At 62.2% G+C, this 113402-nt stretch carries 104 protein-coding genes, 1 tRNA gene, 3 rRNA genes and 3 pseudogenes (2 of these 111 only partly in view); 60 read left to right on the top strand and 51 right to left on the bottom strand.

From position 1 onward, the window contains the following. The 3 genes from AXW84_RS20240 to AXW84_RS20230 all read left to right on the top strand — a co-directional run. Positions 1–2043, top strand: the 3' portion of a protein-coding gene (locus AXW84_RS20240; RefSeq protein WP_068237605.1) for a tetratricopeptide repeat protein. 1296 nt of this gene lie to the left of the window's left edge; only the last 2043 of its 3339 coding nucleotides appear in the window; the start codon falls outside the window, past its left edge; it ends in the stop codon at positions 2041–2043. Positions 2044–2145: 102 nt separating this feature from the next. Next, positions 2146–2445 (top strand): glycoside hydrolase family 30 beta sandwich domain-containing protein, encoded by a 300-nt coding sequence (locus AXW84_RS20235; RefSeq protein ID WP_068237602.1) that lies wholly within the window; start codon positions 2146–2148, stop codon positions 2443–2445. 95 nt (positions 2446–2540) lie between these two features. Then, positions 2541–3047, top strand: coding sequence for a phosphoheptose isomerase (locus AXW84_RS20230; protein WP_068237600.1), 507 nt, complete (start codon positions 2541–2543; stop codon positions 3045–3047). Positions 3048–3361: 314 nt separating this feature from the next. On the opposite strand, the gene AXW84_RS26060 is transcribed toward AXW84_RS20230, so the two are convergent. Beyond that, positions 3362–3505 (bottom strand): hypothetical protein, encoded by a 144-nt coding sequence (locus tag AXW84_RS26060; protein ID WP_236943366.1) that lies wholly within the window; start codon positions 3503–3505, stop codon positions 3362–3364. Between AXW84_RS26060 and AXW84_RS20225 the strand changes: the two genes are divergently transcribed. The 3 genes from AXW84_RS20225 to AXW84_RS26620 all read left to right on the top strand — a co-directional run bounded on the left by AXW84_RS20225 (position 3440) and on the right by AXW84_RS26620 (position 5200). Further along, on the top strand, positions 3440–4297 hold the full coding sequence (locus tag AXW84_RS20225; protein ID WP_236943362.1) for an aldose 1-epimerase: 858 nt from the start codon (positions 3440–3442) through the stop codon (positions 4295–4297). The two genes, AXW84_RS26060 and AXW84_RS20225, sit on opposite strands and share 66 nt — an antisense overlap. Positions 4298–4612: 315 nt before the next feature. Then, a complete protein-coding gene (locus tag AXW84_RS20220; protein ID WP_068237594.1) occupies positions 4613–4903 on the top strand; it encodes a transposase in 291 nt (96 codons plus the stop codon). A gap of 27 nt (positions 4904–4930) precedes the next feature. After that, positions 4931–5200 carry an IS3 family transposase gene (locus AXW84_RS26620; RefSeq protein ID WP_442905553.1) on the top strand — a complete coding sequence of 90 codons (270 nt, stop codon included), beginning with the start codon at positions 4931–4933 and terminating at the stop codon, positions 5198–5200. Here AXW84_RS26620 and AXW84_RS26615 read toward each other — a convergent pair. Then, the gene (locus AXW84_RS26615) at positions 5197–5895 is read right to left on the bottom strand and encodes an IS630 family transposase (RefSeq protein ID WP_082773711.1); all 699 of its coding nucleotides are present in this window, start codon (positions 5893–5895) and stop codon (positions 5197–5199) included. The genes AXW84_RS26620 and AXW84_RS26615 overlap by 4 nt on opposite strands. Beyond that, on the bottom strand, positions 5892–6362 hold the full coding sequence (locus tag AXW84_RS26610) for a helix-turn-helix domain-containing protein (protein WP_071891018.1): 471 nt from the start codon (positions 6360–6362) through the stop codon (positions 5892–5894). The genes AXW84_RS26615 and AXW84_RS26610 overlap by 4 nt, the downstream gene beginning before the upstream one ends. Positions 6363–6419: 57 nt before the next feature. On the opposite strand from AXW84_RS26610, the gene AXW84_RS20205 reads away from it, so the two are divergent. The 9 genes and pseudogenes from AXW84_RS20205 (at position 6420) to AXW84_RS26055 (ending at position 16919) form a co-directional block, all read left to right on the top strand. Then, complete coding sequence (locus AXW84_RS20205) at positions 6420–6782, top strand: integrase core domain-containing protein (protein WP_068237591.1); 363 nt, start codon at positions 6420–6422, stop codon at positions 6780–6782. A gap of 252 nt (positions 6783–7034) precedes the next feature. After that, positions 7035–8492 (top strand): thiamine pyrophosphate-binding protein, encoded by a 1458-nt coding sequence (locus AXW84_RS20200; protein ID WP_068237588.1) that lies wholly within the window; start codon positions 7035–7037, stop codon positions 8490–8492. Between the two features lie 149 nt (positions 8493–8641). Continuing rightward, entirely contained in the window at positions 8642–9574 is a 933-nt protein-coding gene (locus AXW84_RS20195) for a hypothetical protein (protein ID WP_068237585.1), read from the top strand. A gap of 69 nt (positions 9575–9643) precedes the next feature. Continuing rightward, entirely contained in the window at positions 9644–10132 is a 489-nt protein-coding gene (locus tag AXW84_RS20190; protein WP_068237582.1) for a hypothetical protein, read from the top strand. A 161-nt stretch (positions 10133–10293) separates the two neighbouring features. Beyond that, on the top strand, positions 10294–12561 hold the full coding sequence (locus AXW84_RS20185; RefSeq protein ID WP_082774012.1) for a catalase: 2268 nt from the start codon (positions 10294–10296) through the stop codon (positions 12559–12561). Positions 12562–12686: 125 nt separating this feature from the next. Then, positions 12687–13979, top strand: coding sequence for a PQQ-dependent sugar dehydrogenase (locus tag AXW84_RS20180; protein ID WP_068237580.1), 1293 nt, complete (start codon positions 12687–12689; stop codon positions 13977–13979). Positions 13980–14066: 87 nt separating this feature from the next. Continuing rightward, on the top strand, positions 14067–15257 hold the full coding sequence (locus AXW84_RS20175; RefSeq protein ID WP_068237576.1) for an oxalate decarboxylase family bicupin: 1191 nt from the start codon (positions 14067–14069) through the stop codon (positions 15255–15257). 180 nt (positions 15258–15437) lie between these two features. Further along, complete coding sequence (locus AXW84_RS20170) at positions 15438–16154, top strand: YoaK family protein (RefSeq protein WP_068237573.1); 717 nt, start codon at positions 15438–15440, stop codon at positions 16152–16154. Positions 16155–16271: 117 nt separating this feature from the next. After that, positions 16272–16919 (top strand): annotated as a pseudogene (locus AXW84_RS26055) (DUF2490 domain-containing protein). 325 nt (positions 16920–17244) lie between these two features. Here AXW84_RS26055 and AXW84_RS20160 read toward each other — a convergent pair. From AXW84_RS20160 to AXW84_RS20105, 13 genes are all read right to left on the bottom strand, one after another. After that, positions 17245–17499: a hypothetical protein gene (locus AXW84_RS20160; protein ID WP_068237569.1), complete on the bottom strand. Its 255-nt coding sequence runs from the start codon at positions 17497–17499 to the stop codon at positions 17245–17247. Between the two features lie 337 nt (positions 17500–17836). Further along, the gene (locus AXW84_RS20155; RefSeq protein WP_068237559.1) at positions 17837–18544 is read right to left on the bottom strand and encodes an IS630 family transposase; all 708 of its coding nucleotides are present in this window, start codon (positions 18542–18544) and stop codon (positions 17837–17839) included. 29 nt (positions 18545–18573) lie between these two features. Next, positions 18574–18849 carry a helix-turn-helix domain-containing protein gene (locus AXW84_RS20150; protein WP_068237555.1) on the bottom strand — a complete coding sequence of 92 codons (276 nt, stop codon included), beginning with the start codon at positions 18847–18849 and terminating at the stop codon, positions 18574–18576. 46 nt (positions 18850–18895) lie between these two features. Further along, positions 18896–19252, bottom strand: coding sequence for a hypothetical protein (locus tag AXW84_RS20145; RefSeq protein ID WP_157887151.1), 357 nt, complete (start codon positions 19250–19252; stop codon positions 18896–18898). 101 nt (positions 19253–19353) lie between these two features. Next, the gene (locus AXW84_RS25230; RefSeq protein WP_157887150.1) at positions 19354–19659 is read right to left on the bottom strand and encodes a hypothetical protein; all 306 of its coding nucleotides are present in this window, start codon (positions 19657–19659) and stop codon (positions 19354–19356) included. Between the two features lie 471 nt (positions 19660–20130). After that, on the bottom strand, positions 20131–22929 hold the full coding sequence (locus AXW84_RS20140) for a starch-binding protein (protein WP_068237549.1): 2799 nt from the start codon (positions 22927–22929) through the stop codon (positions 20131–20133). An 89-nt stretch (positions 22930–23018) separates the two neighbouring features. Next, the gene (locus tag AXW84_RS20135) at positions 23019–24416 is read right to left on the bottom strand and encodes an alpha-amylase family glycosyl hydrolase (protein ID WP_068237546.1); all 1398 of its coding nucleotides are present in this window, start codon (positions 24414–24416) and stop codon (positions 23019–23021) included. 122 nt (positions 24417–24538) lie between these two features. Beyond that, the gene (locus AXW84_RS20130) at positions 24539–26647 is read right to left on the bottom strand and encodes a glycoside hydrolase family 97 protein (protein WP_068237544.1); all 2109 of its coding nucleotides are present in this window, start codon (positions 26645–26647) and stop codon (positions 24539–24541) included. A 48-nt stretch (positions 26648–26695) separates the two neighbouring features. Continuing rightward, positions 26696–28105 carry an alpha-amylase family glycosyl hydrolase gene (locus AXW84_RS20125; RefSeq protein WP_068237541.1) on the bottom strand — a complete coding sequence of 470 codons (1410 nt, stop codon included), beginning with the start codon at positions 28103–28105 and terminating at the stop codon, positions 26696–26698. 72 nt (positions 28106–28177) lie between these two features. After that, positions 28178–29401 (bottom strand): T9SS type A sorting domain-containing protein, encoded by a 1224-nt coding sequence (locus AXW84_RS20120; RefSeq protein WP_068237539.1) that lies wholly within the window; start codon positions 29399–29401, stop codon positions 28178–28180. A 256-nt stretch (positions 29402–29657) separates the two neighbouring features. After that, the gene (locus AXW84_RS20115; protein WP_068237537.1) at positions 29658–31322 is read right to left on the bottom strand and encodes a RagB/SusD family nutrient uptake outer membrane protein; all 1665 of its coding nucleotides are present in this window, start codon (positions 31320–31322) and stop codon (positions 29658–29660) included. Between the two features lie 22 nt (positions 31323–31344). Next, the gene (locus AXW84_RS20110; RefSeq protein WP_236943178.1) at positions 31345–34500 is read right to left on the bottom strand and encodes a SusC/RagA family TonB-linked outer membrane protein; all 3156 of its coding nucleotides are present in this window, start codon (positions 34498–34500) and stop codon (positions 31345–31347) included. A gap of 701 nt (positions 34501–35201) precedes the next feature. Further along, positions 35202–36854 carry a DUF6377 domain-containing protein gene (locus AXW84_RS20105; protein WP_157887149.1) on the bottom strand — a complete coding sequence of 551 codons (1653 nt, stop codon included), beginning with the start codon at positions 36852–36854 and terminating at the stop codon, positions 35202–35204. A gap of 257 nt (positions 36855–37111) precedes the next feature. Between AXW84_RS20105 and tnpA the strand changes: the two genes are divergently transcribed. After that, positions 37112–37303 (top strand): IS66 family insertion sequence element accessory protein TnpA, encoded by a 192-nt coding sequence (tnpA, locus tag AXW84_RS20100; RefSeq protein WP_082774008.1) that lies wholly within the window; start codon positions 37112–37114, stop codon positions 37301–37303. 114 nt (positions 37304–37417) lie between these two features. Here the strand turns inward: tnpA and AXW84_RS20095 are convergent. Then, a protein-coding gene (locus AXW84_RS20095) for an IS5 family transposase (protein ID WP_157887148.1) occupies positions 37418–38252 on the bottom strand; the annotation gives its coding sequence in 2 pieces (ribosomal slippage) (positions 37418–37894 and positions 37896–38252; 834 coding nt in all). 68 nt (positions 38253–38320) lie between these two features. Between AXW84_RS20095 and AXW84_RS20090 the strand changes: the two are divergent. From AXW84_RS20090 to rrf, 4 genes and pseudogenes are all read left to right on the top strand, one after another. Beyond that, positions 38321–39154, top strand: a pseudogene (locus tag AXW84_RS20090) (IS5 family transposase). 673 nt (positions 39155–39827) lie between these two features. Continuing rightward, a 16S ribosomal RNA gene (locus AXW84_RS20085) occupies positions 39828–41341 on the top strand. 245 nt (positions 41342–41586) lie between these two features. After that, positions 41587–44510 (top strand): 23S ribosomal RNA (locus AXW84_RS20080). A gap of 79 nt (positions 44511–44589) precedes the next feature. Next, a 5S ribosomal RNA gene (gene rrf / locus AXW84_RS20075) occupies positions 44590–44701 on the top strand. Together the 16S, 23S and 5S rRNA genes form the textbook arrangement of a ribosomal RNA operon. A gap of 119 nt (positions 44702–44820) precedes the next feature. On the opposite strand, the gene AXW84_RS20070 is transcribed toward rrf, so the two are convergent. The 7 genes and pseudogenes from AXW84_RS20070 to AXW84_RS20040 form a co-directional block, all read right to left on the bottom strand. Continuing rightward, positions 44821–45632, bottom strand: a protein-coding gene (locus tag AXW84_RS20070) for an IS5 family transposase (protein WP_442905615.1) whose coding sequence is annotated in 2 segments (ribosomal slippage) — positions 44821–44918 and positions 44918–45632 — 813 coding nt in all. Because the reading frame shifts where the segments join, the coding sequence is not laid out codon by codon here. Between the two features lie 201 nt (positions 45633–45833). Beyond that, on the bottom strand, positions 45834–46727 hold the full coding sequence (locus AXW84_RS20065) for an IS3 family transposase (RefSeq protein ID WP_157887147.1): 894 nt from the start codon (positions 46725–46727) through the stop codon (positions 45834–45836). A 26-nt stretch (positions 46728–46753) separates the two neighbouring features. Beyond that, positions 46754–47173: a hypothetical protein gene (locus AXW84_RS25225; protein WP_157887146.1), complete on the bottom strand. Its 420-nt coding sequence runs from the start codon at positions 47171–47173 to the stop codon at positions 46754–46756. Next, positions 47127–47324: pseudogene (locus tag AXW84_RS20055) on the bottom strand (integrase core domain-containing protein); the annotation flags it as partial. The gene AXW84_RS25225 and the pseudogene AXW84_RS20055, both read right to left, overlap by 47 nt. A gap of 17 nt (positions 47325–47341) precedes the next feature. Further along, the gene (locus AXW84_RS20050) at positions 47342–48085 is read right to left on the bottom strand and encodes an IS3 family transposase (protein WP_157887145.1); all 744 of its coding nucleotides are present in this window, start codon (positions 48083–48085) and stop codon (positions 47342–47344) included. Between the two features lie 152 nt (positions 48086–48237). After that, complete coding sequence (locus AXW84_RS20045; protein WP_068237518.1) at positions 48238–48546, bottom strand: transposase; 309 nt, start codon at positions 48544–48546, stop codon at positions 48238–48240. 54 nt (positions 48547–48600) lie between these two features. Further along, positions 48601–50034, bottom strand: coding sequence for a hypothetical protein (locus AXW84_RS20040; protein WP_068237515.1), 1434 nt, complete (start codon positions 50032–50034; stop codon positions 48601–48603). 139 nt (positions 50035–50173) lie between these two features. On the opposite strand from AXW84_RS20040, the gene AXW84_RS20035 reads away from it, so the two are divergent. The 6 genes from AXW84_RS20035 to AXW84_RS23610 all read left to right on the top strand — a co-directional run bounded on the left by AXW84_RS20035 (position 50174) and on the right by AXW84_RS23610 (position 56839). Continuing rightward, positions 50174–50605, top strand: coding sequence for a ribosome-binding factor A (locus AXW84_RS20035; protein ID WP_071892355.1), 432 nt, complete (start codon positions 50174–50176; stop codon positions 50603–50605). Between the two features lie 93 nt (positions 50606–50698). Further along, positions 50699–51508: a class I SAM-dependent methyltransferase gene (locus tag AXW84_RS20030; RefSeq protein ID WP_068237512.1), complete on the top strand. Its 810-nt coding sequence runs from the start codon at positions 50699–50701 to the stop codon at positions 51506–51508. Positions 51509–51575: 67 nt separating this feature from the next. After that, complete coding sequence (locus AXW84_RS20025) at positions 51576–52040, top strand: hypothetical protein (RefSeq protein ID WP_157887144.1); 465 nt, start codon at positions 51576–51578, stop codon at positions 52038–52040. 9 nt (positions 52041–52049) lie between these two features. Next, positions 52050–53279 carry an ABC transporter permease gene (locus AXW84_RS20020; protein ID WP_068237508.1) on the top strand — a complete coding sequence of 410 codons (1230 nt, stop codon included), beginning with the start codon at positions 52050–52052 and terminating at the stop codon, positions 53277–53279. Positions 53280–53409: 130 nt separating this feature from the next. After that, positions 53410–56382: an SNF2-related protein gene (locus AXW84_RS20015; protein ID WP_068237505.1), complete on the top strand. Its 2973-nt coding sequence runs from the start codon at positions 53410–53412 to the stop codon at positions 56380–56382. 46 nt (positions 56383–56428) lie between these two features. Further along, complete coding sequence (locus AXW84_RS23610; protein ID WP_071892352.1) at positions 56429–56839, top strand: AAA family ATPase; 411 nt, start codon at positions 56429–56431, stop codon at positions 56837–56839. Positions 56840–56842: 3 nt separating this feature from the next. Here AXW84_RS23610 and AXW84_RS23605 read toward each other — a convergent pair whose 3' ends face one another. Together AXW84_RS23605 and AXW84_RS20010 are read right to left on the bottom strand one after the other, a co-directional pair. Then, complete coding sequence (locus AXW84_RS23605) at positions 56843–57220, bottom strand: transposase family protein (RefSeq protein ID WP_236943361.1); 378 nt, start codon at positions 57218–57220, stop codon at positions 56843–56845. Between the two features lie 32 nt (positions 57221–57252). Then, positions 57253–57729 carry a transposase family protein gene (locus AXW84_RS20010; RefSeq protein WP_068234664.1) on the bottom strand — a complete coding sequence of 159 codons (477 nt, stop codon included), beginning with the start codon at positions 57727–57729 and terminating at the stop codon, positions 57253–57255. 46 nt (positions 57730–57775) lie between these two features. Between AXW84_RS20010 and AXW84_RS20005 the strand changes: the two genes are divergently transcribed. From AXW84_RS20005 to AXW84_RS19995, 4 genes are all read left to right on the top strand, one after another. Continuing rightward, complete coding sequence (locus AXW84_RS20005; protein ID WP_082774006.1) at positions 57776–58492, top strand: AAA family ATPase; 717 nt, start codon at positions 57776–57778, stop codon at positions 58490–58492. Beyond that, positions 58489–58695 carry a hypothetical protein gene (locus AXW84_RS25220; RefSeq protein WP_157887143.1) on the top strand — a complete coding sequence of 69 codons (207 nt, stop codon included), beginning with the start codon at positions 58489–58491 and terminating at the stop codon, positions 58693–58695. The genes AXW84_RS20005 and AXW84_RS25220 overlap by 4 nt, the downstream gene beginning before the upstream one ends. An 18-nt stretch (positions 58696–58713) precedes the next feature. Further along, a complete protein-coding gene (locus AXW84_RS20000; RefSeq protein ID WP_068237498.1) occupies positions 58714–59079 on the top strand; it encodes a hypothetical protein in 366 nt (121 codons plus the stop codon). A gap of 84 nt (positions 59080–59163) precedes the next feature. After that, positions 59164–60285 carry a putative sensor domain DACNV-containing protein gene (locus AXW84_RS19995; RefSeq protein WP_068237490.1) on the top strand — a complete coding sequence of 374 codons (1122 nt, stop codon included), beginning with the start codon at positions 59164–59166 and terminating at the stop codon, positions 60283–60285. Positions 60286–60303: 18 nt separating this feature from the next. Here AXW84_RS19995 and AXW84_RS19990 read toward each other — a convergent pair whose 3' ends face one another. Then, the gene (locus AXW84_RS19990; protein ID WP_068237488.1) at positions 60304–61377 is read right to left on the bottom strand and encodes an aminotransferase class I/II-fold pyridoxal phosphate-dependent enzyme; all 1074 of its coding nucleotides are present in this window, start codon (positions 61375–61377) and stop codon (positions 60304–60306) included. Between the two features lie 236 nt (positions 61378–61613). On the opposite strand from AXW84_RS19990, the gene AXW84_RS19985 reads away from it, so the two are divergent. The 8 genes from AXW84_RS19985 to AXW84_RS19950 all read left to right on the top strand — a co-directional run bounded on the left by AXW84_RS19985 (position 61614) and on the right by AXW84_RS19950 (position 68745). After that, entirely contained in the window at positions 61614–62150 is a 537-nt protein-coding gene (locus AXW84_RS19985) for a CsgE family curli-type amyloid fiber assembly protein (RefSeq protein WP_157887141.1), read from the top strand. 77 nt (positions 62151–62227) lie between these two features. Further along, a complete protein-coding gene (locus AXW84_RS19980; RefSeq protein ID WP_068237484.1) occupies positions 62228–62650 on the top strand; it encodes a curli production assembly/transport component CsgF in 423 nt (140 codons plus the stop codon). 87 nt (positions 62651–62737) lie between these two features. Further along, positions 62738–64150, top strand: coding sequence for a CsgG/HfaB family protein (locus AXW84_RS19975; protein WP_068237482.1), 1413 nt, complete (start codon positions 62738–62740; stop codon positions 64148–64150). 219 nt (positions 64151–64369) lie between these two features. Further along, on the top strand, positions 64370–65383 hold the full coding sequence (locus AXW84_RS19970) for a hypothetical protein (protein ID WP_068237479.1): 1014 nt from the start codon (positions 64370–64372) through the stop codon (positions 65381–65383). A 126-nt stretch (positions 65384–65509) separates the two neighbouring features. Further along, positions 65510–66157: a hypothetical protein gene (locus tag AXW84_RS19965; protein ID WP_068237477.1), complete on the top strand. Its 648-nt coding sequence runs from the start codon at positions 65510–65512 to the stop codon at positions 66155–66157. A 171-nt stretch (positions 66158–66328) separates the two neighbouring features. Further along, positions 66329–66691 (top strand): curli-like amyloid fiber formation chaperone CsgH, encoded by a 363-nt coding sequence (gene csgH / locus AXW84_RS19960; RefSeq protein ID WP_157887140.1) that lies wholly within the window; start codon positions 66329–66331, stop codon positions 66689–66691. Between the two features lie 25 nt (positions 66692–66716). Next, positions 66717–68258, top strand: a complete 1542-nt coding sequence (locus AXW84_RS26320; RefSeq protein WP_068237470.1) for a carboxypeptidase regulatory-like domain-containing protein — start codon at positions 66717–66719, stop codon at positions 68256–68258. A 46-nt stretch (positions 68259–68304) separates the two neighbouring features. Then, positions 68305–68745: an SRPBCC family protein gene (locus AXW84_RS19950; protein ID WP_068237467.1), complete on the top strand. Its 441-nt coding sequence runs from the start codon at positions 68305–68307 to the stop codon at positions 68743–68745. A gap of 1 nt (position 68746) precedes the next feature. Here AXW84_RS19950 and AXW84_RS19945 read toward each other — a convergent pair whose 3' ends face one another. Continuing rightward, entirely contained in the window at positions 68747–69223 is a 477-nt protein-coding gene (locus AXW84_RS19945) for a GNAT family N-acetyltransferase (protein ID WP_068239827.1), read from the bottom strand. An 83-nt stretch (positions 69224–69306) separates the two neighbouring features. Here AXW84_RS19945 and AXW84_RS19940 point away from each other — a divergent pair, with 83 nt between their 5' ends. The 3 genes from AXW84_RS19940 to crtD are packed head-to-tail and all read left to right on the top strand — an operon-like array spanning position 69307 to position 72520. Further along, entirely contained in the window at positions 69307–70506 is a 1200-nt protein-coding gene (locus tag AXW84_RS19940) for a class I SAM-dependent rRNA methyltransferase (RefSeq protein ID WP_068237462.1), read from the top strand. Positions 70507–70523: 17 nt separating this feature from the next. Continuing rightward, positions 70524–70976: a hypothetical protein gene (locus tag AXW84_RS25215; protein WP_157887139.1), complete on the top strand. Its 453-nt coding sequence runs from the start codon at positions 70524–70526 to the stop codon at positions 70974–70976. A 38-nt stretch (positions 70977–71014) separates the two neighbouring features. Further along, positions 71015–72520 carry a 1-hydroxycarotenoid 3,4-desaturase CrtD gene (gene crtD, locus AXW84_RS19935; protein WP_068237458.1) on the top strand — a complete coding sequence of 502 codons (1506 nt, stop codon included), beginning with the start codon at positions 71015–71017 and terminating at the stop codon, positions 72518–72520. Between the two features lie 153 nt (positions 72521–72673). Here the strand turns inward: crtD and AXW84_RS19930 are convergent, their stop codons facing one another. Next, positions 72674–72880 (bottom strand): hypothetical protein, encoded by a 207-nt coding sequence (locus tag AXW84_RS19930; RefSeq protein WP_068237455.1) that lies wholly within the window; start codon positions 72878–72880, stop codon positions 72674–72676. Positions 72881–72992: 112 nt separating this feature from the next. Continuing rightward, positions 72993–73511 carry a hypothetical protein gene (locus AXW84_RS19925; protein WP_068237452.1) on the bottom strand — a complete coding sequence of 173 codons (519 nt, stop codon included), beginning with the start codon at positions 73509–73511 and terminating at the stop codon, positions 72993–72995. Between the two features lie 114 nt (positions 73512–73625). Here AXW84_RS19925 and rsmI point away from each other — a divergent pair, with 114 nt between their 5' ends. From rsmI to AXW84_RS19895, 6 genes are all read left to right on the top strand, one after another. Next, on the top strand, positions 73626–74450 hold the full coding sequence (rsmI, locus tag AXW84_RS19920; protein WP_068237449.1) for a 16S rRNA (cytidine(1402)-2'-O)-methyltransferase: 825 nt from the start codon (positions 73626–73628) through the stop codon (positions 74448–74450). Continuing rightward, a complete protein-coding gene (lnt, locus tag AXW84_RS19915) occupies positions 74437–76182 on the top strand; it encodes an apolipoprotein N-acyltransferase (protein WP_071892349.1) in 1746 nt (581 codons plus the stop codon). Before rsmI ends, lnt begins: the two co-directional genes overlap by 14 nt. Positions 76183–76278: 96 nt before the next feature. Continuing rightward, positions 76279–77079 carry an inositol monophosphatase family protein gene (locus tag AXW84_RS19910; protein WP_068237446.1) on the top strand — a complete coding sequence of 267 codons (801 nt, stop codon included), beginning with the start codon at positions 76279–76281 and terminating at the stop codon, positions 77077–77079. Positions 77080–77147: 68 nt separating this feature from the next. Beyond that, positions 77148–77693 carry a hypothetical protein gene (locus tag AXW84_RS19905; RefSeq protein ID WP_068237444.1) on the top strand — a complete coding sequence of 182 codons (546 nt, stop codon included), beginning with the start codon at positions 77148–77150 and terminating at the stop codon, positions 77691–77693. A gap of 115 nt (positions 77694–77808) precedes the next feature. Then, positions 77809–77991 carry a FeoB-associated Cys-rich membrane protein gene (locus tag AXW84_RS19900; protein WP_068237441.1) on the top strand — a complete coding sequence of 61 codons (183 nt, stop codon included), beginning with the start codon at positions 77809–77811 and terminating at the stop codon, positions 77989–77991. A 117-nt stretch (positions 77992–78108) separates the two neighbouring features. Continuing rightward, positions 78109–78450 (top strand): hypothetical protein, encoded by a 342-nt coding sequence (locus AXW84_RS19895; protein ID WP_068237438.1) that lies wholly within the window; start codon positions 78109–78111, stop codon positions 78448–78450. An 87-nt stretch (positions 78451–78537) separates the two neighbouring features. Here the strand turns inward: AXW84_RS19895 and AXW84_RS19890 are convergent, their stop codons facing one another. The 10 genes from AXW84_RS19890 to AXW84_RS19845 all read right to left on the bottom strand — a co-directional run bounded on the left by AXW84_RS19890 (position 78538) and on the right by AXW84_RS19845 (position 91742). Next, on the bottom strand, positions 78538–80613 hold the full coding sequence (locus AXW84_RS19890; RefSeq protein ID WP_068237436.1) for an OmpA family protein: 2076 nt from the start codon (positions 80611–80613) through the stop codon (positions 78538–78540). A 169-nt stretch (positions 80614–80782) separates the two neighbouring features. Beyond that, positions 80783–81664 carry a glucose-1-phosphate thymidylyltransferase RfbA gene (gene rfbA / locus AXW84_RS19885; protein WP_068237431.1) on the bottom strand — a complete coding sequence of 294 codons (882 nt, stop codon included), beginning with the start codon at positions 81662–81664 and terminating at the stop codon, positions 80783–80785. A gap of 105 nt (positions 81665–81769) precedes the next feature. After that, complete coding sequence (locus AXW84_RS19880; protein ID WP_068237428.1) at positions 81770–82777, bottom strand: SDR family oxidoreductase; 1008 nt, start codon at positions 82775–82777, stop codon at positions 81770–81772. Between the two features lie 109 nt (positions 82778–82886). After that, entirely contained in the window at positions 82887–83942 is a 1056-nt protein-coding gene (rfbB, locus tag AXW84_RS19875) for a dTDP-glucose 4,6-dehydratase (protein ID WP_068237424.1), read from the bottom strand. A gap of 104 nt (positions 83943–84046) precedes the next feature. After that, positions 84047–85069, bottom strand: coding sequence for a UDP-glucose 4-epimerase GalE (galE, locus tag AXW84_RS19870; protein ID WP_068237409.1), 1023 nt, complete (start codon positions 85067–85069; stop codon positions 84047–84049). Between the two features lie 97 nt (positions 85070–85166). Further along, entirely contained in the window at positions 85167–86462 is a 1296-nt protein-coding gene (locus AXW84_RS19865) for a nucleotide sugar dehydrogenase (RefSeq protein WP_068237406.1), read from the bottom strand. 38 nt (positions 86463–86500) lie between these two features. Continuing rightward, positions 86501–87130: an acyltransferase gene (locus AXW84_RS19860; protein ID WP_068237404.1), complete on the bottom strand. Its 630-nt coding sequence runs from the start codon at positions 87128–87130 to the stop codon at positions 86501–86503. Positions 87131–87328: 198 nt separating this feature from the next. After that, a complete protein-coding gene (locus tag AXW84_RS19855; RefSeq protein WP_068237402.1) occupies positions 87329–88849 on the bottom strand; it encodes a DUF2079 domain-containing protein in 1521 nt (506 codons plus the stop codon). Between the two features lie 62 nt (positions 88850–88911). Then, on the bottom strand, positions 88912–89640 hold the full coding sequence (locus AXW84_RS19850; protein WP_068239821.1) for a class I SAM-dependent methyltransferase: 729 nt from the start codon (positions 89638–89640) through the stop codon (positions 88912–88914). A gap of 317 nt (positions 89641–89957) precedes the next feature. After that, a complete protein-coding gene (locus tag AXW84_RS19845) occupies positions 89958–91742 on the bottom strand; it encodes a hypothetical protein (RefSeq protein WP_068237399.1) in 1785 nt (594 codons plus the stop codon). A gap of 97 nt (positions 91743–91839) precedes the next feature. Between AXW84_RS19845 and AXW84_RS19840 the strand changes: the two genes are divergently transcribed. From AXW84_RS19840 to AXW84_RS19830, 3 genes are all read left to right on the top strand, one after another. Beyond that, positions 91840–92373, top strand: coding sequence for a 3-hydroxyanthranilate 3,4-dioxygenase (locus AXW84_RS19840; protein WP_068237396.1), 534 nt, complete (start codon positions 91840–91842; stop codon positions 92371–92373). A 301-nt stretch (positions 92374–92674) separates the two neighbouring features. Next, positions 92675–93958 carry a kynureninase gene (gene kynU / locus AXW84_RS19835; protein ID WP_068237394.1) on the top strand — a complete coding sequence of 428 codons (1284 nt, stop codon included), beginning with the start codon at positions 92675–92677 and terminating at the stop codon, positions 93956–93958. Between the two features lie 79 nt (positions 93959–94037). Continuing rightward, positions 94038–94724, top strand: a complete 687-nt coding sequence (locus tag AXW84_RS19830) for a US12 family protein (protein WP_068237391.1) — start codon at positions 94038–94040, stop codon at positions 94722–94724. Here AXW84_RS19830 and AXW84_RS19825 read toward each other — a convergent pair. The 3 genes from AXW84_RS19825 to AXW84_RS19815 form a co-directional block, all read right to left on the bottom strand. Continuing rightward, positions 94721–96508 (bottom strand): ABC transporter ATP-binding protein, encoded by a 1788-nt coding sequence (locus AXW84_RS19825; RefSeq protein WP_068237388.1) that lies wholly within the window; start codon positions 96506–96508, stop codon positions 94721–94723. The two genes, AXW84_RS19830 and AXW84_RS19825, sit on opposite strands and share 4 nt — an antisense overlap. A gap of 61 nt (positions 96509–96569) precedes the next feature. After that, positions 96570–97325, bottom strand: a complete 756-nt coding sequence (gene truA / locus AXW84_RS19820) for a tRNA pseudouridine(38-40) synthase TruA (protein ID WP_068237385.1) — start codon at positions 97323–97325, stop codon at positions 96570–96572. 110 nt (positions 97326–97435) lie between these two features. Further along, entirely contained in the window at positions 97436–98638 is a 1203-nt protein-coding gene (locus AXW84_RS19815) for a thiolase family protein (protein WP_068239816.1), read from the bottom strand. A gap of 94 nt (positions 98639–98732) precedes the next feature. Between AXW84_RS19815 and AXW84_RS19810 the strand changes: the two genes are divergently transcribed. Then, the gene (locus AXW84_RS19810; protein WP_071892347.1) at positions 98733–99209 is read left to right on the top strand and encodes a DUF4293 domain-containing protein; all 477 of its coding nucleotides are present in this window, start codon (positions 98733–98735) and stop codon (positions 99207–99209) included. A gap of 84 nt (positions 99210–99293) precedes the next feature. Here the strand turns inward: AXW84_RS19810 and AXW84_RS19805 are convergent, their stop codons facing one another. The 6 genes from AXW84_RS19805 to AXW84_RS19780 form a co-directional block, all read right to left on the bottom strand. Then, a complete protein-coding gene (locus AXW84_RS19805) occupies positions 99294–100232 on the bottom strand; it encodes a DUF4476 domain-containing protein (protein ID WP_068237376.1) in 939 nt (312 codons plus the stop codon). Between the two features lie 164 nt (positions 100233–100396). Next, positions 100397–102313 (bottom strand): OmpA family protein, encoded by a 1917-nt coding sequence (locus AXW84_RS19800; RefSeq protein WP_068237374.1) that lies wholly within the window; start codon positions 102311–102313, stop codon positions 100397–100399. An 80-nt stretch (positions 102314–102393) separates the two neighbouring features. Next, a complete protein-coding gene (locus AXW84_RS19795; protein ID WP_068237368.1) occupies positions 102394–102918 on the bottom strand; it encodes a hypothetical protein in 525 nt (174 codons plus the stop codon). A gap of 164 nt (positions 102919–103082) precedes the next feature. After that, positions 103083–103934, bottom strand: coding sequence for a (Fe-S)-binding protein (locus AXW84_RS19790; RefSeq protein WP_068239804.1), 852 nt, complete (start codon positions 103932–103934; stop codon positions 103083–103085). A gap of 94 nt (positions 103935–104028) precedes the next feature. After that, on the bottom strand, positions 104029–104253 hold the full coding sequence (locus tag AXW84_RS19785) for a hypothetical protein (protein ID WP_068237365.1): 225 nt from the start codon (positions 104251–104253) through the stop codon (positions 104029–104031). A 58-nt stretch (positions 104254–104311) separates the two neighbouring features. Then, positions 104312–105715: a (Fe-S)-binding protein gene (locus tag AXW84_RS19780; protein ID WP_068237362.1), complete on the bottom strand. Its 1404-nt coding sequence runs from the start codon at positions 105713–105715 to the stop codon at positions 104312–104314. Between the two features lie 171 nt (positions 105716–105886). Here AXW84_RS19780 and AXW84_RS19775 point away from each other — a divergent pair. Continuing rightward, positions 105887–105959 (top strand) — tRNA-Phe (locus tag AXW84_RS19775). Between the two features lie 302 nt (positions 105960–106261). Here the strand turns inward: AXW84_RS19775 and AXW84_RS19770 are convergent. After that, positions 106262–106456: a hypothetical protein gene (locus AXW84_RS19770; protein ID WP_068237360.1), complete on the bottom strand. Its 195-nt coding sequence runs from the start codon at positions 106454–106456 to the stop codon at positions 106262–106264. Between the two features lie 70 nt (positions 106457–106526). On the opposite strand from AXW84_RS19770, the gene AXW84_RS19765 reads away from it, so the two are divergent. The 8 genes from AXW84_RS19765 (at position 106527) to AXW84_RS19725 (ending at position 111842) form a co-directional block, all read left to right on the top strand. Beyond that, positions 106527–107117: a thermonuclease family protein gene (locus AXW84_RS19765; protein WP_068237357.1), complete on the top strand. Its 591-nt coding sequence runs from the start codon at positions 106527–106529 to the stop codon at positions 107115–107117. 59 nt (positions 107118–107176) lie between these two features. After that, positions 107177–107914 (top strand): hypothetical protein, encoded by a 738-nt coding sequence (locus AXW84_RS19760; protein ID WP_068237356.1) that lies wholly within the window; start codon positions 107177–107179, stop codon positions 107912–107914. A gap of 108 nt (positions 107915–108022) precedes the next feature. Beyond that, positions 108023–108490 carry a hypothetical protein gene (locus tag AXW84_RS19755; RefSeq protein WP_068237354.1) on the top strand — a complete coding sequence of 156 codons (468 nt, stop codon included), beginning with the start codon at positions 108023–108025 and terminating at the stop codon, positions 108488–108490. Continuing rightward, complete coding sequence (locus tag AXW84_RS19750; protein WP_068237352.1) at positions 108487–108693, top strand: hypothetical protein; 207 nt, start codon at positions 108487–108489, stop codon at positions 108691–108693. Before AXW84_RS19755 ends, AXW84_RS19750 begins: the two co-directional genes overlap by 4 nt. A gap of 82 nt (positions 108694–108775) precedes the next feature. Further along, positions 108776–109102, top strand: coding sequence for a hypothetical protein (locus AXW84_RS19745; RefSeq protein ID WP_068237349.1), 327 nt, complete (start codon positions 108776–108778; stop codon positions 109100–109102). A gap of 2 nt (positions 109103–109104) precedes the next feature. Further along, positions 109105–109308: a hypothetical protein gene (locus AXW84_RS19740; protein WP_157887138.1), complete on the top strand. Its 204-nt coding sequence runs from the start codon at positions 109105–109107 to the stop codon at positions 109306–109308. 464 nt (positions 109309–109772) lie between these two features. Beyond that, positions 109773–111407 carry a sensor histidine kinase gene (locus AXW84_RS19730; RefSeq protein WP_068237340.1) on the top strand — a complete coding sequence of 545 codons (1635 nt, stop codon included), beginning with the start codon at positions 109773–109775 and terminating at the stop codon, positions 111405–111407. Between the two features lie 27 nt (positions 111408–111434). Beyond that, on the top strand, positions 111435–111842 hold the full coding sequence (locus tag AXW84_RS19725; RefSeq protein WP_068237337.1) for a response regulator: 408 nt from the start codon (positions 111435–111437) through the stop codon (positions 111840–111842). 453 nt (positions 111843–112295) lie between these two features. Here the strand turns inward: AXW84_RS19725 and AXW84_RS23600 are convergent. Further along, positions 112296–113402 (bottom strand): IS3 family transposase gene (locus AXW84_RS23600; RefSeq protein ID WP_204248391.1). Its coding sequence is split into 2 segments (ribosomal slippage): positions 112296–113145 and positions 113144–113402, totalling 1110 coding nucleotides (it continues 1 nt past the right edge of the window); the frame shifts between segments, so codons are not numbered across the junction.

Here is a 113402-nt window from a genome sequence, read left to right as displayed (position 1 = left end):
GCCGGGGCGGAGCTGATTCGCTACGAGCCGGCCCTGAACCAACAAAACGAGTTGCCGCAGCCGGCCCGCCCGGCGCTGGAGCCGCAGGAAATCGCCACCACTGAGCAGCTGTTTCTCACCGGCCAGCACCTGGAGCAGTACCGCCACGCCACCTACAGCCCGGTACCCTACTACGAGGAAGCCCTCCGGCGCGACCCGCAGGACGCGCGCAGCAACAACGCCCTGGGCGGCTGGCTGCTGCGACGGGGCCAGTTTGCCCGGAGCGAGCCGTACTTCCGCCGGGCCGTGGCGACCCTCACCGAGCGCAACCCCAATCCCTACGACGGCGAGCCGTACTACAACCTGGGGTTGAGCCTGCTTTACCAAAACCAGCCGGATGCCGCTTACGACGCCTTTTTCAAGGCCACCTGGTCCGGGGCCTGGCAGGACGCGGCCTACCTGGCCGTGGCGCGGCTGGACGTGGCCCGCAGCCACTACACGCGGGCGCTGACTCACATCGACTGGGCCCTGGACCGCAACGCCCGCAGCGGCCAGGCGCACGTAGTGAAAGCCGTGGCCCTGCGCCTGCTTGGGCAGCCCGGCGCGGCGCTCGACGCCTGCACCGAAGCGCTGCGGCGCGACGGCTTCAACCTCGGCGCGTGGTTCGAGCGGGCCCTGGCCCACCGCGCCTCCGGCCAAGCGGCTGCGGCCGACGACAGCCTGGCGCAGCTGCGAACGCTGGCGCGCGGGGACGCCCGCAATTACCTGGAATACGCCTTGGACTACGCCGCGCTCGGCCGGCCAGCCGACGCGCTGGCGCTCCTGCAACTGGCTTTGCCCACCATCGACCCGCTGGTGTATTATCACCTGGCCAACCTGAGCCAACAAGCCGGCGACGCTGCCCAGGCGCGGGAATACGCCCGGCAAGCGGCCGCGCTGCCGGCGGCACCCTACTTTCCCAACCGGCTGGAAGACATCGCGGCGCTGCAAGCGGCGGCCGCGCTCGACCCAGCCGATGCCCGCGCGCCCTACCTGCTGGGCAACCTCTGGTACGACAAGCGCCAGTACGACGAAGCCATTGCCCAGTGGGAGCTGGCTGCTAGCCGCGACCCCGCCTTCCCAACGGTGTTGCGCAACCTGGGCATTGCCTACTTCAACCAGCGCCACCAGCCGGAAACGGCGTTGGCCTGCTTCGAAAAGGCCTTCGCCCTGGACCCAACCGATGCGCGGGTATTTATGGAACTGGTCCAGCTGGGCCGCCGACTCAGCACCCCGCCCGCGCAACAATTGGCCCGGCTGGAACAACACGGGCCGCTGGTGGAGATGCGCGACGATTTATACCTGGAGCGCGTGGCCCTCTACAATCAGCTCGACCAGCCTGCCCGCGCCTTTGAGCTGCTGCTGGCCCGGCAGTTTCATCCCTGGGAAGGCGGCGAAGGCAAGGTGTCGGGGCAGTACCTCCGCTGCCTGACAGAGCTGGCCAAAGCCGACCTACAGCACGGCCGGCCCGAAGATGCCATCGGGCTGCTGCGCCAGGCCCTAGCCCCCGGCTACCCGCACAGCCTGGGCGAGGGCAAGCTGCCGGCTACCCCTGAAAATGAGGTTTGTTACTGGCTGGGCTGCGCCTACGATGCCCTCGGCCAGGCCGAGGCGGCGCGCCAGGCCTGGCAGCAGGCCACCGTGGGCAGCAGCGAGCCGGCTGCTGCCCTGTTTTACAACGACCAGCAGCCCGACCAGATTTTTTATCAGGGCCGGGCCTGGGAAAAGCTGGGCGAGCCGCAGCCGGCGCGGGCCATCTTCGACAAGCTGCTGCACTACGGCCAGCAGCACGCGGCCGACGAGGTAAAACTTGATTACTTCGCCGTGTCGCTACCCGATTTGCTCATCTTCGAAGACGACCTTAATCGCCGCAACGCCCTGCATTGCCGCTATCTGACCGGGCTGGGCTACCTGGGCCTGGGGCAGCTCGCCCAGGCCCAGGCGGCCTTCCGCTTCGTGCTGACCCAGGATGCCATGCACACCGGTGCCCATACTCATTACCACCTGGCCGACGGCCTTGGGTAACGCGGGCTGCCCGGCTGAAGAAACGGGCGGGCGGTTTTTCGTCGTCCTGAAAAAGAAGGCTGGGCCGCAATTGTTCTCGACGAAATCGACGGTCCCAACCACGTGGGCAACTTCTGCTTCGCTCCCCTCATCGGCGATACCAAAGCCGGGAAGCTCATCTACACCAATTCTTATTACTACATCGGCCACTTTTCCAAGTTCATCCGCCCCGGTGCCCGGCGCATCGTGAGCTCGGCCAACCGCGACGCGCTGCAAGCCACAGCCTTCCGAAACCCCGACGGCTCGGTGGTGGTGGTGGTGATGAATCAGACCGACAAAGCGCTGGATTTTCAGCTTTGGCTGGTAGGCCAAGCTGCTAAAACCACCGCCGCAGCCCATTCCATTATGACGATTGTGCAGTAGGCCTGGAAAGGCTCCGCTGTTTTCTCGTCGTTTTCGCCTGTCTCTCATTTTTCGATTTATCCGCCCGTTCACCGTTCAGCAGCCATCACATCGCCATGCCAAAAACCACCATGCAAAAGGAGGCCCTTTTCTTACAAATCGGGGCGCAGCTTCGCCACCAAGGGCTTGTACTTGAAACGGAAGACCCAACCCGGCCCTGGGGTGGCTTCTTTGTTATCGCCGAAAACCAAGCCCAGCAATTTACCGATGCTTACTTTGATGGCTTAGCCATTGAAAAGCTGCGCATTGCCGGCCAGTTGAGCCCCAAAATCCTGCTAGTAGCTCCGCACCAGCGCCTGTCCTGGCAATACCATCACCGCCGGGCCGAAATCTGGCAGGTGGTACAGGGGCCCGTGGGCGTGGCCATCAGCAACACCGACGAACCGGGCGAGGTGAAAACCTACCAGCCCGGTGAGCGCCTTGTGCTCCGGCAGGGAGAACGTCACCGGCTGGTAGGGCTCGATGATTGGGGCGTAGTGGCCGAAATCTGGCAACACACCGACCCTCAACACCCCTCGGACGAGGACGACATTGTGCGCATCCAAGACGACTTTGGCCGCTGAATACCTGAATCAGGACTTGCGCACTCGGTGCTGCCTTAAAAAGGCAACCTGCTATACGAACGAAAGCAAGCTACATCGAGCATTTGTTGAAAATGCGGCAAGCCCGCCAACTGTTCGCTAACACCAACCGACGCATCGAAAAAATTTCCCATCGATTCGGGTTTGGAGCCCAGTACCATTTTCTCTGGTCAACACTAGGTGAATGAGTATGAAACTCAGGAACAAGTCCACTATATGCCGACAAAGCGCAACGGGGCGGACGGAACGTTTCAGCTATCTTTTTCCACTTCATGTACACGCACTCCCAAGCTGCTTTAGGGCCGTTGCTCCTCCACCAGATTCGCAACCCGGCCACGGGTGAGCAGGTGAGCATTCACGCGCAAGGAGGCGCGCTGCACGAGCTCCTGCTCCACCACGAAGGCCAGGTCCAGGCCGTGCTTCGAACGCCGGCAACCCATGAGGAGTATGAAGCTTGGGGCCGGCAAGGGTACTACGGGGCCAAGCTTTTTCCATTTCCCGGCCGCATCCGAAACGCGCAGTATGACTGGGGTCCCGGCCAGGGGCAACAGTTGGTGGCCAACGATACGCCGCGGCCGCACGCGCTGCACGGCCTGGTGTACGGCCAACCGTTCGCCGTGTCGGACCGCCAGGCGAGCGCCTCGCACGGCCTGCTCACCTTAACGCACCATGCGGACGGCTCGGCCCCCGGTTATCCGTTCCCTTTCGAGCTGGCCATTACGTACCGGTTGGATTCGGATGGGTTGAGCTGTACTACCCGCGCCACGAACACTGGTGCCACGCCCATGCCGGTGGGCGATGGCTGGCACCCCTACATCCTGACCGAATCCGGCGCCACCGACACGCAACTCCAGTTCGAAAGTCAGGGGGAGCTATTATTGAGCGCAGATTACTTGCCTACCGGCCAGCAGCGCGCCCATAACCGCTTCGCCGCTCTCACGGCCATTGGTCCCCCTGGGGATTTGCACGAATGCCACGCCCTAGCCTTACAGGCAGGTATTCACCGCACCTGGGTACACGACCCGGCCCGGCAACTCACCGTAGAAGTCTGGCAAGAAACCGGGCCCGGCAAATACAACTACCTGCAGCTTTACGTCCCCCCCGACCAGCACTCAGTGGCCGTGGAACCCTATACTTGTCCTTCCGACGCTTTTAACAGCGGCGTTGGCCTCATTACCCTCGTCCCAGGCGAAACCAGCCATTGGCGAATGGGATTGCGGCTGGTGCCCTGAATCCAGCTAAGACGTATTGCCTTACAGTTTCGGCCTTAATTGCATATGTTCGCCCATCCTTTTAACGAAGGCCCCCATGACCGTGCGCTGGTAGCCGCGCAAGCCTTACTTTTTGAGGCTAGGGTCCTTGCATCAAACGCGTAATTTGCGAATTTTGGGAGATAGGCTCTGCTAAATTTGGTCTCGTGTCAAGGCTGTAGATAGTCAAAAGAAAAAGTGCATTATAAATAGGACTTACGCACTTTACTAAGCAAGTGCTTGAATTGGGATGTTCTAGCTGAAACGGACAGCGCGAAGTCTTAACTTTCGCTGCCCATGAACGAAAAACTGAATCCTGGTGGGTTGCCCACCACCCGCAAGAAATACACGCCTGCCTTTAAGGCCGAGTGTGTGCGCCAAGTGGCCGCCGGTGCCCGGCAAACGGACGTAGCCCGCGCCCATGGCATTTCGCCGGCCTTGCTGGGCCGGTGGCAGCGCCAGGCGCTGGAACAGGCCGTGCCCAGCAGCGCCGAGCGGGAGGAAATCAAACGGCTACGCGCCAAACTTAAGCGCGTGGAAACGGAGCGCGGTATTTTGAAAAAAGTCGTGGCCAGTTGCCTGCTATGAGCGCAGGCTCTCCCAACCGCCTCGGTCATGAGCCGCTACGCGTTTATCCACACCTGCGTTGAACCGTGGCCCGTGCGGGTGGTTTGCGGCCTGTTGGCCGTCAGTTCCGCCGGTTATAATCGGTGGCGTCAGCGCCCGGTCCCCCCGGTTGCGGCGTGGCAGCCGGCGGCGCAGGCGGCCTTTACGCGCCATGCCCGCCGGTATGGCACCCGCCGATTACGGGCCGAATTACGCGCCGAAGGCTACGCGGTGGGGCGTTACGCCCTGCGCACCTGGCTGCACCGAACTAGTGCCTAGTCAGGGGAATTATTTGCACAAACCTTTTGATAATGGCGGGAGAGTTTCTGTCGGGCCTTGTCAAGCGAAAATTGCCAGTTGACGGTTGCTCGCCGGGCATTGCGCTCCGCCACGCAGGCGTCGACGTGCGCGCGCAGTTCGTCTTGGGTGGGAATGCGCTGGTGCAGGCACTGGCGGGCAATGGCCGATAGTTCGAGTTCGACCATGTTAAGCCAGGAGGCATTTTTGGGTGTGTAGTGGACCTCGAAGCGGGCGGCTAGGGCGCGGGCCTGGGCGGCGGGCAGATGCTGGTAGAAGACGGCATCGGTGTGGGTGTTGAGGTTGTCCTGGACTAGCACGATTTTCTGGGCCTGGGGGTAAGCAGCGTCCAGCGCTTGCATAAAGCGGCAATAGTCGGCCCCGGTGCGGCGGGCCGACACCTCGACCAGGCGCTGCCCCGTGCCCGGCTCGAAGGCCGCCAGTAGGCAGGCCGTACCCTGACGCACATACGTGCTGCTTTCGCGCCGGGGACGGCCGACTTTGGCGGGTCGCTCGCCCACTGCGGGCTGGGCCGGCACAGGCGGCAGCGGTTCGACGGGCTGGCCGTGCAGCACGCAAGGGCGTTCATCGAAACAGACCACCGGAAACTGCGGGTCGTGGACCCGCTCATAGACGGCCAGTACGTCTTCCATACGGGCCAGGAAGGCGGCGTTCATTTCGCCCAGGCACCAGTGTTGCTGGCGGTGGGGCTGTAGCTCGTTTTTTTGAGCACCTGGCTCACGGTTTCGTGCGAAATGGTGTCCACCAGGCACGATTCTACGGCTTTGTCGGCCAGCAGGCGCAGGGTCCAGCGACTGTGCCCTATCGGAGCCGGGGTGCAGGCCAGGGCCGTGAGCGCGGCGCGGGCCGCCCCGTCAAAGCGCCGCGGACCGCCGCTGCGCGGGGCCTCGCCGAGCGCCGTGGCCAGCCCCTGCTCGACGTAGCGGCGGCGCACCTGATATACCGTCTGCACGCAGCAACCCAACTCAGCCCCGACAGGGTAGCCGCTCACCCCATCAGCCAGCCGCAACAGCATCCGCCCGCGTTGGACTGTGCGCCCGGCGTGCCGGCCTTTGCGCGTTAAGCTTTCAATAGTCAGGCGATCAGCCGATGACAGGATAAATGGTGTGAGTGGTCTTCCCATTCAACGGCAACGACCTGCCTCTCTTTTTGTTCGAAAAACTCCCCTGACTAAGCACTAGTGCTGCTGGCCTTGGAGCAAGCCTTGACATTACGCCAGCCCGCGCCGGGACTCATCGTCCACGCTGACCGCGGCAGCCAGTACACCACAGCGGCTTGTCGCGCCCGCATTAACGCCGCCGGGGCCCTGCCCAGCTTCAGCCGGCCTGGCAATCCCTATGACAACGCCCAGGCCGAAGCGGGCTGGAGTACCCTCAAAACCGAATTACTCCCTGGCCGAGAACCATTCGCCTCCCTTGAAGAAGCCCGATTGGAAGCAGCCTATTACCTCGATACCTACTTCAACCTCGACCGCCGACACTCCGCCCTGGGTTACCGCTCGCCCCAGCAATTTGAACTCGATTATTACCAAAGCTTATCTTAGCGTACTGTCTGTTTTTACTAGACCGCCCCAACCACCTTCTACCGCACAAAGGGCCAGTTTCGCACGGACGTACTAGACTTTTTCAACCGGCTCCCTGAGTTTGAACCAGACCTCGCGTCCTTACTGACCCGTAAATTTCATATTCTCGACGCTCAACTTACTTCGTGATGCGTATAACAGGATTCTTAGCCGCCGTCGGTCCTTCTTACGCTTAGCCGCGAGCGGTTTACCACCTCCAACCCCAAATCAGCTATGGCAAACAACGGCGTTGACCTCCTGATTGAACGCCTGCTGGCCTGGGGCGTGGGCACCGTTTTCAGCCTGCCCGGCGACGGCATCAATGGGCTGTACGAAGCCCTGCGCACGCGGCAGGACAACATCCGACTGGTGCAGGTGCGCCACGAAGAAGCCACCGCGTTCATGGCCGGCGGCTACGCCAAGTTCACCGGCAGGCTAGGCGTGTGCCTGGCCACTTCGGGCTGCGGCGGCACCCACCTGCTCAACGGGCTCTACGACGCCAAGTACGACGGGCAGCCGGTGCTGGCCATTACGGGCCACACCTACCACGATTTGAGCGGCACGTTTTACCAGCAGGACGTGGACCTGGTGCGCGTCTTCACCGACGTGGCTGCCTACAACGAGCGGGTGATGGGCCCCAGCCACGTGGAAAACGTGCTCGACGAGGCCATTCGCACGGCGCTGGGCCAGCGAACGGTCGCGCACCTTTCCTTTCCCAAAGGCTACCAGGACTGGACGCTGGACGACAAGGCGCGCGACCCGTCCAACATGGCCGGCTACAGCGCCCCCACGCCGATGAGCCCGGCCGGCAGCGCCCCGGCGGGGCCCCTGCAAGCGGCAGCCGACCTGATTAACGCGGGCCAGCGGGTGGCGATTCTGGCCGGGCGCGGGGCCCTGGGGGCCCGCGCCGAAGTGCTCCAGCTGGCCGAGCTGGTGGGCGGGCCCGTCGTCAAGGCACTGCTGGCCGAGCGCGGCACCCAGGACACCATCCCCACGAAGCCGCAGGTGGTGCCCCATACGCTCAGCCCGCTGCTGGCCGCCGATGCCAGCGTGACCTGCGACTGCGGCAACAACACGACCGGGGCCGCTCGCCACATCCAGATGCAGGAGCACATGTTGTTCTCGACCTCGGGCCTGCGGGCCACGATGGGCGCGGGCCTGCCCTACGCCGTGGCCGCCGCGCTGGCCTATCCTGGCCGGCAGGTGGAGGCCCTGGCGGGCGACGGCGGCTTCACGATGCTGATGGGCGAGCTCGCCACGGCCGTCAAGTACCGACTGTCCATCAAGGTGTTCATCTTCCACAACAATGCCCTCGGGCAAATCAAGTGGGAGCAGATTGCGATGGACGGCACGCCCGAGTTTGGGGTGGATTTGCAGTCGATTGATTTTGCCCAGTACGCGCAGGCCTGCGGGGCCACCGGCTTCACGCTTACCGAAACCAAGGACGCCGACCGCGTCATCCGCGCCGCGTTGGCCCACGACGGCCCCGTGGTGGTGGACTGCCACGTGGGCCCCAACGAGCCGCCCATGCCGCCCCACGTCCACCACCGAGCAGGCCATCGCCTTCGGCAAGGCCCCGCTATGGGGCGAGCGCGACACCAGCGAGATTGTCAAAACGTGTTCCGCGACCAGTATCACGAGGCCGTGGCGACCAAAGACCGCAGCCTGCTGAGCGTGGTGCCGGGCCTGTAGGGCCCGGTGGGCCAGGGAAGTTTCCTGCATTCCGGCCGAGCGCCGTGTTCAGCTAAGAAAGAAAGTAGTGTTCGACTAGCCCGCCACTTCCCATGAATTACCTACAAGGCTTGCGTCCCGTTTGGCTACTGGCTTTGGCGGTTTCACTGATGTCCGGCTGCCGAACGCTGCATCCAGCCCCCCGCGACCCCGACAACACCCGCAGCTACTGCGCCCCGCCGCAGGTTTTCACCACCGACACCTTGGTGGCGGCGGGCACCGCGCCCACCCCGCGCTCGCCGCCCGACACCACCGCGCTGCCGCCCCTTTCGGCGCGCAGCTGGCAGCTGGCCCGCGCCTATGACCTGGAGCCGGCGCTGCTCCAGCTGGCGCAACGCCCCCCGACGGGCCGGGGGCCGGCGACCATCGCCGAGTACCTGGCCTTCGTGCGGCAGCGCCAAACCGTGGGGCTGGCCGTGGCGAGGGCCGCCGCTGAGGCCCTGCGCGTGGCCGGAGAGCTGGAATGCGAGCGGCAGCGCGCCGACCAGTCGGCCGTGGCCCTGCAAGCCCTGACCACCAAGCGCACCAACCACTTTACAACGGCCTCGCTGGTAATGGGGGCCGCCAGCGGCACCATCAGCGCCACTGTGGCCAACAAGGAAACGAACCTGGTGCTGACGGTGATTACGGCCGGGCTGAGCGCCGGGCTGGGGGTAGGGGCCCTGCTGGTGGGCCCGCAATTGCCTTATCCGGTGCCGCGCAACCTGCTGGCCCCGGTCTGGAGCCGGTCGCCGCGGCCGGCCCTCTACCCGCCCGGCCTCTGGGCGGTGCTCAACGAGGTGCGGGCCGGGCACGCCAGCTCCGCCCTGCCGGCCCCGCTGGCCCGCCTGCGCCAGCGCTGGGCGCAGTACGACCAGCTCGCCGGCGGCCCGCCCGCCCAGCAGGCGCAGCAGCAGGCCCTGTACTTCGGCGCGGGCGGCAACTACCGCGTCGCCGATTTGCAGACCCGCGCCCGGATGCTCACCCTGCTTGAAACCGACGTGCGACTCGTCGCGCAGGATTTGCAAAAGCTGGGCGAGGAGCTGAACGCCGTCGCGCCCTGACGCGCCGCCCTTTCCCGGCTTCCGCTGCCGTTCATTTTCGCCCACCCCCCGCCTCTTTTTTCCGTTCCCATGAGCTTCACCGACGCGCACTGGCACTTGCTCTTCAACCACTGGCCCATCCTGGGCCCCATGCTGGCGCTGCTCGTGCTGGCCTACGGCCTGGCGCGGCGCCTCCCGGCCGTGGTCACGCTCAGCTACTGGCTGCTGCTGCTCATGGCCGTGGCCACGGTGGCGACCGTGCAGGCGGGCCAGGCCGCGCAGGATGAGCTGAAACGACTCGGCCTGCTGGATAAGGCCGTGGTTCATAACCATATTCAGGCTGCGCACCGGGCCGCGCTGGTCATGTACGCCACGGCCCTGTTGGCCCTGCTGGGCCTGGCCTGGCCCTGGGCGCGGCGCGCCCGCTACTGGCCCGCCCTGGTGCTGGCCGCGGCCCTGCTCACCAGCGGGGCGATGGCCTACGTCGGCAGCCTGGGCGGGCTCGTCCGCCACACCGAGCTGCGGGCGGGGCCCCGCGAGCGCCCGGACGGCCAGCCGGCCGCTTTGAAGGCTCCCTGATTTTCACGCTTTGCTGGGCGTTGTTAGTGTGATTATCAGTCGATTAATAAGATTTCTGTTACGAAAATAAACGCGGGTTTTCTCCCCCGTGGCGCCGCCTCTTAGCGGCAGCCTGGCCTGACACCTTCCTTTCCTTTCAACCAACTCTTACCCCTCGCCTAATGGAACAGACCCGTAGAGATTTCCTGCAAACCAGCTTCGTGCTCGCCGGCACGGCGGGGCTGGCGCTAACCGGCACCGACGCCCTGGCGGTCAGCCCCGGCCCCGTTCCTGCCCCCGCCGGACCGGGGCTAGCGGGCCTGCTCGCCACCGGGGCTGAGGACAAGGCCGCCGACCTGGCGACGGCCGCCGCGCCCGGCCCGGGCCCGCTGACCACCAACGTCGGCGTGCCCATCAGCACCGACCAGAACTCGCTCAAGGCCGGCGAGCGCGGCCCCGTGCTGCTGGAAGATTTCGTGCTGCGCGAGAAGATTCAGCACTTCGACCAGGAGCGCATCCCTGAGCGCATCGTGCATGCCCGCGGCGCGGGGGCGCACGGCTACTTTCAGGTGTATAAATCACTGGAAGACCTCACGATGGCCCAGGTGCTGCACGACCCGGCGGTTAAAACGCCGCTGTTTGTGCGCTTTTCGACCGTGGCCGGCTTCCGCGGCTCGGCCGATACGGCGCGCGACGTGCACGGCTTCGCGGTGAAAATGTACACCCAGCAGGGCAACTGGGATTTGGTGGGCAACAACATCCCGGTGTTCTTCATCCAGGACGCCATCAAGTTTCCCGACCTCATCCACGCCGTCAAGCCTGAGCCGCACCGCGAGATTCCGCAGGCGGCCTCGGCCCACGACACGTTCTACGACTTCGTTTCGCTCTCGCCCGAGACGCTGCACACGGTGCTGTGGGTGATGTCGGACCGCGGCATTCCGCGCAGCTTCGGCATGATGGAGGGCTTCGGGGTGCATACCTTCCGGCTGGTGAACGCGCAGGGCAAGGCCACCTTCGTCAAGTTTCACTGGAAGCCGCTGCTGGGCGTACACTCCCTGGTCTGGGACGAAGCGCAGCAGATTGCGGGCAAGGACGCTGACTTTCACCGCCGCGACCTGTGGGACACCTTGGACCAGGGTGGGGTGTTCGAGTGGGAGCTGGGCCTGCAAACCATTGCCGCGGGCGACGAAACCAAATACGACTTCGATATTCTGGATGCCACCAAGCTCTGGCCCGAGGAGCTGCTGCCCGTGCGGCGGGTGGGCAAGATGACGCTCAACCGCAACCCCGACAACTACTTCGCCGAAACCGAGCAGGTGGCCTTCAACACGACCAACGTGGTGCCGGGCATCGACTTCAGCGACGACCCGCTCTTGCAGGGGCGCAACTTCTCCTACCTCGACACGCAGCTCTCGCGCCTGGGCAGCCCCAACTTCACGCAGCTGCCCATCAACCGCCCGCTGGTGGCCGTGGTCAACAACCAGCGCGACGCCAAGATGCAGTTCGCCATCCCCAAGGGCCGGGTGGCCTACGCCCCGGCCTCGCTCGACGGCCACTCGCCCGACGAAGTGACCAACGCCCGCGGCTACGCCAGCTACCGCGAGCCGGTGAGCGGGCCCAAGGTGCGCCTGCGCAGCAGAACCTTCGACAACTACTACGGGCAGGCCACCCTGTTCTGGAACAGCATGAGCCCGCCCGAGAAGGAGCACATCGTCAAGGCCTTGCAGTTTGAATTGAGCAAGGTGGAAACCGCGGCCGTGCGCCAGCGCATGGTGGGGCACCTGCGCAAAATCAACGACGTGCTGGGCACGCAGGTCGCGGCGGCGCTGGGCGAAACCACGCCGGGCCCCTCGGACTCGGCCCGCGGTACCGCCGACTCGGTGGCCGGCACGCAGGCGCTAGCCAACGCTACTTCGCCCACCAGCGCCTCGGGCGGGGTGCAAAAGTCGAAGGCCCTGAGCATGGAAGGCCAGCCCACCAGCGCCAAAAACCGCAAAGTGGCGATTCTGGTCGGGGCCGGCACCGACGCCGCGCAAGTCAAGGCCGTGCAGCAGGCCCTGAAGGCGGCCGGCGCGAACAGCGACGTGGTGGGCCCGCACCTGGGAGCCATCGGCGGCCAGGCGGGTTTGATGGCGACCAAAACCTTCGCCAACAGCAGCGCGGCCACTTACGACGCGGTGTGCGTGCCGGGCGGGGCGGCGGGGCTGCTGCCAATGGGCGACGCCCGCGTGTTCGTGGCCCAGACCTACAAGTATGGAAAAGCCCTAGCCGCCTTGGGCGACGCCACGGGCCTGCTGACCGCCGCCCTGCCCGAGGGCGCAGCCCTGAACCAGCTCGGGGTCGTGTCGGCGCGCGACGGCGGCCAGCAAGGGGCCGCCATCCAGCAGTTTGTGGCCGCCGTGGGGGCCCGGCACTGGGGCCGGCCGGTGCTGGAGCGCGTGTCGGCCTAGCGTGCGTGCCTCCCCCCGCCGCCCCTCGCCGCCGCAACCAGGGGCGGCGAGGGGACCGCGCGCGAGGCCCATTTTTCCATTCCCACGATTTTGCCCTTAGCCCTAAAATGTCTACTAAAATGTCTATGAAAAACTACAGCTTATTCCTAGCGGGCGCGCTGCTGGCCCTGGCGGCTTGCAAGAAAGACGGCGATAGCGCCACCCCGCAGTCCACGGATTTTCTGACGACGACGCTCACGCCCGCCGTGTCGACTATTCGGGTGGCGGGCCTGCCAGCTCCGTATGCCACCACCGTGGCCACCAACTACCCCCAGGTGCTGATGAAGCGCCCGGCCGGGGCCACGCTGCAGGTGCCGGCCGGCTACGTTGTCAACATCTTTCGGGAACGGGTAATGAATGGCCGCGGGCTGGCCATCGCCCCCAACGGCGACGTGTTCGTGGCCCAGGGCGATAATAACCAGATTATGGTGCTGCGCGCCAATTCGACCGGGGCCGCCGACTCGGTGGGCACCTGGGCCTCGCAGGGCCTGCTGGACCGGCCGATGGGCCTGGCTTTTCAGGGCAATTACCTCTACGTGGCCTGCTCGGGGGCCGTCTACCGCTACGACTACGCCAGCGGCCAGACCAAAGCCAGCGGGGCTCCCACCAAGCTGGTGACCATCCCCGAAGGGGGCCAGCACGCCTACCGGACGCTGCTGATTCTGAACAACAAGATGTACGTGCCCATTGGCTCGTCGCAGAACGTGGCGGTGGAGCAGGACACCCGCGCCACGGTGCAGGAGTTCAACCTCGATGGCAGCGGGGGCCTCACCTACGCGTCGGGCACGCGCAGCCCGCTGGGCATCGACGTGAACCCGGCCCGGCCCGGCGAAATCTGGCTGGCCGTGAACGAGCGCGACGAGCTGGGCGACGGCCTCGTGCCCGACTACGCCACGGTGCTGCCCCGCGGCAGCTTCTTTGGCTACCCCTGGGTGTACCTGGCCCCCACCAACCGCGACCCCCGCATCAGCGGCCCGCTGCCGGCTCAGGTGGCCAGCACCCGCACCCCGGAGGTGCTGTTTGAGCCGCACTCGGCCGCCATCGGCCTCGCCTTCTACACCGGCGCGATGTTTCCGGCCGACGCCCGCAACGACCTGTTCATCGCCATGCGCGGCTCCTGGAACCGCTCGGTGGGCACCGGCTACAAGGTGGTGCGCGTGCGCATGAACAAGATGACGGGCGCGCCCGCCACCGCCGGCCCCGACGGGCGCGGGGCCAGCTACGAGGACTTCGTGACGGGCTGGCAGCTCAACCCCGGCCAGGCGGGCACCCCGCAGGTGTGGGGCCGCCCGGTGGGCGTCATCACGGCCGCCGACGGCTCGCTGCTCATCGCCGACGACGGGGCGGGCGTCATCTGGCGCGTGAGCTACCGCGGCTAGCGGCGGCCGGGCCCGGCGGCGGCCAGCTCCCTTATCTCCCTAGCTTTTTTCAATTTCCCCCACTTTCAATCCCTCTCCCCCAACCACATGGCTTCCCCCCAACCCGCCGCCCCGGACCTCGCGCCGCCGGCCGCCCCCATCCCCCAACCGCTGGACGGTGCCCGCGGCGGTACCGACCCCGGCCCGCGCAACCTTGAGCGCGACCGGCAGAACCCTGACCTGCTCGCTGCCCCCATCACCGACCACGGCACGGTGCCGAACTTGCGCTACTCGTTCTCCGACTCGCACAACCGCCTCGAACCCGGCGGCTGGGCCCGCGAGGTGACCGAGCTGGCCCTGCCCATTGCCACGGAGCTGGCCGGCGTGAACATGCGCCTCAACGGGGGCGAGCACGAAACCGGCGTGCGCGAAATGCACTGGCACAAGCAGGCCGAGTGGGCCTACATGACGGTGGGCCGCGCCCGCATCACGGCCATCGACGAGCAGGGCCGCAACTTCGTGGACGACGTGGGGGTAGGGGACCTGTGGTACTTCCCGCCCGGCATCCCGCACTCCATTCAGGCCCTGGCCGAAGGCTGCGAGTTTCTGCTGGTGTTCGACGACGGCACGTTTTCCGAAAACGACACCTTTTTGCTCACCGACTGGCTCGCGCACGTGCCCCGCTCGGTGATTGCCAAGAACTTTGGCGTGCCGGAGGCGTCGCTGAAGAACCTGCCCACCAAGGAGTGGTGGATTTTCCCGGCCCCCGCGCCCGGCCCGCTCGACCAAGACCGCATCGCCTCCCCGCAGGGCGCCTCGCCGACGCAGTATTCCTACCACATGTCGGACCAGAAGCCCCAGCAGCTGCCCGGCGGCACGGCCACCATCGTGGATTCGAGCGTTTTTCCCATCTCGAAGACCGTGGCCGCCGCGCTGGTGGAAGTCGAGCCGGGCGGGATGCGCGAGCTGCACTGGCACTCGAACACCGACGAGTGGCAGTACTACCTGGAAGGGCAGGCCCGCATGGGCGTGTTCGCTTCGGGCGGCAAGGCCCGCACCTTCGATTTCCAGGCCGGCGACGTGGGGGCCGTGCCCTTCGCCATGGGCCACTACATCGAGAACACCGGCACGACCACGCTGCGCTTTCTGGAAGTGTTCAAGAGCGCGCGCTACGCCGATTTCTCGCTCAATCAGTGGCTGGCCCTAACCCCGCCCGCGCTGGTGAAAGCCCACTTGCAGCTGGGCGACGACTTTATCGCGCACCTGCAAAAGAAGGCGGCCGTCGTGGTCAAGGGCTAAGCGCCCTGCGCGGGTAACCTCACGAGACCCCTCCGGGGCATAGCCCCAGAGCTATTACGTTCTCGCGTTATCGCCCTGCGCCAGAACGCAACAGCTCTGCCCCCTCTCCAAAAGAGAGGGGGTTAGGGGGTAAAGTGCCCGCCCGAACGAGTATTCCACGAAACCCTACTTCCCAATCCTATGGCAACTATTTCTTCTGGCCCCGCCGCGGCGGCCGGCCCAGCCGCCGTGCCCGCGGCGGCCCCTGCCCCGGCCGCGGCGGCTGGGCCGGCCATCGCGCTCCTAGCTACACAGAGCTTCACGCTGGCGCTGGTGACGCTCTCGGGCTACGTCGATGCCATCAGCTACCTGCGCTATGACAAGCTGTACGTCTCGTTTATGAGCGGCAACACCACCGCGCTGGGCGTGGCCCTGGCCCAGCACAGCGCCAGCAAAATCGTGCTGCTGTTCGGGGTCGTCGCCCTGTACGTGACGGGCGTGATGGGCGGCAACCTGCTCTCCCGTTGGGCCGGGCAGTGGAGCCGCACGCTCGTTTTGCTTGTGGTGGCCGCCTTGCTGTTGGGGGCCGGGGCCTGGCCGGCCGGGGCCATTGCCTGTCTCGCGCTGGCAATGGGCGTGCTCACGGCCACGGTGCACAAGGAAGGCAGCGTGTCGGTCAGCCTGGGGTACGTGACGGGCACGCTCATGCAAATCGGCCGGGGCCTGGCCGACCTGGTGAGCGGCCACGCCCCGGCGAAAGGCTGGCCGGGGCTCTTCTCGGTCTGGCTGGCCTTTGTTGGCGGGGCCCTGGCCGGGGGCGCGCTGCTGGTGCAGCGGGGGGCGCTGGCGCTGCCGGTGGCCGTTGGCGGTAGCCTGCTGCTGGCCCTGCTGGCCCGGCGCGTGCGCGACACCAAGTAGGCTTTTGCCAACCAGCTGCTTCAGGCGCTCATCAAATGAAAACGCTTCTACTCCTGCTCGGCGGCCGGCTACGGCCAGAACAACCGCCTGAACGACCGCAACACCATCGCCTGGTTTGTGTACGTGGGCGACCACCAGATTGCCCGGAAGTGGACGCTGCACACCGAGTACCAGGCGCGGCGGATGCACTGGCTGCGGGTGCCGCAGAACCAGCTCTCGCGGCTGGGCCTGGGCCGCACCCTCACCGACCGGGTGAAGGTGTCGGGCGGCTACACGTACTTCCAGAGCTTCCGCTACGGCGACTACCCCGCCGTGGCGGGGCGGCGGGCCTCGCCGGAAAACCGGCTCTACGAAGACGCGACCCTCACCACCCCGCTGGGCCGGCTCGGGCCCACGCAGCGCCTGCGCCTGGAGCAGCGCTGGCTGGGCACGCGCACGGACGGCGGCGAGGGCGCGGTGGCGAAATGGACCTATCAGAACCGCATTCGCTACTACCTGGCCGGCGCGTTGGCCCTGCAAAGGACAACCCTCGACGATGGCGAGTAGTATTTGAACGTCTACGATGAGCTGTTTACGGCCTTTGGGCCGAACGTGCAAAACAAAATCTTCAACCAGAACCGCACTTCGGGCGGGCTGGGCCACCAGTTCACGAAAGATGCTAAGGTAGAGATAGGCACTGTCTTTGAAATGCAGGTTCTGGTGGCACCAAATCAAGTTTTCAATATCAGAGCGGGCAGGCAGGCCAGTGGCACTGCGGGATTATGAGTGAAGCGCTTGCCGGTGGTGCCGATGCTGAACAGGTCTTTGAAGAAGATTTGGGGCGAGCCGTCCACGGCCAGGGCTGGGCCGAAAGGCGCGGGTCGGCGGGGTCGATGTGCGGGTACAGCTCCCCGCCCGTATCCCAGCTGACGTAGTTGCCGCTGGCATCGACGTTGGGCCGAAAGGTGTCGTGGTTGTTGACGAACGGCACCGTGCGATGCACCGTAGTGCCGTTGATGGTGACCACGCGGGTGCCCTGCTGGTAGCCAGGCAGCGAACCGATGTTGAAGGCGCCATTGCCGTTGACGAGCGCGAGCAGGCCACCGCGCAGCTAAAAGTCGAAGGTGCCGGCGCGGTTGTTAACGTTGGCCGCCCACTGGTCCATTGCCGCCGTGGTAGCTTGGGCATATTCGCCCACGGCAAACATGGTAGCGCCGCCGCTGGTCCAGTCAGCGCTGGTTTGCAGGCTGCTAAGAAAATCATCCGTGGCAAAGTCCGGGAACAGCTTTACTGCACCCAGGCGCATGCCGTCAAAGCTCACTTGCTTCTTGTACCACACCAGCCAGCCCCGGGTGCTGTTGCGCATGTAGTCGCTGGCCTGCCCGGGGTTATAGGCAGCGTTGGAGCTCTGGCCGTAAGAGCCGGGGTAGTAGCTTATATCCGGACCGAAGTAAGGGGCATTCCAGTCGCCGGTCGCCGGTGATCGAATTGTTACCAGGGTTGGGATTGAAATTCTACCAGTTTTTAGGAAACCGACCGGTCCGGGCCAGGTAGTTGGCGGCCGTCTCGCTGCTGGCCGGCGAGGTGTAGCTCACGTAGTGAAAGTTCTTCATCCGATTGGTTGCGCCGTCGTCCGCGGCGGCCGGGTCCTGGCCTCCGGTGTAGCTGTCGTCTGAGCCGGCCCCATCCAGATGATTAAGTAGTCACGCAAAAGTAACCGTATAATTTTTTCCGATTCGGATCAGGACGTGTTCGATGCGTTGAAGCAAGGTGTGGTCGGATTGGTAGTCCTCCGGCCGCACCCAATAGTGCTTGCAGCGGTGCCAGAGCAGTTCGATACGGTTGAGTTCCGGGCTGTAGGGCGGCAAGAACAGCAGGCTCAGGCCCTTCGCCGCCCATGCGGCGTGGCAGGCGCGGACCACGTGGGCCCGGTGAATCGAGGCGTTGTCCAGCACCAGGACGGTGGGGCGGTCCAGGGACTGGGCGAAGTCCGTGACGGCCAGCACGAACAGGTCGGCGGTGAGGGCCCCGGCCCGCACGTAGGCCTGCAGGGGCTGGCCGGGGGCGTGGGCCTGCCAGAAGCCCAGCACGGCATGTCCGCCGCGGCCGCGTACGGCGGGCAGCGCTACCGGGGGCTGGCCGCGGCGCTGCCAGGCGTAGGGCACGGGGGCCTGGCGCGAGCAGCGGCACTCGTCGACGGAGACCACGGCCACTTCGCCGCAGGCCTCGGCCCGGTGCAGGTCCCGCAACCGGGCTTGGCAGGCGGCAAAAGCGGCCGGGTCGCGCTGGGCCCGCAAGGAGCGCCGGCAGCGCTTCCAGGCGTAGCCGGCGGCGCGCGCCAGCCGGCGCAACGTGCTCAGGTGCAGCTTGATGCCAAAGGCGCGGCGCAGGCGCGGAATCCAGCGCCGCAACTGTTGGGGGGCGGGGCCGAGCCAGGCCCTTACTTTTTTTGGGCCGCCGGGGGCAGTTTGGGGGGCCGGCCGGCCCGTTGGCCTTCGAGCAGGCCCGCCAGGCCCTGGCCGCGCCACGCGCTGAGCCACCCGTGGACGGTGGCGTAGCGGACGGCAAAGAAGGCCGCCAATTGGTTCAGGGTCTGGCCCCGGTGGTGGCCCAGTACGGCTTGGGCGCGGCGGCGCTGGCGGGGATGGCGGGCGTGGTGGCTACACGCGTCGAGGGTGGTGACTTCGTCGGGGGTTAAGGCAAGGGGGGCGCGCATGCACCAAATTTAACGTCTCCGTTTTTATGCGATTACTTTTGCGCGACTACTTAAGCACGATGTCCTGCACCACATCGATGCCATTGGCGTGCAGAATGGCCACGCACCGCAGCAACTCATCCTTCGTGCCGGAGTTAGTGCGCAGCTTACCGTGCTGATACTTATCGCCGAGGTCGTAGTTGTCAAAGGGCGAATAGCCATTTGAATAAACCTCGTTGGTCGGCATCCACGTTTTCAGGTTCAGTGGCATCCACACGGCGTTGATGCCCATCGCCTTGAGACGCGGGGCCAGGTCGGCACCGTAATTAGCCCACCCATCGGGATAGTTATTGTTCTTGTATTTCCACCAGAAGCCTTCCAGAATGACCTGTTGCGCTTGGGCCGCCGTAACGCTAAGCCCCATGAGTATAGCCACGGCCGCGAGCCGCCGACCTACGGCCGCAGGTAAAAATGAGCCTTTCAACTTCTTTATGCTGGGGATGGGAAAAGTAAAAAAAACCAGTACTACTGACGCACCACGCGCATGGTGCGGATGCGACCATTTTGCTGCACCCGCACCATAGGCGCCGGGGGCAAGGACACCGCAGCCGGCAAGCCAATTAGTTGAATGACCGGCTTGCGGGTCGTCGACTGCTGCGGCACAGTGTGGCCCGCTGCACCGAGCAGGGTAAGGACTAGCGGGCTCGACTCGCTGCTGGGCTGGGCACTGAGGTCCTCGGCCCAGGGGATAGGGTAGGCGGTCAGCGCCCAGGTCGGGGCGTCGGAGGCAAAGGTGCGAAGTGGCTGGTGCCATCCTGGTCGGCTTGGCACAGGCGGTAATACACTAGCGCCGCGCCGTAGTGGGCGACGGCGCTATCGGTGAAAGGGTAGTCGGAGGCCATGCGGCTCGTGCAGACGGCTAGTAGCCGCTCAGATCGGTGTTGATAAGCTCGGTTACCTTAGCCGTACCATTACGCCTGAGCAACGCGCCCGACAAGTGCATCCGTTTACCGTTTTCTTTATACAACCGCTCTACTCGGCTGTTCGTCTGCATTGCAGCCGGTCAACCACTAGCCCAGCTGGCAAGCAGCCCTGTTCAATAGCAAACTTGCCGGTGTAAGCAAAGCCACCGTCTGTGGCGTGTAGCAGATATAGGCCGTCAGGTAAGCCAGCCACGTTTAGTCGTTGGTCAGCGTGCACGGCTTCGCGGTTGGGTACAGTGCGGCCCAACCCATCGAGCAGCCGCAGAGCCGGGTGGCGGACGGGCTGGTGGGGGAGCAACATCGTGAGGCCACTTTAGCCCTACTCCACAATAAGCTTTTTTATAATATTCGTTTCTCTGGTACTTATCCGGACCATATACATTCCTGCCTTCAGATTATGGCTGATTCTGGCTAATTGATGCACCTGCGTCCTCAACGCTATTCTTCCGTTTACATCCAGCACGGAAAGCGTTGCTAGTTCATTATCATGCAATCCGGGTATGAAGATAGTAAATGTATTATCCTGTGCCGGATTGGGAAATATTTGTATAAAATCGGGCTTATCAGTTGCTTTGGCTTCGATAGCAGGTGCTTTAACGGCCGAATTAGCACCAAGTAAATTACTAGTGGCCGCACTAATAGCAATATCGGGTTTGGTGTCGTACCAGGTACCGTTAAAATACCAGCCGGTTCTATCCCTGATACCATCAGGTGTCTGATTGGTGCCGTCATTGAAGATGAGAATGGCAGAAGAAATGTTCTTAAATGTATAACTATACCAGCCATCCCCGCTAGGAGTCATGCTTACGCCGGGCCAGGAAGGGCTCGGCAGCGAACCGGCCGGCTCGGCATTGTACCAGTACACATTTACGCCTGTTGCCCAGTTCGATGGCTTAAAGAAGTTGACCATAAAACCATTGCTTGGAATTTGCGGCTTGGTGTCGTACCAGGTACCATTTACATACCAACCAGTTCTATCCCGGATACCATCGGCTGCCTGATTGGTGCCGTCATTGAAGATGAGAACCGCAGAATCTGTATTGGTAAACGTGTAGCTATACCAGCCATCCCCGTTATCCGTCATGCTTGCGCCAGGCCAGGAAGGGCTAAGCGGCGCACTGACTGGCAGCGCGTTGTACCAGTACACATTTACGCCCGCCCCCCAACCTGCTGGCTTGAAGAAGTTGACTGTAAACGTATTAGTTGAAACTACCGGTTTGGTATCGTACCAAGTACCATTTACATACCAACCAGTTTTGTTCCTGGTTAAATCGGCTGATTGACGGGTGCCATCGTTGAAAATAACTGTTATAGAGGAGATATTGCTAAACGTGTAGCTATACCAGCCGTCCCCAGTAGTAGTCATGCTTGCGCCAGGCCAGGAAGGGCTGGGCAGTGAACCGGCCGGCTGTGCGTTGTACCAGTACACATTTACGCCCGCGCCCCAACCCGCTGGCTTGAAAAAGTTGACCGTGAACCTGTTGGGTTCCACAACTGTAATGGCCGAGGTGGCGGTTTTATTCCCGTTAGTAGTAGCCGTGATGGTGACACTGCCCGGGGCGATGCCGGTAACCAAGCCGGATGGAGTAACGGTAGCTAGCGTGGTATTGCTGGAACTCCAGGTTACTGGTCGATTTTTGGCAGCCAACGGGGTTACGGTTGCCGTAAGTTGTGTGGTAGTACCAGCAACAATGATGGTGTTCAGGGGCGACACGGCTATCCGGGTAAAAGCCGGAGCATTCATGGTGGTTAGCGTACGGTACTCAAAGCCTTTCAAAGCCAGGGGAGCGCCGGCGGTCAAGGTCACGGCAGCGCCGGTGTAAGCGTCTTGGTAGGTGCCGGCCAAAGCCGCCGGCACAGTGTATGCCGAAGCCGTGGCTCTGAGATTAGAAAACACCAAGACTTTTTCGGTGCCGGCTATTTTTGTAAAAGCGCAAACATTCAAATCGGAATAGTTAGCCATTGCGCCCCGCCGGATGGCCGTGCTGCTGTTTCTAAAACCGATAACGTTTTTAAATTCTTCGGTAACAGTGGCATTTTGCCCCCAGTCGATCTTCACCCCGTCCCAGGGGAAAGGTATTCTTTTAGCAAAGGCCACTTCCTGGCCGTTGTATACAAAAGGGACGCCTTTCATGTAAGCGGACACCACGAAGTTCGCCATTACCCCGGCCGTGCCGCCGAATACCTCAAGCGGAGTGCCTTCCGAACCGTTTGTGTCGTGGTTTCCGGTGTAACGGGCTACCTGTTGCGTACTGTTGGCGTAGGTGTACTCTGTATCCGTTGCGGTTTGAATAGTGGTCACCGGAGCACCCGCATGGATGGGTTTCAGCGCGTTATTGTAAAACTTAAAGCCATAGTTTAAATCAAATCCAGCATTAAAATTTTCTACCCGCTCGCCTTCGGCCAGCATAACCAGCCTATGGGATTTTATGCTTCTTAGGTTATCTATCGTTTGCTTCCAGAAATCAAGCCCTGGATTGTCCGCAAAGTCACACCGGAAACCATCTACGTTGGCCGCGAAAATCCAGTAGCGCATCGCCTTGATCATGGCGTTGCGCACGTCTACATTGTTCACATCCAGCGCCGCCACATCCGAGTACGATCCCAATTGTTGAATAACGCCGCTGGCGTTCCGCACGTACCAGTCGGGGTGTTGCGTAATCCAAGGATGATCCCAGGAAGTTTGGTTTACCACCCAATCCAGGATTACCGCCATGCCCCGGCTATGCGCCCCGTCGACAAGTGTGCGCAAATCTGCTAACGTTCCGTATTCCGTTCCCACCGCGGTGAAGTCCTTGATGCAGTAAGGAGAAGCAGAACTGGCAACTTTACTTCTGGCATCGGTGCCCACCGGGAACACCGGCATCAAGTAAACAACATTGCTTCCTAAATCACTAATTTCATCCAATCGGGCAGTAACCCCGGCTAAATTGCTCCCCGGGCTAAAAGCCCGTGTGTTCACCTGGTACACAGTAATGTCCCTGGTATCGGGAACTCCCTTAAAAGGGGTGCTGTATTGCCCCGGATCCTGGGCAAAAACAGTAGAGCAAACAACCGTAAAAATTGCTGTCAGCAAGGCAAGTACCTGGGTCCTTCCTTTCGCGTACATGATTCTCATAAAAATTGGTCGTTTGTCAATTTGTGAATGTGACTGCGGCTAACTTATGGCCTGTTCTTCGCTGTTAATCGTCCTCAAAACCTCCCTTGCTATTTCTTGAGTATCATGTACCCGTACGCTGGCAGCAAAATCTGCGTGCCTACCGTAACGGAGCCGCCTTGTAACGCGTTGGTCCAAGTGGTATTGGCAAGAGCGGCAGGCACTGCATACTGAGTAGGGGCATTGCGAACGTTAACTAGTACCAGCGCCTGGTCATTGCCTGCCGATTTGGTAAAAGCACACACGTCATTCGTGCTATAGGCCACTGGGGCACCGTGCTGGAGCGCGGGGCTGGCAGCGCGAGTAGCGAGCAGCTGCTGGTAAGCACGCTTCACATCAGCGTGCTGCCCCCACTGCACTTTTACCGTGGTGAAAGGGAAGGTAATGGGCGCAGTCATCCCTGCCTCCTGACCGTTATACACGAAAGGAACACCCTTGAAGCAAGAGGCAATAACGAAAGCTGACATGGCGCCCGCGTTGCCGCCGTACAAGGCCACGGGTGTGCCGTCCGAGCCATTCACGTCGTGATTGGTGGTGTACCGCACCACTTGCTGCGTAGCGTTAGCGCCTACGTATTCGCTGGTATTGAGGAGCGTAAGGCTAGTGGCAGCACCATTGCTCCCGTACACATTGCGCAATGCGCCATAGAAGTTAAAACCAAAGTTGTAGTCAAAGCCCGACGTAAAATTAGCGCTGCGAGTACCTTCGGCTAGGAGCAGCAACTTGTGGGTCTTAACGTTACGCAGCGTATCAATGGCCTGCTTCCAGAAATCGGGCGGGATAACGGGGTCGGAGTAGTCGCAGCGAAAACCGTCGACGTTGGCCGTGTACACCCACGATTTCATGGCTGCTATCATCGCCAGGCGCATGGGGGCGCTGCTGAAGTTGAGCTGGGCCACGTCGGTGTAGGTGGTGTTGGGCGGCGAGAGGATGTTGCCGGCCCCGTCGCGCAGGTACCAGTCGGGGTGGGCCGCAATCCAGGCGTGATCGAAGCTGGTGTGGTTGGCCACCCAGTCCAGCATCACCGTCAGGCCGCGGGCATGGGCGCCGTCTACCAGCGTGCGCAGGTCGTCAAGGGTGCCAAACTCCGGGTTCACGGCCGTGTAGTCCTTCACGCAGTAGGGCGAGTTCACCGATTTTAGGGCCCCTACCGGGTAAATGGGCATGAGGTAGAGCACGTTCACGCCAATGGCCTTGATGGAATCGAGCCGGGCCGTGACGCCGGCAAAGTTGCCGTTCTGGCTAAAGGCCCGCATGTTGACTTGGTAAATCACTGCGTCTTCCCGGTTCGGCACACCAGCGTAAGGGGTGCCGTACTGCGCCGGCGTGGCCGTGGTGGGCGCGACCGGAGTGGGGGCATCCGGCACCGCCGGTTTGCAGCCGATGAGCAGCCCCGCCAGCGCCACCAGGGCCCGGCTGTGCTTGAATGCGGTGCGTAGCGTAAGCATTGGATAAAAGGCTAGAAACGAGAAAATAAGTATAACTGGGGCCCTGGGCGGCGGTGGAACCGCCGGCGATGGGGCCCCGGTTTAGGCCAGAAATCAGGAAATGGACAAGGTGCTGGGGCCCCTTATTTGCCGACGGGCCGGAAGCTGACCGCCGCGCCGCCGCCCGGCGCCAGCTTTAGCGTGAGCACCAACTTGCTGGTGACTACCCGCTTGGTAATTTGGTAAGCCGTTGGGTTCTTTTGCCAATCAGCGCCCTTGCCGTCGGCGTAGAGAATGGCTTCGTAGCGCTGGCCGGGCGTGAGGAAATCCAGCTTCACGGGTTGCTGGCGGGCGTTTTCGTCGGTGATGCTGCCCAAATACCACTCGTCCTTGCCCTTGGCTTTGCGCACGGTGGTGAGGTAATCGCCGGGCTCGGCGGCCAGGATGCGGGTATCGTCCCAGTCCACGGGCACGTCCGCAATGAACTGGAACGCGTCTAGGTGCTGCTCGTAATTCTCGGGCAGGTCGGCCGCCATTTGTAGCGGCGAGTACATGGTTACGTACAAAGCCAGCTGCTTAGCCAGGGTGGTGCGCACCTGGCGCTTGCCGGTGGGCTCGTAGTTTTTGAGCTTGAAAATGCCGGGCGTATAATCCATTGGTCCCCCCATGAGGCGGGTAAAGGGCATGATCGTCTCGTGGTCGGGCGGACTGCCGGTACTAAAGGCATTGTACTCGTTGCCACGGCCGGCCTCGCTGGCCATCCAGTTGGGGTAGGTGCGCGAGAGGCCGGTGGGGCGCACCGCCTCGTGCATGTCGACCACCACGCGGTACCGGGCCGCTGCTTTGGCCACGCGCACGAAGTGGTTACTCATCCACTGCCCGTCGTGGTGCTCACCCCGGGGGATGATGCGGCCCACGTAGCCGGTTTTGACGGCCGGGTAGCCGTACTTGTTCATGAACTGATAAGCCGTGTCGAAGTGCTGCTCGTAGTTGGTGGCCGCGCCCGAGGTCTCGTTGTGCATGATCATCTGCACCCCCTTGGCTTTGGCGTACCGGCTGATTTGCTGCACGTCAAAATCCGGGTACGGCGTCACGAAATCGAACACGTTCTCCTTCCAGTTGCCAAACCAGTCTTCCCAACCCACGTTCCAGCCCTCCACCAGTACGCCCGCAATGCCGTGCCGGGCGGCGAAGTCGATGTAGCGCTTCACGTTGGCCGTATTGGCCCCGTGGCGGCCGGTAGGAATAAGTTGACCGCGGGCGTCGAGCGTGTCAGCGCTGTTGGCGTACTTCCAGTCGGTGCGGCCAATTTGCATTTCCCACCACACGCCCACGAACTTCATGGGCTTGATCCAGCCCGTGTCGGCGATTTTGCTGGGCTCGTTCAGGTTAAGGATTAGCTTGGAGGCCAGGATGTCGGGGGCCCGGTCGCTCACGATGATTGTGCGCCAGGGTGTGCGGCAGGGCGCGTGCAGAAAGGCCTTGTTGCCCACGGCGTCGGGCACGAGGCGGGCCGTGAGGCGGTGGCTGGCCCGGTCCACGTGCAGTTGCAGGGCCGGGTAGTCGACCTGCGCCGCCTCGTGAATGTTCACGTACAGCCCGTCGTCGGCCTTGAGCATGAGCGGCGTGGCCACGGCCTGCGGGTCGGGGGCCTCGCGCACGGCAATTTCCGTGGAGGCCTTGACCTGCGGCGCGCCGTCAACGGCGCTCAGGCGCGAGTGCGTGTAGTAGTACTCGTTGGTATCGTAGTCGCCGGGGATCCAAAAGGCCTGGTGGTCGGCGGGCAGGGCAAACTCGGTGAGCTCGTCGCTAACCACGAAATTGCCCAGCGCCAACTGCCGCGGAAACTCGTAGCGAAAGCCCACGCCGTCGGCAAACACCCGGAACACCACGTCGAGCCGGCGGCCAGGGGCGGCCGCCTGGCGCAGGTGCACGGTAAGCTGCTGGTAGTGGTCGCGGATGTCTTTAACTTCGCCCCACACCGGCTGCCAGGTATCGTCCGCGTCTTTCCGCTCGCTGCCCAGCAACACCAAGGGCCCGTCGAAGCCCGGGCCGTCGGCCAGCGCAATGCCCAACCGCGAGGCGTTGACCACCGGCTTTTGGCCGTAGGCGACGCTATAAGTCGGCTGGCCGGCCGCATTCAGTGCAAACGCCAGCTTCACGGAGCCCAAGCTGGCGGCTAAGGGGCCAGCTGGCTGCGCGGCGGCCGGGGCCCCCGCTGCCAGCAGCAGCAAAAACAAATATTTTTTCATGGGGTGCTCGTCGGTTCTCGAAAGTGCTTTGCACGGTGCGCTCCAAATTTATTGGCGATTGGCGGCGCGGGGCAGGCTTCGCAAAACCACGTACTGGTAGGGCTGGAGGGTGAAGGGGACGTCCGGGATGGGGACCAGCCCTGCGGTGAGGGCGTTTTGCCAAGCCGTGCCGCCCAAGGCCGCGGGTAGGTGGTAGGCCACGGGCGCGTTGCGCAGGTTGGCCAGCACCAGCACCTGCTCGGGGCCCAGGGTTTTGGTGAAGGCGCACACATCGTCGCTGCTGTAGGCCGCCAGTTGCCCGTTGCGCACGGCGTTGCTGCCGTTGCGGAAGCGCAGCAGCTGCTTGTATTCCTGGGTCAGCGCCGGGTTGGGCGTCCAGTCAATGGCCTTGCGGGGCCCCATGAACGGCACCCGCTCGGCGTAGCCCACTTCCTGGCCGTTGTACACCATCGGCACGGCCTGCATGTAGGCGGCCACCACGAAGGCGGCCATCGCCCCGCGGGGACCCTGGAACATGACCTGCGGCGGCCCTTCCGAGCTGTTAATGTCGTGGTTGGAGGTGTAGCGCACCATGCGGGCCGTGGATGGTGCGCCGCGGTACTCGACCGCCGTCAGCGAGTCGAGCAGCTTAGCGCTCTTGCCGTTTTGCAGTACCTCGCGCCGCATCACCTGAATGAAGGGGAAGTCGTAGTCAAGTTGGAAGCCCGCCCGGAAGAAGTATTTTTTCTTGTCGCCTTCGGCCAAGAACAGCAGCTTGCGGCCGCGGATGGCCTTGAGGTTGGCCAACGCCTCAGTGAAAAACGCCTCCGTCGGCCCGTCGGCGTAGTCAAAGCGGTAGCCGTCGATATTGGCTTGGAACACCCAGTAACGCAGGGCCCCCAGCATGGCCGCGCGCAGCTGCGGGTTGGCAAAGTTGAGCTGGGCTATGTCCTTCCAGTCCGGGATCGGGGTCACGATGGCACCGGTGGCGTCGTGCACGTACCAGTCGGGGTGGGCCGTGATCCAGGCGTGGTCCCAGCTGGTGTGGTTACCCACCCAGTCGAGGATGACGGCCATGCCGCGGGCGTGAGCCCCGTCGACGACGGCCCGCAGGTCGGCGAGCGTGCCAAACTCCGGGTTCACGGCCGTGTAGTTCTGCACCGCAAACGGCGAGTCCACGGCCCGCACCTTGCCGATGGGGTACACCGGCATCAGGTACACCACGTTGATGCCCAGGGCCTTGATCGAGTCCAGCCGCGCCAACACGCCCCGGAAGTTGCCGGCCTGGCTGAAGCCCCGCATGTTGACCTGGTAAATGGTCGCGTTCTGGCTTTCGGGCACCCCGGCGAAGGGCCGGCCGTACGGCGCCGGGTCGGCGGGGAGGGCTGCGGTGGCGGCTGCGCGTTGGGCCCTGGCCGGCCGGCCCCCGGCCACCAGGGCCAGTAACACCAACAGGTGAAAAGGAACGGTTTTTTTCATAAGTGCGGAATGAGGGCCTGGGACTTGGCGGGCACCCTCGAAAAATGAGCGAAGCCGGAGGGCCCCGGGTAATTACTGGGTGACGGCCAGGCGGCGGGTAGCCACTTTGTCGGCTACCCGCACCTTCACCAGGTACACGCCCGCCGCGAGGTGGTTCATGGGCACGCGCAGCTGGTGGATGCCGGCGCTCTGCGGGGCGTCCAACAAGGTCTGCACGTCGCGGCCCAGCAAATCGGTGACGCGCACCGACACGGGTTGGGCCGCGCCCTTCACTTGGTACGAAACGGTCGATTCGCCCCGCGACGGGTTCGGGAACACGCTCATGGCCACCACGGCGTCGTCGGCCTGCCGGCTGCTGAGCACCACCACGCTGAGCGTGGCGGCCTGGAGGCCGGGAAACAGCGTCGTGTTCGTGAAGTCCGGCGAAAAGCCAATGTTGTTGAGGCCGCCCGTGGTGACCTTGGTATTGCCCGTGCCCTGGGTGCCGCCGGTCGTTTCAGGGATGATATCCGACGACCAGTAGGCGTCGCCGCTCACGTAAGCCGCAAATACTTTCACAATAGAGGCCCCGGAAGGCAGCCCTAGCGCCGTGCGGTCAAACTCGTATTCGAGGGCATAAGAGCCGGCCCCGCCGCCGTTCGCATTACCGGGGTTGTCGCTGAGGCCGAGAGACTTGCCGCTAGCATCTGTTAATGTTTTGTACGCCAAGCGGGTGCCGGCAAACAAGGCGTAGTCGCCCGTGGTGGCGGTAGCGGGCACGGTGCTGGACGTACCATCGACTTTGGTGCCCACAGCCAGCGCTGCGGCCACCCCGCTGGTGGCGGACTTGTAGATGGCGGCGTACACGTCGCCCTTCCCCGTGGTGGCAATAGCCACGTCGGCTTCCAAATCTAGTTTGGTGCCGCCGATGCTACCGCCTGCAAACGTACCGAACACCGTTGAGGAACCCGCAATGCTGGGCAAGCCAGTGCCCACTGGTACACCGGTTACATTCGGCAAGTCCATGTACAGTTGAAAATTATTATTGCTGGCTTCAATGGTGCCAGCCAGGCTGATGTAGAGCTTGCTGGCGCTATTCGCCCCGTACATCTGCAACAGGCCCGCGTTACCAAAACCCGTCGGGCCCCCAGGCGTCGGGGTGTGCGAGGTCGTGAATTTGCCCAGCGACTGGTACTGGCCGGCCCCGGTGCCGATTTCGTTGGCGCTGATGACGCCATCCAACGCAATCTGCGCCTGGGCGCTCAACGTGGCGGCTGCCAAGGTGGTGGCCAACGTCAGAGTAGTCAGTTTTTTCATGGTAAAAAGGAAATTGGTGGGGAGAAGTGAGGAAAGCAGAAAAGTGCGCGCGACCAGCGCCGCCAACTTGCCAATCGGGTGGCCGGGCCCTGGCCCAACCGGCTGGAAATAACATTCGGTAGCAATTTCTTCGGGCAGGCGGGGCCCCGGCAGCGCACCCGCCCGGCGGCTGGGACGGGTGCGCTGTTCGTTTCATCGTGGGCCTGGCGCACCAGCCACTAAACCCCAATTCTTATTTTTTACCAATTACCTGCGGCTAATAGCCAGTATTCTGCGTCAGCGTGGGGTTTGCCACGATGTCGGTCGAGGGCAGGGGGAAGATGTTGAGGTTGGCCGAAACACCTTGGCCGGCCGCTACGCCGCCTTTCCAGGGCCACAGGTAGCTGGCGCTGGTGAACTTGCCGAAGCGGATGAGGTCGGTGCGGCGCGAACCTTCCCAGTACAGCTCACGGCCCCGCTCAGCCAGGATGAAGTCGGGCGAGGCCACATCGGCGGCCGTGACGTGGCCAGCGGTGCCGGTGCCCGAGTTGTTGTAAGCGCGGTCGCGCAGGGCGTTCACGTAGGTGAGGGCCTGGGCCGGGGTGCCGCCCTGGCCGCCGCGCTGCACCGCCTCGGCGTACATCAGGTACACGTCACCTAGCCGGAACATCGGGAAATCGGTGTCCACGAAGATGCCCTGCGGGTCCGAACCGGGGGCCCCGGTCGAGGTCACGTTCTTCCACTTGGTGGTGGCGTAGCCGTTGGTGGAGGCCGTCAGGTCTTTAATTTCCAGGGTGTGGCCGGGGGTGAAGAACATAGCCCGGCTGTCGGCGCTGCTTGCCCCGCCGGCAAACAGCAGCGGCAGGTTTTTGCGGGTGCGGTTGCCAAACCAGCCCCCGTTGATGCCGAAGTTCTTGGCCACCATGCTGTCGCCTACCTGGGCGTGGACCAGGTACGTAGTGCCGCCGTACACCTGCGACACCAAGCCGTCGCTGGTGATGGGGAAGATGATTTCCGACGCCCCCGTCACGTTGTTATCGGCCATGAACAGCTTGGCGTAGCCCGAAGCCGGTTTGGGATTGGCCGCCGTGGCGGGGCTGGTCTGGCTGAGCGCATAGCCACCGCCTATTACCTTGTTGCAGTAGGTAAGGCAGTCGGTGTAGCGCGCGGTGCCCGTGTATACTTCCGCGTTGAGGTAGAGCTTGGCCAGCAGCGTCTGGGCAGCACCTTGGTCGGCGCGGCCGTAGGGGCCCTGGCGCGCCGCTTTCAGCAGCGGCTCGATGGCTTTCAGCTCCGATTCAACGTAGGCAAACAAATCGGCCCGCTTGATTTGCTTCGGCAGGTTCTTGCTAGGCGCGTCGGCTTCGGTCACGAAGGGTACGTTGGCGTACATGTCGAGGGCGTGGTAGTACGCCAGGGCCCGCAGGAAGCGCGCTTCGGCTCGGTCGAGGCGGGCGTTGTCGGCGTCGGCCCCCGCGATGCCGCGGCTGCTGAGCTTGTCGTCGGTGGTCTCGCGGATGAACTCGTTGCACAGCGTTACCTCGTAGAAAATCCGGGTGTAGCTGTTGTTGATCAGGTCGTTGCTCGACGACCACGTGGTCCGGTTCAGCTCCTGTAGCGGGCCGCTGTTCCAGGCCACCACGGCCTCGTCAGTAGTCAACTCCTGCAAGTACCAGTAGGCCCGCAGGTACGAGGTTTCGCCCTCGTCCTTGCCTTGCCCGGCAAACACATCGGGCGAGCCCGAATTGCCCGACAAGTTAAAGCCCGCGTAGCACTTGGCCAACACCTGAATGTAGTTGGCGGGGTCCTTGTACACCGATTCGGTGTTAAGGTCGTAGAACGGAGTGCGGTCGAGGTCCTTGGTGCAGCCCGAAAGGCCCCCGCCAAGCAAGGAAGCGGTTACTGCCAAGGCCGCGCCGCCGGAACGAAATTGCTTATTCATATAAAAAAGAGCTAATAATCAGTTAAATGCCGAGGTTGAGGCCCAGCGTGACGGTGCGGGGCAAGGGATAGAATTGGTTGTCGATGCCGCTGAAGTGCTCCGGGTCGAGGCCGGTGTACTTGGTCAGCACCAGCAGGTTTTGGCCGGCTAAGGTTAGGCGCAGCGTGGTGCCGGCTTTCAACAAGCTGCCAAAGTCGTAGCCCAACGTCACGTTCTGGAGGCGCACGAAGGAGGCGTCCTGCAAATAATAGTCGCTGTAGGGCTGCCCGGTTTTGAACCCGGTGGAGTAGATGTCGGGCACCACGTTGGCCGCGTAGCCCAGGCCCGTGTTGAGCCCGTAGTAGTTGCCCTGGCCCGCATTAATACCGTTATACACGTAGTTGCCGATGTTGGAGCGCACCGTAAACGCCAAGCTGGCCTTGCCGTAGCTCAGGTTGGAGCTGAAGCCCAGGATGGCTTTCGGGGCCGGGTCGTGCTCGTGCAGCTTGTCGCGCTCATTGATGAGTTTGTCGTTGTTCTGATCGACGTACTGGGTGAGGCTGGTAGCAGAGGCCGGGTCCTGCAAGGGCTTGCCGTTCTCGTATTTCTGCTGGTAGAGGAAGAACGAATTGGGCGCATAACCCACCGTGTTCACCTGCACAAACTGGAAGTTGCCTACGTTGCCCACCGGGGTGCCCAGGTAATTGGGGTCTTCCACCTGCGTGAGCTTGGTGATTTTGGTGCGGTTCATGGTGGCGTTGAAGTTCACCGACCAGTTGAACCGTTCGCCCTGCACCAGGTTGTAATTTACGGCTAATTCGATGCCCCGGTTTTCTAGGCTGCCGATGTTTGTCAGCAACGTGTTGCTGAAGTTAGTGCCCACGGGTATCGGAATCACGGCCAGCAGGTCGTCGGTTTTGCGCAGGTACACGTCCACCGAGCCGGTCAGGCGGTTGCTAAAAAAGCCGTAGTCCAAGCCCGCGTCGTAGGTTTTGGTCTGCTCCCACTTCAGGTTGCGGTCGTAGGCGGCCGGCTTCAGCGTGTAGACGACGTCGTTGCCGAAGACTTGCCGCACGGTCGGGGCCCCGATGCTGTAGCCGCCCAAGTAGGGGTAGTCGCCGGCCACGCTGGTGATGTCCTGCTGGCCCGTGATGCCGTAGCTCGCGCGCAGCTTTAGGTCCGATACAATATGGGAGTCGACCAGAAAGTTCTCTTTGTTAATGCGCCAGGCCACCGAGGCTGCCGGAAACTTGCCCCAGCGGTTGTCGGGGCTGAAGTGCGAAGAGCCGTCGGCCCGGAAGGTGCCCGTTAATAGGTAGCGTTCCTTGTAGTTGTAGTTCAGGCGCCCGTAAAACGAGATTAGTGTATACTGCGTCTTGAACGGGTTCTGGGGCGGGTTGTCGGGGTAGAGTAGGGTGCCGTCCGCTTTGTAGGCGGGCCGGTACGGCGAGTACGTGTAAAAATCCTGGTACGAGTAGCCGGCCAGGGCTTCTAAGTGGTGGTCGCCAACTTGCTTGCTGTAGTTGAGGTAGGCCTCCAGCAACTTGTTGTTCTTGCCCTGGTGGTACGAGTTGTCCTGTCCCTGGGTGGAAAAAGCTATCGACGACGCGGCCGGAATGTTAACTGTGCCGTTACTGCGCGACACGTCGTAGCCCAGGTTCAGGTTGGCGTGCAGCTCGGGCAGGAAATGCACCTGGTAGTCGAACTGCACGTTGCCAATGCTGCGCAGCACCGTGCTGCGGTCGCGCTTGTCGTTGAGCAGCGCCACCGGGTTGCGGTCGGTGAGGGGGTTGGGGATGGCCCCGTTCAGCAGCTCGTAGTAGCCGTTAAACTGGCTGTTGCCGCTGTAAATAGGCTGGGTGGGGTTGAACCGCACGGCCCCGCCGATGGCCCCCTGGTCGGCAAAGCGGTAGTCGGCCTGGGTGCCCTTCACGTTGACATCGATGCGCAAGTGGTTGTCGAACAGGCGCGGCGTGAGGCCGATGGAAGCCGAGTTGCGCTTCAAGTTGCTGGTAAGCAGCGTTCCGTTCTGGTCGAGGGCCCCCAGCGACACCCGGTAGGGCACGTGCTTGGCGCTACCCGTCAGGCTCACGCTGTTGTCACTGGTCCAGGCCGTGCGGTAAATGGCGTCCTGCCAGTCGGTGTTGGCGGTGCCCAAGTATTTAGCCCCAATGGCCGGGACGGTGCCGGCGGCAATGGCCTGGTTCGTGAGGGCGCGGTAGGCGTCGGCACCCAGCACGTCGACCTTGCCGTAATTCGTCGAGCGCGACAGCTGCGAGTTGATGTTGACGTGCATCTTTTCGCCGTCTACCCCCTTTTTGGTAGTGATGATAATCACGCCGTTGGACGCCCGCGAACCGTAGATGGCCGTGGCTGAAGCGTCTTTAAGCACAGTGAACGTCGCAATGTCGGTGGGGTTCACCAGCGAGAGCGGGCTGCCGGCCCCGGCGATGCCTTGGTTGTCCACCGGCACCCCGTCGATGACGATGAGCGGGTCATTGCTGGCATTCAGCGACGAACCCCCGCGGATACGAATGGTGCTCAACGCACCAGGGTCGCCGCCACCCGTGGTTATCTGCACGCCGGCCAGCTTGCCCTGGATGAGCTGCTCGGGCGAGGTCACCTGCCCCTGCACGAAGTCTTTGGTCGTCACGGTGGCAATCGAGCCGGTCACGTCCTGGCGGCGAGCGGTGCCGTAGCCCACCACCACGGCCTCGTTGAGCGCCGTGGCATTCTCTGCCAACTTCACGCTTACGCTCGCGTTCTGCCCGTCCACGCTGGTAATCTCGCGGCGCACCGTGGTGAAGCCGACCGAAGAGATGATCAACACGTGAGGACCCGCCGGCACGCGCGGTATGGAAAAAGTACCATCGACGGCGGTGCTACTACCCAGTGTCGTTCCTTCCACCACCACCGTGGCGCCCGGTAGGCCCTGGCCCTGGCCGTCTACCACGCGGCCGCTGACGCTGCCATCGGCTAGAGCCCCGGCCGTGCGGCTGGCGAAGGACGGGCCCGGGCCCGTGCTACCGCGTGGGGCTACCCAGGGCGTGGCGCGTAAGTGCTCCGCTTTGGATGCGGCCGGGTTGAAATGCCCGGGCGCGGCCAGCGCGGCGCCCGTCGAGTACATCCCCAGCGTGGCTAGGAACAGCGTTCGGGAAAGGTGCCGAGCAGTTGGCACCGGCGGTAATAGTGTCGGCATGGGTGGGAGATTAGGTGGTGATCAGTTCTGGCTCGCCTGACAATTGCCAAGGCAAATGCAATCGATTCCAAATCAGAAAAAGGAATGGAACGGTGCAAAAGAAGGGCACTGCTCAAGCACCTGAAAACCATCAAACCAATATCAAGAATCAGTTTTAAAATATTGATAATAATACCTTATAAATCAATGTCTTAATATTGAAAATATTAATAAAAATCAAGGTGATTTATACCCGGAATTCAGTTGAAATGTAGCCAAAATAGTCTTTGTTAGCCTGATTACTTCCCCATCCAACTTCATGTGCAGCCAACCCAACCCAGGGCCCTGAACGCTCAAGTGAGGTAGCACTAATGAGGTCAATTAGGATCATGGAACTAGTATATAGAAGAGGCGCGTAATGGTTACGCAATCCATTTCTATGAACGCATTAGTAGCGTCCGCCTCCCGTGCTCCGATGTGTCGGCAATTACCTGGGCCGCCTATTTGGCAATAGGTCCTCTTCGCTGGCAAGAGCCTCCTGCGTAGCGTCGGCATGGGGCCCCGAAGCCCGGGTTACCTGCTTCCGCTTAGGAAAATAAGTTCGATTGCCAAGGCATCAATAGCGGCCACCAATTCGCCCCAGCGAGGCATTTTGCTCGCCTGACTGGCCCGCTCACCGGCCCCCAGATTTAGCAGGCAGATCCGATGGCCTTGGCAAAGTGCTAAATAAGTTCAGTCGCTTGAATTGTCCGCACGCGCCCTTCAAACTCCTCGCTTGGGTAAATAGATTTCTTCTTGGTGCGCGCCTTGTAGGTATACACTGTGTTTATGGTGTAGCCCAAAATCTTGCTGATGCGCTCACTGTCGCCAATTCCCAAACGGATGAGCGCAAAAATCCGCAGTTCGGCAGTCAATAGCTGGTCTTCGGGCGAATCAATCTTCTCTTCCGCTTTCAACAAGGAGTTAAAGTCCGCTACAAAGTTGGGAAATAGCTTTAGGAATACAGCATCGAAGCCCTTGAAAAGGTCGTTTCGCTCCTTTTTGCCGTTTATGCTCTCAACAATACGCTGGGTGCTGATGTACTGCTTATTGGCCAGCGAGGCACCCAATGCATCCTTGATTTCTTCGAGTTTGTCGATGTGTTCGGAAATGACAACGAAGTAGTGCCCGATGTACTCGTCCTTGATGACGTTGGCCTCATTGAGTTGGTGGTTAACTTCGTGTAGCTGTTCGTTTAGCTGGCTGAGCCGCTCGTTGTTGTGCCGAAGTGCCTCGTTGATGGCCGAGATGGTGACTTCCGCGCGTTGCAAGCGCCGGAGTTGCCGGAAGATAACAGTAGCAAAGGCGATGACCAACAGGATAAGGACGGTGGTGGCCAAGGAGTAGACCCCCAAGGTTTTCCGCTGGCGCTCGATAATGCTGACGCGCTGGCCCTCGATGACGGAAAATATGCTGCCGATCTGAATCTGCCGCAACCGGGCGTTGTAAAAGGAGGCATCTTCGCGGGCGCTGTTAATAAATGTGTACGCGTGGGCCAAGTCGCCCCGGCGATAGCACAGGTCGGAGAGTTTAAATAGCGCCAGGGTTTCCGTCGTGGCCGACTTGATGTCCGCAATGGACGCCTGCGCCAGTAGTTGCAATTCCTCTTCCGGCTTACCCAACAGTTCCGCCACGTAAGCCGCTGTGCTGGCGTTAATGGCAACTTGGTGCAAGGGTAAATCGGGTAAGCCGAGAATGTGCTTGTACACCAGTTCACTGGCCTTTATATCCTTGGTTTTTAGGTACCGAAAGCCTTGCACCGACAAGGCTTGGTACGAGCCCGCTTGGCAATAATGTAAAGCTGTGTCGCTGTAGGCAATGGCCTTGGCCGTGTAAAGTGAGAGATAATATGCACTACCGTTAAAATCAGCTAAGTCGCTGTAAGCGCGTGCTTGAGTGAAGTAAAGCTCGACCCGGTTGGCAGAGTCTAGCTGAGTAGGATCAACTCTTTCCAAGGTTTCAAACGCCTCTTTAAACATACCAGAAGATACTTGCACGAAAGCTAGGTTGAGTTCGGAAACCTCCGTCTTTTCGGGACTTTGCATGGCGTTTGCCAGCTTAATCAACCGTTGCGCGTAAGCAAACGCTGAGTCGTATTTAAAGGATCGGTACTCTTGATAGATGCGCAGGCCGAGGGTGAATTTGGCTTGGTCATTTCCCTTTGATGCCTGAAACTGCTCGGTTAACGTGGCGATTCGGTTAACCCGCTGCTTGAAATAAGTGTTTTTGTGGTTTAGGGCCTGAGTAAGTTCGTCCAGTAGCGTATCTGTGTTATTTGCCCGGGCTTCTCCAGCCACCGCAAATAAGGTGAGGCATAGAAATAAAAGAGGTTTCACTTGACGAGGATTAAAAACTCCTCTTATCGGCTAGGGCTTGCCAGCATCAAATATAGAGCTTAAGAGAAAATTGAGGTGGTCCAGTTACGCTTAATAGTTTCAGGTACTGAATTCAAAGGGCCGTTGGTGACCAATATACGGTATCCGGTAGTAAATATTGGAACGTAGCCGCTCGTGATTGTAGTGTACGCTTCCCTAAATAGCGAGCCAGTTGTGAGTAGAGAAAGACGTAACTTTCACTGCCTGACGACTGACTAATGAAAAAAGGACGATTCAGCGAGGCCCAAATTGTGGCCATTCTGCAACAGCAAGCCAGCGGGCAAACCGTCGCCCAAATTGTGCGGGAGCACGGCCTGAGTGAGGCGACATTCTACGCGTGGAAAAGCAAGTATGCCGGGGCGAGCGTCGCGGAACTAACGCGGCTCAAGCACTTGGAAGAGGAGAATTGAAAACTCAAGCAGCTGTTCGCTGACTTGAGCTTAGAAAACCAGGCTATCAAGGAGATCCGGCGAAAAAAGTAGCCAGCCCTGCGGCGCGACGCCAGGCAGCGCAGGGCTTAGAGGCTATCCAAATAGGCAGTTATACCAGGTGATTCGCGCGCAAGCAAAATGAAGCATGGCCAGGTAGTTTTCGGGCTTTTTGGCCCAGCGAATGAGCAAGTGCCGGAAGCGGTTGCGCCAGGAGTGGGTCCGCTCCACGGCCCAGCGCCGGGCTTTCTGGCCGGCTTTTTTGGCCTGGACTTCTTCCCCCCGCGGGCGGATGTGGGCCGTGTAGCCGAGGGCCGCCAGCAGTTCGCGCACCTGCTTCGAGGCGTAGCCGGCAGCCAGGCACAGCCCCTGCTGCCCGCCCGCCGCCCGGTGGGCGTCGCGGGCGGCTTCGGCCTGGGGCGGCACGCTGGCCCAGGTGCTCTCCACCAGCTTCCCGTCGTGGCGGTTGGCCCCGTCGAGCACCAGCCCCACCGGGATGCCCCGGGCCTCCGTCAACAGGCTGCGCTTGACGCCGCCGTTGCCGCGGTCCGGGGGGTTGGGCCCCGTTTTTTTTTCCGCCCAGCGGCGCTTTGTGCAGCGAGCCGTCGAGGGCCATCCAGGCAAAGTTTAACCCAAGCAGCTCGTCGTAGTCGCCCAGGGCCTCGTCCCAGCGGCGGGCAAATACGCCGGCTTGCACCCACTGCTGGAACCGGCTGTGGGCGGTACTGCTTTGGCACAAACCGGTTGCATCCAGCCCTTTCCACTGGCAGCCCGTGCGCAAAACGAAGAAGATGGCGCTCCGCGCGTCCCGGTCCGGGATGCGCGGCCGATGGCAGCCCAGCGGGTGGGCCTTGCCCACATGCGCGGGCAGCAGGGGCGCTAACCGCGCCCAAAGCGTGTCTGAAATCGTGAATTCTTGAACTGTCGCCATTAGCCAAAGTTAATCCCCTATTTGGATAGCCTCTTAGAGGCTATCCAAATAGGTTGTAAGTTGGAGTTATGGCGACAGTTCAAGCGTTTACCATTTCCGACACCTTATGGGAGCGGCTTTCCCCGCTCTTGCCGGTCCATGTGCCCAAAGCCCACCCTTTGGGCTGCCACCGCCGCCGCCTTGCGGACCGGGAGGTACTGAGCGCCATTTTCTTCGTTCTGCGCACGGGTTGCCAGTGGAAAGCATTGGATGCGACGGGTTATGCAAAAGCTCCACGGCCCACAGTCGGTTCCAACAGTGGGTGCAGGCGGGCGTATTTGCCCGCCGCTGGGACGAGGCCCTGGGCGACTACGACGAGCTGCTTGGGTTAAACTTTGCCTGGATGGCCCTCGACGGCTCGCTGCACAAAGCGCCGCTGGGCGGAAAAAAAAACGGGGCCCAACCCCCCGGACCGCGGCAACGGCGGCGTCAAGCGCAGCCTGTTGACGGAGGCCCGGGGCATCCCGGTGGGGCTGGTGCTCGACGGGGCCAACCGCCACGACGGGAAGCTGGTGGAGAGCACCTGGGCCAGCGTGCCGCCCCAGGCCGAAGCCGCCCGCGACGCCCACCGGGCGGCGGGCGGGCAGCAGGGGCTGTGCCTGGCTGCCGGCTACGCCTCGAAGCAGGTGCGCGAACTGCTGGCGGCCCTCGGCTACACGGCCCACATCCGCCCGCGGGGGGAAGAAGTCCAGGCCAAAAAAGCCGGCCAGAAAGCCCGGCGCTGGGCCGTGGAGCGGACCCACTCCTGGCGCAACCGCTTCCGGCACTTGCTCATTCGCTGGGCCAAAAAGCCCGAAAACTACCTGGCCATGCTTCATTTTGCTTGCGCGCGAATCACCTGGTATAACTGCCTATTTGGATAGCCTCTTAGTGCGTAAGTCCTATTATTATCAAACTCATGGGCTTCATGATAGGATATTTGAGAAAAATACGTCAGCAATACATTAGACAGTTGAAGAATTTGGTTACCTTTGCACTCCCAAATGGGGAAATAACAAAAAGATGTGGCGCGGTACTTTTACAAAGGCCACATTAAAGACTTGGGTTGACAATTGTGGGATTTGAAATCCTGAAGAGAATTGAAAAAACAATCTCCTAGAAATTGCTAAATCGAAAATATTTGTTACCTTTGCACTCCCAAAAGGGGAAAATGATAACAGTGCACCAAAATTCAGGCTCAAAAAAATATAATTGCTGACTCCAATTGGAAGTGGTAGAATTTGAAATAGCTAGGCAGATTAAAAAATAATTCTGTCTGCATTGCCAAATCGTCAACAAAATAGTTTACCTTTGCACTCCCAATTGAAAAGCGGGGGGGGAGGGGTTGAAATAAAAGGGCTGCGTAGGCGGCCCGCACGGTTGCTTCAACAGGAAGCGGCGTACGTTCTTTGAATGACGGAAATAGACAAATAGTAAGGGAGCCGCCGGGGCAACCCGGCGGCTCAGCCACGAAACGCGTCGAGCGGCCTTGTCCTTGTAACGGGGCGAGGCGAGCACAAGACAGCAGCCTGCTTACGAGTGGGTGAAGGACATTATACAATGGAGAGTTTGATCCTGGCTCAGGATGAACGCTAGCGGCAGGCCTAATACATGCAAGTCGAACGGTGGCAGCAATGCCATAGTGGCGCACGGGTGCGTAACGCGTAGCCAACCTACCCGAATCTGGGGGATAGCCCGCCGAAAGGCGGATTAATACCGCATAAGACTTTGGTCCGGCATCGGGCAGAAGTTAAAGATTTATTGGATTCGGATGGGGCTGCGTGCCATTAGCTAGTTGGGGGGGTAACGGCCCACCAAGGCGACGATGGCTAGGGGAGCTGAGAGGCTGGTCCCCCACACGGGCACTGAGATACGGGCCCGACTCCTACGGGAGGCAGCAGTAGGGAATATTGGGCAATGGAGGAGACTCTGACCCAGCCATGCCGCGTGCCGGATGAAGGCCTTCTGGGTCGTAAACGGCTTTTTTCCGGGAAGAACCGGTCCTGTGCGCAGGGCCCTGACGGTACCGGGAGAATAAGCACCGGCTAACTCCGTGCCAGCAGCCGCGGTAATACGGAGGGTGCGAGCGTTGTCCGGATTTATTGGGTTTAAAGGGTGCGTAGGCGGCCGCGTAAGTCTGGGGTGAAAGCCCGTTGCTCAACAACGGAACTGCCCTGGAAACTGCGCGGCTTGAGTCCAGACGAGGTTGGCGGAATGGGCGGTGTAGCGGTGAAATGCATAGATACCGTCCAGAACCCCGATTGCGAAGGCAGCTGACTAGGCCGGTACTGACGCTGAGGCACGAAAGCGTGGGGAGCGAACAGGATTAGATACCCTGGTAGTCCACGCCGTAAACGATGGATACTCGCTGGTGGCGATAGACGGTCACTGGCTTAGCGAAAGCGTTAAGTATCCCACCTGGGGAGTACGCCCGCAAGGGTGAAACTCAAAGGAATTGACGGGGGCCCGCACAAGTGGTGGAGCATGTGGTTTAATTCGATGATACGCGAGGAACCTTACCTAGGCTAGAATGCGCGTGACCGGTTCGGAGACGAACCTTTCCTTCGGGACACAAAGCAAGGTGCTGCATGGCCGTCGTCAGCTCGTGCCGTGAGGTGTTGGGTTAAGTCCCGCAACGAGCGCAACCCCTACATTTAGTTGCCAGCGGGTCGTGCCGGGGACTCTAGATGGACTGCCTGCGCAAGCAGTGAGGAAGGCGGGGACGACGTCAGGTCATCATGGCCCTTACGCCTAGGGCTACACACGTGCTACAATGGACGGTACAGCGGGTTGCCAACCAGCGATGGTGCGCCAATCCCGAAAAGCCGTTCTCAGTTCGGATCGGAGTCTGCAACTCGACTCCGTGAAGCTGGAATCACTAGTAATCGCGCATCAGCAATGGCGCGGTGAATACGTTCCCGGGCCTTGTACACACCGCCCGTCAAGCCATGGAAGTTTGGTAGACCTGAAGCCGGTGCTCCGCAACGAAGCCGGTTAGGGTAGAACAGGTAACTAGGGCTAAGTCGTAACAAGGTAGCCGTACCGGAAGGTGCGGCTGGATCACCTCCTTTCTGGAGCCGCTTCGCCCCCGACGGGGCCAATCAACCCGTTTCGTAAGCACTTTACCCATTGTCTATTTCCTCATTCAAATAATTTAAAAGACTATAGATATTACTCTATATTCTTCAGTTGCCACAAATAATGTGGCAAACGTTCTTTGACGTAAGGGTAACCAAGAAAGAGAAGTAAAAAGCGGGCTTATTTATCTGTGGTAGGTAAGCACTTTGTCCTCACTTTTAGTGAGACGAAGCGCAAGTAAGAAGTAAGCAAGAGCACACGGGGGATGCCTAGGGTCTCAGAGGCGACGAAGGACGCGATAAGCTGCGATAAGCCCGGGGGAGGGGCACATGCCCGGTGATCCCGGGGTTTCCGAATGGGGCAACCCCGCGACTGGAAGAGTCGTGAACTGACCCGCTTGCCGGGCAGTGGCAAACGCAGGGAACTGAAACATCTAAGTACCTGCAGGAAAAGAAAATAACAATGATTCCCCAAGTAGTGGCGAGCGAACGGGGAGGAGCCCAAACCGCGGCGGTTACGGCCGCTGCGGGGTTGTAGGACCACAACATCTGATTAAATCGAGTTAGCTGAACTGCGTGGGAAAGCAGGCCAGAGACGGTGAGAGCCCGGTAAGCGACAATTCTGGTTTACGGTAGTGGGATCCTGAGTAGGGCGGGGCCGGAGAAACCCCGTCTGAAGCGAGCGGCACCATCCGCTAAGGCTACATACTCCTGAGACACCGATAGTGAACTAGTACCGTGAGGGAAAGGTGAAAAGAACCGGGAATACCGGAGTGAAAAGAACCTGAAACCGTGTGCTTACAAGCAGTCAGAGGGCTTTGGTGGCCTGATGGCGTGCCTTTTGCATAATGAGCCTACGAGTTACTCCTCCCCGGCAAGGTTAAGCGCTTTTAGGCGCGGAGCCGCAGCGAAAGCGAGTCTGAACAGGGCGCGTAGTCGGGGGGGGTAGACGCGAAACTTGGTGAGCTACCCATGACCAGGATGAAGGTGCGGTAACACGCACTGGAGGTCCGAACCAGTTTCCGTTGAAAAGGATTTGGATGAGTTGTGGGTAGGGGTGAAAGGCCAATCAAACTGAGAAATAGCTCGTACTCCCCGAAATGTATTGAGGTACAGCGTCGGCGCGGAGCGTGCTGGAGGTAGAGCTACCGATAGGACTAGGGGGTGTCAGAGCCTACCGAATCCTGACGAACTCCGAATGCCAGCACGTATCGCCGGCAGTGAGGCCTGGGGTGCTAAGGTCCCCGGCCGAGAGGGAAAGAACCCAGACCAACGGCTAAGGTCCCTAAATCCAGGTTAAGTTGAACAAAGGAGGTCCGATTGCTTTGACAGCCAGGAGGTTGGCTTGGAAGCAGCCATTCCTTTAAAGAGTGCGTAACAGCTCACTGGTCGAGCGATCGGGCGTCGATAATACGCGGGCATCAAACCTGGTACCGAAGCTTTGGATGCAACCTGCAAGATGGTTGCGTGGTAGGGGAGCATTCTTCTTGCGGAGAAGCCGTCTCGTCAGGGGCGGTGGAGCGTGGAGAAACGCATATGTAGGCATGAGTAACGATAATGGGGGTGCGAAACCCCCACGCCGATAGACCAAGGTTTCCAGCTCAACGCTAATCGGAGCTGGGTTAGTCGGGACCTAAGGAAAAGCCGAGGGGCGTATTCGATGGCCAGCTGGTTAATAGTCCAGCACCGATGAATCGAAGTGATGCAGTGACGCAGAAGTGAAAGCACCGCGGGCGGACGGAAGTGCCCGTTGAAGGGCGTAGATATAGGAAGGGTAGTTAAGTACGCCCATCTTGTCGAAACCTGATAGTACCGCACGGCCTTCGGGCCACGCGGATAGCGTGCCTAATCCGACTGCCAAGAAAACCTGCTAAGCGTTTTAATCGATTCATCGCCCGTACCGCAAACCGACACAGGTGGTCAAGGAGAGTATCCTGAGGCGCTCGAGTGAATCACGGCCAAGGAACTCGGCAAAATGGACCTGTAACTTCGGGAGAAGGGTCGCTTCCTCTGGCGCAAGCCAGAGAAGCCGCAGTGAAAAGGCCCAGGCGACTGTTTAACAAAAACACATGGCTATGCCAACGCGCAAGCGGACGTATATGGCCTGACACCTGCCCGGTGCCGGAAGGTTAAGAGGGGAACTTAGTCCGCAAGGGCGAAGGTTTGAATCGAAGCCCCGGTAAACGGCGGCCGTAACTATAACGGTCCTAAGGTAGCGAAATTCCTTGTCGGGTAAGTTCCGACCTGCACGAATGGTGTAACGATCTGGGCGCTGTCTCAGCCGTGAGCTCGGTGAAATTGTAGTCTCGGTGAAGATGCCGAGTACCCGCCACGGGACGGAAAGACCCCGTGCACCTTTACTATAGGTTGCCATTGGTGTTGGGTTCGGCATGTGTAGCATAGGCGGGAGGCGCTGAACCGGGGCCGCTAGGTCTCGGGGAGCCGACGTTGAAATACCGCCCTTGCCGTGCCTGATGCCTAATCCGCCGCGCGGAGACAGTGGCTGCTGGGTAGTTTGACTGGGGTGGTCGCCTCCAAAAGAGTATCGGAGGCTTTCAAAGGTCCGCTCAGTCCGCTTGGTAACCGGACGCAGAGCGCAATAGCAGAAGCGGGCTTGACTGCGAGGCCCACAAGCCGAACAGGGTCGAAAGACGGATATAGTGATCCGGCGGTTCCGCATGGAAGGGCCGTCGCTCAAAGGATAAAAGGTACGCCGGGGATAACAGGCTGATCTCCCCCAAGAGCTCATATCGACGGGGAGGTTTGGCACCTCGATGTCGGCTCGTCACGTCCTGGGGCTGGAGAAGGTCCCAAGGGTTCGGCTGTTCGCCGATTAAAGTGGCACGCGAGCTGGGTTCAGAACGTCGTGAGACAGTTCGGTCCCTATCTGTGGTGGGCGTTGGATATTTGACAGGACCTGTCCTTAGTACGAGAGGACCGGGATGGACCAGCCGCTGGTGCGCCGGTTGTACCGCCAGGTGCAGCGCCGGGTAGCTACGCTGGGAGGAGATAAGCGCTGAAAGCATCTAAGTGCGAAACTCACCTGGAGATGAGATATCCCAATTGGAAGGGCCGTGGGAGACGACCACGTGGATAGGCGGCAGGTGAAAAACCAGAAATGGAACAGCCGAGCCGTACTAATGGCCCGAGGGCTTCGCTTGTTCCAGACTTTTACTTCTTTTTCTTTACCCTTATGTCAACGGTTTTGCTGCTTGTCATTGAACACGACAAGCAATGCCAGCAATGGTGGCTTTAGCCCGGGTGTTCACCTCTTCCCATTCCGAACAGAGCCGTTAAGCCCCGGTGCGCCTATGGTACTGCCTTCACCGGTGGGAGAGTCGGTCGCCGCCAACTTTATTGTAACCCCTCTGCTAATATGCTTTTACTAGCATATTAGCAGAGGGATTTTGTTTTGGAGTAATTACAGATGTAATATTTATTTCTTATTGATTGTCTCGTCCGGCTATAAGAGTCTATCCGGAAAATAAGAGGGAGTGTCGCCAGACGGTGTTGGCACAGGCCAGGTGCAGGAAAGCTTCGTAGTAGGTGACTTTCTTTTCCCAGCGGATAGCAGGCGGCGGAATCGGTGAAACCCGGCGTGGGTGCGCTCCACCACCCAGCGGCGGGCGCGGTAGCCGGGGGTGCGGCGCTTCTCAGCCTCTTCGCCCCGGCCCAGGATATGCACCCGGTAGCCCCACTGTGCCAGCAGGCGGCGAACAGCCTCGGCATCATAGCCTTTGTCGGAGCAAAAGCCAGGAGCAAAGTCGCCTTCGGCCGGAGGGGGCAGCACCGGCATCGAATCCAGTACCGTCTGTACTTGCGTGACTTCGTGCACATTGGCCCCCGTGACGGCCACGCCGATGGGCAGGCCCTGGGCCTCGGTGAGCACGTGGCGCTTGACCCCGCCCTTGCCCCGGTCGGTGGGGTTGGGGCCAACGGCCTCCCCGCCGAGCAGGGCTTTGGTCTGACAGGCGTCCAGGCACTGCCAGTCCCAGTCCAGGCGGCCCTCGGCCTGCAATTGCACCAATCCACTGGTCCAGAGCTGTTTGAAGACTCCTGCGCGCCCCCACTCCTGGAATCGCTCGTGCACCGTCGAGGCGGCCCCCAAACACCGCGGCAGCGCCTTCCATTGCATGCCAGTAACCAAAATATAGTACATTGCAAAAAACATCTGGCGGTTGCAAACCCGAGGCCGGCCGCGCTTGCTCACCCCACTGAGCGCCTCGGGGAGCAGCGGTTCGGCCGCTGCCCACAGCAGGGGAGAAGGCAAGAAATCAGCGTGAATCGTAGCTTCGTACGCGGTTGTAGTCGGGCGCAAGGAGAAACTTGTCAGGTGTGGTAACCCCAAATTTCTCGCGCCTGGCTACAACTTCTTTATTTTCCGGATAGGCTCTAAGTGTACAGGTTGTCCAATGCTGAAAAAAAGTTGTCAGTTTTTGCGGGAGAAGAAAAGGAGTGGTCTTAGTCCTGCTAGCAGGTTGTCAAGTTAAGCTGCACCGGGTGATGTTGGGGACTGATTAGTGTTGTAGACTTTTGGCTTCCAAGGCTTGCGCAAGGGCTCGGTACTGGTGTGAGCAACCGCTGGCGTGAGATATCCACAGCTCATATGGGGGCGCAGATGGTTGTAGTTATGTACGCTCTGCGCGACGGCGCGGGCGGCTTCGTCAAAGGTGGTGAACACGCGGTTTAAGCGGAAACCCGTTTTCAAGATGCCATTGATGCGTTCGGCTACTGCATTCTCGTAGGGGTCGCCCTGTTGGGTCATACTGATGGTAATCCCCGCTTGTCGGAGCCGCTGTGTGTAGGCGAAACTGCCATAGTGACTCCCCCGGTCTGAGTGGTGAATCAGGCATGCGGAGCGGGGCTGCTCACTTTGCAGCGCCATCTCCAACGCTTTCAGCGAGCCTTCCACCGTGAGGTACGGATGCAGGCAGTAACCGACGATAAGTTTCGAATACGCATCCGTTAGTAAGGATAAGTAGCCGAAGTCCAGCCCGATGCACAAGTAGGTAATGTCGCACACCCACGCTTGCTGGGGCGCTGTCAACGTTGCGTCCACCAACAAGTTTGGATACTTACGTAGGCTGTGCGCCGAATTCGTCGTCTTCGGCACCACCCGCTTTTGGCGCAGAATCAAGTTGTGTGTTTGTAGGAGCTGATGCAGCTTGTCGCGGCCCATTTTGATGCCACTCGCCGCCAAGGGCTCTTGCAGCAGTAAATACAACTTGCGGGTGCCCAGCCCTGGAATCTCGCGCCGAAGCGCGAGCACGAGGCCCAGCACCAGCAAAGCGTGGCCCCGTACCCGCTGGGCGTCGTGCTGGCGACGATAAAAGGCTTGTCGGCTGACACCAAACAGTCGACACAAGTGACCGACGCTCACCCGGGCGATTTCGTTTTCCTGAAGCCTCAGGACCGTTTGGTGCCAGACTTTTTTCGGATGGGCAGTTGCAGCTCTTGCTCGGCCACCCCAATCAGGGTGTGGAGGGCTAGAATCAATAGATTAGCCTGCTGCAAGGTCTGTTCCAGCTCCTCGTTGCGCTGTTGTAAGGCCAGTATGTCCCGTTTTTGCGTTCGTGTCATAGCCGGGCTAACGAACAAGCCGGTCTGCACCTTGAGCTGATACAGGCTCACCCAGTTGCGCAACGTGTAACTGTTGTGGATATCCAGGTCGGCCATCACCTGGCTGGGCTCTTCGCCCCCAAAGACAATGCGGAACGCCGCCGTTTCCTTGAATTGCTCTGACCTCCTCCCATTTACTGGGCCGCTCGGAAGTAGGGCATCAGGCGTTCTGAAGCTCGACGGTAGTGGCGGCAGCCACTGCCTCATCGGGCGTTAAATTCTGTAACGAGCTGTGCGGCCGGAAGCCATTGTATTCTTGGCGCCAGTGCTCGATTTTCTCTTGCGCATCGGTCAGCGACAGAAACCAGTGCACGTTCAAGCACTCATCGCGGAAGCTGCCGTTGAACGATTCAATGTACGGATGAGGTGGTCCAATTACACTGGACAGTTTAGGGTGTTAGTTTGAAGAAGCTGTTGATGAGTGTGATAGAGCGTCCGATAGTCGATGCTGGAGCGCAGGCGCTCGTGGTTGTAGTAGTCAAAATAGTCGGCGACGCTGGCCTGCGCGTCGGCCAGGTCGGCAAAAACGAGCCGTTCGCATAGTTCGAGCACCTCGGTTTTAAGCCGGGACCAAAGGCTTTCGGCTTGGGCGTTGTCGTAGCGGTCGCCGCGCCGGCTCTGCGAGCGCACGGCTCCGTGGTCGTGCAGCAGCTTTCGGTAAGCATTGCCGCAGTGCTGCCCGCCGCGGTCCGAATGCACCAGCAGGCTTGGGGTCGGCGGCTGCGCCCAAAAAGCGCGTTGCAAGGCCCTGATGATCAATTCTTCCGGCATCGTCGCCCCGACTTGCCAGCCGACCACCTGCTTGCTGGCTACATCCTGAAAGGCGCACAGATAGGCCCAGTCGCCGTTTGCCAGCGGCAAATACGTGATATCGCTGACCCAGACCCGGTTCGCATGGGTTGGCTTGGGCTGGTCAAGCAGCCGGTTTGGCGCGTACCGCAGCCCGTGGGTTGAGTCGGTGGTGCGCGGGGTGAAGGCCTTCGGTTGTAGCGCGCGCTGGCCCCGCCGGCGCATGGCCCCGCGTAGGCGGTGACGGCCAATACGATGGCCTTTTCGGCGCAAAGCGAGCTGCAGTCGGCGCGTACCATAGCGGCATTTGTGGTGGCCGAATACCTTCACCAGCGCCGTTTCCTAAGCCGGCTCGCCTTGTGCTATGCTTTGTTGCTGAGGATGTTGCCACGCATAATACCTACTAGCCGGTACGCGCAACACTTGGCAGAGCAGGCGCACGGGGTGCGTGGCCCGCTGCCCGTCGATGAAGCGATAGCGGCTCATAGGCTGTCGGTCGCCGAGAAGATGGCAATGGCCTTTTTTAAAATGTTCAGCTCCTGCGCCTGCCGCCGGGCCAAGGCCCGCAGCTGACGCAACTCCGCCGCCGTGGCCGGGTCCAAATCGGCCACACGAGCCGCCGCTACGGGCGTGAGTGCCTCTTTCTGCCATTTGTAGAGCAGTTTGGGGCTGATATTTAGCGCGTGGGCGGCTGCCTGGGTGGAGCGGCTCTCGCCAGCCAGGCGTAGGGCCTCGACGCGGAAGGCAGCGTCATAACGCCGACGTTTGGCGGGTTGGGGGCTGTCTTTCATGACAATCGAAAGTTAAGACCCTATTCTGTCTAGATTTATCCGACCACCTCACTTCTACTTAATAGCTCTCACGTGCCGATATAGGTTTGGTAGGCCAGCCGGCTTATAGGCTCCAAACACCCTAGGTAATAGGTGGCGCAATTGTGGAAGCAAATGACTTTGGTCGAGTATGTAAGCGGGCGGATTGGCCCCTACTTGCCGGCCAATGCGGACTACAGCGGCGTACTGATCAAGGTAGTCAAAATCGCTTAGAGCTAAGTGCCAGTCGAGGTAGGGGGTGGCCGAGGAATTGGTGAGGTAAGCACGGTGGTCGGGACCCAGCACAAATAAATGCTGGTTGTGAAGCCCGGCTAAAGATGGGTCGGGGCGGGGAGCGAAGCTGCTTTCGGCGGGCAAGCGCAGCACGGTTTCGAGTCCGGGCACTAGGGCCCGGTAGCGCACCACCGCTACGGCGGCTAGCAGCACTAGGAAAATCACCTCTGGGGCCCAAGCTGGCCGACTGGCTTGCCATAGGAAGAGGCTGAAGTATGCCAGCGGTGGCAGCAGCAGCACCAGGGCACCGGGCGCTGTGCCACCGCCGCCCGCCAGTACCGCCAGAGCCACTAACAGCCAGGCTATCATCAATTGCCGGAACTTGGCCTGAAACACGGGGCCCAGCGGCGTGCCGAGTCCTCGCATTGTGGCTAGTGACAATACTGCCGCTGGCAGGGCCAGCAGCCGTAATTGCAAGGCCAAGGGCAAGCCGCTGGGGGCCCCGGCGCGGAAATTGTGCCAGCCCGGTTCAAGGTGAAATTGTACGAAGTTGGGCAGGGCCCCAACGTAGAGAAAATACGTAGCTGCTACTGCATACGGAAACAGCAATCCACACAGCAGCAGCAAGAAGCTGCGAAACGCATTGGCCGCAAAGATGATAACGGCCAGCAGGCCCACGCCCGCAAAAAGTACCAATGGCAAGTAGCACAGCCCTGCTAGTCCAATCAGAAACCCAGCTCGGAATAAGCGGCGGTTGTCGTAACCCTCGCGTGAGGTGGGGATCAGGGCGCTGAGGGCAAATACCACGAAGGTATGCCCCACTAGCAGCGGTGACAGCGCATCGAGGTCTGTACTAAGGGAGCCGACCACCACGTATACGAGGGCTGCTAAGTAGCCGCGGTCGGGGAAGGCGTCGGCGCGGTTTAGTACGAAGTTCAGGCGCAGGGCTTGCAGCAGCAGCAAAGCCAGTGCCAGTGCACGGTATAAAAATACTGGCCGGGCCCCTACCCAGTCGAGCCCACCGAACAGGTAGACTGCCAGCGGGGCAGTACCGTCGTAAAGGTCGCGGTAGGGCAGGGCCCCGCCGTGCACCCGCTCGCCCACCAATAGGGCCCTTAGCTCGCCCGCCGTGAGGGGCAAGCCTTGCAGAACCAGCAGCGGCAAGCGCAGGGCCAGCAGCAGCAGCAGCAGCCCCAGTAATTGGGCAGGCAACGAGCCTCGAAAAAAGCGCAGCACGGGCGAAAGTGAATAAGGAAAACCGAATTGTTCCGGCAAAGGTATTCGCCGCCCGGTGGGGCCCCAGCGGCGGGGCGCGGGGCTTCGTTGCGCGGTAGCGTTCGGCCCATCTTCCCGCGGGCGTACCTTTGCAAACTATATGGAAAGCAAACGACAGCAAAAAATGGCCAGCTTGCTCCAGCAAGAGTTGGCCGCCGTGTTGCAGCGCGACCTGCCGCACTTATTTGGCGGCGGACTGGCCCCGAGCATCAGCTTGGTGAAAATGACGCCCGATCTGGGCCAAGCCCGGGTGTACCTGAGCCTGCTGCTGGGCACCGACGCCGACGCCCGCTTGGCCTTGGTGCGCGACAGCGCCAAGGAAATTCGCCAGGCTTTGGCCAAACGCATCCGTAAAACGGCCCGCGTGGTGCCCGAACTCACCTTCTTCCACGACGACAGCGCCGCCTACGCTGCCCACATGGACGGCGTGCTTGGCCAGCTGCACATCCCGCCCGCCCCACCGGCTGCCCCCGCTGCAGAGGGCCCCGACGAGTTGCCCGCGCCGCGCCCGCGCCTGTTCAAGGGTGAATGAGCGAATGAGTGAATGAGTGAATGGCATCTGCGTCCGGCACTCGTTCATTCGTTTAGCCATCCACTCATTCACTCATTCACTCATTCACCGTCCTTGTACTACGACCCGATTAAGAAGACGCTCGGCAAGGTATTCAACCGTACCCCGGGCCTGCGCCGGTTGTTTTACCTCCTGCTCGATCTGCTGCTGCTGCGCACCTGGCACGTGCACCGCGAATTGCGCCAGTGGGCCCGGGGCCGTACCCAGGAGCCGCTAAACATCCTCGACGCGGGCGCTGGCTATGGCCAGTACAGCTACTGGCTCAGCGGGCTGGGGCGCAAATGGCACATTTTGGCCGTGGACGTGAAGGAAGAGCAAGTAGCCGATTCAAACCACTTCTTTCGCCAGATCGGGCGGCCCAATGTGCAGTTTGCCGTGCAAGACCTGGTGCTGTACCAGGAGCCCAATAGCTTCGATTTGGCGCTGTCTGTTGACGTGATGGAGCACATCGTGGAAGACGTGGAGGTGTTTCGCAACATTCACGCCTCGCTGAAGGACGGTGGGATGCTGCTCATTTCTACGCCCAGCGACCAGGGCGGTTCCGACGTGCACGACGACGCCGAAACCAGCTTCATTGAAGAGCACGTGCGCGACGGCTACAACATCCACGAAATCCAGCAGAAGCTGCGCACGGCCGGCTTCGAGCGCATCGAGGCCCGCTACAGCTACGGCGAGCCCGGCCAGGTTTCGTGGCGCCTGAGCATGAAGTACCCCATCCTGATGCTGGGCCAGTCGCGATTGTTCTTTGTGCTGCTGCCGTTCTACTACGCCGTCGTGTTTCCGTTTTGCCTGGTGCTGAACTGGCTCGACGCCCGCTCGGCCCACGACTCGGGCACGGGCCTGATTGTAAAAGCCTGGAAATAGGGCCCCGGGGCCCCGGTCGCCGTGGGCAAAAGCCCGTATCTTGCTTTCGTTTCCTTCCGCCCACCGTTTGCCGCCCCGTTTGATGGACCCCAGCAGTTTTCAGATTTTTATGGATGCGCTGCTGAACCGGATGGAGCAGCAAGAAGCGCGGGCCGCCACCACCAACGAGTTGCTGCTGCAAGTGGTGCAGGAGCAGCGCCACGCCCGGCAAGACAACCAAAAGTTTCAGCAGCAGCAAAGCGTGTTCAACCAACGCCTGCTGGAATGGACGGACCGTCAGGAGAAATTCAACGAGCGTCAGGAGAAATTTAACGAGCGCCAGGAAAAATTTAACGAGCGCCAGGAAAAATTTAACGAGCGTCAAGATCAGTTCAATATCATCTTCCTGGATGAAATCCGCGACATCAAGGCCGATGTGCGCGGGCTGAAGCAGGAAGTGCGCACGCTACTAGACGTGACCATCAAGCAGCACGACGAGCGCCTTAAGCGCTTGGAAGAATTCATGGACGGCTTCCTCCGCAAAGCCGGCTAACCCGACTCCGTGAACGTTCCCTTCCTCATTGCCCGGCGCTACTTCTCCTCGAAGAAAAAGCGCAACATCATCTCCATTATCTCTAACATTTCGATGATTGGGGTGGCGGTGGGCACCATGTCGCTCATCATCGTGCTCTCGGTCTTCAACGGGCTCGAAGACTTGGTGCGCACGCTCTACGGCAAGTCCGACCCCAACCTCGTCATCACGGCCACCAAGGGCAAGTCGTTCGCCGTCACGGCCCCGCTGCTCCAGCGCATCCAGGCCACGCCCGGCGTGGCCCTGCTCACGCAAGTCATTGAGGACAACGCCCTGCTGCAGTACCACGACCGCCGGATGGTGGTAAAGATGCGCGGCCTGAGCGAAAATTACTTCGGCCAAAGCGGCATCGACGCCAGCATCCGCGAGGGCGACCACCGCCTCTACCACGACAGCATCGACTTTGCCCTCATCGGGGCCGGTGTGCAGCACGAGCTCAGCGTCACGCTCAAAAATGGCCTCACGCCCATGCACATGCTGTACCCGCGCAACACCGCGGGCAAAACCCTAAGTTTGGACCCCAGCAAGGCCTTCAACGAAGAGAATTTGCAGGCCGGGGGCGTGTTCCTCATCGAGCAGCACATGGACGACAGCTACGTGTTTGTGCCCCTGCGCTTTGCTCAGCGCCTGCTGGGTTACGGCAATCGCCGCACGGGCCTCTACGTGAAGGTGGGCGACAGCTTCCAGGTGGAGGCCGTGAAGCAAACCTTGCGTGAGGAACTGGGGCCCCGGTTCACGGTGCTCGACTCCGACGAGCAGCACGTGAGCTTGCTCAAGGCCATCAAAATTGAGAAGCTGTTTGTGTTCATCACCTTCGCCTTCATCCTGCTCATCGCCTCGCTCAACATCTTCTTTTCGCTCTCGATGCTGGTCATCGACAAGAAAAAAGACATTGCCGTGCTGCTGGCCATGGGCGCCACCGAAGAAATTGTGCGCAAAACCTTTCTGGGCGTGGGGGCCATTGTGGCGCTGGTGGGCGCGGTGGTGGGGCTGGTTTTGGGCGTGGGCATTTGCTGGGCCCAGCAGCGCTTCGGGCTGGTGAGTATGGGCATGGCCACGAGCATCGTCGACGCGTACCCGGTGAAGATGAAGCTCTCCGATATTCTGCTCACGAGCTTGGCCATCGTGCTCATCACGCTCGCCGTGAGCATCCGCCCGGCCCTGAACGCCGGCCGCCTGGTGTTGCGCGATAACCTGTAGGCCGGACCGCCCGTAAGGCCTCCCAAGCTCCGCAGTAGGGCTCTGGTACATTTTTCGACGCGATAAAGTCCAAAAAATATGCGGTGAGAATCCACGCGGGGCCCTAACTTGCGCCCTCCCGTGGCCGCCTATGAAAGTATCGTCTACCGAACCTTTTCAAATTGTTTACTCGCTCTTTGAGCACGAGTTCCTGGGCCACCTGTTTGCGGCCTATTTGGTGCAGCGTGGCCCCAAGGGCCAGCTGACGCTGCTGCACCAAACGGCATCGGCCCGCAACGCGCCCGAGTTTGCCAGCGGCCTCGACGCCGTTGACTTTGAGTTGATTGAACTGTGCGACCAGCTTCAGCAAGAAGCGGTTATCAAAGAGTTCTGGCCCCGCAAGATTGCGGCAGCCGACTTTTTCCTAAAAACTTACAGCCCCGATAAGGGCGACAAGCCACTGCAAGAAGCCGTGGCGCGCCACGTGCAAACGCGCATGGCCGCCGTGCTGGCCCGCCTGCACGGCAAGCAGGTGTTCATCATGGGGCGCGACGGCGAGCCCACCTGGCGCGCAATTGCGCTGGCCCCGGTGCTGGCCTCGGTGCTGTTTCACTTCCGCCGCAACGACGATGGCACGCACTATTTCCCCACCATTCAGTACCAAAACCAGAAGCTGGACTTCCAGTACAAGGGAGCCCTGCTGGTGTGCCAGCAGCCGGCCTGGCTGCTGCTCGACGGCATCATCTACTCGTTTCACAACGACGTGGACGGGCGCAAGCTCCAGCCGTTCCTGAACAAAAAGTTTATTGTAGTGCCCCGGCAGGTGGAGGCCAGCTACTTCCAGAAGTTCGTGGCCCCGCTCATGGAGGCGTTCGACGTGCACGCCCGTGGTGTGGGCTTTGCCGTCGTCACGGACCGCTACCGGGCCCGGCCGCGCCTCACCTTCAGCGATGTGCCGCCCGCCGGGGCCCTGCCCGAGGTGCCTGAGCGGCCCCCGGGGCCCCCGCGCCGCGGCCGCGTGCCCCAGCCCAAGTCCGCCGCCGCGCCCAGTCCTGACCGCCTGTACTTCCAGCTGGGCTTCCGCTACGGCGACGCCTCGGTGCCCTTCGATTCCGGCAAGCGCGTGAGCGTGCGCCTAGAGCAGGCCGACGAGAGCTATACCTTTCACCGCTTGCTGCGCAACGCCGACGACGAGCGCACCGCCGTGGCCACGCTGGCCGCCCGTGGCCTGGCGTTGCCCGACGGCCACGCCGCCCTCGACCGGGCCAAGGCCTTCCAGTGGCTGCACGACAACGCGGAATCGCTGGCGGCCGAAGGCTTTGCCGTGGAGCCCGCCGCCGGGGCCAGCCAGCCCTACTTTTTGGGGCCTGTGCGCGTCGAGCTGGGTATTCAGGAAGCCGGCGACTGGTTCGATGTGCGCGGCACGGTGTACTTCGGCGACATTGCGGTACCGTTCATCCGGCTGCGGGGGCACATTTTGCAGCGGCGGCGCGAGTTCCGGCTGCCCAACGGCCAGGTGGCAATTATCCCCGAAGCTTGGTTTACCGACTACCTGGAGCTGTTTGCCTTTGCCGAAGAGCAGGACGAAACCCTGTCGCTGCGCCGCCACCACCTTGCCCTGGTGGCCGATTTGCAAAGCAACGAGCTGGCCACCGTAACGCTGGGCCGCAAGCTGGAAAAGCTGCGCGACTTTGCCGAGGTGGCGGACCACCCGCTGCCCGTGGGCTTCCACGGCGAGCTGCGCCCCTACCAAAAAGCCGGCTATAACTGGCTGCGCTTCGTGCAGGACTACCATTTCGGCGGCTGCCTGGCCGACGATATGGGTTTGGGCAAAACCATTCAGACGCTGGCCATGCTGCAGCAGCGGGCCGAAAGCGGGGCGGCGCAGGGTGCGGCGTCGCTGCTGGCGCTACCCACTTCACTGGTGTACAACTGGTTGAATGAGGCACAGAAATTTACGCCTGCCCTGCGGCTGCTGGTGTACACGGGCACGTACCGCACCAAGGACGTGACCCAGTTTGCCGACTACGACGTGGTGCTGACCAGCTACGGCATCGTGCGCCTCGATGCCGAGCTACTGGCCAGCTACCGCTTCGACTACGTAATTCTGGACGAGTCGCAGGCCATCAAAAACCCGTCGAGCACCACCTCGCAGGCCGTGCGGCAACTGCGCTCCAAGCACCGGCTCATCCTCACGGGCACGCCGGTGGAAAACAGCACGATGGATTTGTGGTCGCAGATGTCGTTCATCAACCCCGGACTGCTGGGCACGCAGGCGTTTTTTCGGAAGGAATTCCTCAAGCCCATCGAGCAGCACCGCGACGAGGGCCGCACGCGCCGTTTGCACGCACTCATCAAGCCGTTTATTTTGCGGCGCCACAAGGAACAAGTGGCCAAGGAGTTGCCGGCTAAAAGCGAGCAGCTCAGTTATTGCGACATGACGACGGAGCAGGCCCAGGCCTACGAAGAAACCAAGAGCTTTTACCGCAACAAAATTCTGCAAAACCTGGACGAGCACGGGCCCGCCAGCACGCAGTTTCTACTGCTCCAGGGCCTCACGCGCCTGCGCCAGATGGCCAACCACCCGCACCTGGCCGACGCCAGCTACGCCCACGAGTCGGGCAAGCTGCGCGAGGTGCTGCGCATGATTCGCAACGTGGTGGCCGAAGGGCATAAGGTGCTGGTGTTTAGCCAATTTGTGCAGCACCTAGCCCTGGTGCGCGCTGCCCTCGACGAGCGCCAGCTGCCTTATGCTTACCTCGACGGCAACACCCGCGACCGGGCCGCCGAAGTGGCCCGCTTCCAGGAAACCGACGCGCTGCAAATCTTCCTCATCAGCCTGAAAGCCGGCGGCGTGGGCCTCAACCTCACGGCCGCCGACTACGTGTTTCTGCTCGACCCGTGGTGGAACCCCGCCGTGGAGGCCCAGGCCGTCGACAGGGCCCACCGCATCGGGCAGCAGCGGCCGGTGTTTGTGTACAAGTTCATCACCCAACACACGGTGGAGGAGAAAATCCTGGCCCTGCAACAGCGCAAACTCAACCTGGTCAGCGAGTTGATTGCCACCGACGAAGCAGTCATCAAAACCTTGACCCGGGCCGATATTGAGGAGTTGCTGGGGTAGGCTGGGGCCCTACCTTCGCCACAGTCTTTCGCTTAATGTCACTGCTATGCTTACTTCCCTCCGCATTCAGAACTTCCGCAGTATCCGCGACGCTTCGGTTAAGCTAGGGCAGGTGAATCTATTTATTGGGCCGAATAATTCAGGGAAGTCGAATTTTTTGAAGGGGATAAATCTAATGGCAGACGCTGTGGAGAATTATCCAGTTGATTTTCATTTGGAAATGAATGAGTTCACAGCCATGTTGCCGAGAGTAAATAATAAAACTGTATCTACTGATTCGATCCGATTCATTTTCAAAGATTTATCAAATGCCGATTCATTGAGTGTCGTCATAGGCGCTTTAGGAGTAAATAATGTAGTATCTAACATAAAGTTATTTTCTAGTGTCTATATAAATCATAAAATTGATTTTGATCCTTATGACGAAGAACCGCTTAATAGATATACTAACGTCTGATAATCAGGCTATAGCTAACTTCGTTTTGAAATTAGCTAATCCGGCACAAATAGCCATCGCGTCATCCAGCTTCCGTTTGTCCTTTAAGCGATTTTCAATTCGTAAACTAAAAAAAGCTTTTATTTTGGCAATGGCATGTTCTACGCGCACCCGTCCACTGGCTAAAAGCGTGTTTATTTGTCGTTGTTGAGAAGTGAGTGGCTTCGTTTTAGACGCTTTAATCGGCTTAAAAATAAAGTGTGGATTAACGTACTGCTCTAAACCATAAAAGCCAGAATCAACATGCACCCGAAACAAAGAGAAATCAAATCCGGCAAAAATCTCCTTGAATATTGTAAAATCATGTGTGTGCCCCTCATACATTTTACTAACGAAGAGAATGCGCCGAAACCGGTCACAGATTAGCAGCCATTTTAACGTATGCTGTTTTTTTTACCACTATACTGCTTTCGCTGAACCTCTTGCTTAGCAGAGCGTTCAATCGGCACCTCCGTTACATCTATAAATAAATCTTCTACTCCAGCAAAAACTTGTTCAAAGCTTGTCTGTCCCGTAAAAAGACGTTTTGCTAATACGTGCTGTTGGCGTAAAGCTGTTTTTAAACAAGGTTTGAGCAATTCTAAATACTGACTAGCTGCGGCGTCTGATATGCCGAAATACATGCCTAAATTCTGCAACGTTGGATACGCTTTGTAGTAATGCAAAATAAAAAAGAGTGCTTCCTTTTTATCCGTCAAAATTGGCTGAGTAGGTCCTTGAATTAGCACAGCTTTAGGACGGTAGAGCTGCTGGAAAAACTCATACAATGCCTCAAACTCAGCTATTGATAAGCCAGTGGCTGCTTTGTACTGACGCTCAGTGCGGGCGTTGTGGTAGATGCTGGAAGCCATAACAGATTGATGGAAAATACAAATGTAATCAACATGCTGCTAATCAATCGTTAGCATATCTAATGAACCACTTGAACTATTAATCAAACAGGTACAAGATCAAATTTCTGGCACTCAATTATATAAGCCAGACCCCATTTATTTTACATTAAGCGCTGAATTATCTGAACAAAATCATTTTTCTTCTGAAGGCGCAAATATTATTTCGTTTTTGTTCGCTCTAAGTCAAGGTTCTCGAAATCGTTTCCGTAAGCTGGAAGATGATTTCGCCAATTGCGTAGGCAATTTAACTTCAATCGCAACACCCGTTGATCCTGAAAAGTCAGGACAATTTAAGCTTAGATTCTTTGATAAAAACGACATCGGCTACTGGGCCGAAGAAGTCTCCGAAGGTGTCCTCTACTTCCTAGCCCTGCTCTGCATCGTGCATCAGCCCGACCCGCCGAAGCTGCTGCTGCTGGAGGAGCCCGAGAAAGGCATTCATCCCCGGCGCATTAAAGAAGTGATGGATTTTATCTTTGAATTGGCGCGGTTGCGGGGTATTCAAATAATTCTCACTTCGCACAGTCCGTATGTAGTGGATTATTTCGCGGACATTCCGGAGTGCATTTCGGTATTTGACCGAGAGAATGGGGAGACAATTATTCGCAACGCAGGCGATATTATTGAAGAAACCAATGCTAAGCTTGAAAAACCAATTCGCTATTCTGATACCTTAGGCGAACACTGGGTATCGGGCTTTTTGGGAGGCGTGCCGCTATGAAAATTATTCGTTATGGCTTTTTTGGTGAAGATGATGCGCAACGACTTTTTTTACACCATTACCTCGTGGCGCTGGCAGTTGGGCAGAATTGGCGATTTGAGGTGGATGCCAACTTTCCACTGGTTGGGGGCACCAAAAGCCGAGTGAAAGCGCAGTTTGATGAGGCGTGCGATACGGGTATTTCCTCTTTTCGGCACGACTGATTCTTCATCGGCCTTGATTTGGATGACCACGCGCCCGATGTCTTTAGCGCCACCGTGCGAGAAATGCAGCAACGATTGAGCGACCGCAACCTATCGGGCCTTCTGCTCATTCCCGTGCAATGCATCGAACACTGGCTGTGGTATTTGAAGTGGCGGATTGAAAACCCAGATTCTACCAAAAATATTAACCTGGAAACCCAGCCTCGCCCCGCAGCTAAAGAAGCTGTCTACCAAGCGCGGAAATGCTCAACTAAACATTCTAACCCGATTGTGGAACGGTTAGCAATCGGCATGGACGCCGAGTGGCTGGCCAGTCGTTCTGCGAGCTTCCTGGCGTTTCACCAGCAAGTCAAAAAATACCTGGGGGCCCTGGGTCTACTGTAGCTGCCCAAGGGGCCCCGCCCAAACCCCAGGCTCGCCCCGTAGTTGCTATGCCTGCCCGGGGCCCCGTTGGCCCGGCTTATCTGTATGCTTTCCGAACCTACTTACCTGGCCGCCCGCATGGTGGCCCCCGCCCTCGAAAACCATTTTTTGCAGCACCTAGCGGCGGCCCGCCAACTGGGGGCCGAGCTCGGCGAAGTGCCGCCGGCTGGCCTGATGGAGGTGGTGATTGACGTGGCGTTCTGGGCCAGCCTGCGGCGCGAGGAGGGCCGGCCGCCCCGCATCTCGCTGGCGCTGCTGCCGCCCACCGATGCCGCGGGGCCCCTGGTGTTTGGGCACCGGCCGCGGCTTACGCCCCAGGCCCTCATTAAGTTGGCCCCAGCCGTGGAGCACCCCGGCGTGCACCTGGGCGTGTGGCACGACGACGATGGCCTGTACCTGTGGGGGGCCGCCACGCGCATCCCGCCGGTGTGCTTCGTGGTGGAAGTGGTGGAGCCGGGCCTGCTGGTGGTGAAGCACCGCCGGGCCGACGGCTTCGGCAAATTCGTGAACGTGGCCGTGCTGCGCGGCGACCAGGTGCGCATCGTGGACGAAGAAAACCTGGGCCTGGACGACTACCCGGAGCTACGGGCCTCGCTGCCCAGCATCCCGGCCCCGGCGGGCGCCACCACCATCGACGTGCTGGTGGAGCTGGCCTCCGCCATGCGGGCCCACGGCCGCGGCGGGCTGGTGCTGGTGGTGCCGTCCGGCTCGGCGCAGTGGCAGGGCTCGGTGGTGCAGCCGCTGGGCTACCCGGTGCTGCCGGCCTACCCGGGCATCACGGCCGCGCTGGCCCAGGCGGGGCCCGAGGGCCCCGAGGCAACGCTGCGGGCCATCGAAATCGTGGGCGGCTTCACAGCCGTTGACGGGGCCACCGTGATTAGCCGCGACTACAAGCTGCTGGCCTTCGGTGCCAAGGTAACGCGCGCCGCCCACAGCCGGCCCGTCGAGCACCTCATCGTGACCGAGCCCGTGCTGGGCAGCACCGCCCTGCGCACCCACCCGGCCCAGAATGGCGGCACCCGCCACCTGGCCGCCGCCCAGTTTGTGCACGACCAACACGACGCCCTGGCCCTAGTGGCCTCGCAGGACGGCAATTTCACCGTGTTTGTGTGGTCCGAAGGCCTCCAGCAAGTGCACGCCCACCGCATCGACGTGCTGCTGCTGTGAGGAACCCCACCGGGGCCCCTAGCGCACTGCGGCAAATGCCTGGCAAGCGGAGGCTACCAGGGCCACGTCGGCCACGGTGTGCAGGGCGTTGAGCACCACGCGGGTGATGCAAGCATCGGCCGGCGTGGGGTAGGCGAAGCTGGAAATGAGGATGCCGCGCGCCTCCAGAAACGGGGCCAGCGCGTTGGCTTCGGTGTAAAACACAGGGAAGCCCGGCTGGTGGCAAAATAGGCCCAGGGGCCCCACGGCGGCGGCAAACTGCGCCGTTAGGGACCCCAGCCGCTGCCGCGCCTCGGCGTAAAGTCCGGCCCCTTCGGCTGCCAAAAAGGCCCACAAGTATGCCGGCACCGCGGGCGAGCTGGCTCCAAAAAACGGACTGCCGCGCAGCTGCGTAATAAATGCCGCGTCGGCCAGCACCACGCCGGCCGGCACGCCCAGCGCCTTGCCCAGCGAGCCGACCACTACCAGCCGCACGTGGGGCGGCAGCGCCGGCAGCAGCGTGGCCACGCCGGCCCCGGCGCGCCCGGTCAGGCCCAGGCCGTGCGAATCGTCGAGCAACAGGGTGGTGGGCCGGCCGGGCGGCAGGTGGGCGGCCCAGGCAAAATCGTAGGGCTCCAGCCGCAGCGGGTCGAGCGAGTTGCTGACGATGACCACCGGGCCCGGGGCCCCGGCGGCCAGGCGGGCCAGCAAACCGCTAGCCCAGGCCGCGTGGGGCCCTGGGGGTGCCGGTGCGGCCTGGCCCGCCAGCCAGGCTGCCGGGTGGGTGCCGGGTGCGTACTCGAAGCGGCCGGCGCCGGCCAGGGCGGCCACTGCCATTTGCCCCGCCAGGTAGCCCGACGACACCGTGAGGGCGCCCGCCGTGCTTGCCCAACTGGCCAGGTGCGCCTCGGCCTCAGCGAAGATGTTCAGCTGCACACCCGACCTGCGTGAGCTGGAATAATTGGTGCCGTAGCGCGCCAAGCCCTCGGCCAATAGGGCGGCGAAGGCAGGGCTGCGAGCCATGCCGAGGTAGCCGGTGCCGCTGCAAAACAGGTACTCGCGCCCGGCGGCCGTGCGCAAGGTGCGGCCGGGAAGGTGGTCGGTGTCGAACATGAAAACCACGGGGAATGGGCGGGTAAGTTACCGCCCCAAGGTCCCGCGCCATTGCCTAAATCCCGTATATGATTTACAAAATAAATAATGGTTTTATTTCTTGGATATATAAAATCTGAATATACATTTGTTGGCTTGCTGGTGAACCCATTAAGGGCCCCACGGCGCCTCAGCTGCCCTTCCCGCTTAGTCCCACCCACGCTGCTATGTACTGCCCCCCGCTTGCCTCCGGCTGGATGCTTTGGTGCCGCGCGTTGGCCGGGCGGGGGCTATTGGTTGTAGCGCTAGGGGCCCTGGCCAGCCGGGCCGACGCGCAGCCCACCAAGCGCCCCGCCCCGGCCCGCAAAACCCCGGCCCGCCCGGCCCCATTGCGTCCTGCTCAAGTTGAAGAAGCGTTGCGCCTGCTGCTCAAGGCCGACTCGGTGAGCCGCCGCCGTACCGGTACCGGGGCGGCTGGCCTGGTGCTCGACCAGGCCCTTACCAAGCCGGGCCACGATTTCTACGACTTATTCTACAACGCCTTCGAAGCCCCGCCCGGCGTCGCCGATTTCACAGTGCAGGTGGGCGAGCGGCCCGGCCGCGGCAATTCGTCGCTCATTGTGCTTACCGTCAATGACCAAGAACTGTTCGAAGCGCCCCTGCCCACCCGCCTCGACCAAATGGAGGAGTTGGTGGCCGGGGCTGTTGAAACCGCCCAGGGCTACTTAGTTGAAGCCCAAAACGTGAGCCGCCAGCTTGAATCGGGCCGGCGCGCCCCTCTCGAAGTGTACTGATCTCAGGGCCCTTACCGCTGCCCGCTCGAAACCATTTGCTATATCCCGCTTCCCAAAATTCCACCCATTCCTTGATAATGAAAATACTCTTTACGTTCGTACTACTGGTTGCTCTGGGCGGCTGGGCCCGGCCTGCCCAGGCCCAACGCTTTGTTTACGAGCCCATCAACCCGGCATTTGGGGGCAGCGGCACTTTCAACTATTCGTGGCTGCAAGCCTCGGCTACCGCCCAAAACCGCATCCAAGACCCTGTGCAAACCTCCACGGCTGTGACGGACCCACTGGCGCAATTCACGGCTAACCTCAACCAGCAGGTGTTGAGCCAGCTCACGAGCCGCCTCATTACGTCGCAGTTTGGCCAGGGGGCTATCAAGGCCGGCAGTTACAGTGTGGGCAACTACCAGATTCAAATCACGCCGGGCACGGGGGGCGTCACCGTGCAGATAACGGACCCCACCACGGGCAACCAGACCACCATCACCATTCCGAACGGGCTGTAGCAGCGGAGCGCTTGGCGCAATGCGCCGGCCGGGGCCCCACGTGGAGCTCCGGCCGGATCCCTTTTTTCATCAGCTGCTGCTTTCCTTATGCACCTTCTTTCATGGCGCCGGTGGCTGGCCGGGCCGCTACTGGCGCTGGGCGCCTGCACCCCCTACCTGTACCAACACCCGCTGGCCCCCCAAGCTGCCCGCCTTGGGGCCGAGCTTCGCACGCCCGAGCAGTGGGGGCAACTGCCCACGCCGCTGCGCAAAACGGTGGTGGCGGTGTACAAATTCCGCGACCAGACGGGCCAATACAAGCCCCAGGCCAACGGGGCCAGCTTCTCGACGGCCGTAACGCAGGGTGCCACAACGGTGCTCATTAAAGCGCTGGAGGAGTCGCAGTGGTTCGACCCGATTGAGCGCGAAAACCTAGGTAACTTGCTTAACGAGCGCAAAATCATCCGCAGCACCCGCCAGGAGTACACCGAGCAAACCGGCCAGAAGCAGCCCAATTTGCCCTCGCTGCTCTTCGCGGGCGTCATTCTGGAGGGCGGCATTATTTCTTACGACAGCAACATTCTGACTGGCGGGGCGGGGCTGCGCTACTTTGGCGCTGGGGCCTCGGGCCAGTACCGGCAAGACCGCGTGACGGTGTACCTGCGCGCCGTGAGTACCAACACGGGCAAGGTGCTCAAAACCGTGTACACGTCTAAAACCATCCTCTCGCAGCAAGTCGACGCCAATCTGTTTCAATTCGTCACTTTTAAGCGCCTGCTCGAAGCCGAAACCGGCTTTACCTACAACGAGCCCAGCGAGATGGCTGTGAAGGACGCTATCGAGAAAGCCGTTCAGGCTTTGGTCTACGAAGGCTTTGACGAGCGGCTTTGGCTGCCACGCGACTCGGCGGAGCTGCACGGCCCGGGCCGCACCGCCTACCTGCGCGAGAAAAGTGAAAACCTGAACATCGACGTGCTGGGCCGCGAGGCCGCGCCGCGCCGCGCCGCCTGGGCCCTGGGCTTGGCCGGGGCCGCCACCCAGTACGGGGGTGACTTCACCCAGCCCGTGCCCACCTTCGGGGCCGAGGCCACGCTGCGCTACCAGCCCGGCGAGATGGCCAGCGTATTCCTGAACGCCGGCCGCCTGCGCCTAGCCGCGGGCCCCGGTAGCAGCTTCTTCAACAACACTTTCAACTACGCCGAGGCTGGGGTGTTGTTGCGCTTGCTCCCGCGCGACCGATTCACGCCCTATGCGCTGTTGGGCGGGGGCGTCACGGTGCGGCAGCAGCTGAGTACCTACAGCCGCTACCTGCCCCACGCGGTGGCCGGCGCGGGGGCCGAATTCCTGCTCACGCCCCGCCTAGGCGTGAGCGTGGGAGCTGATTATCACTACTTCTTCAGCGATACCGCCGACGGCGTGGTGGCCGGCCGCTATAACGATTACTACTGGGCCGGGCGCGTGGGGGCAGTGTTCTACCTGGGCCGGGCGCGGGCGCTGCGGGCAGCGAAAACCATGCCATAATATAAAAAAATATAAATTTAAAAATATTTAATATATCAGACACGCGAATCTGCGCAATCGAATGTGTTTTATAAAAAATAAAATATTTATTATAAATATTTTTATACCCGACTATTGATATATGAAATATAGAATTTATTTTTGTGTTGTTCTTCCGGAGAGAGCACTGTTCCAATTCCCACTCATTACCTCTCACTCCCTACCCAACCTACTTGCCCAATGAAGACGATTAATAAACACCTCACGCTGCTGGCCGCGGCCATGCTCACCGCCGGCGTAGCCAATGCCCAGAGCCCCACTAACCAGCTCAACCGCACCCCAACTACCCCAAGTGCTCCAGTAGCACCGCATGGGCCAAACGGTTTCACCGTGCCTAATGGCAGTGTGCCCTTTAATACGATGCGCGGCAGCTACAGCCAGGATTCCTACATTTCGCAGTCCAACACTGGCAACTACGCCAATGTAGACCAAGTGGATAACCGCTCGGGCTCGGCCATTGCCGGCGGTGGCGGCAGCTCGGCCGCCATCGACCAGACGGGAACATACAACAACGCCTATCAAACCCAGTCGTTGGACGCCTCGTCGGGTAGCGGCAATTTGCGCAACGAAATGCGCTCGACCCAAGCCGGTGACCGCAATCAGTCGCGGCAAACCCAGGCCGGCGGTTACGCCAATACGGCTGCCGTGACGCAAGCCGCAGGGTCGTCGCTCAGCTCCGCCGTGCAGACCCAAACCGGTGGCAACAACAACTCCGCCAGCATCACGCAGTCTCAGTATAACAGCGACCCCAACGACCGCAACAGCGCCCAGCAAACTCAGACCGGCACCTTCAATAAGGCCCGCATCGCCCAGCAAGGCCACTCCGACGTAGCCACGCAGACGCAGAGCGGTAATAATAACTCCGCTGATATCGGCCAGGGGGCCCGTGGAAAGAACAATACCGCCATTCAGGTACAGAGCGGTTTTGACAACTTTGGTCGCATCAGTCAATCAGTTGGCAATCCCCAGGAGGACTTCGACCGCAACTACGCCAAGCAAACGCAATCAGGTACCAGTGGCGACACTGACATCAACCAGCGCGGCCACGACAGCTATGCCGAGCAAGTGCAGACGGGAGTTCGCAACGCATCCCAAATCACCCAGGGCGCGATTGGTACCACTTCCAACGTAGCCTCCGCGGCTTATACCACCCAGAGCGGCTCGTATAATTCGGCCATCGTCAGCCAGCGCTAAGCGTCGGAGTGACTGGCTAGAATCAGTAAATCATATGCGCCAAGTTCCGGAAGTCTCAGTTGAGAATTTCGGAACTTGGCCATTTGGCTACTGGCACTTATCTTTCTAATCCTAAGATAATTACTTATGAATCAAATATTTTCACTTGCTCTCACCGGAACTCTGGCGCTCGGCACAGCCGCGGCGCAGGCCCAGCAGCGCCCGGCCAGCGAAGCCGCTACAGCCGGGGTACGGCTGGCGGAAGACATCGGCTTGGAGCGGCTGCCGGGCGACGGGGCGCCGCTGGGTGGCGCGCAAAACGCCGCCACGCTGCTGCAAAACGGCACGGGCAACGCCGCGCGCATTGACCAGCAAAGCCTGTCCACACTGAGCAACCAAGCTTACGTGGTGCAGGTGGGCGCGGCCAATGTGGTGGGCCTCGCCCAGGCCGGCGCCAACAGCGCATACGTTTCGCAAAACGGCACCGGCAACACGACCAGTTTCACCCAGGACGGCCAGGGAAATACCTCTGCCATTATGCAGAAAGGGACCGCCAACAAACTGACGGGGTTGGTGAAGGGCGACAACAACACCGTAAACGTGACCCAGGACGGCCAGGGCAACACCGTGGAAAGCAAAATTCAGGAAAGCAACCGCGCTTACGAAATCAAGCAGTACGGCACCAACAACACCCTAAAGCAACTCGAATCCACGACCCAGGCGAAAGGGTACGGGGTAGAAATGCGGGGCAACGGCATCAATCTGACCATTGAGCAGGGCAAAATAGCGCACTGACTTTTCTTCGCCGTGCAGCGAAGTAGGCCGGCTGCCTTGGCGTAACCCGGTCACTCTCGGGTTTACGGCCCAGAAGCCGATTTGCTTCGCAAGGGCTTGCGGGGCATCAGGTCGTTTGATTGGAAAATAGCCTATTACCGAGTGTTCACGTCATCTTAATCGCTTTGTTCCATGATATTTTTATTCCTTTTGCTTGCGGCCTGGCAGCGCCCTGAAACAATTATTCCGTGCCAAGCGCGCCTTGAACTGCACCAGCAAGACGGCTTACTGACCGTAACCGGCCACTGCCGTAACCTGGGGCCCGCCGCCGCCCGCTACCGCTACGAGCTGGCCTTGCTGCGGGAAAGCAGCGGCGGCCGTTCGCAGAACACCCAGCGGGGAGAGTTTGACGTGGCCCCGGCGCAGGAAGTTTCCCTGTCGCAAACCCGCGTGAACGCTGGCCCCCAGGACACTTATCGCATTCACTTGCGGGTGTTTGATTTGCAAGGGCATACCTTGGCGCAGGATTCGGCGGTGCAAATCGCCCCTCGTTAAGTCCGCGGCTTCTTTTTTCTGCTTTATGCCCTTTTTACTACGCTTTGAGCGGGGCCGCCGCCCCGGTTTTTTGCTTGCGCTTTTCTGTCTGCTGGTGCTGGCCGCCTGCGAGCCCACCCAAGTTGAACCTGCTTACTACGGCGCCCTTACCGTGACGGTGCTCGACGGCGCCACCAGCCAGCCGCTGGCCAACGTGGCCGTGAGCACCACGCCCGCCACCGGTTCGTTCGTGACCGATGCCAAGGGCCAGGTCGTCATCACATCGGTGCCCGCCGGCACCGTGAGCGTGGCCGCCCGCCGCGCCACCTACGACGCCACCACCGGCAGCGCCACCATCACGGACGGCCAAACGCAGTCAGTGGTGCTGCTGCTCAACAAAGCCGCCTCTACAGCCCCGCCCGGCGTGGCCACGCGGCCCACGCCCGCGGTAGGCGCCACTGGCCTGCCCGCCGATGTGCAGTTAAGTTGGCACCCGGCCGCCGGGGCCCTCAAAAGCGACTCGCTCAAGTACGACGTGGTGCTCTACGAGAGCAACAACCTCAACCAGCGCACGCTGCTCAGCAACGCCCGCGACACCACGGTGCTGGCCCCGGGCCTGCGCTTCAACACCACCTACTACTGGCAGGTGACGGTGCGCAACCCCGGCGGGGCTACCGCCCGGGGCCCCGTGTGGAGCTTCCAAACCAAGGGCCTGCCCGACAACCGCTTCCTGTTCGTGCGCACCGTGAACGGCAACGCCGACGTTTATTCGTCGAACGAAACGGGCGGCAACCTGGTACAGCTCACCAGCTCGGCCTTCGTGGAAACGGCCCCTAAGCTCAGCCCCAACCTCGATTTGGTGGCCTACACGTCCAACGCCACGGGGCAATTTCAGCTGTACACCATGGGGCGCGACGGCGCGAATAAGCGGCGCATCACCACGCTATCGGCCGAGGGCTACAACAACGCCGGCGTGGGCTACTGCTGGTCGCCGGACGGGGCTCAGCTGCTGTACGCCCACTACGACCAGTTGTACCGCGTGAACCGCGACGGCACGGGCCTGGTGCAAATTGCCACCGCGCCCGCCGGCCGCCACTTCCGCGAGTGCGATTGGACGGCCCAAGGCGGCGGCCGCATTGCGGTGCAAACCGTGGGACCCAACGTGTTCGACTCGGAAATTTTGCTCGGCAACGCCGATGGCAGCGGCCTTGCACCGCTGGTAGGAAACTTGCCCGGCCGCGTCGATTCTCCCGTTTTCAGCATCGATGGGCGCACGGTGGCCTACACCCACGACGCGGCCGGCTTCGACGATGCCAGCGGCCGGCAGCTCGACGCACGCATTTACTTGCAGCGGCTGGACGGCTCGGCAGCGGTGGACCTCTCGGGCAGCGGCGGCAGCGCCAGCAGCAGCGGCAAGAAGCTGGGCACCAACGACCTGTATCCGCACTACGCCCCCGATGGCTTCCGGCTCTACTTCGTGAACACGGCCAATGACACCCGCTCGGCCCCCGACGTGTGGGTGACCGACCCCGACGGCCGCAACCGCGCCCTGCTCTTCGCCGACGGCAACCTACCCGACTGGCGCTAGGGCCCCCGGCCGCCAACCAAACCGGGGCTCCGGCGTAAGCACATCCATGCGCGTCATCCTCCGTACTGCCGTGGGCCAGGGCCCCGCCCAAGTAATGGCGGGCTTCACCCGCGAGCTGTTTTTGGCGCTGGCCCCGCCGTTTCCGAAGCTGAAGCTGGTGCGCTACGACGGCTGCCACACCGGCGACGTAGTAGAAATTGAGCTGAATACCGGCATCAAAAAGCTGCCTTGGACTTCGCTCATCACCGACGACGGGGTACTGCCCGACGGCACCCACTACTTCGTGGACGAGGGCCAGCTGCTGCCCCCGCCGCTGCGCTACTGGAAGCACCGCCACCTCATCGAGCCGGGGCCCCGGGGCGGCAGCGTCATCGTGGACAACCTGGAGTACCGTACCGCTTTTAGGGCCCTGGACGTGCTGATTTACCCAGCCATGTGGGCGCAGTTTGCCTGGCGCAAGCCCATTTACCGGCGCTGGTTCCGGTAGCTCAGCCGGCGGCGGGCAGGTCCAGCACCATCCGCACGTCGCCGCGCTGGTAGGGCGTGGGCGCCAGCGGCACGTGCCGGAAACCGAGCTTTTCGTAGAGCGCCAGGGCTGGCACAAGTGTCGAATTAGAGATTAATTCGACGCGGTGCGCGCCTAATTGCCGAGCTTTTTGCAGAATGCCTTGCCCCAGGGCCCAGCCGATGCCCAGGCCCTGGGCGGCGGGCGCCACGGCCATTTTCGCCAGCTCGTACACGCCGCCGTGCTCCTTGATGAGCGCGCAGGTGCCCACGATTTCGTCGTTGTAAACCGCCATCAGGATGTGGCCGCCCGGGTCCAGCACGTAGCGTTGCGGCTCGTCGAGCACCTGGTGGTCTGGTGCTTCCAGGGTGAAGTAGCGCGAAATCCACGCGTGGTTCAGGGCCCGGAAGGCGGGCTGGTGGGCGGGCTCGAAGTCGATGATGGCAACGCGGGCGGGCATGGCAAAGGGCAAGAACGGTGAAACCAAGAGCGGAAAGCGGCGCCGCGAAGTTGGCACAGGACAGGCCGTAACTTTGCGGGCCTATGCTAACTCCTGCCACCATCGTCCTCAAAAACGGAAAAGACCACTCCTTGCGCCGCCGCCACCCCTGGGTGTTTTCGGGGGCCATTGCCCGCCTCCGGGGCGACGCGGGCGAGGGCGATGCCGTGCGCGTAGAAGCCGCCGACGGCGAGCTGCTGGGCGTGGGCCACTTTTCGGGCGGCGGCTCCATTGCCGTGCGCATGCTCGATTTTGGCACCGAGTCTGAATTGCCAACGCCCGATTTCTGGGTGCGGAAGCTGGGCAATGCCTACCAGTTGCGCCAGCGCCTAGCCCTGACCGGCGCGGCCGACACCAACGTGTTCCGCCTGGTGCACGCCGAGGGCGACGGCCTGCCCGGCCTCATCATCGACGTGTACGGCGACGTGGCCGTGGTGCAGGCCCACAGCGTGGGCATGTACCGCGCCCGCCCCGAAATAGCTGACGCGTTGCGCGTTGTGTTCGGCGATAAGCTGCGCGCCATCTTTGACAAAAGCGCCGAAACCGTGCCCGGCAACGCCGTGCCCGACGCCCAGAACGGCTACCTGTTTGGCGAAAGCACCGGCGCCGAGCACCTCGTGACCGAGAACGGCCACCAGTTTGCCATCGACTGGGAAACTGGCCAGAAGACTGGTTTCTTCATCGACCAGCGCGATAACCGGGCCCTGCTGGCCCGCTACGCCGCTGGCCGGCGCGTGCTCAACACGTTCTGCTACACGGGTGGCTTCTCGGTGTATGCGCTGGCCGCCGGGGCCGAGGTTGTGCACTCCGTCGATTCCAGCAAAAAGGCCATTGCCCTCACCGAGCGCAACGCCGCCCTGGCCCCCCACGCCGACCGCCACGCCGCCTACGCCGACGACGTGCTCGGCTTCCTCAAAAACCACCCCGCCGAGTACGACCTGCTCGTGCTCGACCCGCCCGCCTTCGCCAAGCACATGGGGGCCCGCCACGCCGCCCTCATGGGCTACAAGCGCCTCAACGCCTCGGGCATTGCGCACCTGGCGCCGGGCGGGCTGCTCTTCACGTTCAGCTGCTCGCAAGTGGTTAGCCCGGAGCTATTTGAAGGGGCGGTGCTGGCCGCCGCCATCGAAGCCGGCCGCCCCGCCCGCATCCTGCACCGCCTCACCCAGCCCGCCGACCACCCCGTCAGCCTCTTCCACCCGGAAGGCGCGTACCTGAAAGGGCTGGTGCTGGCCGTGGAATAGTAGCCCAGGTGGTAGCAATGAAAACCTTCGCCAGTCCGTGGGATTTTTCTGGCGACAGCAGGCAATTTTATGCACCCGATGGGTTGCAATACCTGCGCTATGAAACGGAAAGTTTGACCGAAATAGCCATGGGTGGTCCCTTATCGGGGCCCTGCTTTTGGGTGCGGCCAGACGGTACAGAAGTGCTATTGCACGAGACTTGCGGCGGCCCACCGGTTTGGCAGCGGCAGGGCAACTACGTGGCCTTACCCATATGGCAATTGTCTTTGTCCGGCGGGCGTAAAGCTTGCCTCGGAGTCGTCGCAATAACCCGTTGTGAGTTGATCCTTTTTGAAGAAAAATTTAGCGTATTGCAGTTGGAAGAATTTGATGACCAACTAATAATTGGCATTGAGAGTCCAATTTATCGTCCCAAATCACTGAAGTTTGACCTGACCAGTGCTACCGTTGCGCGCATAATTTCTTTGTGAAGGCTTATCCATTGGCGCAATAATTTGTTCGTGTTTGGATGAAACAAACGGAAGCAAAACGGCAAAAAGCAGCGGACATTAAACAGCCCGTGGCCGTCATCGGGGCGGGGGTGGCGGGGCTGGCCGCGGCCGCGCGGCTGGCCGTGGCGGGGCACGCCGTCACGGTGTTCGAGGCGGGGCCCTCGTTTGGCGGCAAAATGCACCAGTTTGAGCTGTCCGGCGGCTACCGTTTCGACGCGGGGCCCTCGCTCTTCACGCTGCCGCAGCTGGTGGATGACGTGTTCCGACTGGCCCACCGCGCGCCGGCCGACTACTTCCGCTACGAGCGGCTGGACCCGATTACCAACTACTTTTTCGCCGATGGCACCCGCCTGGCGGCCTGGGCCGAGGCCGATAAGTTTGCCGCCGAAGTGGAGGAGAAGCTGGGGGCCCCGGCTGCCGCCGTCACGCAGTTTCTGGCGCGCAGCGGCCGGGCGTACGACGCCACGGCGGGCACGTTTTTGCACAAGTCGCTGCACAAGGCCGGTACCTACCTCAGCCCCGAAACCCTGAAGGCCGTGGGGGCCCTGCCGGCGCTGGGCCTGCTCGGCACCATGCACCAGCGCCACGCCAAAGCCTTCGCTGACCCGCGCCTGGTGCAGCTCTTCGACCGCTACGCCACCTACAACGGCTCCGACCCGTACCAGGCCCCCGCCACGCTGAGCATGATTCCGCACCTCGAGCACGGCATTGGCGCGTTCTACCCCGTGGGTGGCATCTACGCCATTGCCGAAAGCCTGCACCGGCTGGCCGAAGAATTTGGGGTGCAGTTCCGGTTCAATGAGCCGGTGAAGGAGATTTTGGTGGCCGATAAGCACATCACGGGCCTGCGCACGGCCCAGGACGTGTACGATTTCGGCCTAGTGGTGAGCAACATGGACGTAATGCCTACCTACCGCCGCCTGCTGCCCACCCAACCCGCGCCCGAGCGCACCCTGGCCCAGCCCCGCTCGTCGTCGGCGCTGATTTTCTACTGGGGCATCGCCCGCGAATTCCCGGAGCTGGACTTGCACAACATCTTCTTTTCCAACGATTACCAACAGGAGTTCAAGGCCATTTTCGAGGGCAAAACCGTGGCCGACGACGTGACGGTGTACGTCAACGTCACCTCCAAAAAAACGCCCGCCGACGCCCCGGCCGGCCACGAAAACTGGTTCGTGATGGTGAACGTGCCCCACGACGAAGGCCAAGACTGGGACGCCCTCACCCAGAAAACGCGCCGCCTCGTGCTGGCCCGGCTGTCCGGGGCCCTGGGCGTGGCCATCGAGCCGCTCATCAAAGCCGAAAAAATCTGGACGCCGCCGGGCATTGCCGCCGATACCTCGTCGTCCGGCGGGGCCCTGTACGGCAGCTCTAGCAACAACCCGCTGGCGGCCTTCCTGCGCCACCCCAACTTCTCGGGCCGGCTCGACGGGCTGTACTTCTGCGGTGGCTCGGTGCACCCCGGCGGTGGCATTCCGCTGTGCTTGCTCTCAGCCAAAATCGTGGCGGAGTTGATTGGGTAGGGTGATTCCGCCGCAGGTATTCCGCGTGCAACGTGTCATTCCGAGCGCAGCGAGGAATCTGAACTAGGGCCCCCAGATTCCTCGCTGCGCTCGGAATGACAAAAAAGCCCCGCCGGGTAGGGCGAGGCTCTTTCTATACTTGGAAAGGCAATACTAATCGTAGGCCGTCTTGTCGATGCTGGGCTTGTCGTGGCCGCGGTTGGGGTGTGTGGTGCCGGCATCCAGCGCATCTTGTTCCAACTGGTCTTCCTCGGTTTCGCTGAAATCGTCCACCGGCAGCGCGTCGGCCTTGGGGTGGCCTTCGAGGTTGCGCTTGTCGGGGTTCTCGCTGTCCTTCTGGTTGTTGTGGTGGGTAGGCATGGCAGAAGTGAGTTAGGTGAGAAAAGAGTAATTGACAGTTGCTCGTTGTCAGTTATCCGGCCGTCCAGTAAAAAAACTAATAACTGACAACAAGCAACTGGCAACGAAAAGGCTACTGGTCGATGGCCGTGTCAGTGGCGTTAAAGTCGGTCAGTTCGGCGTTGGTATCGGTGCCGGTGATGGGCTGGATAGGTTTGGGCTCCATTTCGCCCATGCCCACGCGCGACTTGGGGTTTTCCATCTCGTCGGGCCCTTTGCGGCGGTCATCGGCGTCGAGCTCGTCCACGGGGCCGCCGGGGTTGTGCACGGCCACTAGGTCGGGGTCGTCGTTGTAGGTTTCGAGGGCCGGCAGGTCTTGGTCGGCGCGGGCGTTGCGGCCTTCGTCGTCCGAGCGCATGTTATCGGCGGGCGGGCTCATCGAATCAGCGTCCTCGTTCACGCCGAGGGCCGTCGAGCCACCGGCCGTGTCGGAGCCGAAGCCCTGCTTGCCGTCGCGGTTGCCGAAGCCGCCGCGGGCCGCCTCGTTCTTGGGCGGGTCGGCGTTGGGGATGTGGTGGCCAGCGCGCATTTCTTCATCGGTGGTGTCGTCGTTGATGACGCGGATGGGGCGGTTGTTGGGGTCGACGGACATGGCAGTGGAAAAATGAAGTTGAAAGCAAAGCGGGTGGGAGAAGGGTGTACTACGGTTAGCCGGTTTGGGTTGTAAGGGGGCCCCAACGCGGGGCCCGCCTGTACCTTTGCCTCTATGCCCGACGCCCCCGCCCTTACCCTCGTGCCCACGCCCATCGGCAACTTGGAGGACATTACCCTGCGGGCCATCCGCGTGCTGGGCGAGGCCGACCTGGTGCTGGCCGAAGACACCCGCGTGAGCGGCCGCCTGCTCCAGCACCTGGGCCTGAAAAAACCGCTCCTCAGCTACCACCTCCACAACGAGCACCAGCAAGTGCCGCGCCTGCTGGAGCGCCTCGAAAAAGGTGAAAAGATGGCCCTGGTGAGCGACGCCGGCACGCCCGGCATCTCCGACCCCGGCTTCCTGCTGGTGCGCGAGTGCTTGGCCCGCGGCCTGGCCGTGGAGTGCCTGCCGGGCCCCACCGCCCTGGTGCCGGCCCTGCTCAAGTCGGGTTTCGGGGCCGAGCGGTTCACGTTCGAAGGGTTTTTGCCCGTGAAAAAAGGCCGCCAAACCCGCCTGCTGGAGCTGGCCCCCGAGCCGCGGACGATGATTTTTTACGAGTCGCCGCACCGGCTGGTGAAAACGTTGGTTCAGCTGGCCGAAGTGCTGGGGCCCCAGCGCCCGGCCTCCGTCAGCCGCGAGCTGACCAAGCTGTTTGAGGAAACCGTGACCGGCACGCTGGCCAGCCTGGCCGCCGATTTTGGGGCCCGGGCCGCCATCAAGGGCGAAATTGTGCTGGTGGTGGCCGGCAACCCCACCCCGCCTGCCCGCCCTGGCAAGGCCGGCCGCTACGCCCGCGGCGAAGAAAACGAAGTAGACGAATCCCTTGGAAACGAAGCGAATAACCCCAACGAATTTGGCCCCGACGAATTTGGCCCCGACGAGTTTGGCGAAGATTAGCCCCGCGGCCCACCCCGCCGCGCTGGCCGTGCTGGGCGCCGCCTTGCTCTGGACCGGCTGGTCCACCAGCGCCACCCTTTGGCCCCTGGGCCTGTTCGTGGGCTGGGTGCCGTACCTGTTCATGGAGCACCGCTTCACGCAGCAGGGGGCCCGCAAGGGCCGCGTATTTGCCGGCACCTACCTGTTTGTGCTGCTCTGGAACGCCAGCACCACCTGGTGGGTGAGCTACGCCGACCTGGCCGCTGGCATCGCTGCCGTGGTCCTGAACGCGGGGCTCATGTGCCTGCCGCTCATGGCCTTCCGCCAAACCAAGAAGCGCCTGGGGCCCCGCATCGGCTACCTCACGCTGCCCATCTACTGGATTGCGTTTGAGCAGCTGCACCTGCGCTGGGACATTACCTGGCCCTGGCTCACGCTGGGCAACGGCTTCGCCGCCGTACCGCAGTGGGTGCAGTGGTACGAGTACACCGGCTTCCTGGGCGGCTCGGTGTGGGTTTGGGTAGTCAATCTATTGATATTCTTTGCGTTGATTGATAAAAGAACGCTGGGGTTTGCCGCTGGAACCGCTTCGGCTGTGGTAGCCGGGCCTGCTGATTTAGTGGGCGTGCGGCCCGCCGGCCGGCGGTTTCTAGTACCTTCTTTGGCGATAATTCTGCCGCTGGCGCTATCCTACGCCATCGGCGCCACCTACCAAGAGCAGGGCCCCGGGGCCGAGGTAGTGGTGGTGCAGCCCAACATCAACCCCTACACCGAGAAGTTTGCCGACGCGCCCGACTTCGTTTCCTACGACGAGCAGCTCACGCGGCTGCTGGCCCTCAGCACCCAGCAGCTCACGCCCCAAACCCGGCTCGTGCTCTGGCCCGAAACCAGCCTGGCAGACCATTACCAGGAAAGGGTTATCAACAATTACCCCCGCATCCAGCGCATCCGGGCCTGGCTGGGGCAGCACCCGGGCGTGGCCCTCGTCACGGGCATGACCAGCATCGTGACCTACCCCAGCAAGGAAGCGGCCACCGAAACGGCCCTTTACCGCGACGACCTCGGCTACTACGACGTGTGCAACACGGCCGCCTACCTGGCCAGCGCCACGGCCCCGGTGCAATTTTACCACAAGGAGCGGCTGGTGCCGGGCGTCGAGAAAGTCCCCACTTTTCTCACTTCCCTCATCAGCCACATCGACCTGGGCGGCTACGTGGGCAGCTACGGCACGGTGCCCGAAACCACGCTGTTCCGCGTGCCCGGGGCCCCCGCCCTGGTGGTGCGGCCCCTCGTGTGCTACGAGTCCATCTACGGCGACTTCACCGCCCAATACGTGCGCGGCGGCGCCAACCTGCTGGGCCTGGCCACCAACGACGCCTGGTGGTACGACACGCCCGGCTACCGCCAATTGCTGCGCCTGGGGGCCCTGCGCGCCATCGAAACCCGCCGCGACCTGGCCCGCGCCGCCAACACGGGCTTCACCGGCTTCATCAACCAAAAGGGCACCCTCACGCAGCTGGCCCCCACCTGGGTGCCCACCGCCAGCCGCGCCACGGTACACCTGAACGACAAGCTGACCTTTTATACCCGTGTGGGCGAGTACATCGGCCGCGGCTGCCAGGCCCTGGCCCTGCTGCTGCTCGGCTGGGTCATCGCCCACGCCTTCGCGGGGCCCCGGGCCTTTGCAGAACCCAAAAACCAATCGCAGGAACGTCATGCAGAGCGCAGCGCAGCATCTCTCCCGCAGCAGTAACCAATGAATTAGTCAGCGGTATTGATGCTCCGCTGTGCCCTGCATGACGTTCTAAGTCAGACCATTTTCTGCGCCTTAATATCCTAACATTCAAGCATGACCGATTACCTCGCCCTTTCGCACCAAGTAGCCGCGCTTTGCCGCGAAACTGCCCAGTTCATCCTGCACGAAGCCAAAACCTTCGACCCCAATAAGATAGAGAACAAGGGCCTGCACGACATGGTGAGCTACGTGGACCAGGGTGCTGAGCGCCGCTTGGTGGCCGGCCTGCGCGAAATCCTGCCCGCCGCCGGCTTCATCACCGAGGAAGGCACCGCCGGGGCCCCCGACGAAACCCAGGAGTTCACCTGGATCATCGACCCGCTCGACGGCACCACCAACTTCATCCACTCGCTGCCCGTGTTTGCCGTGAGCGTGGCCCTGCTGCACGGCCCCGAGCTGGTGGTGGGCGTGGTGCACGAGGCCAACCGCGACGAGAGCTTCCGCGCCGCCAAGGGCCACGGTGCCTTCTGCAACGAAGACCAAATGCACGTGACGGATGCCCCCAAGCTGGGCAACTCGCTCATCGCCACTGGCTTCCCCTACACCAAGTTCGCTCAGCTCGACAAATACCTGCAAGTGCTGGGCAGCTACATGCAGCGCACCCACGGCCTGCGCCGCATGGGCTCGGCCGCCACCGACCTGGCCTACGTGGCCGCCGGCCGCTTCGACGGCTACTTCGAGTTCAACATCAACTCCTACGACGTGGCCGCGGGCCTGCTGCTCGTCACCGAAGCCGGCGGCCGCGTCACCCAGTTCCTGGAAGACGGCGACCCGCTGTTCGGCCGCGAAGTAGTGGCCAGCAACGGCCACTTGCACGACGAGATGCAGGCCACAATCCGGGAGTTTTGGGCGTAGCGGGAGGGCCCCGGGATGGTTGAGTTGAGGCAGAATTTTGCCGGGCTAATGCTCATTACTTTCTTGTTATGAACGTCTTGCTGGTTCCTCGTTGCCCGTGCCGGGTAGGTGCTATCCTATTGGGTGTGGGCCTGTTGCTGGGCTTGGGGGGCTGTTCTGCGCCGGTGCAGCAGTACCCGGCCGCGCAACTGTTTCCGCCCAATTACGCTGCTGCCCTGGCCACCGATACGCTGCTTAGCTTGTCCAAATCCACACTGTGCCAAGGCTTCACTACGCTGTGGGATTCCTTCCTAGTAGCAAAGCCGTACGTGTCGAGGTCAGTGGTAATAGATTTGCCAATAGGTAATTATGGAGCGGTAAGCGAACAGGTATACGGCCAAAGCTTGGATGATTTCAACTGCACTTTGCTTTTCGTCAAATCGGGTCGTTACGTGGCTTACAGCGTCGTTCACAGAAGCGTTGACTTGGCCGATATTAAAAACCGAAGAGGTAACTCGTCGCCGGTATGGCTCACCAAAACAGATGCCCAGCGCTTGTTCATGAAAAAAAACACCAAGGTATCGGCAACTGATACCGCAACGTGGTATTCCGTGGTGCTTGCCTCTCAAAAGTGATGGCCCTCATATCTCCCCTGAATTAAGCAGGTTCTCAACTCACCACGCCCGCCCCAAACGTGACCCGGGGCCCCGGCGCAAACTTTTGCTAAGGCCCCAGCGTTTCCAAAATGCTATGCTAGTTCAATACATTCTTGTGGCTGCCATCGTGCTGGGGGCCCTGTTTTTCCTAGGCCGCCGGGCGTGGCGGGCCTTCTTTTCGAAGGAGCAAGTGGGCTGCGCCAAGGGCTGCGGCGCCTGCGGCGGCATCGACGTGGACCGCCTGGAGCGCACTATCGCGGCCCGCGCCGGGCGCTAAGGCCGGGCCCTGAATATTTAGGGCCCCTGGGGGGAAACCCCGGGCGGCCCGGGGCCCGTATAGCCGGGTAGCCGCTGCCCTTCCGGCGGGGCTTTTCTCACCCCTACGCCCCGCGCCATGCAAGACAAAGAAGAAGAACGCTCGCTCGTCAACGTCGAAAATAAGCTCACCAAGGACGGCTACACGCACGACTTCAAGGTGACCGACGGCCGCCTGCACACCCTCGACCCCAGCTCCAACCGCAGCTATACCGCCGACGAGGTGACCATCGTGGACTTCTACCGCTTCGAGGGCGAAAGCAACCCTGACGACACATCCATCCTCTACGCCATTGAGGCGACTGATGGCGTGAAAGGCACCATTGCCTCCGCCTACGGCGTGTACGCCGATACCGACATCGACGACTTCCTCAAGCAAGTAGAAGACTTAGGTAAGAACCTGACCAAAAAGGATAAGTAATCTGCCGTAGTAGATTAGCTGCCAATTCAAACGGCCCGCTGCACCTAGTGCAACGGGCCGTTTTGGCTTAGGCCTGGGGCCCCTGGGCTACTTTTTCGTGATGGTGAATTCTACCCGGCGGTTGAGTGCGCGGGTATCTTCCTGGTCGTTGCTGGCCACGGGCTTGCTGCCGCCGTAGCCCTCGGTGGTAATGCGCGTCGGCGTGATGCCCTTGCCAATCAGGTATTTTTTTACCTCGTTCACGCGGTCAAGGCTCAGCTTCAAGTTCAGGGCGGGGTCGCCCTGGTTGTCGGTGTGGCCGCCGATTTTGATTTCTACCGTGGGGTAGTCGCGCATGATGCGCACGAGGCGCGCCAGCTCAGGGTACGAGTTGGTGCGCAGGTAGTACTTGCTCTGCTGGAAGAAGATGTTGTTGAGCTTCACCGTTTGGCCCACCGCAAAGGGCACCATGAACAGGTCCTGGGTTTGCTCCGAGTACTTGTCGCGGGCCGTCACGTCGAGGTTGGCGTTTTCGGCGATGTAGTTGGCGGCCTCGGCGCGGTAGCCGTACTGCACGCCGCTGGGCAGCACAATGGTGTAGGAGCCGTCGGTGGGGTCGGATTCGGCGGTGCCGATTTCCTCGCCCGTCAGCAGGTTTTCGTAGTGGATTATGGCCTTGATGGGCTTCTTGGTGGCCGCGTCGAGCACCTGGCCGCGCACCAGCGTCACGGCTTCGGGCTTGAAGGCGGGGGCCAGGGCGATGCGAAAAATGTCCTTCGAGCCCGCCGTGCCGTTGCGCGTTGACACCAAATAGGCATCGTCGCCGGCCGCCGACACGGTGTAGTAGGCGTCAAAATCGGGCGAGTTCACCACGCTGCCCAGGTTACGGGGCGGGCTCCAGTTCGTCCAGGTGTCGTCGAGGCGCTTGGAGTAGAAAATATCCGACTTGCCGTAGCCGCCACGGCCTTCGCTGGCGAAGTATAGCGTCTTTTCGTCGGGGGCGAGGAAGGGGGCGAAGTCGGCTTTTTTGGTGTTCACGTTGGGCCCCAGGTTGCGCGGGCGCGTCCACGTCACGGGCTGGCCGGGGGGGCCGGGCTTCGGGAAGCTCACGTACAAGTCCTGCTCGCCCAGGCCGTCGGTGCGCTCCACGGCCAGCAGCAGGGCCTTGCCCGAAGTGGCCAGGAAGTAATCGGCGTGCTCGTCGTCGTTGTTGTAAAAGTCCTCAATGTCCACGTTGGTCGGCTGCGACCAGCCGCCCGGGCGGTGCTCCGACGTGCTGGGGCCCTTGGGCACCAGGCCCTCGGGTGTGTAGTGGCCCAGCAGCAGCAGGCGCTGCCCATTGGCCGATACCGAGGCCAGGCCGTTCGGGAAGCCGGCGGTGTTCACGGGGCCACCCATGTTTTTGGCGGGGCCCCAGGTTTTGGCGCTGGCGCTTTGCAGGGTCGAAAACCACACGTCCTGCGGGTCATTTTTGCCACCGATGTTGCCCGGGTGGTTCTGGCGGGCAAAGTACAAGGTGCGGCCGTCGGGCGAAATCACCGGGTGCGTGTCCACGTACTGGCTGTTCACGGAGGGCCCCAGGTTCACGAGCGATGAGTCGAAGCGGGCCACGCCAGCCGCGTCGGCGTCGGGGGCCTTGAAGTCCTTCTTCACCATGGTCTGCGTCACATCGGCCACGCCGATGGCGTCGAGTTGGTTCACGCCCTCCACCTTGGCCGTGTTCAGGTGCACCACCGCCCCAATGGTGCGGTAGGCCGGCTTGGCCGGGGCAATTTTCACTTCCAGCGTGCGGTACGAGTCGGGCAGGGGCCCCGGGTTGTCGTTGGTGTACACCTCGTGGTGCTCGCCGTGGGTGTCGATGAGCTCAATCTTCGTCACGGCGCCGGGGTTGAAGTTCTCGACCACCGTAATCTGCTGAGCCAGCACCGAGCGGGCAAAGCGCACCTCCACAAATTCGTCACGGCCTTCCTTCTTCGGAATCCAGGCCTTGTCGCTGATTTGGCCCAGCGGCAACGCGTTGGGGGCCCCCAGCACCTGCTCGGGCGAAAAGGCCTCCTTGCCCGATGCTTTCTGCGACGATACCGCCGTCACTTTGCTGGCCCACAGCGCGTGCTGCGCCCGGGCCGCCGGGGCCCCCAGCCCCAGGGCCGCCACCAGGGCAAAAGAAAAAACGGGAATTTTCATAGGTGTTCGGCGAATAATACCGCCGCGAACATAAAAGCGCGCAATAAGGGCGCGCAGGATAGATAGGACACGTTTTAGCCTTGCTAATTTAGGCAAAAGCCGCGGCCCGGCCGCGCGCCAGCGCTGGCCAAACCGCGGCTTTCGGCCACTTTTTCCTGGGTCCGGGGCCCTATTGCGCGCCCAGCACCAGCTGCTCGGGCAGGTTCAGGAGGTAGTCGCCGTAGCCGCTCTTGCGCAGGGGCAGGGCCAGGGCCCGCAGTTCGTCGGCCGTGATGAAACCCTGGCGGTAGGCCACTTCCTCAATGGCCCCCACCTTCAGGCCCTGGCGCTGCTCAATCACGCGCACGTACTCGCCGGCCTGCATCAGGCTCTCGAAGGTGCCCGTGTCGAGCCAGGCCGTGCCCCGGCTCAGGATGCCAACCTTCAGCTTGCCGCGGCGCAGGTATTCCTTGTTCACGTCGGTAATCTCGTACTCACCGCGGGGGCTCATTTCCAGGTTCTTGGCGATTTCCACCACGCTGTTGTCGTAGAAGTACAGGCCCGGCACGGCATAGTTGCTCTTGGGCTTGGCCGGTTTCTCCTCGATACTAAGGGCCTTCTTGTTGGCGTCGAACTCCACCACGCCGTAGCGCTCGGGGTCGTGCACGTGGTAGGCGTACACCACGCCGCCGTCGGGGTTGTTGTTCGATTTCAGCAGCTCCTCCAGGCCCGCGCCGTAGAAAATATTGTCGCCCAGCACCAGCGCCACGCTGTCCTGGCCGATGAAATCAGCCCCCAGCACGAAAGCCTGTGCCAGCCCGTTGGGCACCTCCTGCACCACGTACTGAAAGTCGCACCCCAGGTTTTTGCCGTCGCCGAGTAGCTTTTGGAACTGCGCCTGGTCGTGGGGCGTGGTGATAATCAGTACTTCCCGGATGCCCGCCATCAGCAGAATGCTCAGCGGGTAGTAAATCATCGGCTTGTCGTACACCGGCATCAGCTGCTTGCTGACGGCCAGGGTGAGAGGGTGCAGCCGGGTGCCGGAGCCGCCGGCGAGGATAATGCCTTTCATATCGCGCGAAGTTTCGCTGAGTTTAAGAGTTAAGTCTCGCTAAGAGTTTATCAATCAAGAATATTAGCGCAAGCTTCGCGAGACTTTGCGCTAAAGCTTTGCGCGTTAATTGCGCTCCTTGATGAATTCCTGGTTGGCCTTGAACCAGTCCAGCGTCTGCTGCAAGCCCTCGCGGATGCGAATCTGGGGCGCGTAACCGAGCAGGTTGCCGGCCTTGCTGATGTCGGCCAGCGAGTCGCGGATATCGCCGGCGCGGTCGGGGCCGAAGGTGGGCGCGAGGTCCGAGCCGGCTTCCTCGCGCAGGATGTCGTACATCTGCACCAGCGAGGTGCGGTCGCCCACGGCGATGTTGTACGCCTGGTTTAGGGCCCCGGGATTGGTCGTGAGAGCGGCCCGGATGTTGGCCTGCACGCAGTTCTCCACGAAGGTGAAGTCGCGGGTCTGGCCGCCGTCGCCGTTCAAGGTGGGGGCCTGGTTTTCCAAAATGGCGTCGATGAACAGCGGAATGACGGCCGCGTAAGCTCCGCCCGGGTCTTGCCGGGGCCCAAAGATGTTGAAGTACCGCAAGCCGATGATTTCCATGCCGTAAGTGCGGCCGAACACATCGGCGTACAGCTCGTTGGCGTACTTCGTGACGGCGTAGGGCGAGAGCGGCTTGCCGATGCGGTCCTCCACTTTGGGTAGGCCAGGGTGGTCGCCGTAGGTGCTGCTGGAGGCGGCGTACACAAACCGCTTCACGCCCGCGTCTTTGGCGGCGGTCAGCATCTGCACGAAGCCGCCCACGTTCACGTCGTTGGCCAGTACCGGGTCTTTGATGGAGCGCGGCACCGAGCCCAGCGCCGCCTGGTGCAGTACCACGTCCACACCGGCGCACGCGGCGGCGCACGTTTCGGCGTTGCGGATGTCGCCGTCCACAATCTCCAGGGCCCCGTTGCCCTCGAACAGCGCCAGGTTTTTACGGAAGCCGTTGGAGTAGTTGTCCAGCGTGCGCACCTTTTTGGCGCCGTACTTCAGCAGGTATTCGACCAGGTTCGAGCCGATGAAGCCTGCGCCGCCGGTGACGAGAAACGTAGTATCCGACAGCGGCCGGTCGTGGAAAGGGGTATCGTACACGTTGTTGAATTAAAAATTATGAATTAAAAATTAAAAATTGCTTCAGCAGTTTCGACCGGTTAAATGGCAGAATTTTTAATTGCTAACTTTTAATTTTTAATTGACCGCGCTAGCGGCCAGCGTATTGCTTGGTGTTGTAGTCCTGATAGGCGCCGCTGGTTACGCTGTTCAGCCACTCCTCGTTGGCGAGGTACCAGTCCACGGTTTGGGCCAGGCCCTGCTCGAAGGTGACGGACGGCTTCCAACCCAGCTCGTTCATGATCTTGCTGCTGTCGATGGCGTAGCGCATGTCGTGGCCGGCGCGGTCGGTGACGAACTTAATGAGCTGGCGCGAGGTGCCGGGGCCCTGGCCGGTCTTTTGGTCCACCACGTCGCAGAGCAGCTCGATGAGCTTCAGGTTCTGCCACTCGTTCACGCCGCCGATGTTGTAGGTGTCGCCCAGCTTGCCGTTATGAAACACCGCGTCGATGGCCGTGGCGTGGTCCTTCACGAAGAGCCAGTCGCGCACGTTTTCGCCCTTGCCGTACACCGGCACCGGCTGGCCGGTACGCAGGCGGTGGATGGCCAGCGGAATCAGCTTCTCGGGAAAGTGGTTGGGGCCGTAGTTGTTCGAGCAGTTGCTGAGCTTGATGGGCAGGCCGTAGGTGTGGTGCCAGGCGCGCACGAAGTGGTCGGAACTGGCCTTCGAGGCCGAATACGGCGAGCGGGGGTCGTAGGAAGTCTCTTCGGTGAACATCTCCGGGCCGAAATCCAGCGAGCCGTACACCTCGTCGGTGCTCACGTGGTAGAAGGTGTGGCCGGCGTAGCCGCCCGGCTGCCAGAGTTGGCGGGCTGCGTTCAGCAGGTTCACGGTGCCGATGACGTTAGTCTTCACGAACGCCATCGGGTCGGTGATGCTGCGGTCGACGTGGCTCTCGGCGGCGAGGTGAATCACGGCGTCGGGCTCCTCGCGGGCAAACAGCTCGTCGATGAAGGCCTGGTCGGAAATGTCCCCCTTCACGAAGCGGTAGTTGGGGGCCCCCTCGATGTCGCGCAGGTTTTCCAGGTTGCCCGCGTAGGTCAGCGCGTCCAGGTTAATAATCTGATAATCGGGGTACTTTGTAACGAACAACCGCACCACGTGCGAACCAATGAAGCCGGCCCCGCCGGTAATGATGAGTTTCATATCGTCAATGAATGAATGGGTGAATGAGTGAATGAGTGAATGAGTGAGTGCGCGAACGAGGGGTTGTTGGCGCCATTTGCCAATTCACTCATTCACTCATTCACTCATTTACCCAATGATAATTGCCACTTCCAGGCGCTGGCCAGCGAGTCGAAGAGCGAGGTCGTCGTCTTGAAGCCGAGCACGGTTTCGGCCTTGGTGGCGTCGGCGTAGATGGCGGGGACGTCGCCGGGGCGCCGGGGCCCGATGGCGTAGTTCAGCTTTTGGCCGCTGGCCTTTTCGAAGGTTTGCACCACTTCCAACACCGTGTTGCCGTGGCCGGTGCCTACATTGAAGGTCTCGACGGTTTCGGCGGCTTTCTTATCCAGCAGGCGCTGCACGGCCACAATGTGGGCCTTGGCCAGGTCCACCACGTGGATGTAGTCGCGCACGTTGGTGCCATCGGGCGTGTCGTAGTCGTTGCCGAAAATCGTCAGTTTCTCGCGGATGCCCGCGGCGGTTTGCGTGATGAACGGCACCAGGTTGTTGGGCGTGCCCAGCGGCAGCTCGCCAATCTTGGCCGATTCGTGGGCCCCAATCGGGTTGAAGTAGCGCAGTAGGATGGTGCGCAGCTTGTTGCTGCTGGCCCCCGCTACGTCGTGCACGATGTCTTCGCACATCTGCTTGGTGCGGCCGTAGGGCGAGGTGGCCGGCTTGGTGGGCGTGGCCTCCGTCACGGGCAGCGCGTCGGGGTTGCCATACACCGTGCACGACGACGAGAACACTAGGTTCTCCACCCCAAACTCGGGCATCACTTGCAGCAGCGTCAGTAGTGAGCCCACGTTGTTGTGGAAGTAGGCCAGCGGCTTCTGCACCGATTCGCCCACCGCCTTGAAGGCCGCGAAGTGGATGACGCCCGCAATGTTGCCCTCCTTCTGAAACACCTGGCGCAGGGCCCCCGCGTCGCCGCAGTCGATGTGGTGGCACGGCACGTCGCGGCCCAGAATGGCGCGCAACCCTGCCAGCACCGACTCTTTCGAGTTGCTGAAATCGTCGACGATGACGGGCTCGTAGCCCGCCTGGGCCAGTTCCACCACCGTGTGGGAGCCAATATAGCCGGCGCCGCCGGTGACGAGAATCTTTTTCATATCTAGTGGTTAGTTATTGGTTGTCAGTTGTTAGGTTCGTTGGTTAAGTTGTGCGAAGCATCTCCTGATAACTGACAACCGCCAACTGGCAACTAAGCTATAGGCTCCAGTAGTGCAGGTTCTGCATCCGGCCGCGGTACAGGCCCTTAATGTCGACCAGTACGGCGTTGTCAGTCGTAATGGACTGGAAATAGGCCTCGTCTTTCTCGGCGTAAGGCTTGTGGCTTACGGCCACAATCACGGCGTCGTAGTCGGTGCGAATGTCGTCGTTGGCCGTCAAGCGGAAGCCGTACTCGTGCAGCAGCTCGTCGGAATCGGCGTGCGGGTCCACGATGTCCACGTTCACCGAGAAGTTTTTCAGCTCCTGAATCACGTCGGCCACCTTCGAGTTGCGGATGTCCTCCACGTTCTCTTTGAAGGTGGCGCCCATCACCAGCACGCGGCTCTTAGCCACGTCCTTGCCCTTCTTGATCATCATCTGCACCGTTTTGCGGGCGATGTAGGCCCCCATGTTGTCGTTGGTGGTGCGGCCGCTCAGGATGACTTTGGCGTCGTAGCCCAGCTCTTTGGCCTTGTAGGTCAGGTAGTACGGGTCCACGCCGATGCAGTGGCCGCCTACCAGGCCGGGGCTAAACTTCAGGAAGTTCCACTTCGTGCCGGCCGCCTCCAGCACCTCGTAGGTGTTGATGCTCATGCGGTCAAAAATCATCGACAGCTCATTCATCAGCGCGATGTTGACGTCGCGCTGGGTGTTTTCGATGATTTTGGCGGCCTCGGCCACCCGGATGCTGCTGGCGCGGTGCACGCCGGCGTCCACCACCAGCTCGTACACCTTGGCCACCGTGTCGAGGGCCTCGGCGTCGTTGCCGCTCACCACCTTCACAATGCGGCGCAGCGTGTGCTCCTTGTCGCCGGGGTTGATACGCTCGGGCGAGTAGCCCACCTTAAAGTCGTTCGGAAACTTCAGGCCCGAGAGCTTTTCCATCACCGGAATGCAGTCTTCCTCGGTGCAGCCCGGGTACACGGTGCTCTCAAACACCACGTAATCACCCTTCTTCAGCACCTTGCCCACCGAGCTGGAGGCCCCCAGCAACGGCTTGAGGTCGGGCTGGGCGTGCTCGTCGATGGGCGTGGGCACGGCCACGATGTAGAATTGCGCCTGCCGCAGCACCTCCAGCGAGTCGGTGAAGGTGATGTCGCAGCCCGCAAAATCCTTGGCCTCCAGCTCGCCGCTGGGGTCGATGGCCTGTTGCATCTGCGCGATGCGGCCGGCGTTGATGTCGAAGCCAATGACTTTGAGCTGCTTGGCAAATTCGAGGGCGATGGGCAGGCCCACGTAGCCGAGGCCGATAACGGCCAGCGTGGCCTCCTTGCGCAATAATTGGTCGTACACGTTGCGGTAGTGGTAAGTGGCTAAAATAGAAGGGATAACTAGCGGGAATTAGACGGTTTTTCGGCGGTGGCCGGCAGGGGGCGCACGGTCTTCTCGTCTGCGCTCAGCTCGTAGGTTTCGCCACTTTCGGGGCAGGTGGCGCGGTGCTTTTTGTCGAAGCGCAGGCGGTGGCCGTAGGCGCTCATCCAGCCCTGGGGCCGGGCGGGGTTGCCGTACACCAGGGCGTAGGCCGGCACGTCGCGCGTGACGACGCTGCCCGCGCCCACGAAGGCGTAGCGCCCCAGCCGCACCCCGCACAGGATGGTGGCGTTGGCCCCCACGCTCGCGCCCTGCGCCAAGTGCGTGGTTTGGTAGTGGCCGGGGCCCTGGCGGGGCACGGCGCTGCGCGGGTTTTTCACGTTCGTGAACACCACCGAGGGGCCCAGAAACACGTCGTCTTCGCACACCACGCCGCCGTAGAGGCTCACGTTGTTTTGCACTTTCACGTTGCGGCCCAGTATCACGCCGTCGGCCACAAACACGTTTTGGCCCAGGTTGCAGTCCTCCCCAATGTCGGCCCCGGCGCACACGTGGCAGAAGTGCCACACGCGGCTCCCGCGCCCAATCTGGCAGCCTTCGTCGAGCACGGCCGTGGGGTGGGCGTAAAAATCAGGGGCGGCGTGGGGCATGCGGGCCAGTGGGTTTGCGCGGGCAAAGGTAAGGCGGCGCGCGGGTTGCCGCCGGGGCCCCGGCGGCCAAGCGTTAGACTTCGCCAAGGCGGGTCCCAGGCGTGAAATTATTTCGATTAATAGTGACATCCTACCAGCCAGAGCCAGTAGGGCGGCGAGCCCGCCAGCGCTCACCTAATTCAACGGACGCCGCTACAGCTAAAACTGGAGTACTTCGGCCGGGTTGCGCACGGGGCCCCGCCGGGCAAAGATGACGAGTTGGGCGTCTTCGAAAAACACCCGGAAGTCGGGGCGCTGGCGCAACTGGGCCAATACTTGCGGGGTTTGCTCGGGGCGCAGGGGCCAGGCGGCGGCCTCGTCGGGCTGGCGCAGCAGCACCACAAACTGGGCGTCGCGCAGCGCCGGGAATAGGTAGAGTCGCCGGGGCGCGGACAGGTGGGGCGTCAGGTTGGACTGCGCGCTGACCGCGCCTTCGGCCGGCAGCCGGGCCAGGGCGGCCCGCAGCGCGCCGCGGTCGTAGGGCGAGCGGTAGTGGCGGCCGGTGAGGAAGTTGGTGGCGGTGCGGTCGTACCACTTGCTCTGGCGGGTGTAGAGCGTGACGAGCGTGAAGGCGGCCGCGCCAGCCAGCGCCAGCTGCCAGGCGCGCCGCCGCGCCGGGGCCCCGGCGGGCCAGTGCCGCAGGGCATCGGCCAGGGCCAGGGCCAGCACCGGGGCAAACTCAATGGAATACTGCGAGTTGATGCCCCACAAGGCCGGGTCGTTGGCCAGCAGCTTCTGGCCAATGACGGGCGCCAGCATCAGCGCGTACCAGGGCCGCCGCAGCAGCGCCAGCCCGCCCGAGCACAGTAGCGCCAGCCAAAACTCCAGCTTGATGTAGTTGTAGGCCGCGTCGGGCAGCGTGTTTTGGAACAGCGCCTGCCACAGCAGGGCCGGGTGGCGCAGCAGGTTGGCTGCCGCCGCGGGCACCGTGGGGCCCCACTGCTGGTAGCGCACCGCCTGCCCAAACGGCCGGTGGGCCACGTCGAGCGCCGGCATGGCCCAGCGCGTAACCAGCAGGAAGTAACCCAGGGCCCCCGCCGCGGCCAGCCCCAGGCCCGCCGCCACGCCCCGGCGGCGGCGGTGCTGCCAGGCCAGGCCCAGCAGCACAAATACCAGCCACAGGGCCATGTTCTCTTTGCTTGCCAGCAGCAGCCCGCCCGCCGCTGCTGCCGGGCCCCAGCGGCCCTGCGTCACCCACAGCGCCAGCCATGGCAGGGCCATAGCGCCCACCACATTGTCGTGGTAATCAAACCCCAACGCCGACAACAGGCCCCATTGCACGCTGAAAAACGCCAGGGCCCACTGAGCCTCGCCGCCGCTGGCCCCTTGGGCACGGGCGTAGCGCCACACGCCCAGCCCGCCCAGCAACACGGCGCCGAGCTGCACCAGCAGCAGGGCCCAGGCGCCGCCCACCAGCCAGTACAGCGGCACGCCCAGGGCCGGCGTCAGGCTGAAGTGGACGGAGAGAAAATTGGTCGGCGGCGAATCAATCAGCAGGCTGGTGTTGGCCGCGCGCAGGTGCGCCCAGTCGCCCACCACCTGCGCGGCGAGGCCCAGGTCGAGCGCCGCCGTGCGGAAATTGTAGTGGTTGACAAGCGACACCAGCGCGTACACGGCCCCGGCCAGGGCCAGGAGCACGGCCGGGCGGTGGCGCCAGGGCAAGGGCGCAGCAGCGTCCATAGGGTATTGCTATTAAATACAAAGAAGCACGGCCCCGCCCGGCGGCTGCCGGGCGGGGAGAGTTAAGCAGGTTTTTCCACCACGGCCAGCACCGACTTGCCGATGTTGTAGCCAGTAAGCCAGTCGAGGATGCGCGAGACGGGCACAATGGTGCGGTCCCAAAACTTGATTTGGGCGGGGTTGGGGTATTGTTGGCGCAGCAGCAACTGGCTGATGGCAACGCCCAACAAGCCGAGGCTGTCGAGGTAGGCGAGTTGGTGCACGCGGCCGCCAGCGGGCAGCACCTGCCGCAGCTGCGGCCGCGAGTAGCGCCGGAAGTGCCCAATGGCGGCGTCGAACGGCCCAAAAAGCCATTGGTGGGCCGGCACGACGATAAGTAATACCCCGCCCGGGGCCAGGCGGGCGTAGGCCCCGGTCAATTCGGCCGCGTCGTCTTCGATGTGCTCAAGCACGTTGATGTACAGTAGGGCATCGAACTGGCCTTCCGCTGCGGGCAGGTCGGCGAGGGTGCCCACGTGCAGGCGGTAAGTAACGGGCAGGGCCCCCGACGCCAGCAGGGCCCCAATGTGGGCCGCCAGCTCGGCGTCGGGCTCCAAGCAGAGCCAGTCGGCCGCGCGGCCGTCGGCCAGGGCCCGGGTGGTGCTGCCGAGGCCGGCGCCCACCTCCAGCACCCGGCCGCCCAGGTAGGGCCGCAGCCGCCCGCCGTAGTACGCCTTCCAGTGGGTGGCGTGCTCAAACAGGGACAGCTCGCCGCCGATGTAGTGGGCAACGTCGCGGGGAGGGGAGGGCATGAAGTGGGGCAGCGGCGACAAAATATCGGTGTAGATACCCGCAATAACGCGGAAAAAGCTGTTTCCCGCGCCGGGTTGCACGTGCGCTGGGGCCCAGCGCGGTCCGGATTGGGCACTTGGGGCCCGGGTTAAATAAGTGCCGAACGGCCACGCTGCTTCTGTCATCACTACTCCGGTGCACGATGAAGAGGCGCTGGTGGGGCCCTGTAGCGTGGGCTCTGCGAATCCGCGTCGTTATCCGGTGCCGGCCACTACCACCGCAGGTTTCAAACCCAAAAGGCGCCGGCGGCACCCTGCCCTGCGAATGCGGCGGCGCCCTACGGCTTGGGCCGGAGCACGGTGTAGCCTTGCACCAGCTGCTCCTGGTAAGTGCCGAGGGGTAGCAGGCTGCGCACCACCCGGTGCACCGGCTGGTTGCAGAATTCGGGGTGCACCACGAACGTGGCCGCTGGGTAGCGGTGCCAGAAATCTTCTACCTGGGCTGGGGTGGGCGGCGGCAGCAGGGCCAGCGAATCGGGGCGGCGCTGGGCCAGCAGCAGGCGAGCCAGCACCGGCTCGCGGGCAAAGGCGGCGAAGGTGGCAGCCGGCACCCGCGAAATGTAGGCCCCTGGTATGGCCTTGCCGTGCCGTGTTTGGTAAAACAGCTCGGCCGCGTCCAGCTCGCCCACGGCGCGGTAGCCGTCGAGCAGGCCCAGCGGAATGGGGAATACCACGGGGCCCGGCTGGTCCGCGGCCACGCCGTAGGCCGCCGGCACGTCGGCCAGGCGGATGAGCGGGTAGGCATCGGGCTGAAATTCGAAGAGCAGCACCGCCGCCAGCCCCACCGCCAGGGCCCAGCCCCGGCCTGCGGGGCCCCGCCGCAGCCAGCCATCGAGCCCAATGCACGTGGCCAGTGGCAGCAGCAGCGAGAGCAGCAGCACGTGCCGCGTGGGGCAGCGGATATTGTTCAGGAACGGTACGTAGTGCACCACACTGGTGGGCAAGCGCAGCCCGCCGTGGCCCAACAGGCGCAGCTCGGGCATAGTAAGCAGCGCAAACAGCAGCGCCAGGGCCCAAAAAGGCCGGGTTTCGGCGGGCCTCTTGGGGGCGGGGGCCCCAGCGCGGCGCGCCCGCCACGCCACCACGGCCAGCACCAGCGCCAGCAGCGGCAGCAAGTAGCCCAGAAACATCACGTTCTCGACCGAACCGGGGGTGTGGAAGCGGGGGCTGTGCCAGAGCGCATCGGTGGCCGCCGTGGCCAGCCAGCGGTTGCCGAGCGGTGGCACGAGGTAGCCGGCCAGGTCGCCGCCCCACCAGAAGCCGGCGTTGTCGGAGGGCCCGGCCCGGCCCAGGCCCCGCGAAATGAAGTGCCCCAGGACGAGAATTACCCCCAATACCGCCCACGGCTGCCAGCGCCGCCAGTTGGTTTCGCCCAGCCGCAGGGCCCACCAGGCCGCGTAGCCCACCGAGAAATACACCAGGCCTGCCAGGGTGTAATAATCACTAAATAAAGTGACTAGCAACAGCGCCGCTGCCCAGCCCACTTGCCGCCCGCTGCGCACCCGCGGCCACCAGCGCCCGGGCCGGAACGCCAGCCCGTCGAGGTACGCCATGAGGTAAAACGGCACCGTGGCGGTGAGCAGCAGGTGGTAGTGCTCGGGCCAGTGGGCCAGCTTGTAGGGCGAAAACGCAAACGCGTAGCCCACCAGCCCGCACAGCAGCGGCTGCCGTACCCAGCGCCCCGCCAGCCGCGCCGCGCCCATGCCGCTCAGCACAAAGCTCAGCAGCAGCCCGGCGTTCACGGCCCAAAACTCCTGGCGGAGCAGCAAGTTCAGGGCCCCCAGCACCGGCGTGTAGGTGTGCAGCCACAGGCTGGTGCCCGCCGGAAACAGCAGCAGCGGCGTGAAAAACGGGTTGTGCCCGCCGGCCACCTGCCGCTGGAAATTCCACACGTTCCAGATGTACTGGTTGGCATCGCGGTGCGGCGTGCCCACGAAGGCCGTGCTCCACTCGCGGGCCAGCGGCCACGAGTACCAGGCAAACAGCGCGGCGTAGGCCAGGCCGGCCAGTAGCAGGCCGCGGACCCGCAGGGCGTTGGCGGGCGGAGGAAGGGCAATCGGCATGAAGACGTGGCAGAGAGGGTCCGGGCGCACGGGGCCCCAACAAAAGTAGGCCGGCGGTAGTAGCTAGCTTTGCCCCACCACTTTCACGCCCGCCGCCATGCCCATCGCCCGCCCCTTCAACTTCCAAAAGTGGATCGACGAACACCGCCACCTGCTGAAGCCGCCGGTGGGCAACCAGCAGGTATTCAAGGATAACCAGGATTTTATCGTGATGGTGGTTGGGGGCCCCAACGCCCGTAAAGACTACCACGTGGACGCGGGCGAGGAGCTGTTTTTGCAAATCGAGGGCTCGATGACACTGAAAATCATCGACGACGGCCAGCCCGTGGACCTGGAAATCGGGCCCGGCGACATGTTCCTGCTGCCGCCCAACACGCCGCACTCGCCGCGCCGGCCGGCCGGCGGCGTGGGCCTGGTGCTGGAGCGCTACCGGGCCCCCGGCGAGCTGGACGGCTTCCAGTGGTACTGCGAAAACTGCGGCAACAAGCTGCACGAGGAGTTCGCCGAAATCACCGACATCGTGGCCCAGCTGCCGCCCATCATGAACCGCTTTTGGGCCGACGACGCCCTGCGCACCTGCCAAGTGTGCGGCACCTACCTCGAAGCGCCCGCCCCGGCCCTAGCGCAGTAGGGCCCCCGCCGGGCCGGGCGGCCGGCTTTTCGCCAGATGCCCGGTAATCGTTGCTTCGTTAGAGCGGTTCTCAGGTTCGTACATGGTTAACCAGCGAACGGTTGTAGAACGGAGCGGTACTCCGTTGCCGGGCGAGCATTAAACGGAGTGCCTCTCCCTATACACAGGGCCCATTACAAATATTTGGCAACCGCTGTAAACGGCCCTGGTGCCGGCCCAGCCGGAGCGGCCGCGCGGCGGTAGCGCCCACGTTATTATGGGGTGGGCAACCCGGCCGGGGGCCCCGGCCGTACCTTTGGGTATGTCCTCCGCGCTCCTCGACCCCACCCACGCCGCCGCCCTCGACGCGGCCGACCCGCTGGCTGCTTTTCGCTCCGAATTCCTGTTTCCCAACGGGCCCGACGGCCAGCCGGTGGCCTACTTCTGCGGCAACTCGCTGGGCTTGCAGCCCAAGGCCACCCGCGCCGCCCTCGACGCCGAGCTGACCAACTGGGCCGAGCTGGCCGTGGAGGGCCACTTCCACGGTGCCGCGCCCTGGATGCACTCCCACGGGGCCCTGGCCGAGGCCAGCGCGCCGGTGGTGGGGGCCCTGCCGCACGAAGTGGTGATTATGAACGGCCTGAGCGTGAACCTGCACCTGCTGCTGGTATCGTTCTACCGCCCCACCGCCACCCGCTATAAGGTATTGATGGAAGGCGGCGCCTTCCCCTCCGACCAGTACGCCCTCGAAACCCAGGCCCGCTTGCACGGCCTCGACCCCGACGACGCCATTGTGGAGCTGGTGCCCCGCCCCGGCGAGCACACGCTGCGCACAGAAGATATTACCGCCAAAATTGCCGAGTTGGGCGACTCGCTCGCCACCGTGCTGCTGGGGGGCCTCAACTACTACACCGGGCAGGTATTCGACATGGCCGCCGTCACGGCCGCCGGGCACGCGGTAGGCGCCACCGTGGGCTTCGACCTGGCCCACGCCGCCGGTAACGTGCCGCTGCACCTGCACGATTGGGACGTGGACTTTGCTTGCTGGTGCACCTACAAGTACCTCAACTCGGGGCCCGGCGGCATTGCGGGGGCCTACGTGCACGAGCGGTTTGCGAACCGGCCCGACCTGCTGCGCCTCGCCGGCTGGTGGGGCCAGGAGCCGGCCGAGCGGTTTCAGATGAAAAAAGGCTTCCGCCCCACGCCGGGCGCCGACGGCTGGCTGCTGTCGAACTCGCCGGTGCTGCTGCTGGCCCCGTTGCGCGCCAGCCTCGACGTGGTGGCCCGCGCCGGGGGCATGGCCGCGCTGCGCGCCAAAAGCGAGCCGCTCACCGCCTACCTCGAAAGCCTGATTAGGGCCCTGGCCTTGCCCGCCGACCAGCTCGAAATCATCACCCCCGCCGACCCTGCCCAGCGCGGTTGCCAGCTTTCGGTGCTGGTGCACCGGCGCGGGCGCGAGCTGTTCGACTACCTGGCCGCCCGGGGCGTGGTGGCCGACTGGCGCGAACCGAATGTGATTCGCCTTTCGCCCGTGCCGCTCTATAATTCGTTTGAGGACGTGCGGCGGGCCGGGACGGCAATGCACGATTTTTTTGCCGCCGGCTAGAGCCCCAGGCCGCGGCAACGGCGGGCAACTGGCACTTTTTTGCCGCGTTCGCCGTACTTCAGCCAATACTTGATAACCGATGGAAGACTACGCGGCTAAAATGCAGGCCAAGAGCTTGGCCGAGTTGCACCAATACGTGAGCGGCTACGCCCAGTACCGCGACGATGCCGTGCTGGCTGCCCTGGCCGAGCTGCGCCGCCGCGGCCAGCCCGCCCCCGAGGAAGACGCCCTGCGCCCCGGCCTCGAAACCGCCGTGGCCCAGCAGCGCGCTGCCGACTCCGGAGCCGTCGCGGCCCAACTTCCGGTTGCCCTCGACGGCCCCGAGTTATACTCCCAAGGGGCGGTAGTGCTATTCTCAATGTTTTCGCTGCTGATGGGCGGCGTCTTGCTGGGTATCAACCTGCACCGCCTGCGCCGTCCAGAGGCGCTGGCGCGCTTGATCTTGTTCATCTTAGCCTTCTCGTTCGTCAGCGGCTATACAATAAGTTGGGCTTTGGCGCAATTCAGCGGCAATCTGTTGATTCCTGCTTTATTATCCCTGGCGTTCAACGTGGTTGGGCTACTAACTTACCTTGCGTGGTTTTGGCCTCGCTACATCGGTACCCAAGAATACCGCAGCCGCAGTTGGTTGATGCCCCTAGTAATATTTTTTGCTATTTGGATGGTATTCAACCAAATAGCGCGGCCCTTGCTTATTAAAAATGGAATAATGAATGCTCCGGCCGCCGTGCCCACCGCGCCGATCACCCAAACTCCCACCCCTTAGCTGGCCTCGCCCATTGCGTACTGCATGCGGTAGAGCTGGGCATAGTAGCCGTTTTCGAGGCGTAGCAGTTCCTCGTGGGTGCCCACTTCCTTAATTTCGCCCTTGTCGAGCACGATGATCTGGTCGGCTTTCTGGATGGTGCTCAAACGGTGGGCGATGACGAGCGAGGTGCGCCCCTGCATCAGCTTCTCGATGGCGTTCTGGATCATTTCTTCCGTCTCGGAATCGACCGACGACGTGGCCTCGTCGAGCACAATTACGCGGGGCTGGTACACCAGGGCTCGCACGAAGCTGATGAGCTGCCGCTGGCCCACTGAGAGCGTGGCGCCGCGCTCCATCACGGGGTAATCCAGGGCCCCGGGTAGGCGCTCCATGAAGCGTCGGGCCCCTACGAGGTCGGCCGCCTCCCAAATCTGGGCGTCGCCGATTTCCTGGTTGCCCAGCGTGATGTTGTCGCGGATGCTGCCCGCAAACAGGAACACGTCTTGCAGCACCACGCCAATCTGGCGGCGCAGCACGCTCAGGTCGTAGTCGCGCAGGTCGCGCCCGTCCACCAAAATGCTCCCTTCCTGGATGTCGTAAAACCGGCTCAGCAGGTTAATGATGCTGGTTTTGCCTGCCCCGGTGGCCCCCACGAAGGCAATGGTTTGGCCCGGCTTGGCGTGGAAGCTGATATTCTTCAGCACCCACTCGGGCGGGTTGTAGGCAAATTTCACGTGGTCGAAGCGCACGTCGCCTTCCAGTGGCGCGGCGGGCACGTAGTTGCCGGTAGTGGCCACCAGGTCGTCGCTGTCGAGCAGTTTCAGCAGGCGCTCGGTGCTCACCAGACCCAGTTGCAGGGTGTTGAAGCGGTCAGCAATCTGGCGGATAGGTCTAAAAAACAGCGCGTTGTACATGATGAACGCAATGAGGGCCCCCTTGGAAATGGTGCCCTCGATCTGGCCCTGGGCCGCGTACCAAACCAGCAGGCCCACGCCGATGGCCCCCAGCACCTCGGCCACCGGGTAGTACACCGAGTAGTACAGCACCGAGCGGATGTTGGCGTCGGTGTGCTCGCGGTTTATCTTCTCAAACTTCTTGAACTCGCGCTGCTCGTTGCCGAAAATCTGCACCACGCTCATGCCCGTCAGGTGCTCCTGCACGAAGGAATTGAGCTTGGCCACGGCGTTGCGCACGTCCTGAAACGACACTTTCACCTTCTCCTTGAACACGTAAGTGGAGAAGAGCAGCGGCGGAATCACCGACAAGCTCACCAACGTCAGCCGCCAATCAATGTAGAACATAAACGCCATGATGAACAGGATTTGCAGGATGTCGCCCACCATCGCCGCCAGCCCCTCGCTGAACACGTCGGACAGCGTTTCCACGTCCGAGATGTTGCGCGTCACGAGCACGCCGATGGGCGTGCGGTCAAAAAAGCTCAGCTTCAGGCCCAGTAGGTGGCGGTAGAGGTCGGTGCGGATGTCGCGCACGATGTACTGGCCCAGCCAGCCGCCGTAGTACGTCTGCAAGTAGCTGACGCCGGCGTGGGCCACCAGCAGGCCCAGTAGCCACAAAAACATGTGGTTCAGGCCGGTGCGGTCGCCCTGCTCAATGCTCACGTCCACCATCTTTTGGATCAGGAAGGGCCGCAGGGTGCCCAGCGCGGCCGTGGCAACGGTCAGCACAATCAGGCCGATGAACACGCCGCGGTAAGGCTGCACGTAGCTGAGCAGGCGGCGCAGCACTTGCCAGTCAAACACCTGGCCGGTTTTGGTAGCGGAAGTAGCGGGTTGGGGTTGCATAGGCTACAAAGGTCGGGCGGCCGAAATTGTTGCCGGCATTTTTGTTGGGGCCCCAGCGGCGCTACTCCCCGGGGGTCAGCCCCGGCGCGTACTCCACGCGGCTCAGAAATAGCCCTTGGGCCGGGGCCGCCGTGCCGGCTGCTACCCGCCGCTGGGCCCACAGCAGCTGCTGGAACTGCGCCGGCGTGTGCTTGCCGCGGCCCACGTCGAGCAGCGTGCCCACCACCAGCCGCACCATACCGCGCACGAAGCGATTGGCCCGGATGCGGAACACCCAGCCACCCGGCACGGGGTGCCAGGCTGCCTCGGTGCAGCGGCACACGTAGTGCGTTTCAGCCCCTTTGGCTTTCGAAAACGTGGTGAAATCGAACTGCCCCACCAAGTGGGCGGCGGCGGCGTTCATCAGGCCCACGTCGGGGCCCCGGTCGAGGTACAGGGCCTGGTCGCGCCGAAACGGGTCGGGCGCACTCAGCAGAAAATACTCGTAAGTGCGGGCGTCGGCGTCGAAGCGCGCGTTGGCTGACGGGGGCACCGGGTGCAGGCGCAACGGGGCAACATCAGCAGGCAGGGTGCGGCGCAGGCGGTAGAGCAGCAGGGCCTCGTCCATGCCGGCCGGCAACTCAGCGTCGAAGTGGGCCACTTGGTGGCGGGCGTGCACGCCCGCGTCGGTGCGCCCACTGCCGAGGGTGCTGATGGACTGGCGCAACACCTTGGCCAGGGCCCCGTTGAGGGCCGCTTGCACGGTGGGGGCATTGGGCTGCACCTGCCAGCCGGAGTACGCCGTGCCGTCGTAGGCGAGGTGAAGGAAATATCTCATGGGGTCATCCAACAATTATCGATTAACATTTAACAGGCTTTATCCGGCTGGTCAATCAATTAGCAGCCGGCAAGAACCTGTTAAATGTTAATTGCTACCTGTTAAATGAATCAGGCTTTCTCGTAAATCACCGCGGCGCCCTGGCCCACGCCCACGCACATGGCGGCGAGGCCGTAGCGGGCCCCTTCGCGGCGCTGCATTTCGTGCAGCAGCGTGGCCGTGATGCGTGAGCCCGACGAGCCCAGCGGGTGGCCGATGGCGATGGAGCCGCCGTTCACGTTCATCTTTTCGGTGTCCATGCCTAGCTCGCGGATGCAGGCAATGGTCTGAGCGGCAAAGGCTTCGTTCAACTCAATCAGGTCCATGTCGGCCAGCGTGAGGCCGGCGCGCGCTAGCACCTTGCGAATGGCGGTAATGGGCCCCAGGCCCATTACCGCGGGGTCAACACCGACCACGGCCGACGTCACCACCCGCGCCATGGGCTTCAGGTTGTACCGTTTCAGGGCGTCGTCGCTCACCATCAGCACGGCCGCCGCGCCGTCGTTGATGCCGGTCGAGTTGCCGGCCGTCACGGTGCCGCCGTCGGGCTGAAACACGGGCTTGAGGGAAGCCAGCTTCTCCAGGGTGGAAACACGCGGCTGCTCGTCGGTGTCGAACAGGGCGGTGTCGCCGATGGGCTGAGGCAGAAATACCGGCACGATTTCCTTGCGGAAGCGCCCCTTCTCAGCCGCGCGGTGGTACTTGCGCTGGCTTTCAAAGGCGAAGGCATCCTGGTCTTCGCGGCTGACGTTGAACTGTTTGGCTACGTTCTCAGCCGTCTGCCCCATGTTGAAGGGGTAGTGCATCCGGTTCAGCTTGGGGTTGGTGAAGCGCGAGCCAAGCGTGGTATCGTGGGCCGTGAAGTCGCGGGCGTAGGCCGTTTCCGACTTGGCCATCACGAACGGGGCCCGGGTCATGCTCTCCGAGCCGCCGGCCAGGTACACGTCGCCCTCGCCCGCCTTAATAGCCCGCGAAGCATCCATGATACTCTGCAAGCCACTGGCACACAGGCGGTTCACCGTCACGCCAGGCACCGTGACGGGCAGGCCGGCCAGCAGCGCGGCCATGCGGGCCACGTTGCGGTTGTCTTCGCCGGCTTGGTTGGCGGCGCCCATGATGACGTCTTCCACAGCGTTTTTGTCGAGCGTGGGATTGCGGCGCAACAGTTCGCGCAATACGAGCGCGGCCAGGTCGTCGGGGCGGACGCTGCTCAGCGCGCCGCCGAATTTTCCAATCGGGGTCCGCACCGCGTCCACGATGTAAGCACTTGGCATCAGCAAGAAGAATAGAGGGGCGCGAAACCCCCGGTACAGGCTAAATTTGCGGCCCGGCCCCACACAGGCCGGCCTTATAACCACAACGACAAAGATGATACAAAGAATCCAAAGCGTGTTTTTACTGCTGCTGGCCCTGGCCATGCTGAGCGTGGCCGCCCTGCCCCTCTGGACGAAAACCGACCCCCTCACCCATGCCAGCCTCACCCTCACGGCCTTCAACCTCTACCGGGGGCCCTCGCCCGACGCGGGCGGACTGGTAGCTTCGGCCTGGCCCATCGGTACGCTGGCCCTCACGGCGGCGGCTACCGCCATCTACGCCATTTTTCAGTACCGCCGCCGCGCGGTGCAGCTGCTGATATGCTCGCTCAATTTGCTGCTCGTGGTGGCCACGCTGGGGGCTGCCTTCCTGTATTCGAGCCGCGCCGACGCTCTGCTGAACGTGAAAATGGAAGGCCACTACCTGGCCGGCTTCTACCTGCCCACCCTGGCCTTGGTACTCAACCTGTTGGCCAGTCGCTACATTCGCCGCGACGAGCGCCTCGTGCGCAGCATGGACCGCCTGCGCTAGGGGCCCTACAAGACCATAAAAAAGGGCGGGCCACTTCTCATTGTAGAGAAGCGGCCCGCCCTTTTTTACAGCACCCACAAGGGGCTAATTGCGCGGCAGCCCCAGCGCTTGCTGCACTTCCCGCGCGCTCGTCGGAAAGGTGAAAGCGTCGTACACCCGGTAAAAATTCTGCGGGTCTACCACGTGGGCGTAGCCGAATTTAGCCAGCTCTTTCTGCGATTTGTCGAAAGTCAGCGTCCGCACCAGGGCTGCCAGTTCGACCGAGCGCAGGCTGCTGCGCTCCAGCGCTTGGTGCGCAATGTCAAGCCGCTGCTCGTCGAAAGGGCACCGGCTCAGGGCCTGCGCCAGGTCGGCAGCGTCGCGGGGGGACAACGGACGCGCATACTGGGGCCCGGGGGCTGGCGCCCCGTAGCCCGGGCCAGCGGGGCCCGGGTAATTAGGTGCGTTGCCGGGGCCTGAATACGTGCCGGGGCCCGGGTAAGCGGGTTGGTTGCCAGGGGCCGGGTAACCGGATGAGCTGCCCGGCGTGGGGTAGCCGCCCGGCCCAGCGGGCGGGTAAGCGCCGCCGTAGTTGCCGCCGTTGCCGTTGCCATTATCGCCATAGGGGCCCTGGTCGGGGCCGTAGTCGTCGGGGCCCGGGGCCCAGGCGGGATAATCACGGGGCGTTATGGGGCCCCGGCTCACTTGCCGCAGCTGCGCCGGCCGGCCCGGGCGCAGCACTAGCACGAAGCTGGTTTCCAGGCCCGGCTCCAGCCACACGTTCACCCGCGTGCGTTGCAGGCCCGCCGCCGAAGGCACGCTGAACTCGGCCCAGTGCTGACCCGGGGCCAGGTAGTCGAGGTGCAATGAGCGCACCACCGGGGCCGCCAGCAGCTGCCCATCGAGCACGAGGCCAAACGGCACCCCGCGCTCCGACGTAAAATTGACGGCCGTGGGCGGCGGCCCAACGGGCTGAGCCTGGCCGGCAGTGGCCAACCCAAAAGCAAGCCAGCCCGCAGCGGCGAGGGCAAAAAGCGTTTTCATGGCGATGCAAGATGAATAGGCGGCGAGGGGATTCAACCGCCTGCCTCACCCAAATCCAAACGCCGTGCCAAGGGAGAAATTTGCCAGCCGCTGGGGCCCCCACCAAATAAAAGACCCAGCCGGTTGGGCTGGGTCTTTTTCAAAAGTCGTCCGCAGTAAACAGCTTATTTGTCAATCCGCGTCACCTTAAATTCGGTGCGGCGGTTGCGCTGGTAGTCGGCCTCCGATTTGGGATTAGCTATAATTGGACGGGTTTCGCCGTAGCCGCGGGCCGTGATGCGGGTGCGGGCAATGCCCTTACTCACGATGTAGTCCACGGCCGCCTCGGCCCGCCGCTGCGAGAGCTTGAGGTTGTAGGCGTCCTTGCCGCGCTGGTCGGTGTGCGAACTCAGCTCGATGTTGATTTTCGGGTTGTCGGCCAGCGTCTGCACCAACGTATCGAGGCGGATGGCGGCGTCGGGCCGGATGTTGTACTTGTCGTAATCGTAAAAAATGTCCTTTACTTCGATGGCCTTGTTCACGATGATTTTATTCAGCGTGAGGGTCACCGGCAGCCGGATGTCGGTCTGCGGCTGCGTGAGTTGGGCCTGGGCAGGCTTGCGGCCCACGGTGCTCAGCGAGGCGCGGGCCGTGAAATCGCCGGCCCGGTCGCTGAGGAACGCGTAGCTGGTCGCCGAGTCGAGCGGGGCCGTAAACTTGCCGTCGGGACCCGCCACCACGTCGGTTTTGCGGCCCTTGCTGTCGGTGATGGTCACCGTCTCGCCGGGCACCGGCGTAATGGTGTTGCGCTTGGAATCGCGCTCTAGCACCGTGCCATCCACGAAGAAATTAACCGTTTTCAGCGACTTCTTTTTGTAGGCATACAAATCATCCGAGCCCTTGCCACCGGCGCGGTTCGAGCTGAACACGCCCGTTTCGGCGGTCATCGGGAACGGCGCGAAATCGTCGGCGGAGCTGTTCACGTCGGGGCCCAAATTGACGGGCTTGCCGGCCTGCACCATGAAAACATCAAGCTTGCCGTAGCCCGGCCGCCCGTCCGATGAGAAGTACAGCGTGCCGTCGGGCGCCACGCCGGGGAAGTTGTCGTTGCCCGCCGTGTTGATGGCGTCGCCCAGGTTTTCGGCCGCCGAAAAGCGCCCGTTGGGCCCCAGCGTGGCCTTAAACAAGTCGTTGCCGCCCAGCCCGCTGCGGCGACCCGAGGCGAAGTACAGCGTCACGCCATCGGGCGCAAACACCGGCGCAAAGTCATCCGCCGTCCGGTCGTTGATGTTGGCCAGAATGGGCTCCGTCCAAGCCCCAGCCTTGAAGTACGAAATCCACAAATCGACGCTCAGGTAGCCTTTTTTGCTGCCGTCGTTCGAGCGGGCGAACACCACCGTTTTGCCGTCGGGCGTGTAAGTAGCGCTGGCCTCCAGGCGGCCGGGCGAGTTGAAGGGCCCCGCCAGCGGGGCCACCGTGCCGCCGGTCATGGCCGTGGCATCGGTGAATTTAACGGCGTAGAGGTCGGTAAAATTCTCGCCGTTGCCGGGGTACTTCTTGCCGGTGCGCCCCGAGGCAAACACGAATTCCTTGGTGTCGGGCTTCACGGCAGCGCCAAATTCCGACGCCGCCGTGTTCAGCGAGTCGAGCGGGCGCACGTCGTAGCCGCTGGCCAGGCCCACCAAAGTCTTACTGGCCAGGGCGTTCTTGGCGTCGGTTTCGGCGCGGGCGGCCAGGGTGCGGTTGGTGCCACTGGTGGCGTAGGCGCTGAACTGCGCCGCGGCCTCGTCGAACTTGCCATTAGCGCGCAAAGCCTCAGCGTAGTGAAAGCCCGCGTCGGCGGCCCGCACCTTGCCGTCGAGCGCCGCCTTGTAGAAAGGCTCAGCTTGCTCGACGCGGTTGGACAAGCGGTAGGACTCGGCAATGCGGTAGTTGGCCGTCGGAGCCGTTTTGCCTTTGGCTACCTGCGCTTTGTAGAGGCCAATAGCCGTTTCGTACTCGCCGCGGGCGAAGCGTTTGTCGGCTTTGCTGCTGCTCGTGGCGCAACTGCTCAGCAGCGTGGCCGAGCCGGCCGCCGCGCAAACGAATAAGAAGTATCTCATGGGCAAGGAAAGGGGGCGGCCCCGGGCGGCCCGTTCGGGCGCCGTTTTGGGTTAGCAATAATACTACGTTTCCGCAGGGTTTAGACGCGCGCGGGGCCCCCGGCGGGCTCAGCCGCAACGGGCGCAAAGTAGCGCGCCAGCCACGTGCGGCCGGCCGGTGCGGGCCACCGGGCCTCCAGCTCGGCCTTGGTGGCCACGGTATTGTCAAAATAGGGCGTGTCGGGGCCCAGGGTGCCGGCGGCCACGGCGGGCTTCAAGGCGCGGCGCTCCAGCAGCGCCAGGCCCGTGGGGCCCGTAAAGGCCAAATGTGCCTTGTCTAGTAAACTGATGGACAAAGCTTTTTCCAACTCCTGCACGAAGCGCACCGATGCATCGATGGAGCAACCACTGGCCCCAGCTACCGCCTCGTCGAGCCCAACAACCAGAAACTGCCGGTGCCGAAACTCGACCGCTGCGCGCAGCGCCGCGCCGTGGCTGGTCCAGGCCGTAGCAAACTGGGTTAGGTGGGGCCCCACCGCGGCCAGCTCGGCTTGGGTCAAGGGCCGGTTGGCTTGGTAAATCCAGACCCGCGCAGTAGGGGGCAGGGCATCGAAGGTCACGTTCATAAGAGCGTAGGAATGGCAGGTTTCACGGCTGGCAAAGGTCGCACCGGTTACCCAAGGGTGGCCGATGCTTCCGAACCAAAAAAACTGGCCCGAAGTTGCCGCCGCTGCGCCAAATTACCGCCGCGCAGTCGGCAGGCAGCCGCCTGCAATTGGCGAACCAGCGGCTACGCGTTGATGCCCTCAGCCGAGGCCACCAGCTCGGCCAGGTCGAACACCTGCACCTTGCTTTCCTGCTCCTTGTTTTTCACGCCGTCGCTCATCATGGTCATGCAGAACGGGCACGACACGGCGATGATGCTGCCCTGCAAATCGTGGGGGCCCGGGGCGGCGGTTTCGGTTTCGACGCCGCCCAGGTTGGCCAGCGCCGCCGCGGCACCGCTCAGCGTAGCCAGGGCCTCTTCGGTGCGCTCGATGTTAATTTCCTTCTTGCCCGGCTCGGCCTCCTTCCACATTTGGGCCCCGCCGGCGCCGCAGCACAGGCCGTTGGCACGGCTGCGCTTCATCTCCACCAGGTCGGCGTCGAGGGCGGCCAGCACGTCGCGCGGGGCTTCGTAGATGTTGTTGGCCCGGCCCAGGTAGCACGAGTCGTGGAAGGTGATGCGGCGGCCCTTGAAGCTTTCGCCGCCAGTTACGCCCACTTTGCCTTCGTTGATGAGCTGCTGCAAGTACGTGCTGTGGTGAATTACCTCGTACTCACCGCCCAGCGCCGGGTATTCGTTCTTAATCGTATTGAAGCAATGCGGGCAGGCCGTCACGATTTTCTTGATGCCGTAGCCGTTCATCGTCGTAATGTTCTGCATGGCCTGCATCTGAAACAGGAACTCGTTGCCGGCCCGCTTGGCGGGGTCGCCGGTGCACGATTCTTCCAGGCCCAGCACCGCGTACTTGGTGCCCACGTGGTCGAGGATGCGCACGAAAGCGCGCGTCACGCGCTTGTAGCGGTCGTCGAAGGCTCCGGCGCAGCCCACCCAAAACAGTATTTCGGGCGACTCGTTGCGGGCCGCCAAGTCGGCCATGACGGGAACGGTAATCTGGCGCGAGGCCGGGGCAGTTTCGGGCAGCATAGAAGCAGAAAAGGCAGACGGGCCAGGGGCCCGGGGCGGGATGGTATCAGTGAGCGTACAGGCGCCGCACGTCGGCGTCGGGGGGCCCACCGGGCAGGGTGCGGGCGGCACGGGCCCGGCGGCGGGCCATTTCAAACGCTTCGGCAGGCCCTTCGAGGTACTGCCGGAACGTGGCCACCGGTGGGCCGGGGCGCGTGGGGGTAGGCGCAGTAAATCCCGCAGACGAGTCGGTCGAAGCGGCGGATTGCGAGGAATCGGTGAGCTTTTGCATGGCACGGAACGGAAAAAGGGTGGGATTTTTTAAAAACCAGCGAACCGCGCGCACGCGGCTACACCGAGGCTACTTCAGGGGCGGTACCTTTTACGTATAAATCGTCGGCCCAGTTGAAACGGTCGGAGGGCGAGAAGGCCCACGGGGCCCCATTATTTTCAATGTTGGAGAACATGACGTTGAGCGAGTTTGGAGCCGCCGATTCTTCGAGCACCAAAAAGCGGCGCATTTCGATGATGCTTTCGAGCGGGTTGATGTTCACGGGGCAGCTTTCCACGCAGGCGTTGCAGGTGGTGCAGGCCCACAGCTCTTCGGGCGTTACTTTGCCGCGCAGCAGCGTGGCGTTGGCCAAGTCCGTGATGGGCTCGTGCTTGGCCTCGGCGCCGTACACGTTGGGCCGGAAAATGAGCGGCGAATTATACTTCTCCTCCACCCGGTCGCGGGTGTCCATGATGATCTTGCGGGGCGAGAGCAGCTTGCCCGTCAGATTGGCCGGGCAGACCGAGGTGCAGCGGCCGCACTCGGTGCAGGAGTAGGCGTTCAGCAGGCTGGTCCAGGGCAGGTCGTCCACGTCCTTGGCCCCGAAGGGCGTGGGGGCCAGGGCCGAGCCATCGGGGCCCACTGGCGCAGCGGGCACCTCGTAGCTCGGGTCCATCATGGCCTTCACCTCGTGGGTAATGCTCTCCACGTTCGAGAACTGCCCCTGCGGCACCAGTCGCGAATACCACACGTTGGGGAACGCCAGGATGATGTGAAAATGCTTCGAGCTAGGTAAATAGTTCAAAAACAGCAAGATGCCGGTGATGTGCAGCCACCAGCCCAGGCGCTCCAGCACGTGCAGCGTGCCCACGCCGGTGGGCAGCAAGCCTACCAGCAGGTTGCTGATGGGGAACGTGCCAGGCAGGTCTTCGCCGCGCATCTGGTGCAGCTTCAGGTCGGCCGTATTCATAAAAAACAGGGCCACCATCAGCACCACTTCGATGTAGAGGATGATATTGGCGTCGAGCTTGGGCCACATCCGCAGCTCAGGGCCCGTGAAGCGCTTGAGCGGCGGAGTGCTGTTACGCCGCCACCAAAAGGCAGCCACCGCCACAATCACCAGCGCGGCCAGTACCTCGTTGGTTGCCATCAGCCCATCGTACACGGGCCCCAGGAACTTGAGCGAGCGGTGAAACCCGAAAATGTTGCCAAACAGCCCGTCGATGACGATTTCAATCACCTCGATGTTGATGACTAAGAAGCCCACGTACACCACCAAGTGCAGCAGCGCCGGGGTGAGGCGCTTGAACATTTTTTGCTGCCCGAAGGCCACGAGCAGGGTTTTGCGCAAGCGCTCGGCCGGGTGGCCGCTCATGTCCCGGTCGCGCCCGACGAGGACGTTGGCCCGGATTTTCCGGACTTGCCAGGCAAACAGGCCGAACGCGGCCACCAGTAGCAGCGCAAAAAGAATGGATTGCAACATAGCAGTAAATATAAACAACCAGCACCGATTGGGCCCGCAATTTAGTCGGCATGCCGACTAAAATATAATTGGGTAGAACCCCAATGCATTTTTTTACTGAAATTCTTGCACCCTGGTTTTGCCTGCTTACCTTTGCAGTCCCAAAGCCAAAGAAACTTGGCCTCGGGATCCGGCAACATAGCTCAGTTGGTAGAGCACAGCACTGAAAATGCTGGTGTCGTTGGTTCGATTCCAACTGTTGCCACGAAAAAAGGCCTCTAGCATTACGCTAGAGGCCTTTTTGTTTTTGGCTGGGACAAAATCTGGGACAAAACGGATTGACCGCCTTTGGCGACTGTTTGAGTGGCGTGCAAAAAAGACAGCGGGGCCCAGCCTTCGGTTAACTTTGTCGGCGCCAGCGGGAATTAGTTGCCAAGCTTTTCTTTCCGGTATCTAGGGCCGCCTTTGCTTCGCGGGGGTGACCCTTTTTTGTGTAGGCGGTCGAGCCGCGGGTGGGCGCGGCGTTGGGTCGGGGGAGAGTGACTTTAACCATGCTCCAGCTATGCTCTAGCTACGGTTCAAGGCACGGGAAACCTCTTCTTCGTCGAGGTGGGTAAAACGGCAGAACTCGGCCACCGACACGTAGGTGCGGGCGGGCTTGCCGTTGGCGCGGCGGATGCGCTGTAGCAGCACCTTAGCGGTGCTGTACTTGGTACCGGTAAGTTGGGCCGCCTCCTTGGGGCAGATGCACACCTGGGGCATAAGGGGGCGGATTGGGGTGAAAGTGGCAGGCTAAGATACAACCGCTAAAACCGGGCCGTAGGTTCGGGCCATGATCAGCAAACGCACGATTTGGGGGGTGGTTGGGGGGCTGCTGGCGGGGGCGCTGGCCGGGGGCTGCGCGGGCATCCGGGCCGACGATTACTTAGCCGCTTCGCTGACCACGCGCGCCGCCGTGGTGGCCGAAGCGGCCCGCGTGGTGCGCGTCATCGACGCGGATACCTACATTCTGCTGTTGGGGTTGAGCACTTTCCGCCTGCGGCTGCTGGGGGTGGATACGCCCGAGCATGACCAGGCGTTCGGGCCCCAGGCTACTGACTCGGTGACGCGGATGCTGACGCCGGGGCGCGTGGTGCTGGTAGCGAAGTCGGGCCTGGACCTGTACGGGCGCACGCTGGGGGCGGTGCTGCTGCCGACAGCGACGGTGGCCGCAGCGGGGCAGCCGGTGCCGCTGGATTCGCTGCTGGTGGTGCGGGGCTGGGCCTGGGCCTACGACCCCAACCGGACGGTGGCGGACTGGGCCCCGCAGCAGGCGGGCGGGGGCTTGTGGAAATGCGGGGCGGCCGAAGCCGTGCTGCCCAAGTTCTGGCGCTCTTTCACTGCCCAAAATAAGCGGCGCTACCAGGGTACTTGCTCCTGGTAGCCGCGCCGCAGAACGAAAGCAAGCGGCTTATTTCTCACTTCATTATTTTCTTTAGACTTATGGCTACCCAAACTGGTATCCTGGGCTTGCAAGGCACGGTGGGCGGCCTTGTGTTTGCCAAAGACGGCTCGGTCCGTCAGAAACCCGCCTCCAACAAAGCGGCCTTCAACTCGGCGGCTTCGCTGGCCCGGACCCGCGAAAACGCCTCGGAATTCGGCCACGCCGCCTCGGCCGGCAAGCTGCTGCGCGACTCGTTGCGGGTGCTCATCGCCGCTGCTTCGGACAGCAAGATGGTGAGCTGGCTGACCCAGACCATGCGCACCATCATTGGGATGGACGAGGCCAACGACCGCGGTGAGCGCGCCATCGACAAGGACAACATCGGCACGCTGCTGGGCTTCAACTTCAACCAGGGCGCGGGCATCGGGCAGGCGTTATTCTTCCAGTACGCCGTAGCCGGCGCGGGCGCGGACGTGACGATGAGCATTCCGGCGCTGAACCCGGGTACTGATGTAGTGGCTCCGCAGGGTGCGACCCACTTCGAGCTGCTGTACGGAGCGGCCTCGCTCAACTTCGAGACGGGCACTTACCAGGTGGCGACGGTGGCCGCGCCCCTGGGCATCATTGCCCTGAACTCGGCGGCGCTGGCTAATAAGTCGCTGGTGGCTTCCTTACCGGCCGCACCGACGGCCGACGAGGTCGTGGTGGGCATCAACTACTACCAACAGCTCAACGGCAAGAACTACCCGCTCAACAACAACGCCACCAACCCGCTGGCGATTGAGTACGTGGCCTAGCGGGCAATTATGAGTTATGAATTAGAAATTACGAATTGGCCTGATGGTCGGTTCTGGCCTGATTTATAACTCATAATTTTTAATTCATAATTCCTAATTTACTAGAAAGTGGCTACTAGAACCCTTTATCAGAAACAGGCCGACAAGCGCACGAAAACGGCGCTTAAGCTGCGGGCGCGCCGGGACGCGAAGGCCCGCAAATACGCTACGGCGCTGGTGAGCGCGCTAGCTGGCGCGGCCGATGCCAAGGCCCGCCCTGACCGCATCAACTTGCTGTACGGCGTGGACATTTCGACCGAAACGCTGCTGGTGCACGACCTGCGCACGGCAGGCCTCGCGGGTACGCTGACCGGAACGATGGCCGCGAGCACGCCGGGCGAAGAGGTGCAGTTCCTCAACCCCACGGCCGACGGCAACGGCGGCGCGTTGCTGGCGCTGGAAGCGCTGTTCGGGGAGCTGGCCGCGGCTATCCCCACGACGGGCGGCGGCACAGCGAGCGGCTCGACGGGCCCCGGCACGACGGCCCCAGTGGCGCACGACGTGACGCTGAACGGGCCGGACGCTTCGGACCGGTGACGCTAGCGGCTTCGGCGGGCGACGCACTGCAGTTCTACGCGCTGGGCAGCGGGGGCTCGGCCCCGGCCTCGATGGACATTGCCATCGGGGGCGCGCAGGTGGCCTCGGTCACGTACCTGGACCGCTACACCGGGGCCCCGTTCAGCTTCGTTCACAACGGCGTGACGCGCAACGGCACGTTTGCCGCGGCGGTCAACTTCTAAGCGGGCGGCTTAGGCAACCAAGTGGCCGGCCCGGCGTGCTGCCGGGCCGGCCTTATTTTTTACTTTTTAGTCTCTCAATTTTATGAGCACCATCAGCAAAAATCTTTCGGGCTTTATTTTCAACGGGGCGGCGCTGGTGCTGGCCTCGGCCCCGTGGAAGGGCAACGTGCGGGCCATCTACGGCTTCAACGCGGCGGGCGACGGCTACCAGGTCTTCAAGCCGGCCAGTCAGTTTAATTCGCTCGCGCAGCTCGTGCCCGACGGCGTGTACACCGTGGACGCGGCCACCACGGGCTTCGAGCTGCCGGGGCCGTGCTCACGGCCGGCGCGCCGGCGGTCGCCGCGGCCGTGCTCGGCTTGGGCAGTTTTACCCACTTTTTTTCGGGCGGGTATGACAACATTTCGTTGAACGTGTCGTCGCCGGATGCGACGGACAAGAAGTATCTGCTCACGTTTGATTCGACCGGTGCGTACTCGTACACGCTGGACCTGGGTGATACCATCAGCCTATCGGTGCCGAACCTTTCGCCGGGGCAGGCCGTGACGCTGACGGCCGTTGCGCCCTCGGGGGCCCGGCTGGTGCACCCGTTTACGGTGGGTGAGGCGGCTGCCTAGCAGTCGTCGCTACCGCAATAAAAAGCCGGTCCCTGCATGGGGGCCGGCTTTTTTGTGGGCTGGAACAAGCAGTGATTCGGCCCGCCGCTAGGCCGCGTGGCGAAAAGCCAGGGGGGCGGGTGCTTTTTGAAGAAGCCGTGAAAGTACGTGGGGTCCTCAAAGTCCAAACTATCGGCAATTTCGTTCACGCTCCAATCCTGGTGCTGCAAGAGCAGTTTGGCTTCGCTGGTGAGGCGTTCGGCGATGTGCTACCGCGAGAAAGAGCTGCTGGCGGCGTAGGACTAGCTGAATAGGCCTAAGGCAAGTTTCATAACGATGCGCAAGGCAGTCGTAGGATTCCCTATCAGGTGCACCAGTCAGAACCATCGTTGCGCAACTTTGGCTGGGGTGCCTTTCTGGCTCCGGTTAGGTCCTCAAGCTGGGCGTTGTGAGTAGCTTCGCAAAGCTTTTTCTTATACTATGCTATGCCTATAGCTGCGCCCGCCAACGACCTGTTCGAGGTATTTTTTGACCTTTCGGCCCTCGGCGGCATTCTCTTCCGACCCGTGCGGGATGCCGCGGGCGAAGTAATTGATTTGGCGTATGAACGCCTCAACCCGGCCGCCCAGCGGATGCTGGCGTTGCCCGAGTGCCCCGCCGAAACCTTCCTGACTCTTTACCCACACGCGCTGGCTACGGGCATCTTTGCGTTCTACCGCGGGGCCGTTCTAACGGGCGAAACCCGGCGCGGCAAGTTTAACTACCAGTACGACGGGCTGGACAACTACTTCCACCTGACGGCCCGGCGCAGCGGCGAACACCTGGTGGTGAGCTTTACCGACACCAGCGAGCAGCCCCGCAGTGCTGTAGAAGTGGCCCTGCGGGAAAGCCAAGCCGCCGAGCAGGCCGCCCGGACGGAGGCCGAGCGCCAGCGCGGCGAGTTGGAGCGCGTGTTTGAGCAGGCCCCGCTGGCCATCGCCGTGTATCGGGGGCCGGCCTACACCATCGAGTTGGCCAATCCCACGGTGGCCCGCCTCTGGGGCCGCACCCGCGCGCAGCTGCTGGGGAAAGGACTGTTTGAAGCCCTGCCGGAAGTGGCGGGCCTCGGCTACGAGGAGCTGCTCGACGGCGTGATGGCCACCGGCGTGCCCCACGTGGCCCGCGCGATGGAAGCCCAGCACGACCGCAACGGCCACCGCGAGACCGTGTACTGGGACTTTGTGTACGTGCCCATGTACGCCGCCGACGGCCATATTGACGGCGCGATGGTGGTAGCCACCGAGGTGACTGCGCAGGTACTGGCCCGCCGTCAGGTGGAGCAACTGAATGCGGCGCTGGAAACCCGCGTGCAGCAGCGCACGGAGGAATTGGCCGCCCTTAACCAGGAACTGACCGCTACTAATAAAGAGTTGCAGGAGAGCAACCGCCAGCTCACCCGCACCAACGTGGACCTGGACACGTTTGTGTACACGGCCTCGCACGACCTGAAAGCGCCGATTACCAACATCGAAAGCATTGTGCAGGCCCTGCGCGATACCCTACCCCCCGCCGTGCAGCAGGAGGAGCTAGTGGCTCACCTGCTGGGCCTGCTCGACACGACGGTGGCCCGCTTTCAGGTCACCATCACCCAGCTTACCGATATTTCCCGGCTGCAGCTGGCGCACGCCGGGCTCGCCGAGCCCGTGGTGCTGGCCCAGGTGGTAGAAGCGGTGCGCGAAGACCTGGGCCCCCTTATCGCGGCGGCGGGCACCGGGCTTACGGTCGAGGTGGCCCCGGAGCTGGTGGTGTCCTTCCCGCCGTCCAACCTGCGCAGCGTGGTCTACAACCTGCTCAGCAACGCAGTCAAGTACCGGGCGGCCGACCGGCCATCGCAGGTGCGCGTGCGGGCCGAGCCGCTGGGCTCCGCCGTGGTGCTCACCGTGCAGGACAACGGCTTGGGCCTGAGCGAGCTGCAGCAGCGCCAGCTCTTCGGCTTGTTTCAGCGCCTGCACACCCACGTCGAGGGCACCGGCGTGGGCCTCTACATCAGCAAGCGCCTCGTCGAGAACGGCGGCGGCACGATTGCCGTCAGCAGCCGGCCCGATGCGGGGGCTACCTTCACCGTCACTTTCCCGGTCTAACCAGCCTAAACGCCTGACCCGTTTGCGATGCCGCCCCTAACCAGTGTGCTCTTGGTCGATGACGACAGCACAACCAACTTCCTCAATAAGCTCTTGCTCACGCGTATGGGAGTGGCCCAGCAGGTGCTCGTGGCCGAAAACGGCGAGCAGGCCCTGCGCACGCTGGACCAGACCTGCACGGGCCAACCGGCCATCTCGTGCCCCGTGCTCATTTTGCTCGACATGAACATGCCCGTGCTCAACGGGCTGGCCTTCCTGGAAACCTACGTGCAGATGCCGCTGGCCCAGCAGCAAGCCATTGTCATCGTCATGCTCACCACCTCGCTGCACCCCGCAGACATGGCCCGGGCCCAGGAGTTGCCCATCGCGGGCTTTCTGAACAAGCCCCTTACGCAGGAGAAAGTCCTGGGCATTCTGGAAAAGCACTTTTTGTAGGCGCGCCTCCCCACCCCAGACTGGTGCCGACAGGTGCAGCCTGAACCATAAAAAGCCGGTCCCCGTGTAAAGGCCGGCTTTCATTTTTGCCTACCTGTAACCGGAACGGCGGGGCTTATTGCTGGTGGCAAAGGCAGGTGGCGGCACTCGATGCACGTCGGGGCCGGTCAAAAGGGTAGTTCTTCACCGCTTGGGCAACGGTACTCGGGGCTGCCGAATGTGCACAGCGGTGGGGGCGCGGAGGCTACACCCGCGTCGGTGCTGGCCAGGGTGCCCAGGCGATGGCCATTAAGGCGCCAAGCAAGGTATAGAATAGGGTGCGTAGCATGTGGTCAGGCTCAGTTGAAAGCCCACGCCCAGGTGTGCCACGCGGGGGCCTGCGCCGGGGGCGCCACGGGCTGGCGCTGCTGGTCTGACCTCCTCCCATTTACTGAGCCGGTTGAAAGTGGAGCATCAGGCGTTCTGAAGCTCGACGGTAATGGCGGCCGCCACTACCTCATCGGGCGTTAAATTCTGTAAGGAGCTGTGCGGCCGGAAGCTGTTATCCTCCTGCCGCCAGTGTTCAAGCTTTTCTTGGGCGTCGGCCAGTGACAGAAACCAGTGCACATTCAAGCACTCGTCGCGGAAGCTGCCGTTAAACGATTCAATGTACGGATTATCGGTCGGTTTGCCTGGGCGGGAGAAATCCAGCGTGACGTGCTGGTCGTAAGCCCAGCGGTCAAGCGCCTTACTAATAAACTCACTGCCGTTATCGACCTGGATGCGCTTAGGGACCAGGCCTAACTGCTGGTGTAAGCGCTGCATCACGGCCACGAAATCTTCGCCTTTTAACGACTGGCCGACGTGAATGGCTAGGCACTGGCGGCTATAATTATCGACTATTGTTAAGGCCCGGATTTTACGGCCATCGAAGAGGTTATCGGCTACAAAATCCATGCTCCAACTCTGGTGCAGGTGGCCCAGCGGGAGCCGCTCCAGGCGGTGCGCAGCGGCCCGATTACGTCTGGGACGTTTGCTACGTAAGTTCAAGCCTTCCAAGCAGTAAAGGCGATGCACGCGCTTGTGATTGTCCGGCCAGCCTTCCCGGCGCAGCAGAATGTAAAGGCGCTGACTACCGTAGCGTACGCGCACTTGCGCCAGTTCGCGCAAACGCTGGCGTAGGACGGTGTCATCTCGACCACGTGTTTGGTAAGCGAAGCTAGCACGCTGCAAGCTGAGCACGCGGCAGGCCCGGCGAGCCGAGATGCGGTAGGCGTCGATGAGGTGTTGAGCCGCGTGGCGACGCTGCACGGGCTTCAGAAGGTTGTTTGATCACATCCTGTAGCAGCTGCTTATCCAAGCTCAGGTCGGCTACCAACTGTTTGAGGTGCTGGTTTTCCTCTTCCAACTGCTTGAGCCGCCGCAACTCGGGCACGCCCAGCCCGCCGTACTTTTTCTTCCAGTTGTAGTAGGTGGCCTCGCTGATGCCCATCTTCCGGCACACCTCGGCGACGGCCACGCCCGTGTCGGCGGGACGCAGGGCGAACACCATTTGGGCCTCGGTAAACGTGGTCTTTTTCA

The sequence above is a fragment of the Hymenobacter sp. PAMC 26628 genome (assembly GCF_001562275.1).
GTDB lineage: Bacteria > Bacteroidota > Bacteroidia > Cytophagales > Hymenobacteraceae > Hymenobacter.
Note: the sequence above shows the minus strand (reverse complement) of the source record. Positions and strands in the feature narration are given on the sequence as shown.

What these genes read in the sequence shown, in the direction of transcription:
- AXW84_RS20230 (WP_068237600.1), top strand. Translation starts at nt 2,541, where the DNA reads ATGCCAAAAACCACCATGCAAAAGGAGGCCCTTTTCTTACAAATCGGG.
- AXW84_RS26060 (WP_236943366.1), bottom strand. Translation starts at nt 3,505, where the DNA reads ATGGGTTGCCGGCGTTCGAAGCACGGCCTGGACCTGGCCTTCGTGGTG.
- AXW84_RS20220 (WP_068237594.1), top strand. Translation starts at nt 4,613, where the DNA reads ATGAACGAAAAACTGAATCCTGGTGGGTTGCCCACCACCCGCAAGAAA.
- AXW84_RS26620 (WP_442905553.1), top strand. Translation starts at nt 4,931, where the DNA reads ATGAGCCGCTACGCGTTTATCCACACCTGCGTTGAACCGTGGCCCGTG.
- AXW84_RS26615 (WP_082773711.1), bottom strand. Translation starts at nt 5,895, where the DNA reads ATGAACGCCGCCTTCCTGGCCCGTATGGAAGACGTACTGGCCGTCTAT.
- AXW84_RS26610 (WP_071891018.1), bottom strand. Translation starts at nt 6,362, where the DNA reads ATGGGAAGACCACTCACACCATTTATCCTGTCATCGGCTGATCGCCTG.
- AXW84_RS20200 (WP_068237588.1), top strand. Translation starts at nt 7,035, where the DNA reads ATGGCAAACAACGGCGTTGACCTCCTGATTGAACGCCTGCTGGCCTGG.
- AXW84_RS20195 (WP_068237585.1), top strand. Translation starts at nt 8,642, where the DNA reads ATGTCCGGCTGCCGAACGCTGCATCCAGCCCCCCGCGACCCCGACAAC.
- AXW84_RS20190 (WP_068237582.1), top strand. Translation starts at nt 9,644, where the DNA reads ATGAGCTTCACCGACGCGCACTGGCACTTGCTCTTCAACCACTGGCCC.
- AXW84_RS20185 (WP_082774012.1), top strand. Translation starts at nt 10,294, where the DNA reads ATGGAACAGACCCGTAGAGATTTCCTGCAAACCAGCTTCGTGCTCGCC.
- AXW84_RS20180 (WP_068237580.1), top strand. Translation starts at nt 12,687, where the DNA reads ATGAAAAACTACAGCTTATTCCTAGCGGGCGCGCTGCTGGCCCTGGCG.
- AXW84_RS20175 (WP_068237576.1), top strand. Translation starts at nt 14,067, where the DNA reads ATGGCTTCCCCCCAACCCGCCGCCCCGGACCTCGCGCCGCCGGCCGCC.
- AXW84_RS20170 (WP_068237573.1), top strand. Translation starts at nt 15,438, where the DNA reads ATGGCAACTATTTCTTCTGGCCCCGCCGCGGCGGCCGGCCCAGCCGCC.
- AXW84_RS20160 (WP_068237569.1), bottom strand. Translation starts at nt 17,499, where the DNA reads ATGCGCAACAGCACCCGGGGCTGGCTGGTGTGGTACAAGAAGCAAGTG.
- AXW84_RS20150 (WP_068237555.1), bottom strand. Translation starts at nt 18,849, where the DNA reads ATGCGCGCCCCCCTTGCCTTAACCCCCGACGAAGTCACCACCCTCGAC.
- AXW84_RS20145 (WP_157887151.1), bottom strand. Translation starts at nt 19,252, where the DNA reads ATGGGGCTTAGCGTTACGGCGGCCCAAGCGCAACAGGTCATTCTGGAA.
- AXW84_RS20140 (WP_068237549.1), bottom strand. Translation starts at nt 22,929, where the DNA reads ATGAGAATCATGTACGCGAAAGGAAGGACCCAGGTACTTGCCTTGCTG.
- AXW84_RS20135 (WP_068237546.1), bottom strand. Translation starts at nt 24,416, where the DNA reads ATGCTTACGCTACGCACCGCATTCAAGCACAGCCGGGCCCTGGTGGCG.
- AXW84_RS20130 (WP_068237544.1), bottom strand. Translation starts at nt 26,647, where the DNA reads ATGAAAAAATATTTGTTTTTGCTGCTGCTGGCAGCGGGGGCCCCGGCC.
- AXW84_RS20125 (WP_068237541.1), bottom strand. Translation starts at nt 28,105, where the DNA reads ATGAAAAAAACCGTTCCTTTTCACCTGTTGGTGTTACTGGCCCTGGTG.
- AXW84_RS20120 (WP_068237539.1), bottom strand. Translation starts at nt 29,401, where the DNA reads ATGAAAAAACTGACTACTCTGACGTTGGCCACCACCTTGGCAGCCGCC.
- AXW84_RS20115 (WP_068237537.1), bottom strand. Translation starts at nt 31,322, where the DNA reads ATGAATAAGCAATTTCGTTCCGGCGGCGCGGCCTTGGCAGTAACCGCT.
- AXW84_RS20110 (WP_236943178.1), bottom strand. Translation starts at nt 34,500, where the DNA reads ATGCCGACACTATTACCGCCGGTGCCAACTGCTCGGCACCTTTCCCGA.
- tnpA (WP_082774008.1), top strand. Translation starts at nt 37,112, where the DNA reads ATGAAAAAAGGACGATTCAGCGAGGCCCAAATTGTGGCCATTCTGCAA.
- AXW84_RS25225 (WP_157887146.1), bottom strand. Translation starts at nt 47,173, where the DNA reads ATGAGGCAGTGGCTGCCGCCACTACCGTCGAGCTTCAGAACGCCTGAT.
- AXW84_RS20045 (WP_068237518.1), bottom strand. Translation starts at nt 48,546, where the DNA reads ATGAAAGACAGCCCCCAACCCGCCAAACGTCGGCGTTATGACGCTGCC.
- AXW84_RS20035 (WP_071892355.1), top strand. Translation starts at nt 50,174, where the DNA reads ATGGAAAGCAAACGACAGCAAAAAATGGCCAGCTTGCTCCAGCAAGAG.
- AXW84_RS20015 (WP_068237505.1), top strand. Translation starts at nt 53,410, where the DNA reads ATGAAAGTATCGTCTACCGAACCTTTTCAAATTGTTTACTCGCTCTTT.
- AXW84_RS23610 (WP_071892352.1), top strand. Translation starts at nt 56,429, where the DNA reads ATGCTTACTTCCCTCCGCATTCAGAACTTCCGCAGTATCCGCGACGCT.
- AXW84_RS20010 (WP_068234664.1), bottom strand. Translation starts at nt 57,729, where the DNA reads ATGGCTTCCAGCATCTACCACAACGCCCGCACTGAGCGTCAGTACAAA.
- AXW84_RS25220 (WP_157887143.1), top strand. Translation starts at nt 58,489, where the DNA reads ATGAAAATTATTCGTTATGGCTTTTTTGGTGAAGATGATGCGCAACGA.
- AXW84_RS19995 (WP_068237490.1), top strand. Translation starts at nt 59,164, where the DNA reads ATGCTTTCCGAACCTACTTACCTGGCCGCCCGCATGGTGGCCCCCGCC.
- AXW84_RS19990 (WP_068237488.1), bottom strand. Translation starts at nt 61,377, where the DNA reads ATGTTCGACACCGACCACCTTCCCGGCCGCACCTTGCGCACGGCCGCC.
- AXW84_RS19985 (WP_157887141.1), top strand. Translation starts at nt 61,614, where the DNA reads ATGCTTTGGTGCCGCGCGTTGGCCGGGCGGGGGCTATTGGTTGTAGCG.
- AXW84_RS19980 (WP_068237484.1), top strand. Translation starts at nt 62,228, where the DNA reads ATGAAAATACTCTTTACGTTCGTACTACTGGTTGCTCTGGGCGGCTGG.
- AXW84_RS19975 (WP_068237482.1), top strand. Translation starts at nt 62,738, where the DNA reads ATGCACCTTCTTTCATGGCGCCGGTGGCTGGCCGGGCCGCTACTGGCG.
- AXW84_RS19970 (WP_068237479.1), top strand. Translation starts at nt 64,370, where the DNA reads ATGAAGACGATTAATAAACACCTCACGCTGCTGGCCGCGGCCATGCTC.
- AXW84_RS19965 (WP_068237477.1), top strand. Translation starts at nt 65,510, where the DNA reads ATGAATCAAATATTTTCACTTGCTCTCACCGGAACTCTGGCGCTCGGC.
- csgH (WP_157887140.1), top strand. Translation starts at nt 66,329, where the DNA reads ATGATATTTTTATTCCTTTTGCTTGCGGCCTGGCAGCGCCCTGAAACA.
- AXW84_RS26320 (WP_068237470.1), top strand. Translation starts at nt 66,717, where the DNA reads ATGCCCTTTTTACTACGCTTTGAGCGGGGCCGCCGCCCCGGTTTTTTG.
- AXW84_RS19950 (WP_068237467.1), top strand. Translation starts at nt 68,305, where the DNA reads ATGCGCGTCATCCTCCGTACTGCCGTGGGCCAGGGCCCCGCCCAAGTA.
- AXW84_RS19945 (WP_068239827.1), bottom strand. Translation starts at nt 69,223, where the DNA reads ATGCCCGCCCGCGTTGCCATCATCGACTTCGAGCCCGCCCACCAGCCC.
- AXW84_RS19940 (WP_068237462.1), top strand. Translation starts at nt 69,307, where the DNA reads ATGCTAACTCCTGCCACCATCGTCCTCAAAAACGGAAAAGACCACTCC.
- AXW84_RS25215 (WP_157887139.1), top strand. Translation starts at nt 70,524, where the DNA reads ATGAAAACCTTCGCCAGTCCGTGGGATTTTTCTGGCGACAGCAGGCAA.
- crtD (WP_068237458.1), top strand. Translation starts at nt 71,015, where the DNA reads ATGAAACAAACGGAAGCAAAACGGCAAAAAGCAGCGGACATTAAACAG.
- AXW84_RS19930 (WP_068237455.1), bottom strand. Translation starts at nt 72,880, where the DNA reads ATGCCTACCCACCACAACAACCAGAAGGACAGCGAGAACCCCGACAAG.
- AXW84_RS19925 (WP_068237452.1), bottom strand. Translation starts at nt 73,511, where the DNA reads ATGTCCGTCGACCCCAACAACCGCCCCATCCGCGTCATCAACGACGAC.
- rsmI (WP_068237449.1), top strand. Translation starts at nt 73,626, where the DNA reads ATGCCCGACGCCCCCGCCCTTACCCTCGTGCCCACGCCCATCGGCAAC.
- AXW84_RS19910 (WP_068237446.1), top strand. Translation starts at nt 76,279, where the DNA reads ATGACCGATTACCTCGCCCTTTCGCACCAAGTAGCCGCGCTTTGCCGC.
- AXW84_RS19905 (WP_068237444.1), top strand. Translation starts at nt 77,148, where the DNA reads ATGAACGTCTTGCTGGTTCCTCGTTGCCCGTGCCGGGTAGGTGCTATC.
- AXW84_RS19900 (WP_068237441.1), top strand. Translation starts at nt 77,809, where the DNA reads ATGCTAGTTCAATACATTCTTGTGGCTGCCATCGTGCTGGGGGCCCTG.
- AXW84_RS19895 (WP_068237438.1), top strand. Translation starts at nt 78,109, where the DNA reads ATGCAAGACAAAGAAGAAGAACGCTCGCTCGTCAACGTCGAAAATAAG.
- AXW84_RS19890 (WP_068237436.1), bottom strand. Translation starts at nt 80,613, where the DNA reads ATGAAAATTCCCGTTTTTTCTTTTGCCCTGGTGGCGGCCCTGGGGCTG.
- rfbA (WP_068237431.1), bottom strand. Translation starts at nt 81,664, where the DNA reads ATGAAAGGCATTATCCTCGCCGGCGGCTCCGGCACCCGGCTGCACCCT.
- rfbB (WP_068237424.1), bottom strand. Translation starts at nt 83,942, where the DNA reads ATGAAACTCATCATTACCGGCGGGGCCGGCTTCATTGGTTCGCACGTG.
- galE (WP_068237409.1), bottom strand. Translation starts at nt 85,069, where the DNA reads ATGAAAAAGATTCTCGTCACCGGCGGCGCCGGCTATATTGGCTCCCAC.
- AXW84_RS19860 (WP_068237404.1), bottom strand. Translation starts at nt 87,130, where the DNA reads ATGCCCCACGCCGCCCCTGATTTTTACGCCCACCCCACGGCCGTGCTC.
- AXW84_RS19855 (WP_068237402.1), bottom strand. Translation starts at nt 88,849, where the DNA reads ATGGACGCTGCTGCGCCCTTGCCCTGGCGCCACCGCCCGGCCGTGCTC.
- AXW84_RS19850 (WP_068239821.1), bottom strand. Translation starts at nt 89,640, where the DNA reads ATGCCCTCCCCTCCCCGCGACGTTGCCCACTACATCGGCGGCGAGCTG.
- AXW84_RS19845 (WP_068237399.1), bottom strand. Translation starts at nt 91,742, where the DNA reads ATGCCGATTGCCCTTCCTCCGCCCGCCAACGCCCTGCGGGTCCGCGGC.
- AXW84_RS19840 (WP_068237396.1), top strand. Translation starts at nt 91,840, where the DNA reads ATGCCCATCGCCCGCCCCTTCAACTTCCAAAAGTGGATCGACGAACAC.
- kynU (WP_068237394.1), top strand. Translation starts at nt 92,675, where the DNA reads ATGTCCTCCGCGCTCCTCGACCCCACCCACGCCGCCGCCCTCGACGCG.
- AXW84_RS19830 (WP_068237391.1), top strand. Translation starts at nt 94,038, where the DNA reads ATGGAAGACTACGCGGCTAAAATGCAGGCCAAGAGCTTGGCCGAGTTG.
- AXW84_RS19825 (WP_068237388.1), bottom strand. Translation starts at nt 96,508, where the DNA reads ATGCAACCCCAACCCGCTACTTCCGCTACCAAAACCGGCCAGGTGTTT.
- truA (WP_068237385.1), bottom strand. Translation starts at nt 97,325, where the DNA reads ATGAGATATTTCCTTCACCTCGCCTACGACGGCACGGCGTACTCCGGC.
- AXW84_RS19815 (WP_068239816.1), bottom strand. Translation starts at nt 98,638, where the DNA reads ATGCCAAGTGCTTACATCGTGGACGCGGTGCGGACCCCGATTGGAAAA.
- AXW84_RS19810 (WP_071892347.1), top strand. Translation starts at nt 98,733, where the DNA reads ATGATACAAAGAATCCAAAGCGTGTTTTTACTGCTGCTGGCCCTGGCC.
- AXW84_RS19805 (WP_068237376.1), bottom strand. Translation starts at nt 100,232, where the DNA reads ATGAAAACGCTTTTTGCCCTCGCCGCTGCGGGCTGGCTTGCTTTTGGG.
- AXW84_RS19800 (WP_068237374.1), bottom strand. Translation starts at nt 102,313, where the DNA reads ATGAGATACTTCTTATTCGTTTGCGCGGCGGCCGGCTCGGCCACGCTG.
- AXW84_RS19795 (WP_068237368.1), bottom strand. Translation starts at nt 102,918, where the DNA reads ATGAACGTGACCTTCGATGCCCTGCCCCCTACTGCGCGGGTCTGGATT.
- AXW84_RS19790 (WP_068239804.1), bottom strand. Translation starts at nt 103,934, where the DNA reads ATGGCCGACTTGGCGGCCCGCAACGAGTCGCCCGAAATACTGTTTTGG.
- AXW84_RS19785 (WP_068237365.1), bottom strand. Translation starts at nt 104,253, where the DNA reads ATGCAAAAGCTCACCGATTCCTCGCAATCCGCCGCTTCGACCGACTCG.
- AXW84_RS19780 (WP_068237362.1), bottom strand. Translation starts at nt 105,715, where the DNA reads ATGTTGCAATCCATTCTTTTTGCGCTGCTACTGGTGGCCGCGTTCGGC.
- AXW84_RS19770 (WP_068237360.1), bottom strand. Translation starts at nt 106,456, where the DNA reads ATGCCCCAGGTGTGCATCTGCCCCAAGGAGGCGGCCCAACTTACCGGT.
- AXW84_RS19765 (WP_068237357.1), top strand. Translation starts at nt 106,527, where the DNA reads ATGATCAGCAAACGCACGATTTGGGGGGTGGTTGGGGGGCTGCTGGCG.
- AXW84_RS19760 (WP_068237356.1), top strand. Translation starts at nt 107,177, where the DNA reads ATGGCTACCCAAACTGGTATCCTGGGCTTGCAAGGCACGGTGGGCGGC.
- AXW84_RS19745 (WP_068237349.1), top strand. Translation starts at nt 108,776, where the DNA reads ATGAGCACCATCAGCAAAAATCTTTCGGGCTTTATTTTCAACGGGGCG.
- AXW84_RS19730 (WP_068237340.1), top strand. Translation starts at nt 109,773, where the DNA reads ATGCCTATAGCTGCGCCCGCCAACGACCTGTTCGAGGTATTTTTTGAC.
- AXW84_RS19725 (WP_068237337.1), top strand. Translation starts at nt 111,435, where the DNA reads ATGCCGCCCCTAACCAGTGTGCTCTTGGTCGATGACGACAGCACAACC.